We start from the raw sequence: 115,343 nt of genomic DNA, 5'->3' as shown, positions 1-115,343 counted from the left end.
GCTCGCAGGCACGACGATCGTCGAGCCGACCGGGATCGACCCCCGCAACACGAGCACTCCGAGCGATCTCATTGCGATCGCGAAGCTCGCCTCGGCCAATCCCGCGATCGCGGCGATCGCGGCCACCCCGTCGCTCACGCTCCCTGCGCCGGGTCGCATGACCAACACGAACAGCCTGCTCGGCGGCCACGGCGTCACGGGGCTCAAGACGGGAAACCTCGGCGCGGGCAGCTTCACGCTCCTCTACACGGCGTCCCTCGGCGTCGGCCTCGGCCAGCCGCTCGGTGTGACCGGCGTCGTGCTCGGCGGAGGCTCGCGAGAGTCCGTCGATCACGGCGTCATCGCCTCGCTCGACAGCATCCGGGCGGGATTCCACGACGTGCCCCTCGTGAGCACGGGCCAGGAGCTCGGCACTTATACGACCCCGTGGGGCTCCTCAGCCCGGATGGTCGTCGGCGAGGATGCCTCCATCTTCACGTGGTCAGACACCCCGATCACCGTGTCGATGCAGACCACGACGCCCACGACCTACACCCAGGGCGAGGTCGTCGGGCAGATCACCTGGACCGCGGGGCCGAACACCGCGACGACTCCCGTCACGATCGACGGGACGATCGCCCCACCCACCGATTGGTGGCGCCTCACCCACCCCGCTGAACTCGGCGCGCCGTAGCCCCACGCATCCGACCTGGCAAAGGACCGAGGGATGCCGCTCCCGTCGCGCGGCGGAGGGCGGCCGGGCTCATGTTCCCCGCGATGACACGTTGTTGCCGTCAGTGACACCTCCCCGGGACTCGCCATCGCCTCGCACGTAGCGTCGCAGCCCAGACGGCGGTCCGTGGGAAGTGGACGCCGGACCGACACGGACGAAGGAGAGGGCATGTCCTGGACTCTGGATCCCGGGGACGCGCAGTCCCCCGGTGAGCGCCTCGCGGCGGCGCGCGATGCGTTCCGCGAGGCGCGGCACATCCTCGAGGATGCGCGGGCCGACCTGCTCCGCACCCATGCGGAGACCGCGCGGCTCTGGCACACCGGCCGCTGAGAGGCGCGGACGAGACCGAGCCGCACAAGCCGCTCAAGACCCCTTTCGCGACGATCCGTTACGACTCGACTTGGGCGAGCCGGGTCGGACCACGACAGTGAGACGCGTGCGCCATCGAGCGCATCGGAGGAGGGTTCTGCATGACCGAGCGAGTGCACATCGCCGTGGCGCTGGACGGCGCGGGGTGGCATCCTGCCGCCTGGCGCGAAGAGACGGCGCGTCCGCGCGAACTGACGTCGGCGCGCTACTGGCGCGACCTCGTGCGCGCCGCGGACGACGCAGGCGTCGCCTTCGTGACCCTCGAAGACGCGCTCTCCCTCGGCGAGCGCACGAGCGCGCCGGGCGTGGCACCCGAGCCGCGCACCGACCGCGTCCGCGGCCGCCTCGATGCCGTCCTCCTCGCCTCCTACCTCGCACCGCTCACGAAGCGGATCGGGCTCGTCCCGACCGTCACGACGACCCACCCCGAGCCGTTCCACCTCGCGACGGGGCTGCAGACGCTCGATCACGCGAGCCACGGCCGCGCCGGCGCGCGCATCGTCGCGGGGTCCTCCCCCGACGAGCGCGCGAACTTCGGCCGCCGCGCCGACGGCCCGGCCGGCCTGCCCGCCAGCGGGCGGGTCGAGGACGACCCGGCGCTGCTCGCCGCCTTCCGTGAAGCGGGCGAGGTCGTCGAAGCGATCCGCGGTCTCGCAGACTCGTGGGAGGACGACGCGATCATCCGCGACCTCGAGACGGGCCGATTCCTCGACCGCGAGCGCGTGCACAACCTCGACTTCGAGGGCGAGTTCTTCTCCATCACGGGCGCGTCGATCGTGCCGCGGTCGCCGCAGGGCCAGCCGCTCATCACGGCGCTCGCGCACCAGAGCATCCCCTACCGCTTCGCCGCCGAGCACGCCGACGTCGTCTTCATCACGCCGTCCGACGCCGCCTCGACCGTCGGCATCCTGTCCGAGATCGAGGCCGCACACGCGGAACGCACCGAACCCGAGCGTCTGCGCGTCTTCGCCGACCTCCTCGTCCTCGTCGAGGACTCCGCCGAAGCCGCACTGGCTTCCTGGGCCCGTCTCGAAGACCGCGCCCGCCTCGCGACCGACGCGCGCGTCGTGGTCGGCACGCCCGACGACATCGTCGACGAGATCCGGCAGCTGGCAGCGGCAGGCGTCGACGGCGTGCGACTGCGCCCCGCCCGCCAGCCCGCCGATCTGACCGCGATCACCGAGCACGTCCTGCCCCGCGCGCACGCGGCCGGCCTGCTGCACGCGGACGCCGGGGAGCCCACTCTTCGCGAACGCCTCGGCCTGCCGCGCCGTGCGAGTCGCTACGCCCGACAGGAGGTCTCGGCATGACCCGCAGGCAGATCCACCTCGCCGCCCACTTCCCGGGTGTCAACAACACGACGGTGTGGACCGATCCCGCCGCCCAGAGCCAGATCGAATTCTCGTCGTTCGAGCACTTCGCGCGCAACGCCGAGCGCGGGTTCTTCGACTACATCTTCCTGGCGGAGGGCCTGCGCCTGCGGGAGCACCGCGGACAGATCCATGACCTCGATGTGCTGGGCCGCCCGAACACGCTCGCGATCCTCGCGGCGCTCGCGGGCGTGACCGAGCACATCGGACTCGTCGGCACCCTGAGCACGACGTTCAACGAGCCGTACGAGCTCGCGCGACAGCTCGGCACCCTCGACCACCTCTCGGGCGGCCGCGCGGGGTGGAACGCCGTGACGAGCTCCGACGCGTTCCACGGCGCCAACTTCCGCCGCGGCGGCTATCTCGACCACGCCGACCGCTACACGCGCGCGTCCGAGTTCGCCGAGCTGTCGAAGCGGCTGTGGGCGTCGTGGCAGGACGATGCCATCGTCGCGGATGCCGCGACCGGCGTCTTCATCGACGACCAGCGCGTGGCATCCGTGCGTCATCAGACCCGTCTCTTCGACATCGACGCCCTCTTCGACGTGCCGGCCTCCCCGCAGGGGCGCCCCGTCATCGTGCAGGCGGGCGACTCGGCCGACGGGCGCGATTTCGCGACGCAGCACGCCGACGTCATCTTCTCGCTGCACACCGAGTTCGAGGACGCGCAGGAGTTCTACCGCGACGTCAAGGGCCGCCTCGCCGACCACGGGCGCACCGAGGAGTCGCTCAAGATCCTCCCCGCGGCGACCTTCGTCCTCGGCGACACCCTCGAAGAGGCGCAGGAGCGCTCGCGCGAGATCGCGCTCGCCCAGGTCCGGCCCGAGACGGCGATCACCTACCTCGAGCAGGTGTGGAACCGCGACTTCAGCGGCTACGACCCCGACGGACCGCTGCCCGACGTCGAGCCCGACACGGGGTCCGAGAGCGCGCAGGGGTTCGCGAACCGGCACGCCGCCGTCCGCGCCCGCATCTCGAAGCTGCGCGAGGTCGCCACGGCCGAGAACCTCAGCATCCGCGATCTCATCATCCGGCTGACGGCGAACCACACGTTCGTCGGCACACCCGAGCACGTCGCATCCGAGATCGACCGGTACGTGCAGGAGCGCGCGACCGACGGCTTCACGGTCGTCGGCCACCTCACGCCGCACGGACTCGACGAGTTCACCGACCGCGTCATCCCGCTCCTGCAGGAGCGCGGTTCGTACCGCGACTCGTACGAAGACGGCGCGACGCTGCACGATCTGCTCGGTCTGCCTCCCGTCCGCGCGAACGCTCCCGTCGGGGCAGGCGTCTGAGATGACGGATGCCGCAGCCGCCCGGTCGCCGCGAAGACGTGTCGTCTTCGCGGGGGCCGGACCGCGGGCGGTCATGCTCCTGGAACGGCTGTTCGCGCGTCTGGAAGAGCCGGGCAAGACACTGGAGATCACGCTCGTCGATCCGCATCCGCCGGGCGCCGGACGGATCTGGCGCCGCGACCAGTCGCCCCTGCTCAAGCTCAACTCGATGGCGCAGGACGTCACGGTGTTCACGGACGAGAGCTGCACGATCGACGGGCCGGTCCGCCCTGGGCCCTCGCTGATCGAGTGGGCCGAGGCCGTGCGCAGCGGCGACCTCGACGACGTCGTGATCGACGACGAGCTCGTCGCGGCCGAACTGCGGGCGCTGCGCGGCGACAGCTTCCCGACGCGGCGACTGCAGAGCTTCTACCTGGACTGGTTCTGGCGCACGACCGTCGCCGCGGCTCCCCCCGGAGTCACGGTGCGCTGGGTGCGCGACACCGTGGCGGGGGTGCGATCGGACGGCGACGGCCACACCGTCGACCTCGCCGCCGGGCGTGCACTGCCGGCCGATCTCGTCGTCTACGCCGTCGGCCACAACGGGCGCGAGCCGGCCGAGCAGACCGCGGCGCTGAGCGCGGAGGCGACCCGCGCCGCGCTGACCTACGTGCCGCCGGACTTCACCGCCGACGCCGATCTGTCGGCGCTCGCACCAGACGAGGACGTCATCGTCCGCGGGATGGGCCTCGCGGCGATCGACCTCGTGGTGCTGCTCGCGGAGGGGCGCGGAGGCCGCTTCGTGCGCGACCCGGACGGTCCGCTGCGCTACCAGCCTTCCGGGCAGGAGCCTCGCCTGCACATCGGGTCGCGCCGCGGCGTGCCCTACCGCTCCAAGGTGTCGTCGGTCATCCAGGGCGATGCGCCGCAGCTCGAAGTGCTGACGAAGGACGCGATCGCGCGTCTGCTCGCACGAGGAACCCCCGTGGATTTCGAGAGCGACATCTGGCCGCTCATCGCGCAGGAGCTCACGTGGGCCCACTACCGCGAGCTGTTCACGGGGCATCCCGATCGGGTCACCGCGCCGTGGGACGACTTCCGTGCCGTTCTGCGCGACCACGCGGGCGACGTGCCGGCGCTCCGCAGAGAGATCCCGACGTTCGTGCCCGATCCGCTCGACCGCTTCGACGTGCCTGCTCTGGACCGACCGATCGGCGAGGAGGTCTTCGAGACGGATGCCGCGCTGCAGGATCGCATCCGCGGCCACATCGCCGACGACCTGACGCTGCGCACGACCCAGGAGCGCAGCAGCGCGCAGGCCGTCTTCATCGCGGGGCTGCTCTCGTTCCTCGCACTCTCCGACGTTCCTCCCGAGCGCTGGAGCGCACGCTCGCGGGTCGTGAGCCTGCCCGTCACATGGCACACCTTCTTCAGCTACCTCGCGAGCGGGCCGCCCGCGCACCGGCTCGAAGAACTGCTCGCCCTGTCGGACGCGGGCATCGTCCGCTTCCTCGGCCCGGACATCGAGGTCGGCATCGACCCCGATCGCGGCTTCGTGGCATCCACTCCCCGCGCGCCGGGCGAGACCGTCGCGCGCGTGCTCGTGGACGCCTGGCTGCCCGGTTCGGGCGCGGCGGTGAGCGACAACATCGCGCTCCGCCAACTCGCGTCGATCCACGGGCGCGAACTGCGCGTCGCGGACGGCGTGTTCGAGGGCTCGCTCGGGCGGATCCACGTCGACCTCGAGGGGCGCGTCATCTCCTCGGCCGGCTCGACGCACGACTCGCTCTTCGGTATCGGCCCGTTCACATCGCTCACCGAGGCGGGCGCCTTCACTCGCCCCCGCGCCGACTCGCTGTCGCTGCGGCAGACCGACCAGGTCGCCGGCGCGATCGCCGCGCGCCTCCGCGTCCGCGCCGATGCCGAGCTCGCGGCGAGCGCTCCGCGCTGACGGGCGCGGGCGTACGGCCGCGCCCCCGCGCGACGCACGTGCGTCAGCGCCGGAAGAACCCGACCCCGAGATCGGCGTGATCGACGAAGACGCCGTCGACCCCGGCATCCCGGATCACCGACCATTCAGCCTCCCAGTCGCCGAACGCGGCGGAGTCGCCGCGCGAGCGGAACTGCCCCACGAGGAACGCGTTCTCGGGCCGGCAGGTCCACGTGAACACCTGCAGACCACGCGCATGCGCGTCGGCGACGACCGAGGTCGGACCTGTCATGCGACCCAGCCGGTCGGGAGCCAGGATCATGCGCTTGTCGACGCTGATGCCGTCGACGACCCCCGCGAGCGCGTCGAGCCCCGCGGGCGCGGCCGTCTGCTTGTAGGTGAGGGCCGCCTTGCCCTGCGCCGCGAGCAGGTCGAAGGGGCGACCCGCGGCTTCCAGCAGATAGATGTACGTGCCCCGGATGCCGCGTGCCTGCAGCCGTCGCAGCACCGTCGACTCGAACGACTCGACGATGAGCGGCAGCTCGCCGCGCGCCCAGCCGGCATCCCGCAGCTCGGCGTCGACGAGTGCCGCGACATCCCATCCGAGGCCCTCGAAGTATGTCGCGTGCTTGATCTCGAGGACGACGCCGATCTCGCGCCCCTGATCGAGCGACCCCGCGCGCACGAGGTCGAGCACGTCGCGCAGCCGCAGCACGGGCTGCTGGTCGTCGAACGTCGCGCTCCCCGCCCGGATCTTCGGCAGCCGCTCACGGCACCGGAGGGTCGCCAGCTCGTCCCACGTGAAGTCCTCGGTGAACCACCCCGTCAGTTCGGCGCCGTCGACCGTCTTGGTCGTGCGACGGTCCGCGAACTCGCGACGCGTGGAGACATCCGTCGTCGATCCGATCTCGTTCTCGTGCCGCACGACGAGCACGCCGTCGCGCGAGACGACGATGTCGGGCTCGACCGCGTCGACGCCCATCGCGAGCGCGAGATCGTAGGAAGACCGGGAATGCTCGGGCCGATATCCCGGCGCGCCCCGGTGCCCGACGACGAGCGGACGTGGACGCGGCATGCGCCCCAGGCTATCCGCGGCGTCCGCGCCGAAGCCGCGCGCAGGCCAGGCTCGAAGCGGTCTCACAGACCCGACCGGCGGGATGGTAGCGCGTTTCGGTTATCGTGGACGCACAGCACCGTGCTGAAACCAATCAATGGAGTGTGATCGGGCATGGCCTCGTCAAACCCCGCTTTCAACAACCCCGCCTTCCAGGATCCGCGCGCCGTCAAGACGTACCCGGGCGGACCGCAGGCGGCGAACATCGGCGGACCCACCCAGTACGCCTCCACCTCGCACGCGGGGATGGATGCCGCTGCCAACGCGCAGCTCGAGGGCGCGTTCGTCGCTCCTTCGGCGAACGCGATCGACACGGGCCGCATGACGGTCGAGGACACCGTCCTCAAGACCCTCGCACTGTTCGCCGTGCTGCTGGTCACCGCGGTCGTCGGCTGGATGTGGACGATGGCCGGCGTCACGGTCACGAACCCGAACCCGTCGCTCCTGCCGTGGACGATCGGCGCCCTGGGTGGCTTCATTCTCGTGATGGTCGTCGCGTTCGGCTCGCGCAAGAAGATCCGCCCCGCGCTGATCTTCGGCTACGCCGCCTTCGAGGGCCTGTTCGTGGGTGGCATCTCGGCGTTCTTCGAGTTCCTGTACCCCGGCATCGTCGTCCAGGCGACGCTCGCCACCCTCGCGGTGGTGGGTGTGACGCTGGCGCTCTTCGCGAGCGGCAAGGTCCGCGCCTCGAAGCGCGCGACGAAGGTCTTCATGATCGCGATGATCGGCTACCTCGTCTTCGCGCTCATCAACGTCGGCCTGATGCTCTTCAACGTCCCGATCGCGGGCGGTGCGTTCGGCCTCTACAGCGTGAAGATCGCGGGCATCCCGCTCGGCCTCATCATCGGCGTGCTCGTCGTCATCATGGCGGCGTACTCGCTCGTGCTCGACTTCGACTCGATCCAGCAGGGTGTCCGCAACGGCGCCCCGCGCCAGTTCGGCTGGCTCGGCGGCTTCGGCATCATGGTCACGGTCGTCTGGCTCTACGTCGAGATCCTGCGCATCCTCGCGATCCTGCGAGGCAGCAATTGACGCGAGACGGATCAATGTCGCGAAGCGGCGTTGATGCGGCTCGGGTCAAGGTTGAGTAGCGCGCGAAGCCCGCGTATCGAAACCAGGAAGTTCCGGATGCCGCTCGCGGCACCCGCCACGAAGGGCCGCCCCGTCTCGGGGCGGCCCTTCCGCATTCCGTCATCCCCCGTTCCTTGTCGATCAGCGAACTCACAGGTAGCGTCGGACGCGTAATCATCGCCTGCGACGTCGCGTCGCTCGCCGAGCGACCCGACGTCCGGCATCCCCTCGCATCACACCTCGGAACAAGGGCAGGATCGATGGAACGCAGACGCGCTCGCGCAGGACTCCGGACGGGCGCGATCGCGCTCACAGCAGCGGTGGCAATCCTCGGATTGGGGGTGCCCGCACATGCCGCCGACGACGTGACGCTCAACATCCTGACCGTCAACGACTTCCACGGCCGGATCGACAACAACACCGTGAAGTTCGCGGGCACGATCGAGGGGCTCCGCGCAGCGGACGGCGCGAACGGCGACAACTCGCTGCTCATCGGCGCGGGCGACTTCATCGGCGCCTCGTTGTTCGCCTCGTCGATCCTGGACGACCAGCCGACGATCGACGTCTTCAACGACCTCGGCATGGTCGCCTCGGCCGTCGGCAACCACGAGTTCGACAAGGGCTGGGACGACCTCTCCGGCCGCGTCATCGACGGCGGCGCCAACGCGACCTGGGACTACCTCGGCGCGAACGTCTACCTCGCGGGCACGACGACGCCCGCTCTGCCCGAGTACGGCATCTACGAGGCCGGCGGAGTGAGCGTCGGCGTCATCGGCGCCGTGACGGAGGAGACGCCCCAGCTCGTCTCGCCCGGCGGCGTCTCGGACCTCTCGTTCGGCGACCCCGTCGCGGCGATCAACCGCGTCGCGGATCAGCTCACCGACGACGACGAGGCCAACGGCGAAGCGGATGTCGTCATCGCGGTCCTTCACGAAGGCGCGCCGGACGGCACCCAGAGCCTCGACAACGCCCTCGCACAGAGCCCCGTGTTCGCGAAGATCGTCAACCAGACCTCAGCGAAGGTCGCGGCGATCGTGAACGGCCACACGCACCAGGCGTACGCGTACAACGCGCCCGTCCCGGGTGCTCCCGGCACGACGCGCCCCGTCCTCCAGACGGGCAACTACGCCGCCAACGTCGGCCAGATCAAGCTCACGGTCGACCGCGACACGATGACCGTGACCTCCTCGACGGTCGGCAACGTCCCGCGCGTCGCGACCGACAACGCGCTGCTCATCTCGCAGTACCCGGGCGTGCTCGGCCCTATCAACACGACGGTGCAGGCGGCGCTCGCCGAAGCGGCGATCATCGGCAACCAGCCGATCGGCACCCAGACGGCCGACATCACGACCGCGCTCCCGAACCCCGCCCTCCCGCCCGTCAACACCGGCACGGGCAACCGCGACGACAGAGCGAAGGAATCCACGCTCGGCACGCTCGTCGCCGACGCCGTGCTGAGTGCTCTCGCGCCACCCGACCGAGGCGGCGCGCAGTTCACGGTCGTGAATCCCGGCGGACTGCGGGCCGAGCTTCTCTACGCGGCGAACCCTGCCAACTCGGCCGACGCCGCAGGGCGGATCCTCTACTCCGAGGCCAACGAGGTGCTGCCCTTCGTCAACAACCTCGCGACCGTCGACATGACGGGCGCACAGGTCAAGAAGCTGCTCGAGCAGCAGTGGCAGCGCACGCTAGCGGGCACCGTCCCGTCGCGGCCGTACCTCGCCCTGAGCACCTCGACGGGCTTCTCGTACACCTTCGACGCCGCCCTTCCCGAGGGAAGCCGCATCACGTCGATCTTCTTCGACGGATCCCCGCTCGACCCCGCGGCGACCTACCGCGTCGGCACGTTCACGTTCCTCACCGGTACGGGCACGCCGTCGTCGGCGGGCGGCGACAACTTCCACGTCTTCAGGGAGGCGACGAACTTCAAGGACTCGGGGCTCGTCGACCGTGACGCGTGGATCGCCTACCTGCAGGCCAACCCGGGCGTGAGCCCCGACTTCCGCAAGCACTCGCTGTCGGTGACGGGCCTCAACACGGCGCCTGCCGGCGCTGACGTCGACTCGATCACGGTCGGATCGCTCGACCTCACGAGCGCGGGCTCCCCCGCCAACACGCAGGTCGCGGCATCCTTCGGTCCGACCGCCGACGGCGTCGGCGCCGTGCCGATCGGAACGGGCGCCGTGACGGCGGGCGGGTCGACCTTCGACCTGACGTGGCCCGTCCAGGCGGCGACCGCCGGGTACCTCATCCTGACGGCGCAGCCGACGGGCACGCAGGCGGTCATCCCCGTGACGCTCGCACCTCCGACGGCGTCCGTCGTGGCCACCGCCGCGGCCGTCAAGTACGGCTCCGCCCCGAAGGTCGGCGTCACCGTCACGGCCCCGGGTCAGACCGTCACGGGCGATGTCTCGGTGCAGGATGCCGGCGGCACGGTGCTCGGCACGGCGACGCTCAAGAACGGCGCCGCGACCGTGACGCTCGGCCGCACGGCCCTGCAGCCCGGCTCGCACACGCTGACTGTCGTGTACGGCGGCTCGTCGACCGCGGCGGGCTCGTCGACGACGGTCGAGCTCGTCGTGAACAAGGCCTCCTCCACGACGTTCGGGCTCAGCACGAGCCTCATCGTCGGCAAGAACAAGGCGTCGAAGGTGCTGGTCGTCGTCGCGGCCAATGGCGGCGTCCCCGTCGCGGGGCCCGTCACGATCAGCTACCAGGGTCAGACGATCGGAACGGGCACCGTCGCGAACGGCACCGCCACGGTCTCGATCACGGGCTTCCCGACGCGCGGAGTCAAGACGCTGAGCATCTCGTACGGCGGCTCGGAGACTGTCGCACCGTCGACGGGCTCCGCGACGCTCCTGGTGTTCTAGCCGAGGGCTGAACGAGAGGGCCGTCCCCGTTCGGGGGCGGCCCTCTCGCGTGCGTGCACGGGTCCGCCCCGGGGCGGACCCTGGCCGCGGCATCCCGTCGTCGCTAGCGTGGATCGCGTGAGCCCCGCGCGCAAAGAGGTCATGCTCGACATCGGCGGACGCGACGTGCGCGTGTCGAGCCCCGACCGGGTCGTCTTCCCCGACGCAGGTCTGACCAAGCTCGACCTCGTCGAGTACTACCTCGCGGTCGCCGAGGGGGCCCTGCGCGGCGCCGGCGGTCGCCCCATGGTGCTCAAGCGATTCGTGAAGGGCATCGACCAGGAGGCGTTCTTCCAGAAGCGCGTCCCCGAGAACCACCCCGACTTCATCGACACCGCGACGCTGCAGTACGCGCGCGGCACCTCGGCCGAAGAGGCGGTGATCCGGGATGCCGCGGGCCTCGCGTGGGTCGTGAACCTCGGCTGCCTCGACCTCAACCCCCACCCCGTCCGCGCAGAGGACCTCGACCACCCCGACGAGCTGCGCATCGACCTCGACCCGATGCCGGGCGTGGACTGGCTGCAGATCGTGGATGTCGCGCTGGTCGTGCGCGAAGTGCTCGACGACCACGGGCTCGTGGGCTGGCCCAAGACGAGCGGCTCACGGGGGCTCCACATCCTGGTGCGGATCGCGCCGCAGTGGGACTTCCGCGACCTGCGGCTCGCCGCCGAGACGCTCGCCCGCGAGGTCGAGAACCGCGCGCCGGGCCTCGCATCGGCGCGCTGGTGGAAGGAGGAGCGCGGCGAGAGCGTCTTCGTCGACTTCAACCAGAACGCGAAGGACCGGACCGTCGCGTCCGCCTATTCGATCCGGCCGCTCCCCGACGCACGCGTGTCGGCGCCGCTCGGCTGGGACGAGGTGGGCACGCGGCGGCCCGAGGAGTTCACGGTGCGGACGGTGCCCGCGCGGTTCGCGGAGCTCGGCGATCCGCACGCGGGGATCGACTCCGCGGTCGGCACCCTCGACGGCCTGCTCGCGCTCGCGAAGGAGCTCGGCCCCGCCGAGAAGCCCCCGCGCGACGCGGACGGCTCAGGACGCCGCGTCTCGACCATGCCGCTCATCGAGATCGCGCGCACGAAGGCCAAGCCCGAGGCGCTCGACGCGCTCGAGACCTGGAAGTCCGCGAACGCGGGGATCGCCGGGATGCTGCATCCCGCCGACGTCCTGATCGACGGCATGCGCGGATCGAGCTCGCTCTGGTACCGCGTGCGCGTCAACCTGCAGCACGTGCCCGAGGCGGACCGCCCCGCACAGGGCCCGCTCCTCGCCGACTACGACCCCTGGGCCGGGAAGGTCTGGCCCGGCCGCGGCGAGTAGCTCAGCGCCCGATCCGCTCCACGGGCTCGTCGAGGGCCACGCGCACGGCCGCGCCGAGCGCGCGCATCGAGGACGCGGCATCCATCGTCAGCGCAGCCGTACGCCCCTCGCTCGACAGCCGGGCGCGCAGCGCGCGGTCGGCGATGACCTCACCGAGCGCCGCGGCGAGGGCCTCCGCGTCGCCGTCGGCGACGAGCACCCCTCCCCCGAGCGCGAGGGTGTCGCGCGGCCCGTACGGCATGTCGTAGCTCACGACCGGCACACCGGCGCCGAGCGCCTCGAGCACGACGAGCGGCTGTCCCTCGTTCGTGCTCGCGAGGACGAAGACATCCGCCTCCGCCCACGCCCGGCTCGTATCGGCGGTGTGCCCCCGAAGCTCGACGGCGTCCGAGACACCCAGCTCCTCCGCGAGCGCTTCCAGCTCGCCGCGCTGCGCGCCGTCGCCGTAGATGTGCAGGTGCGCCTCCGGCACGGTCCGCCGCAGCGTCGCGAGCGCGCGGATCGCGTGGTCGACGCGCTTGCGCGGGATGAGCGAGTTCAGCACGAGGATGCGACCCGGCACGGGGTCCGGCTCGGCGCCCGAGGGTCGCGGCGCCGGGTGCGGGACGACGGATGAGCGGATGCCGCTCCCCAGCCGCCGCTCGACATCGGCCTGCTGACTCCGGGTGAGCCACAGCACCCCGTCGAACCGGTCGGCGACGGCGAACCAGCGCTCCCACGCGGCATCCATCGGCGAATCCCAGGCGAACGGCGCGACGACATGGCACGCGTGGGTCGTGTGCAGGATCCGGATGCCCGGGTCGAGCGCGGGAGCCCCCGGTGCGACGAGGGCTTCGCCGACCTGGCGTGCTTCGCAGAGCAGGACGACAGGGGCGACGGTCCCCACGCCCACTCCAGTCGCCGCTGACGCGTCGGCTGGAGCCTCCGGGCGCGGGGCCCCGGCCGCGGCGAGCGCGTCGAGCCACGCGCGGTAGAGCCCGCCGAAACCGGGGAGCCAGCCCACCGGACCCTGTTCGCCCCAGATGCGCACGGGCGCATCCGAGAGGTGCCACGCGGGGTCGCCGCTGATGACGGGCAGTTCGAGGACGGTGCGCCCCGACGCGTCGACAATCGCGCGGTACGGCCACTCCGACGTGGGGACAGGCCCCGGCAGCGCGGCGGAGCGCAGCCAGGAAGGATCGGTCCGCGCGTCGTCGAAGAGGTTGCGCAGGCCCGCGGGATCGGCGAGCAGCCCCCGGCGCACCCACTCGGCACGATCGGCGTCGTGGTCGGTGGACTCTCCGGGATCGATCGTCAGCAGGAGCGGCTCGGCGCCGGCGTCGGCCATGTCGAGGGCACGGCGCAGCACCGAGATCGTGAAGCCGCCGTCGCGATCGGGGACGAGCCGGCTCGCGAGCACGAGGTAGCGCGCGTCGGGCAGGAGGTCGCTCATCCGTCCATCCTCCCCCACTGCGCCCGGCATCCCGGTCCGGTCGTGAACCGGTGCTCCGCCCTGGCCGGAGCCGTCGCTACGATGCGTTCTCGGCCTGAAGCTGCCGCGATGTGACGGGAAGCCCCGCGTACCAATCGCGGACCGCCTGCTTCTGCGCGTCCGAGCACACCTGTCCGTAGCCGATGCTGACGTCCCAGTACTCGTAGCTGCTGACCCAGATGCGGTGGTCGAGCTTCCAGCCGGGGAGGAACGTCAGCGCGAAGCAGTCCGCCATGACCTCGTGGTCCCCGCTGAACGCCGGCAGCACGGCATCCAGCGCCTCCTGATTGGTGAACTGCAGCACGTGGGCGAACTCGTGGTAGGCGATTCCCGTGCGCAGTTCGTCGGTCATGAAAGGCTCGACGTCGGCGGCCGCATCGAAGTGCACGAGGTAGGGCTCGTCCGACCACACGCATCCGAGGATGTTCTCCTCGTCGCCGCACGAGTCCCGGTCGAGCAGCGAACGCACGAGGCCCGCACCGAGGCGATCGATGACCGACTCGTACGCGGTCCCCGTCGCGTTGGAGCTCACCTCCTGCTGCGCGGCCGCCCACACGGCGCCGAGCTCCTCGGCGGCGGCGACGACCTGCTCGGTGTCGGTCGTGAGCTTTGCGGCATCCCAGCGGTGCCCCCATGCGCGGTTCACGAGCGCCTGGTACTCGTCCCACGGCACGATCGACGTCGTCGGCACGCCTTGGAAGACCGCGGCGGTGTCGAGCAGCCCGTTCATCGCGGCGCCGAACGTGTCCTTCCTGTCGATGAGCTCCTTCTGCCGCTCGATCTCGTCTTCCTGCTCCGAGATGCGGTCCTTCTGGTCGGAGATCTGCTCCTGCGCCTCGAGGAACTGCACGACCAGCCATGCGCCGGCGGCGACGGCGAGCACGAGCCCGATCGCCAGGAGCCAGATCGCGACGATGGCACCCTTCGACCGGCGAGGACGAGTGGATGCCACAGGCTCCGGGATCGCGGCGGACTCTCCGGTCGCGGCGCCGGGCTGTGGGAGCGCGGACTCTTCCCCGCCGGCCGCGCGAGGCACGACCGGCGCGGGCGGGTAGGTGAGAGGCGCGGGCGGGAGGGGCGGGACGGCGACCGGCGCGGGCGCGTCGGCGGCAGGCGCAGCCGGTGCAACCGCGTCCTCGACCGGCACGGCCGGCGGAGCGGGGGCAGGTGCCGCATCGGGTACGACGGGCAGGGGCTCGCCCTCCGGGGTCGCCGGGTGCGGGTCATCCGTCGGCGGGAGGGGCTGATCGTCCAAGCGGCGGCGCTGCCTTTCCCGAGTCGTCCTTCAGCTCACTCCCACTCGATGGTGCCCGGCGGCTTCGACGTGACGTCGAGCACGACGCGGTTCACCTCGCGCACTTCGTTCGTGATGCGGTTCGAGATCTTCGACAGCACGTCGTAGGGCAGGCGCGTCCAGTCGGCCGTCATGGCGTCCTCGGACGAGACGGGGCGCAGCACGATGGGGTGGCCATAGGTGCGGCCGTCGCCCTGCACGCCCACCGAGCGCACGTCGGCGAGCAGCACGACGGGGCACTGCCAGATCTCGCCGTCGAGGCCCGCGCGGGTCAGCTCCTCGCGGGCGATCGCGTCGGCGTCACGCAGAATCTCGAGACGGTCAGCGGTGACCTCCCCCACGATCCGGATGCCGAGGCCGGGGCCCGGAAACGGCTGTCGTCCGACGATCACCTCGGGAAGGCCCAGCTCGCGACCGATCGCGCGGACCTCGTCCTTGAAGAGCGTCCGCAGCGGCTCGACGAGCTCGAACTGCAGGTCTTCGGGAAGGCCGCCGACGTTGTGGTGCGACTTGATGTTCGCCGTGCCGGTGCCGCCGCCGGACTCGACGACATCGGGGTAGAGCGTGCCCTGCACGAGGAAGCGGATCGGCTCGCCGTCGGCCTCCGCCTCGGCGATGAGCGCCTTCTCGGCGGCCTCGAACGAGCGGATGAACTCTCGCCCGATGATCTTGCGCTTCTGCTCGGGGTCCGAGACGCCCGCGAGGGCCGTGAGGAACTGCTCGCGCGCGTCGATCGTCACGAGGCGCACGCCCGTCGAGGCGACGTAGTCGTTCTCGACCTGCTCGCGCTCATCCTTACGCAGCAGTCCGTGGTCGACGAAGATGCAGACGAGCTGATCGCCGACGGCCTTGTGCACGAGTGCCGCCGCGACGGCGGAGTCGACGCCGCCGGAGAGTCCGCAGATCACGCGGCCCGATCCGATCTGCGCCTGGATGCGCGCGACCTGCTCGGCGATGACGTTGCCGCTGTTCCAGTCGGCAGGAAGCCCCGCGGCCTTGTGCAGGAAGTTCTCGATGACGGCCTGGCCGTGGTCGGAGTGCTTGACTTCGGGATGCCACTGCACGCCGTAGAAGCGACGCTCGTCGTTCCCGAACGCGGCGACCGGCGTCGCGGAGGTCGAGGCGAGCACGTCGAAGCCCTCGGGAGCGCGGGACACCTGGTCGCCGTGGCTCATCCAGACGTTCTGGTCGACCGGCTGGCCGCCCAGCAGCACGCCGCCGTCGCCCGTGACCGCGGCATCCGTCGCCCCGTACTCGCGCAGCCCCGTGTTGGCGACCTCGCCGCCGAGGGTCTGCGCCATGACCTGGAAGCCGTAGCAGATGCCGAGGGTCGGAACGCCGAGGTCGAACACGCCGGCGTCGAGCGCGGGGGCTCCCTCGTCGTACACCGACGACGGTCCACCCGAGAGGATGATGCCGACGGGGTTCTTGGCGGCGATGTCGGAGGCCGTCGCGGTGTGCGGGACGATCTCGCTGTAGACGCCGGCCTCGCGCACGCGACGTGCGATGAGCTGCGCGTACTGCGCGCCGAAGTCGACGACGAGGACGGGACGCTGGGAGGTCTCGGTCTGCTCTGTCACAGGCTGCTTTCGGTCAGAGGAGCGGGCGCTCGGTGGAGTCGGTGGGGATCGTCTCGGTCAGCGTCGAGTGCGCCGCGAGGCGGTGAGACTGCCCCTCGCCCGCGGCGTCGGCGGCTTCGCGCTCGGCGAGGTAGCGCTTGACGTCGCGCGCGACGCGCGCCTCGAGGAAGAACGAGAGGAACGGGATGATGCCGCCCGAAGCCAGCAGCAGGAAGCGCATGAACTGCCAGCGCATGAGGCTCCACACGCGGAAGCACGAGAACAGGTACACGACGTAGAACCAGCCGTGCGCGACGAGGATGCCGAGCGACAGGTTCAGTCCGTCGCCGGTCGATTCGCCGAACGCGTCGAGCGGCGCGAACCACAGGAAGCCGCCCGAGCCGCCGAGGAAGAGCTCGTAGCCGAGGCCGTACTTGATGAGCATCTCCGCGCACAGCAGGAGCAGCATCGTTCCCGTGATGATCGAGCAGATCTGGTAGAACCGCAGCGCACCCCGGATCGCAGGGAAAGACGCGAGCTTCGGGGCGGAGGGCATGGACTCCAGTCTACCCGCGGGCTTTCGGGGGTCCGGTGCCGTTCAGGATGCCGTGGCAGCCGCTCTGGTTTCGATACGGGGGCTTCGCCGCCTACTCAACCTTGACCCGCGCCGCATCAACGCGGGCTTCGCGCGCATTGATCCGTCACGCGTCAACCTCGAGATCCTCGACCTCCTTCTCCCAGGCGTCGCGCGCGAGGCGATACCAGAGGTAAAAGGCGAAGCCCGCGAATACTGCCCATTCGATCGCGTAGAAGATGTTGAGCCAGTTGATGCCCGAGCTCTCCTCGGGCGGGGGCGAGTGGATGTCGTCGAGCGGTGCGAGAGCGGCCTCCGAGGCGAGGTACGGGCGATACACCTCGAGGCCCTCGATGTCGTGCCACTGGCTCAGGTGCGCCGCGGGGGACATGCGCGTCATGGTCTGCGGATCCGCGCCGCGCGGGGGCGTCGCAGGACCCTCGTCCGAGACGAGGCGCCCGACGACCGTGACGGGGCCCGCGGCATCCCGCTCGAACGCGTCGACCGCCGCCTGCGCGTCCTCGGGGGTCGCCGCCCAGCCGATCGCGACGGCGAGCGACGTCGGCGCTGCGGCGCCGTCGATCCGCAGCTGGCCCGTCACCCAGTAACCCTCTTCGCCGTCGTTGTAGCGGGACGACACGACGAGGAAGTCGCCGGGGATCCAGGATCCGGATGCCTCGACCCGCTGCCCCACGAGGGGCTCGGGCAGGTACTCACCGGGCTCGACGACATCCCCGATCGGACGGACCTCCTCGGTCGCACCGGGCGGGAGGGGGTTGGTGTCGATCGCGCGGCTCAGCTGCCACTGCCCCAGCCACGCGAAGACGCCGGCGACGACGAGGCACAGCACGAGCATGCCGATCCAGCGCCCCCGGAGCATGACCTCGCGCAGGGTCGGCGGGAAGACCTCTACATCGCCGCCGAGGGCCCCCGAGCCTGCCGATGGGTCCGCGGAGTCGGTCATCCGCCGCTGTAGGGCGCGACGACGACCTCGACGCGCTGGAACTCCTTGAGGTCGGAGTATCCGGTCGTGGCCATCGACTTGCGCAGCGCGCCGATGAGGTTCGCGGTGCCGTCGGCGACGGGCGCGGGCCCGTAGAGCACCGACTCGAGGTCGACGAGCTGCTCGACCTTCATGCGGCGGCCACGCGGCAGCTTGGCGTGGTGCGCCTCGGGGCCCCAGTGGAAGCCGAGTCCCGGTGCGTCGGTGGCCCGCGCGAGGGCGACGCCGAGCATGACGGCATCCGCTCCCATCGCGAGCGCCTTGACGATGTCGCCCGACGTGCCGACGCCGCCGTCCGCGATGACGTGGACGTAGCGGCCGCCCGACTCGTCGAGGTAGTCGCGGCGCGCGCCGGCGACATCCGCGACGGCCGTGGCCATGGGAGCGTGCACGCCGAGCGTCGCGCGGGTCGTCGAGGCGGCACCGCCGCCGAAGCCGACGAGCACACCCGCTGCGCCCGTGCGCATGAGGTGCAGCGCCGCGGTGTAGGTCGAGGCCCCGCCGACGATGACGGGGACGTCGAGGTCGTAGATGAACTTCTTGAGGTTGAGGGGCTGCTCTACCGATGAGACGTGCTCGGCCGAGACCGTGGTGCCGCGGATGACGAACAGGTCGACGCCCGCCGCGACGACGGTCTCGTAGAGCTCCTGCGTGCGCTGCGGCGTGAGGGCGCCCGCGACCGTGACGCCCGCGGCGCGGATCTCGGCGAGGCGATCGCGCACGAGCTCGGCCTTGATGGGCTCGGAGTACAGCTCCTGCATGCGCGCCGTGGCAGCGGCATCCGGAAGCGCGGCGATCTCGGCGAGGTGCGGCGTGGGGTCGTCGTAGCGGGTCCAGAGGCCCTCGAGGTCGAGCACGCCGACGCCGCCGAGCTGGCCGAGCATGATGGCCGTGCGCGGGCTCATGACCGAGTCCATCGGCGCCCCGATGACCGGGATGCCGAACTGGAAGGCGTCGATCGTCCAGGCCGTCGAGACGTCCTCGGGATTGCGTGTGCGCCGCGAGGGCACGACCGCGATGTCATCGAACGCGTAGGCCCGGCGAGCGCGCTTGGCGCGGCCGATCTCGATCTCCATGCTCACCACCCCAGCCTACTCGGACCGCCTGCGCGGCCCCTTCGGGACGGGATGCGGCTCCTCAGCGCGCACGGACGACCCGTCGCTCGTCCCACACCGGCTCGGGCGTCTCGCGCACCTGCCCGTCCTGGCCGAAAACGAGGAAGCGATCGAACGACCGCGCGAACCAGCGATCGTGCGTCACGGCCACGACCGTCCCCTCGAAGCGCGCGAGGGCGTCCTCGAGCGCTTCGGCCGAGACGAGGTCGAGGTTGTCGGTGGGCTCGTCGAGCAGCAGCAGCGTCGCACCCGAGAGCTCGAGCAGCAGGATCTGCAGCCGCGCCTGCTGGCCGCCCGACAGCGTGTCGAAGGTCTGCTCGGCCTGCCGCACGAGCCCGTAGCGGTCGAGCGCGGAGCTCGCCGCGTCGCGCGGCATCCCGGATCGCACGTCGTCGCCGCGGTGCAGGATGTCCAGCAGCGTGCGGCCGGTGAACTCGGGATGCTGGTGGGTCTGCGCGAACCATCCCGGCACGACGCGCGCCCCGAGGATCGCACGGCCCGTGTGCGGCACGGGGGCGAGGCCCGATCCGACCGGGGTCACGTGCCCGAGGCGCGCGTCGGGGTCGGTGCCGCCGCGGGCGAGCAGACGCAGGAAGTGCGACTTGCCCGATCCGTTCGAGCCGAGCACCGCGACACGGTCGCCGAACCACACCTCGAGGTCGAACTGCTGCATGAGTCCCGTCAGCTCGAGGGTCTCGGCGACGACGGCGCGCTTGCCCGTCCGGGCGCCGCGCAGGCGCAGCGCGAGCTCCTGCTCGGGCGGGCGCTCTTCGGGCGGGCCCGGATCCTCGAAGCGGCGGAGCCGGGTCTGGGCCGCTCGGTAGCGCGACGCGAAGCCGTCGTTGGCGGCGGCCTTGACCTTGAGATCGGCGACGAGCGCCTTGAGCTTGGCGTGCTGCTCGTCCCAGCGCCGCCGCAGCTCGTCGAGGCGCAGCATCCGGTCCTCGCGTGCCGCGTGGTACGTCGCGAACCCGCCGCCGTGCACCCACGCGGAACTGCCCGCGGGGCTCGCCTCGAGGGTCACGATGCGATCGGCGGCGCGTGCGAGCAGCTCGCGGTCGTGCGAGACGAGCAGGACAGTCTTGGACGTCTCGCGCAGCCGCTGCTCGAGCCAGCGCTTGCCGGGCACGTCGAGGTAGTTGTCGGGCTCGTCCAGGAGCAGCACCTCGTCGGGCCCTCGAAGGAGCGCCTCGAGCGCGAGGCGCTTCTGCTCGCCGCCCGAGAGGGTCACCAGCTCGCGGTAGCGCGCCCGCGCGAAAGGCACGCCGAGCGCGGCGATCGTGCACGTGTCCCACACCGTCTCGTGCTCGTACCCGCCCGCCTCAGCGTAATCGGCGAGCGCCGTCGCGTACCGCATCTGGGTCTCGAGGTCGTCGCGCTCGATGAGGGCGTTCTCGGCAGCCTCGAGCTCACGGGCGGCGCGCGCGACCCGCGCCGGCGCGACCGTGACGAGCAGGTCGCTCACGGTCTGCCCGGCGCTGCCGTGCCCCACGAACTGATCCATGACTCCGAGGCCTCCGCCGATCGAGATCGACCCCTGGTCGGGCGCGACCTCGCCGCGGATCATCCGCAGCAGCGTCGTCTTGCCCGCGCCGTTCGCGCCGATGAGCGCCGTCGTCGACCCCTCGCCGACCCGGAACGCGACGTCGTCGAGCAGCGGCCGCCCGTCGGGCAGCGCGAAAGAGACGCCGCCTACGTCGATGTACCCCACAGTGATTCTCCGTCCGCCCCTGCGAGCGCGGAGCCGACCAGCCTACCCGACCTGACCTGCCACGGACCATTGCACCGAAATCGGATGAGGCAGCGCTTTCTGATCCGAACGACGTGGAATGGTCCGGTAGGAGTGGAGGCGAGGCGGGCGCTCAGGCAGCCGGCGCGGCGTAGCGCCCCGACTTGATCGCGCGGGCGCGGGCCTTCTCGGCCTCTTCCTCGCGGTTCTTCGGCGGCACGACCGCGACGAGATCCTCGAGCAGGTGCTGCGTGATGTGCGTGATCTCGTGCACGGCGCGGTCGAAGGCCTCCTGATTCGCCTTCGACGGCTTCGTCGTCCCCGCGATCTTGCGGACGTACTGGAGCGCGGCGGCGTGCACTTCTTCGCTGCTGGCGGCCGGCTCGAAGTTGTGGAGGGTGTGGATGCTGCGGCACATGCCCCCGACGATACGCCGGGCTGCGGCATCCGTCTCCTGTCTCCCGACAGCCGCGAGACGCGGGGTCGGTCGGGTCACCAGGGCTCGTCGCCGCGCGGCGCGATGTCGAGGATGTGCGGCAGCTCGGTCGGGAAGCACGCGCGGAAGAGCTCGGTGATGCGCGGGTCCGATCCGTAGTCGTCGACGAGCCGCATGCCGATCATGACGTTGATGAGCATGCCCTCGGCCAGGAAGGCGCGCGCTTCATCGGGCTCGAGGCCCGCCTCGTCGCGGAAGAACGCCCACACGAGCGCGAAGCCCCGGCGCGCGGCAGGCCCGATGACGGGGTGGCCGCCGAGCAGCCACGCGTGCGAAAGGGTCTGGTGCAGTCCGCGGACGCTCAGCAGCGCGACGTAGGCCTCGCCGATGCGCTTGGAGACGGGACGATCGGTCGAGTCGTCCTCGAGCGCGGCGCGGAACACCCGCATGAGCTCGTCGAGGGCCGACTGCACGGCGGCGAGGAAGAGGTTCTCCTTCGTGCCGAACAGCCGCACGACGTAGGGCTGGCTCACGCCCGCCGTACGCGCGACGTCGTCGGTCGTCGTGCCCTCGTAGCCTCGCGCGCCGAACACGGCGAGCGCCGCCGCGATGATCTGCTCGCGGCGCTCCTCGGAGCTCATCCGGCGGCCGGTCTCGGGCGACGCCGTCGTCGTTCCCTGATTCGCACTCACGCTTGACATGTTATCAGTCGATTACTACATTGATCCTCGTCTTAGTAATCATCCGATTACAACAACCAGATCGGAGGTCGCGATGAGCGACGTCGTCTCCCCCGCCCCGACCCGCCGGCGTGCTTTCGGGCTCGTCGTGGCCGCGGCATCCGTTCCCATGTTCATGGCGACCCTCGACAACCTCGTGATGACGAATGCGCTTCCCGTCCTGCACGCCGAACTCGGCGCGAGCGTCGAGGAGCTGCAGTGGTTCGTCAACGCGTACACCCTCGCCTTCGCGAGCGCGATCCTCGTCGCGTCGGCGCTCGGCGACCGGTTCGGGCGTCGCACGGTCTTCCTCGTCGGCATCGCGGTGTTCGGCATCGGGTCGGTGCTCGCGGCGCTCAGCGGCGACCCGTCCCAGCTCATCGCGGCACGCGCTCTGCAGGGCTTCGGCGGGGCGGCGGTCATGCCGCTGTCGCTCGCCCTCATCTCAGGCGGTGTCGCACCGCAGCGCCGACCGCTCGCGATCGGCCTGTGGGGAGGCATCTCGGGCCTCGGCGTCGCCGTCGGGCCACTCGTCGGCGGCGCCGTCATGGAGGGCTGGAACTGGCAGGCGATCTTCTGGATCAACGTCCCCGTCGCGATCATCGCGATCCCGTTCGCGCTGTTCGCGCTGAACAACGACTTCGGCGCCCGCGCGCGCATCGATGTCGTCGGCGCGATCCTCGCGGCCGTCGGAGTGCTCGCCCTCGTCCACGGGATCGTGCGCGGCAACGACGACGGCTGGACGTCGGCGAGCGTCATCGCCGAGCTCGTCGCGGGCGCCGGGCTGCTCGTCGGGTTCGTGCTGTGGCAGCGTCGCGCGGCGTCGCCACTCGTTCCGCTGCGCCTCTTCCGCGACCGGTCGTTCTCGCTCACGAACGTCGTGGGCTTCGCGTTCAGCTTCGGCACGTTCGGCGCCGTGTTCATCCTCATCCAGTACATGCAGGTCGTGCAGGGCTCGAGCCCCCTCGAGGCCGCCGTGCAGACGACCCCCTGGACGCTCGCGCCCATGTTCGTCGCGCCGATCGCGGGGATCATCGCGCCGCGGGTCGGCACGCGCGTGCTCATGCTGTCGGGACTCGTCCTGCAGGGGGCCGCGCTCGGCTGGATCGGCCTCATGCTGTCGGCCGACCTCGACTACGCCCAGCTCGTGATCCCGTTCGTCATGGCCGGAGTCGGCATGGGCCTCGTGTTCGCACCCTCGGCGACCGCCCTGCTCGCGACGCTCGGCGTGCTCGACCACGCCAAGGCGTCGGGGGTCAACTCGACGGTCCGCGAGATCGGCATCGCGCTGGGCACGGCCGTCATGACCGCGATCTTCGTCGGCGGCGGCGGCGAACTGCAGCCCGACCTCTACGTCGACGCCGCCCGGCCCGCCGTGCTCGTCGGCTCCGCGGTGCTGTTCGCCGCGGCGGTCGCGGCCGTCTGGCTGCCCGCGGGCCGCTCGGGGACGACGACCCACGAGGGGACGGATGCCGCAGGCGCAGCATCCCGCGATCCCGAGCTCGCATCCGCCTGACCCACCACCCGCGAGACTTCACTCGTGTCGCCGCAGACCGCGCGTCAAGCGACACGAGTGAAGTCTCGCGGCGTATGCGGACGGCGTCAGGTCAGGCCTGCTCCGGATCACCCGCTCAGGCTAGCGAACCCGCGGAAGCGCGACCTCTACTTGCGGTAGTTGGGCGCCTCGACGACGATCTGCACGTCGTGCGGGTGCGACTCCTTGAGGCCCGCCGCCGTGATCCGGACGAACTTGCCCTTGGACTTGAGCTCGTCGATCGTGCGCGCGCCGACGTAGAACATCGACTGCCGCAGGCCTCCGACGAGCTGATACGCGACGGCCGCCACCGGGCCGCGGTAGGCGACCTGACCCTCGATGCCCTCGGGGATGAGCTTGTCGTCGCTGGGGACGTCGGCCTGGAAGTAGCGGTCCTTGGAGTAGGAGGTCTTCTTGCCGCGCGTCTGCATGGCACCGAGCGAGCCCATTCCGCGGTACTGCTTGAACTGCTTGCCGCCGACGAAGACGATCTCGCCCGGGCTCTCGTCCGTGCCGGCGAAGAGCGAGCCGATCATGACGCTGTCCGCGCCGGCGACGAGCGCCTTCGCGATGTCGCCCGAATACTGCAGCCCGCCGTCCGCGATGACCGGAACGCCGGCCTCGCGTGCGGCGAGGAACGCCTCGTAGATCGCGGTGACCTGGGGCACGCCGACGCCCGCGACGACGCGGGTCGTGCAGATCGAGCCCGGACCCACGCCGACCTTGACGGCGTCGACGCCCGCGTCGATGAGCGCCTGGGCGCCCTCGCGGGTCGCGACGTTGCCTCCGATGACGTCGATGTGCGCGAAGGTCGCGTCTGCCTTGATGCGGCGGACGATGTCGATGACACCGGCCGACTGGCCGTTGGCGGTGTCGACGACGATGACGTCGGCACCCGCGTCGCGGAGGGCCTCGGCGCGCTCCCACGCATCACCGAAGAAGCCGATGGCTGCACCGACGCGCAGGCGTCCCTGCTCGTCCTTCGTCGCGAGGGGATACTTCTCGCTCTTGTCGAAGTCCTTGATCGTGATGAGGCCCGCGAGGCGGCCGTCGTCCTCGACGAGCGGGAGCTTCTCCACGCGGTGGTGCGCGAACAGGGCGATGACCTCGCCGGCGCTGATGCCGACGCGGCCCGTCACGAGGTTCTCGGTCGTCATGACGTCGCGGACCTTGGTCGCCTGACGCTCGAAGCCCGAGACGAAGCGCATGTCGCGGTTCGTGACGATGCCGACGAGGAGTCCAGCCTCGTCGACGACGGGGAGGCCCGAAATGCGATACTTCGCGCAGAGGTCGTCGACTTCTTCGATCGTCGCGTCGGGCGTCGTCGTGATGGGGTCGGTGATCATGCCCGACTCGCTGCGCTTGACGCGGTCGACCATGGCCGCCTGCTCCGCGATGGACAGGTTGCGGTGGATGATGCCGAGGCCGCCCTCGCGCGCGATCGCGATCGCCATGCGCGCTTCCGTGACGGTGTCCATCGCGCTCGAGATGAGCGGCGTCGCCACGGTGATCCGCCGCGTCACACGAGAGGACGTGTCGGCCTCGCTCGGGATGACGTCGGTGTGACCGGGCAGCAGCAGGACATCGTCGTACGTCAGTCCGACGAAGCCGAAGGGGTCGTGATGATCCATGGGTTCTCCTCCGCGCGCGGCGCATTGCTCGGGGTGGGACGACGACGGCCGGTGCGCGAGAAGGACGCGCCGTACCGATTCTAAGCGAGCAGACCGGGATTTCATTCCCAGTCGCGGGCCGGGGAAACCCCGACCCATTCCACGTGGGATTCCGTCTCTCCACAGTCTTGTGTGCGAAACAGCCGCGACACATTACGCTCGTACCGTCGTTCATCACGGCCGATGCGACCCGAACCTCGGTCGATCGCGCCTGTCTGGAGGTTCTGTGAGTCCTACGACTACCGCCGTACGGCGAGCCACACCCTGGCTCGCCGCGCTGCTCGGTGTGCTCCTCGCCGCTGCGATGGTCTTCCTCGGGGGCCCGGCAGCCCATGCAGCGCCCGGCGACGACCAGGACAAGACCGACTTCTACTTCGCCGGCGTCATCACCTTCGACGACAAGCCCCTCGAAGCCGTAGGCGTCTCGATCGAGGGCAACGGCTTCGAAGCCGACACCTCGACGGATGCCGAGGGCAAGTGGCGTCTCTATGTGCCGGAGAAGGGCGAGTACACGCTGACCGTCGACGAGTCGACGCTCCCCGAGGGGGTGATCGTCGAGGGCGAATCCGCCTCGCAGGACGTCGAGTTCGGCCTGACGAACACCAAGATCGTCAATCTCTTCCTCGGAGAGGGCGTCCGCGAGACCGTCCCGCTCTGGGCGCAGCTGCTCGACCGGCTCATGAACGGCCTCAACTTCGGTCTGCTCCTCGCCCTCGCCTCCGTGGGCGTCTCGCTCATCTACGGCACGACGGGCCTCAGCAACTTCGCGCACGGCGAGATGCTGACCTTCGGCGCCATCGTGGCACTCGTCTTCGGCTCGATCCTGGGATGGCCCATGTGGATCGTGCTCCCGCTCGTCATCGTGATGGGCGGCCTGCTCGGCCTCACGCTCGACGCGGGACTGTGGAAACCCTTGAGGCGAAGAGGCCTGGGTCTCGTGCAGGTCATGATCGTGAGCATCGGCCTCTCTCTCACGATCCGGTACGTCTACCTCTTCTTCATCGGCGGCGGCACGTACCAGCTGCCCGGTGCCGGCGCCCCGCGCGACATCCGTCTCGGCCCGATCGCGCTGTCATGGATCGACGTCGTCTCGATGCTGACGAGCATCGTCCTGCTCGTCGCGGTCGCCTACTGGCTGCTGCGGACGCGGGTCGGCAAGGCGACGCGCGCCATCAGCGACAACCCGGGCCTGGCCGCGGCATCCGGAATCAACGTCGACCGGGTCATCCGCATCGTGTGGATCCTGGCGGCGGCCCTCGCGGCGATCGCCGGCGTGCTGTGGGCGTACTTCCGCCCGGGCGTCAAGTGGGACATGGGCGGCCAGGTGCTGCTGCTGATCTTCGCCGCCGTCACGCTCGGCGGACTGGGGACGGCGTTCGGCGCCCTCATCGGCTCGCTCATCGTCGGCATACTCGTCGAAGTCTCGACGCTGTGGATACCACCGGACATGAAGTACGTCGGCGCGCTCGCCGTGCTGATCATCATCCTGCTGGTGAGGCCCCAGGGAATCCTGGGTCGCAAGGAGAGGTTGGGCTAGGGCCATGGATTGGGGACAGATTCTCAACAACACGGCCTACTGGATCTTCAGCCCGGAGACCATCGCGTACGCGCTGGCGGCGACCGGACTGGCCGTGCACTTCGGCTACGCGGGCCTGCTCAACTTCGGCATGGCGGGCTTCATGGCGCTCGGCGCCTACGGCTATGCCATCTCGATCCTGAGCTTCGGCTGGCCCTGGTGGGTCGGCATCATCGTCGGCTGCATCGCGGCCGGGATCTTCGCGATCATCCTCGGCATCCCGACGCTGCGTCTGAGAGCGGACTATCTCGCCATCGTGACGATCGCGGCGGCCGAGATCGTCCGGCTGCTGCTGACGACGCTGCTCTTCGACGAGTGGACCAACTCGGCCGACGGACTCGGCGGCTACCACGCGGGCTTCCGCGCGGCCAACCCGTTCCCCGAGGGGACCTACGGCTTCGGGCCCTGGGTCTGGACCGAGAACCAGCTCTGGGTGCGCGTCTTCGGCATCATCCTGCTCGCGATCGCGATCTACCTCGTGTGGGCGCTCATGCGCAGCCCGTGGGGCCGCGTGCTCAAGGGCATCCGCGAGGACGAGGACGCCGTGCGCTCGCTCGGCAAGAACGTCTTCTCGTACAAGATGCAGGCGCTCATCATCGGTGGTGTGTTCGGCGCGCTCGGCGGCGTCGTCTTCGCACTCCCCTCGGCCGTCATCCCGGCGACCTACACGACGTCGCTGACCTTCTTCCTCTGGACGATCCTGCTCCTCGGCGGCGCCGCGACGGTGTTCGGCCCCGTTCTGGGCTCGGTCATCTTCTGGGTCATCATGGGCTTCCTCGACAACGTGCTGCCGGCGCTCGCGCAGGCCGGATTCCTCGGCATGTCCACCTCGCAGGCCGGCACGCTGCGGTTCATCCTCGTGGGCGTCGCCCTCATGCTCATCGTCATCTTCCGCCCGCAGGGCATCATGGGAAACAAGAGGGAGCTGACCTTTGTCAAGTAACAGCACGCCTCAGGAGCCCGTCGCACCGGGTGCCGCGTCGCCCGCGACCGGCTCGACGCCGGCCGTCACGACAGCGACGGGAAGCGTCCGGCGCCCGAAGACCGGGGGGCTCGCGAAGGGGGATGCCACACCCGGCGTCGCCAAGAACGACCCGATCCTCGTGATCGACCAGGTGACCCGCCGGTTCGGCGGTCTGACCGCCGTCGACGTCGAGCACCTCGAGATCCCCCGCAACGCGATCACGGCCCTCATCGGCCCGAACGGCGCCGGCAAGACGACCCTGTTCAACCTGCTGTGCGGCTTCGACAAGCCGAACTCGGGAACGTGGTCGTTCGACGGCACGCAGCTGGCCGGCATCCCCTCGTTCAAGGTCGCCCGCATGGGGCAGGTCCGCACCTTCCAGCTCACGAAGGCGCTGTCGCTGCTGACGGTGCTCGAGAACATGAAGCTCGGCTCGGGCAACCAGAAGGGCGAGAGCCTCTGGGCGAGCGTCATCCCGGCGATCTGGCGCAAGCAGGACAACGACATCGAAGACAAGGCCATGGAGCTGCTCGCGCGCTTCAAGCTCGACGCGAAGGCGGACGACTACGCCGCCTCGCTGTCTGGCGGCCAGCGCAAGCTGCTCGAGATGGCCCGCGCGCTCATGAACGACCCCAGCCTCGTCATGCTCGACGAGCCCATGGCGGGCGTCAACCCGGCCCTCACCGAGTCGCTGCTCGACCACATCCTCGACCTCAAGGACCTCGGCATGACCGTGCTGTTCGTCGAGCACGACATGCACATGGTGCGCCACATCGCGGACTGGGTCGTCGTCATGGCCGAGGGACGTGTCGTGGCAGAGGGACCGCCCGAGACGGTCATGCTCGACCACGCGGTCATCGACGCCTACCTCGGCAGCCACCAGGACGTCGACCTCGGCGTCGTCACGGGTCGCGTCGCCGGAGAGCTCGACCCCAGCGCACTCGATCTGCTCGAAGAGATCAAAGAGGCGGAAGAGGCCTCCATCGCCGAGGCCGAGGAGGAGAAGAAGTGACCGACGCTCCCACAGGCGCCGCGCCCGCACCCGGCGCCCCCCGCACCGCCGGAGCCAAGACCGACGAGGTCGTGGTCAACGTCAGCAACCTCACCGCGGGCTACCTCCCGGGCATCAACATCATCAACGGGGCCAACCTCCTCGCCCGCAAGGGCGAGCTGATCGGCATCATCGGCCCGAACGGCGCCGGCAAGTCGACGCTCCTCAAGGCGATCTTCGGCATGGTCAAAGTGCGCGACGGCGAGATCACGGTGGACGGCGAGAGCGTCGTCGGGCTCAAGTCCGACAAGCTCGTCCAGCGCGGCGTCGGGTTCGTGCCGCAGACCAACAACGTGTTCCCCTCCCTCACGATCGAGGAGAACCTGCAGATGGGCCTCTACCAGGCCCCGAAGAACTACGCCGAGCGACTCGAGTTCGTCACGGGGATCTTCGCCGAGCTCGGCAAGCGCCTCAAGCAGCGCGCCGGCTCACTGTCGGGTGGCGAGCGGCAGATGGTCGCGATGTCGCGCGCGCTCATGATGAACCCGTCGGTGCTCCTGCTCGACGAGCCGTCGGCGGGCCTGAGCCCCGTCCGTCAGGACGATGCGTTCATCCGCGTCTCCGACATCAACAAGGCGGGCGTCACGACGATCATGGTCGAGCAGAACGCCCGACGCTGCCTGCAGATCTGCGACCGCGGCTATGTCCTCGACCAGGGCCGCGACGCCTACGAGGGCACGGGCCGCGAGCTGCTCAACGATCCGAAGGTCATCGGCCTGTACCTCGGCACGCTGGGCGCGGACGGGGTCTGATCCGGTACGAGAAGTGACGAGACGAGCGGATGCTGCGGCATCCGCTCTTCTCTTTGTCGCCGGCGCTCGTGCTGGGTCTCGCAAACGCGGCGTCTCGCACCGTCTGCGCGGGGCGACCGCGGTCGCCCCGCGCAGACGAAAGGGCCCCGGATCGCTCCGGGGCCCCTCCTTGCGTCAGTCGATCAGATGTCGATACGCGTGTTGTTGTTGTCGGCGCCGTACTGGAAGATGCCGATCGTCGCCTCTGTCGGGTCGCCGTTGTCAGCGAACGTGATCGGGCCCGAGAAGCCGTCGTAGTCCGCGACTCCGCCGCCGAGGATGATGTCCGCGCACTCCTTGTAGGTGGTGCACTTCTCGCCATCGCCCGAACCGCCCGAGACCTCCTGGAGCTTGGCCGCGACATCGGCCGAGTCGGTGGAGTTCGCCGCGAGCGACGCGAGGGCGAGCAGGACGACGGCGTCGTACGACTCGTTGGCGTACGAGAAGTCGGTCAGCTCGCTGTTGCCCTGAGCGGTCCACCACTCGTTGAGGCGACCCTGGAACTCGGTGTCGGGAGCAGGACCTGCGGGAGTCGTGCCCTTCGCGCCTTCCATGCTCAGACCCGCGGGCCACTTCGCGTCGGTGCCGAAGTTCTTCAGGTTGCCGTCGACGAGGTACAGGTCCTCGGCGGGGTAGCCGGCCTGGAGCAGCGCGGGGCCGATCGTGAAGATCTCATCGAACGTGACGAGGAGGATCGCGTCGGGGTTGGACGCGAGCAGCGCGCTGATCTGCGCGTCGAAGCTCGTGTCGCCCGTGTTGTACGACTGCTCCTCGACGATCGTGCCGCCCGAGCCCGTGAAGACGTCCTTGAAGACGCCGGAGAGGCCCGTGCCGTACGAGTCGTTCTGGTAGAGGATCGCGACGTTCTTGTGGCCGTCCTCGGCCACGAGGTTTCCGAGGACCTCGCCCTGGAGCGTGTCGGCGGGAGCCGTGCGCCAGTAGAGGCCGTTGTCGTCCCAGTCGATGAAGTCGACGGAGGTGTTGGCCGGCGAGAACGTGATGATGCCCGAGGCGACGGCGTCGTCGAGGAAGAGCTTCGTCACTGCCGACGACGCGGCGCCGATGGCGGCGGTCACGCCCTCCGAGATGAGCTTCTGGATGGTGGTGGCGTATGCCTTGTTGTCGGTGTCGCCCGAGTCGCCCCAGACGATGTCGTCGAGGCTGAGACCGGTCTCTTCGGCGACGGCGTTGATGTCCTCGGCGGCGAGGCCGACGCCTGCCTCCTCGGGCGGGCCGAGGAACGAGAGCGAGCCCGTCTGGGGCAGGATCGTGCCGATCTTGAGGGCCAGGTCGCGCGACTCGGTGGCGGGTGCGCTGCTCTCGCCGCTCGTTCCGCCGCCGGAGCATCCGGCGAGAACGAGGGCAGTGGCACCGGCGAGCGCGATCGCGCCGACGACGGTGGCCTTACGCGAGCGGGTGAAGACGCTCATGTTGCTCCTTGCTGTGGGTGAATGCGGGCACGGCTCGGGGTCCGGCCCAGTGGATCAAACCTAATCGGGACCGCGTCTCTTGTGTATTGCCTTTCGTTAACGGTTTGTAACGCTGTGCACCACCGTCATCGACTGCGTGGGAGCGGTCCCGGGAATGCCTCGATCGAGCCCCGGGAATACCCCAGTCGGGTATAAGGTTTACCCAGGTACCCCCGAGGGGTATCGATCCATGGAAAGGCATCCGATGACGCTCATAGACCTCGAGATCACGGGCATGACGTGCGCGTCGTGTGCGGCGCGCGTCGAGAAGCGGCTCAACGGACTCGACGGGGTCGAGGCATCCGTCAACTTCGCGACCGAGAAGGCGCACGTCTCCGCGCCCGAAGGCTTCGACCCCCGCCTTCTCATCGACGCGGTCGAGCAGACGGGCTACGGCGCCGCGCTCCCCGCGCCCGTGCGCGAGCACGAGCACCACGTCGACCCCGAGCTCTCGTCGCTGAAGCGGCGCCTCATCGCGTCGGTCGCCCTGTCGGTGCCCGTGATCCTGCTCGCGATGATCCCCGCGCTGCAGTTCCCGGGCTGGCAGTGGGTCTCGCTCGCCCTCGCGACCCCCGTCGTGACGTGGGCGGCGTGGCCGTTCCACCGCGCGACGTGGATGAACCTGCGGCACGGCGCCGTCACGATGGACACCCTGATCTCGGTCGGCGTCGGCGCGGCCTACCTGTGGTCGCTCTACGCGCTCCTCTTCGGCGACGCGGGCATGATCGGCATGACGCACGGCTACTCGTGGACGATCTCGTCGAACGACGCCTCCAGCAGCCTCTACCTCGAGGTCGCGGCGGGAGTCACGATGTTCGTGCTCGCGGGGCGCTACTTCGAAGTGCGGTCCAAGCGCGAGGCCGGGGCGGCGCTGCGCGCACTGCTCGAGGTCGGGGCGAAGGATGCCGCGGTCCTGCGCCGCGACCTCGTCTCGGGCTCGCGCATCGAGGTGCGCATGCCCGTCGACCAGCTGCGCGTCGGCGACGAGTTCGTCGTCCGTCCCGGCGAGCGGATCGCGACCGACGGCGTCGTCGTGTCGGGCACCTCGGCGATCGACGCCTCCACCGTGACGGGAGAATCCATGCCCGTCGAGGCGGCCCCGGGCGACGCCGTCGTCGGGGCCACCGTCAACGTCGGCGGCCGGCTCGTCGTGCGCGCGACGCGCGTCGGCGCCGACACGCAGCTGGCCCGCATGGCGCGCCTCGTGGAAGAGGCGCAGTCGGGCAAGGCGGCTGCCCAGCGCCTCGCCGATCGCATCTCGGCCGTCTTCGTCCCGATCGTCATCGGCATCGCCGTGCTGACCCTCGTCGTGTGGCTCGCACTCGGATCGCCGCCCGCCGCCGCGTTCGGCGCAGCCGTCGCGGTGCTCATCATCGCCTGCCCGTGCGCCCTCGGGCTCGCGACGCCGATCGCGCTCCTGGTGGGCACGGGCCGCGGCGCACAGCTCGGCATCCTGATCCGCGGTCCCCACGTGCTCGAGTCCACGCGCGCGGTCGACACCGTCGTGCTCGACAAGACGGGCACCGTGACGTCGGGACGGATGTCGCTCACCGACGTCGTCGTCGCGCCGGGCGTCGAGCGGGCCGAGCTGCTGCGTCTCGCAGGAGCGGTCGAGCACGCCTCGGAGCACCCCGTCGGCCAGGCCATCGCTCGGGCCGCGGCCGCCGAGATCGGCGCGCTCCCGGCTGCCGAGTCGTTCCAGAGCGTCCCGGGAGGGGGCGTCCAGGGCATCGTCGACGGGCACGCCGTCGTCGCGGGCCGCCCCGCGTTCCTCACGGAGTGGGCCCTGCACCTCGACCCGCCGCTCGCCGCGGCCGTGGCACGCTTCGAGGCCGGGGGCACGACGGTCGTCGTCGTCGCGTGGGACGGCGCCGTGCGCGGCATCCTCGCGGTCGCCGACCGCGTCAAGCCGACGAGCGCCGAAGCGATCGCGCAGCTGCGGCGTCTCGGACTCGAGCCCATCCTGCTGACCGGCGACAACGAGACCGTCGCCCGCCGCATCGGCGCCGAGGTCGGGATCGAGCGCGTCATCGCACAGGTGCAGCCCGCCGAGAAGCTCGAGGTCATCTCGCGCCTGCAGGCCGAGGGCCGGGTCGTCGCGATGGTCGGGGACGGCGTCAACGACGCCGCAGCGCTCGCGCAGGCCGACCTGGGGCTCGCGATGGGGACGGGGACGGATGCCGCGATCGAAGCCTCGGACCTGACTCTCGTCCGCGGCGATCTGCGGAGTGCCGGCGACGCGATCCGCCTGTCGCGGGCCACGCTCGGAACCATCAAAGGCAATCTCTTCTGGGCCTTCGCCTACAACGTCGCGGCGATCCCGCTCGCGGCGCTGGGGCTGCTCAATCCGATGATCGCGGGCGCCGCGATGGCCTTCTCGAGCGCCTTCGTCGTCGGCAACAGCCTCCGGCTGCGGCGGTTCCGCAGCCACGCCGACACCGTCCACCCCGTCAAGGAGACACGATGACCAGTGCAGTCACGCCGGGAGCGGCATCCGTCGGGCATCCCCATGAATCGCACCACGGCTACATCACCGACAAGGACAAGTACCTCAACCGCCTTCGGCGCATCGAGGGGCAGGCGCGCGGAATCCACAAGATGGTGGAGGACGAGAAGTACTGCATCGACATCCTGACGCAGATCAGCGCCCTCACGAGCGCGCTCGAAGCCGTCGCGATCGGGTTGCTCGACGACCACCTCAAACACTGCGTCGTGGATGCCGCGAGGCTCGGCGGCCCCGAAGCCGACGCGAAGATCGCCGAGGCGACGCAGGCGATCGCGCGCCTCGTGCGCTGACGCGCGGACGCCTGGGCGGCCGTCAGGTGAGCTCAGCGACGTCCGAGACGCTCTCGACGCCCTGACCTTGCCGCGCGCGGCGCGCGGCGACGAGCGAGTCGACCGTGAGCAGCGTCAGCGCGACCCACACGAGGCCGAAGCCGATCCAGCGTTCGAGCGTCATCGGCTCGCCGAGGAGCCAGACTCCGAAGACGAACTGCAGGATCGGCGCGACGAACTGCAGGATGCCGATGAGCGTCAGCGGAGCGCGGCGCGCGCCGGCCGCGAAGAGCAGCAGCGGGATCGCCGTCGCGACGCCCGCGAACAGCAGCAGGGCGGTGTGACCTGCACCCTCCTGCCCCATCGTGAGCCCCACCGTCGCGCCGACGACGACGAGCTGCACGATCGCGAGCGGCGTGAGCCACAGCGACTCGAGCGTGAGGCCGCTGATCGCATCGACCGAGGGCCCGATGCGCTTCTTGACGAGGCCGTAGAAGCCGAAGCTGAAGGCGAGCGACAGCGCGATCCACGGGAACGACCTGTAGCCGAGGATGATCACGAGCACCGCCGCCGTCGCGATCCCGAGCGCGATCCACTGCGCGACGCGCAGGCGCTCATGCAGCACGAGCACGCCCAGCAGCACCGTGACGATCGGGTTGATGAAGTAGCCGAGGCTCGTCTCCACGACGTGGCCCGTGAGGGTCGCGATGAGGAAGACCTGCCAGTTGACGTAGATCAGGGCGCCCGCGACCATCGTCCAGCCGACGAGTCGGCGATTGCGCAGGATCGCGACGAGCTTGGGCCACGTGCGTGTGACGGTCAGCAGGAACGCGCAGAACGCGAGCGAGAGGATGATCCGCCACGCGACGACCTCCCACGGGCCCGTCGGCGCGAGAAGGAGGAAGTAGAGGGGAAGGAAGCCCCACAAGAGGTAGGCCATGAACGCGTACACGCCGCCGAGGGTGCGCTGACGGGGAGAGTCGAGTCCGGATGCCGCTCCCCCGGCCGCACCGCTCGGGCTCACGGGCGTCGTGGATGGGGACTCTTGTGTCACGGGTTCCAGCCTATGGCGGGGCTTCCGCACCGCGGCCCGGTGCGGCATCCGTCGCCCTGCCGTCCTGCGTTCGATTCCCGCCAGCCTCGCCGCCGTGAGGACCGGCGGGCATGACGAAGGGGCCCGGATGCCGAAGCATCCAGGCCCCTTCGGAAAGTGTGCGGGTCTTAGCGGACCACGACCGCGAGCACGTCGCGAGCCGACAGGACGAGGAACTCGTCGCCGCCGAACTTGACCTCGGTGCCGCCGTACTTGCTGTAGATCACGCGGTCGCCGACGGCGACATCGAGCGGGATGCGGTTGCCGTTGTCGTCGATGCGCCCGGGGCCGACTGCCACGACCTCGCCCTCCTGGGGCTTCTCCTTGGCGGTGTCGGGGATGACCAGTCCGCTGGACGTGGTCTGCTCGGCCTCGACCTGCGTGATGACGATGCGGTCCTCGAGCGGCTTGATGGAAACCGACACGGGTCTACCTCTGCTTTCCTTGAGACAAAACTCGTTAGCACTCACAGGGGGCGAGTGCTGATCCAGTCTAGGTGGCGGGCTGGCACTCGTGCAACGTGAGTGCCAAGTGACGTCACACTCGGCCGCACTCGCCCTACGCTGGCCGGATGGATCTCGCCGAGCTCGCCGTGCTGCTGACGCCCGACGGTCTGCGGCTGCTCGACGAGCTGCCGCCCCTCGAGTCCTCGGACGACGTCGCCCGCACGGTGTCGCGGCTGCGGTCTGCGGGGCACTCCCCCGAGTCGGTCTCGGCCGTCGTGACGCAGGCGCGGCTCCGCGAGCGGGCGCGCACGAAGTTCGGCGCGTTCGCCGACCGCATGCTCTTCACGCGCGCGGGCCTCGAGCAGGCGACCCGGCTCTCGATCGCGGGCCGGCACGCGGCGCGGTTCCGGGGCGCCGGCATGACGTCGGTCGCCGACCTCGGCTGCGGCATCGGGGGCGACGCGATGGGGTTCGCCGCACTCGGCCTCAAGGTCGTCGCGGTCGACGCCGACGACGTCACGGCGGCGATCGCGGCCTACAACCTTGCGCCGTTCGGCGAAGACGTGACAGTCCGCCACGCTCGCGCAGAGGACGCCGTCGCCGACGCCGAGGTCGATGCGTACTGGCTCGATCCCGCGCGGCGCACGGCGGGCCACGGCGAGACGAAGCGGGCTCGGCCCGAGGACTGGTCGCCGTCCCTCGACTGGGTGTTCGACCTCGCGGCACAGCATCCCGTGGGCGTCAAACTCGGCCCCGCACTCGACCGCGCCCTGCTCCCCGACGACGTCGAGGCGCAGTGGGTGAGTGCCGAGGGCTCGACGATCGAGCTCGTCGTCTGGTCGAGGCAGCTCGCCCGGCCGGGCGTGCGGCGCGCGGCGCTCGTCGTGCGCGGCGAATCGGCGTGGGAGATGACGGCGGAGCAGGATGCCGCGGACGAGCCCGCACGCGCCCTCGGCGCGTTCGTGCACGAGCCGGACGGCGCGGTGATCCGCGCGAAGCTCATCGGCGACGTCGCGCGGTCGCTCGAGGCCGGGATGCTCGACGAGCACATCGCCTACCTCACGTCGGATGCGCCCCTCACGTCGCCCTTCGTCGCGTCGTTCCGCGTGCGCGAGGAGCTGCCCGCCGACACGAAGAAGCTCGGCAAGACGCTGCGCGAGCGCGGCATCGGCACGCTCGAGATCAAGAAGCGGGGAGTGGATGTCGACCCCGCCGTGCTGCGGAAGTCCCTCGCGCTGCGTGGGGAGGGTTCGGCGACGCTGATCCTGACGCGCATCGGGCAGAAGCGGGTCGCGCTGCTCGCCGACCGCGTGGCTGCGGCCGCCTGACGCCGCCCGCGATCAGCGGATGAGACCGGCGCTCGTCGCGGCGAAGAGCAGCCAGCCGGCGCTGTAGAGGATCGAGACTCCGCCGAGGACGATCGCCCACACCGCGACGCCGCGGCTCTCGAGCGGTCGGCGCAGCGCGAGGATCGCCGCGACGATCGCGACGATGCCGAGGGGGAAGCCCCATCCGACGAAGAGCGAGGCGAACAGCGCGAGGATGCCGAAGGCGAGCGCCCATCCCGACATCCCCCGTGCCGGCTGCCGGGGCTCGGGCATGAGCCACTGCATCTCGGGGGCGGGCTGCTCCCCGTCGGGATCGTGGGGCGCGGTCGCCGACGTGATCTCGAGCGGCGCCGTCGGCAGCCGCTGGAATCCGCCGCGGTGCGCGCCCGGCAGCACCGACTCCGGGTCGACGGGTGCGACTTCGGGAGTCGCGGCCATCGTCACGGCGGACGCCGACGGCTCGGCGGGCGCGGGAGTCCCGGCAGGCTCGCGCGGGGCGGCCGGCCCCGCCGCGGCGTCGGGCGCGTCCGGCTCGCTCACACCGGCACCTCGGCCGATTCCGCGACCTGGATCTCGGTGACGGGCAGAGTCGAGTCGGCGCCGAACTCCAGGGTCGACGGGCGCCGGCCCGACATGATGAGCTCGGACGCCAGCGCCGCGATCATGGCGCCGTTGTCGGTGCACAGCGACAGCGGCGGAATGCGGACGGTCACGCCCGCAGCATCCGCTCGCTCGATCGCGACGTCGCGCAGGCGGCGGTTCGCGATGACGCCGCCGCCGAGCAGCAGGCGGGGCACGCCGTGGTCGCGGCACGCGGCGAGCGCCTTCGTGACGAGCACGTCGACGACGGCCTCCCGGAACGACGCGGCGACATCAGCGACGGGCACGGGCTCGCCGGCCGCCTGGCGCTGCTCGACCCAGCGCGCGACGGCGGTCTTGAGACCCGAGAACGAGAAGTCGTAGCGGTGCTTCGCCATGTCGGAGGCGCGATTGAGACCCCGCGGGAAGGCGATGGCCTTCGGGTCTCCGGATGCCGCGGCGCGGTCGATCTCGGGACCGCCGGGGTACGGCAGTCCGAGCAGCCGCGCGACCTTGTCGAAGGCCTCGCCCGCGGCGTCGTCCATCGTCTCGCCGAGCAGCTCGACGTCGCTCGTGAGGTCGCGCACGAGCAGGAGCGACGTGTGCCCGCCGCTCACGAGGAGCGCCACGGTGGGGTACTCGAGAGGCGACGCGTCGGCATCGAGGATGTCGGCCGCGATGTGTCCCACGAGGTGGTTCACGGCGTACAGGGGCCGCTCGAGCGAGACGGCGAGCGCCTTCGCGGCACCGACGCCGACCATGAGCGCCCCCGCGAGCCCCGGCCCCGAGGTCACGGCGACGGCGTCGATGTCGGAGAGCGCGACACCGGACTCGGCGAGCGCCGCCTCGATCGACGGCTGCAGCGCCTCGAGGTGGGCGCGCGCGGCGACCTCGGGCACGACGCCGCCATAGCGGGCGTGCTCGTCCATGCTGCTCGCGATCGTGTTGCTCAGCAGCGTCCGGCCGCGGACGATGCCGATGCCGGTCTCATCGCAGCTCGTCTCGATCCCGAGCACCAGCGGCTCTCCCGGTCCCTGAGCCTGTCGAAGGGTCACGTGCACGCTCCCGCGTCTTCGGGGTCCGGCTCGCGGCGCGTCGCCCACCCGCGCACGTCGAGGCGCATCACGACGGCGTCGACGTCGTCGGGCTGGTAGTAGCGCGGCCGGCGGCCCACCTCGGTGAACCCCTCCGAGGCGTACAGCGCCTGCGCGACGGGGTTGTCGGCGCGCACCTCGAGGAACACGTCGTGCACGCGGCGGACGGATGCCTCTTCCAGCAGCGCCTCCAGCAGCACGCGTCCGCGACCCCGGCCGCGTGCCGACTCGGCGATCGCGATGGTCTGGATGTCGGCATCCTTCCCCCCGCGCGGTGCGCGCAGACCCGCGTAGCCGACGAGCCTCCCGGCCTCTTCCGACACGAGGTAGCGGCCGTGCGGCGACGCGAGCTCTTCGCGCATCATGGCCTCGGACCACGCGTCGGTCGGGAAGGAGGCCCGCTCGAGCGCCATGATCGCGCCGAGGTCGTCCGCGGTCGCCGTGCGCAGGGTCATGCCGTGACTCGCTTCGGTCCGGTCGGCAGCGTGACATCGGGCGAACGCAGATAGAGGGCGTCGGCGGAGGCCATCGTGCGGTCGGCGGCGAGCGCTCGGCCCGCGGCGAGCGCGAGCATCGCAGCCGGGATCCGCTCGGTGTCGCGACGCAGGACTCCCGCCGACGCGAGCAGACCGTCGAGGTCGTCGCGCGGCGCGAGCGCCGGCTCGGCCGTGCGCACGGGCAGTCCGTCGTCGTCGATCCCGCGATAGACCGTGTAGGCGAACTCGCGGCGGCGCGCGTCGGTCACGACGGCGAAGGCCGCGTCTTCGGTGTTGTCGCGCCCGCCTGTGAGCGCGGCGTGCAGCAGCAGCTCGAGTGCGACGGCGTCGTGGCTCGCGACGGGGATCACGGGGATGCCGCGGCCCAGCGCGAACGCCCGCGCGGCGGCGATGCCGACGCGCAGTCCCGTGAACGGCCCGGGGCCCATGCCCGAAGCGACATGCGCGATGTCGGAAGGGCGGACGGATGCTTCGGCCAACGCCCTCTCGATGAGCAGGCCGATGACCTCGGCGTGACCCCGCGAGTCGGTGCTCTCGACCTGCGCGCGCACGACCCCGTCGGGCTCGACGACGGCCACGGCCGTGCCGAGGGAGGTGTCGATGCCCAGGATCACGCCTTCCAGGCTAGTCGCCTCCTCCGGAAGGGGTCCTCCCGGGCTACGGCCGTCGCGACACCGTCACGCGCCGGGGCGCGGCCTGGTCGAGCTCCGAGTCGAGCGGCCCGCACGCCGTGTCGGCGCCGACGCCGCCCCACTCCCGCTCGAGCTCGATCTCCCACCACGAATCCACGACGGCATCCACCATCCCGCGCCCCCACTCGACGATGACGACCGACCGCTCGAAGTCGATGTCGAGGTCGTCGAGCTCGGCGGGCGAGCCGAGGCGGTAGGCGTCCACGTGCACGAGCGGCGCTCCCCCGACGAGCGAGGGGTGCGTCCGCGCGAGCACGAAGGTGGGGCTCTGCACGGGGCCGCGCACGCCGAGCCCCTCGGCGATGCCCCGCGTGAGCGTCGTCTTTCCAGCCCCGAGGGGACCGGTCAGCACGACGAGGTCGCCGGGGCGCAGCATCCGTCCGATCTGCTGGCCGAAGGCCTCCATCTCGTCGGGTTCCGCGATCTCGCGCAGCCCCTCGACCGCCTCGAGGCCTGTCACGCCGACACCTGCCGGCGCGGCACGCGGGGCCCGATGCGCGTCACGATCTCGTAGTCGATCGTGTCGGCGGCATCCGCCCACTCGCGAGCCGACGGCACGCCGAGCGTGGGGTCGCCGAACAGCACTGCCTCGTCGCCGACCGACACGGGGTGGTCGCCGACGTCGACGACGAACTGGTCCATCGCGATGCGCCCCGCGACGCGGAAGCGCTCGCCGTCGATCGAGACCGGGCCCGTGCTCGACGCGTGGCGCGGCACGCCGTCGGCGTAGCCGAGCGGGATGAGCGCGAGCGTCGTCTCGCCCTCGGTGCGATACGTGTAGCCGTACGAGACCCCCTGCGCGGCCGGCACCCGGCGCATCGCCACGACGGGAGCCCGCAGCGTCATGGCGGGCCGCAGGCCCAGATCGCCGGAATCGCGGTCGTCGAACGGCGACAGGCCGTAGATCGTGACGCCGAGTCGCACGCATCCGAGCCGCGTCTCGGGCAGCGCGATGGCCGCGTGCGAGGCGGCGAGGTGGCGCAGGGGCGGTGCGAGACCCGCGGATGCCGCGACCCCGACGCCCTCCTCGAAGCGGCGCAGCGCCGCGCGATCGTCGTCGGCGGAGGTGTTGGAGAGGTGGCTGAACAGGCCGATGACCCGCAGCTTGCCGATCCGCTCGAGCCGCGCCGCTTCGGCGAACACGACGCGGTAATCGGCGGGCGCGATGCCGTTGCGGCCGAGACCCGTCTCGAGCTTGAGATGCACGCTCACGGGACGATCGACGGATGCCGCGGCCGACGCCTGCAGCAGCTGGTCGAAGCTCGAGATGCCGAGCTCGATGCCGGCACCCGCCGCCTCGCGGAAGTTCGCGCCCGGCGCGTGCAGCCACGCGAGGATGGGAGCGTCGATCCCTCCACGGCGCAGCGCGAGCGCCTCGCCGATGTCGGCGACGCCGAGCCTGCTGGCGCCTCCCTCGAGCGCCGCTGCGGCTGAGCGGACGGCGCCGTGCCCGTAGCCGTCGGCCTTGACGACCGCGATGACCTCGGACTCGGTGAGCCGGCGCAGGTGCCGCACGTTCGCGGCGATCGCACCGACGTCGATCGTGGCCTCGCGGAGGACGCCTTTCTTGAAGCGGCTCACGAGGGGTCTACTCCGTCGTCGGGCGCCGAGTTGCCGGAAGAAGTCGCCACCGGGGGTCGAGTCGCCGCATCCTGCGGCAACGCGCGCGCCTCCTGAGCCCCTCCGGCCACGCCACCGCGCGCCTCTGCCACGACGTAGGCGGTCGCGAAGCCGCCGTCGTGCGACATCGAGAGGTGCAGCACATCGATTCCCCGCTCGGCGACGACCGCGGCGGTCGATCCCGAGAGGACGAAGACGGGGCGACCGGATGCCTCGGAGGCGACCTCGACCTCGCTCCAGTGCAGTCCGTCCGAGCCGCCGAGGGCCTTGATGAGCGCCTCCTTGGCGGCGTACCGCGCGGCGAGCGAACGCGTGGGCCGCACGCGCTCCGCGGGCGAGAAGAGACGCTCGAGCAGGCGCGGCGTGCGCGCGACCGCCCGCTCCAAGCGGGCGATGTCGACGAGGTCGACGCCGATCCCGACGATCATGAAACCTCCCGGGGGGCCGCGGTCCGCGGCATCCGTCACCCTATCGCGGCACGCACCGCGCACCGTCTGCGGCTCTCTCGCGGGCGTCGTTCATGGGTCTTATTGCATCCTTTGAGCCGTGCTGAAGTCGGACGTACACTCCGGGTGGCCGACGCTCCTCCTTGGCCGCCTGAGCTCCACCAGCTCCACACGAGAGCCGTATGTCAATGATCGACAGCGCAGCTCCACCCCGCTCCGCCACGCGATTCGCCGCCTTCGCCGCAGCCTTCGCGATCGCATCGGCCGCCCTCTCCGGGGCCCCGCCGGCGAGCGCCGACGACGCTCAAGACGTGTTCGACACGATGCGCCAGCGGCACGTCGCGGATCTCACCGGCGTGATCGACGGAAGCGAGCGTGTCGGCGACCTCGGCGACGTCACTGCCCGCGTCGCGGACGCCGGCGACACCGCCTGGCGGTCGCTCCAGCCGGCGACGACCTCGTCGACCGAGCCCTGGTCGGATCTGCAGACGCGCACCTCGAGCCGCGCGCTGTACTACGCCTACGAGCGCACGGTCGCGATGGCGACGGCGCTGCGCACACCGGGATCCGCGCTCACCGGTGACCCCGACCTCCTCGTGGCGACGATCGGCGTCGCGGAGTGGCTCAACACCTACCGGTACAACACGACAGTCGCGAAAGACAGCGACTGGTGGTTCTGGGAGATCGGCATCCCGATGGAGGTCAACGACCTCACGAGCCTGCTCTACGACGATCTGAGCGCCGCGCAGCGCACGCGGTATCTCGACGCCGTGGCGCGCTTCACGCCGACGCCGAAACGCACGAGCGCGAACCTCGTCTGGGGTGCGTACGTCGTCGCGCTCCGGGGCGTGCTGGCAGAGCAGCCGGCCAAGATCGCCGAGGCTGTGGCGGCAGTGCGGCCCGCCCTGCTCGACGCGACGACGGGCGACGGGTTCCGCCCCGACGGCTCGCTCGTGTCGCACGAGCGCTTCGCGTACACCGGCGGCTACGGGCTCTCGCTGCTCGAGATCATGTCGAAGCTCTACCACCTCGTCGACGGGACGCAGTGGGAGTCGACGGATGCCGCCTTCCTCGGCTTCTACGACCGGGTGGAGAGGTCGTACGGTCCTGCCGTGTGGTGCGGCGACCTGCTCGCGGATGTCCGCGGCCGCGAGATCGCGCGGGCCGGTTCGACCGACGGCTCGGGCGGCGTGCGAGCGCTGGGCGCGGCCCTCCGCCTCGCCGACACCGCTCCCGCCGACGCGCGGCGGGCCGTCCTCTCGCGGGCGAAGCAGTGGGCCGAGTGCTCGGCGGACTCCCCCGCCGGCGTCGAGGCGGCCGGGACGCGGAGCGACGTCGTCCGCGCACGACTGCTGCTCGCCGACGACACGGTGGCGGCAGCGACCGCCGGCACCGGCGGCAGCGTCGCGCTCAACGGCGTCGATCGCTTCGTGTCGGCGACCGAGGCGTTCGGCTTCTCGGTGTCGATGTCGAGCAGCCGCATCGGCGGATTCGAGTCGATCAACGGCGAGAACCTCAACGGCTGGTACACGGGCAGCGGCATGACGTCCCTGCGGCTGGGCGGCGGCGGTCAGTTCGACGGCGGCTATTGGGCGACCGCGAACCCGTACCGCGTGCCGGGCACGACCGAGGACACGATGCGACGGGCGAGCGCGGAAGGGTCACGATACGCCTCGGCCGAGACGTTCGCCGGCTCCCTTGCGACCCCCGACCGTGCGGCGGGCATCGCGGCGATGCAGTACGACGCGTACCGCAGCAATCTTTCGGCCGACAAGACGTGGTTCGCGTTCGACGACGAGATCGTGTGCGTCGGCGTCGGCATCCGCTCATCGGCCATGTCGGGCTACGGCTGGGACGGTCTGCCGACGCGCGTCGAGACCGTCATCGACAACCGGCGGGCTCTGGATGCCGCGACCACCGTCGTCGTGGGCGGTACTGCCGTCGCGGCGGGCGCATCCGTGACGAAGACCACAGCGTGGGCCGCCATCAGCGGACCCGGCGAGTCGGTGGGCTACTACTTCCCCTCCGCAACCTCGGTGACGGCGCAGGACGAGACCCGCTCGGGCACGTGGGCGGCGATCAACCGGGAGACCGGCACCGCTCAGACCGTGAGCGCGCGCTACCTCACGCTCGTGACGAGCCACGGCCGCAACCCTGCCGGCGCGGCCTATCAGTACGTCATCCTCCCCGGCGCGACGCCCGCCGCCGCCGAGGCCTATTCGCGCGACCCGGGCATCTCGACGCTCGAGCGCGCCGCGGGCCACGTCGCGATCTACGACCGCTCATCGACGACGCTCGGCGCCGTCTCGTTCGACGGCGCGACGGATCATCCGATCGCCGTGGACGGGATGCCGCTCGCCACGTGGCGCGGAGCGGGAATCCTCGCCATCCAGGAGACCGCCGCGAGCTTCGTCGTCTCGGTCGCCGATCCGAGCCGCGGGGCGGGAGGTCGCATCATCGTGCGGCTTCAGCGCCCCGTCGAGCTGCCCCCGCTCGGCGACGGCCTCGTGCGCGCGCAGCCGACGGCTGACGGCACGGAGCTGGAGTTCGATCCTTCCGGCGGCGACGGCGCCACCCGCTCCGTGACGCTCACGAAGATCTCGACGCCGGTGTTCGAGCGCATCGACGACAAGGACCCGCGCGTCGTCTACGCGGCGGAGTGGAAGACGACGTCCTCGCCCGAGGACCACGGCGGATCCATCCGATACACGTCAGCGGGCGGAGCGTCGCTCTCCCTGACGTTCACGGGCTCGCGCATCAGTGTCGAGACCCGCTTGACGACGACGGCGGGCATCAACGAGGTCGTGATCGACGGCGTCGTGATGGGCCGCTTCGACGGGTACGCCGCGACGCCGACCTACCGCCAGACGGTCTACCGGAGCCCGCTGCTCGGGCCGGGCGAGCACACGATCACGGTGCGCCGGACGGGCCTGAACTCCGCCGGATCGAGCGGACGCAACATCATCCTGGACAGCCTGCTCATCGAGCGGCCGCCACCGTAGGCGCGTCGGCGCCGGCGCGGGGCGCTACTCGACCGTGACCGACTTCGCGAGGTTGCGGGGCTGGTCGACGTCGAGGCCCTTCGCCGTCGCGAGGCCCATCGCGAAGATGTGCAGCGGCACGACCGCGAGCAGCGGCTCGAACAGGGGCGCCGCGAGCGGGATGCGCAGCACCTCGTCGGCGAAGGGCAGCACGGCGGCATCGCCCTCTTCGGCCACGACGATGACGCGGGCGCCGCGCGCGCGGATCTCCTGGATGTTCGAGACGACCTTCTTGTGCAGCTCCGCCGACTCGCGCGGCGAGGGCACGATCACGAAGACGGGCTGACCCGGCTCGATGAGCGCGATCGGGCCGTGCTTGAGCTCGCCCGCGGCGAAGCCCTCCGCGTGGATGTACGAGATCTCCTTGAGCTTGAGCGCGCCCTCGAGCGCGATCGGGTAGCCCACGTGGCGTCCGAGGAACAGCACCGACTTCGTGTCGGCCATCCACCGCGCGAACTGCTCGATGTGCTCCTGCTCGGTGGAGAGGATGCGCGCGATCTTCTCGGGGACGGACTCGAGCTCGAGCACGTTCTGCGCGGCCTCGGTCGCCGACAGCACGCCGCGGACGCGGCCGATGTGCAGGGCGAGCAGGTAGAGCGCCGTGATCTGCGCGACGAACGCCTTCGTCGAGGCGACGGCGACCTCGGGACCCGCATGCGTGTAGACGATCGCGTCGGATTCGCGGGGAATCGTCGCGCCCTGCGTGTTGCAGATCGAGAGCGTCCGCGCACCGTGCTCGCGGGCGTACTTGACCGCCATGAGCGTGTCCATCGTCTCGCCGGACTGGCTGATCGAGACGACGAGCGTGTCGGGGCCGATCACGGGGTCGCGGTAGCGGAACTCGTGCGCGAGCTCCACGTCGACGGGCACGCGCGTCCACTGCTCGAGCGCGTACTTGCCCACGAGGCCCGCGTAGGCGGCCGTGCCGCACGCGATCACGATGATGCGGTTGATGCCTGCGAAGAGCTCGTCGAGACCGTCGAGCTCGGGGATGGCGACGGCACCGTCACGGATGCGGCCGCGCAGCGTGTTGGCGACGGCCTCGGGCTCTTCCGACACCTCCTTCGCCATGAACGACGACCAGCCGCCCTTGTCGGCGGCCGCGGCATCCCACAGCACTTCGAACGACTCGACCTCGACGGCCGCGCCCGAGAAGTCGGTGACCGAGACGCCCTCCGGCGTGATCGCGACGATCTCGTCCTGGCCGATCGCGAGCGCGTGGCGAGTGTGCTCGACGAACGCCGCAACGTCGGAGGCGAGGAAGTTCTCGCCGTCGCCGAGTCCGATCACGAGCGGCGAATTGCGACGCGCGCCGACGACGAGGCCCGGGTGGTCCTCGTGCATCGCGAGGAGCGTGAAGGCGCCCTCGAGGCGTCCCGCCGTCGCGCGGAAGGCCTCGACGAGGTCGCCGCCGTTCGTCCGGTACTCGTGGCCGAGCAGCACAGCGGCTACCTCGGTGTCGGTCTCGCTGCGGAACGTGTGGCCCTGCGCGACGAGCTCGCTCTTGAGCTCGGAGAAGTTCTCGATGATGCCGTTGTGGATGACGGCGAGCTGGTCGTCGTCGGCGAGATGCGGGTGCGCGTTCGCGTCGGTGGGGCCGCCGTGGGTCGCCCAGCGCGTGTGCCCGATGCCCGTCGTGCCGTCGGGAAGCGGCGTCGAGACCAGGTCGTCGCGAAGGACCTTGAGCTTGCCGGCACGCTTGCGCATGCCCAGCTCGCCCTCACCGTCGATGACCGCGATGCCTGCGGAGTCATAGCCGCGGTACTCGAGACGGGCCAGACCCGCGAGAAGGATGGCCTGGCTCTGGCGAGGGCCCACGTATCCGACGATTCCACACATGCCTTCAATGGTAAGTGTGGGGGTTGGTCAAGGGTCCGAACAAACGGATGCCGCGACAGGAGTCGCCCCGAGACCGGCTACAGCTTGCGAAGGAGGACCGTCTCCACGGTGTGGTCGGCGGACTTCTGCAGCACGAGGCTCGCGCGGTGGCGCGTCGGCAGCACGTTCTCCTCGAGGTTCGGGAGGTTGATCGTGTTCCAGTAATGCAGCGCGCGCTCGACGGCCTGTTCATCGCTCAACTCGGCGAAGACGTTGAAGAACGAGTTCGGGTTGCTGAAGGCACCGCGGCGCAGGGCGAGGAACCGGTCCACGTACCACTCCGAGATGTGCGCGGCATCCGCATCGACGTAGATCGAGAAGTCGAACAGGTCGCTCACCGCGATGTCGTTCGGGGTGGGCGGCGGCTGCAGCACGTTGAGGCCCTCGACGATCACGATGTCGGGGCGTCGCACGGTGACCGCGGCATCCGGAACGATGTCGTACCGCATATGGGAGTAGTACGGCGCGCGCACCTCGGGCGCCCCGCTCTTGACCTCGGTGAGGAACGAGACGAGCGCACGACGGTCGTATGACTCGGGGAAGCCCTTGCGCTCCATGAGCCCGCGGCGCTCGAGCTCGGCGTTGGGATAGAGGAAGCCGTCGGTCGTGATGAGCTCGACCCGCGGCGTGCCGGGCCAGCGCGACGTGAGCTCGCGCAGCAGGCGCGCGATCGTCGACTTGCCGACGGCGACCGATCCCGCGACACCCACGATGAACGGCGTCGTCTGATCGTGCTCGCCGAGGAATCCCGCCGTCTCGGCGCCGAGACGCTTCGTCGCCTGCGCGTAGAGCGACAGCAGGCGCGACAGCGGCACGTAGACCTGCGCGACCTCGGCCATGTCGAGTCGGTCGCCGAGTCCGCGCAGCTGCACGATCTCGGTCTCGGTGAGCGGCTGATCCAGCCCCGCCGAGAGCCGCGCCCACTCCGCGCGGGGGATCTCGCGGTACAGCGAGAGCACGGAGGTCAGGATCGCGGCGTCGTCTGCGGACATCCCGATCATCGTATCGGAGGGGACGGATGCCGCTCCCGGGGCCGCGACACGCGCGGGCGCTACACTCTGAGCACACCAGCGGGCGCCGTCGCTCTCGACAAGAGGGAGACGCATGCGCAGGCCGCTCAAGAGGATCGCCGTGATCGCGGCGAGCGCTGTTGCGGGCCTGATCGCGCTGATCATCGTCGCGGGACTGCCCCTCTACGTCTTCCCGCCGGCCCAGACCGTCGGCACGGCGGACCTCATCTACGTCATCGGGCCGCCGCAGCGCTACCGCGTCGCGGTCGAGCGCGAGATGCGGGCCGAGGGCGTCGCCGACCGCTCGCTCTACTCCGTGTCGCTGCACGGCGGCTGGTCGGCCGAACGGCATCCGATCTGCCGCGAAGAGGCGGTCGACTGCCAGCATCCCGAGCCGTACACGACCAAGGGCGAGATCGCGTTCCTTCAGCAGTACGCCGCCGCGAACGACATCGACCGCACGATCATCCTGACCTTCACGCCGCACGTCGCGCGCACGCGCTACATCCTCGAGAAGTGCTACGACGGCGACGCGACGGTCGTCGCGGTCGACCAGCACCTGGACCTCGGCCAGTGGATCTACCAGTACGCGTACCAGAGCGTGTCGTTCGTCAAGGCGTGGCTCACCCCGTGCGCCGACGCCTCCGACCTGTAGCCTCGACCCGTGCGCCTGGGAGTCCTCGACATCGGTTCGAACACCGTCCACCTGCTCGTCGCCGACGCCCGCCCGGGCGGCAGGCCGCACGCGCAGACGAGCGAGCGGACGGTGCTGCGCCTCATGCGCTACCTCGCCCCGGACGGCTCGATCACCGAAGAGGGCGTCACAGCCCTCGTCGACGCGGTCTCCCGCGCGCGCGAGGTCGCCGCGAAGGAGAACGTCGACGAGCTGCTCGCGACCGCGACGAGCGCCGTCCGCGAGGCGACGAACGGTGCCGAGGTCATCGCTCGCATCGAGGCCGCGCTCGGGCAGGAGCTCCAGGTGCTCGGCGGCGAGTCCGAGGCGCGCTTCACGTTCCTCGCCGTGCGGCGGTGGTTCGGCTGGTCCGCCGGCGAGATCCTCCTGTTCGACATCGGCGGCGGCTCGCTCGAGATCGCGGCCGGCGCCGACGAGCTGCCGAAGGTCGCGGCATCCCTCCCCCTCGGGGCCGGACGCACGACTGTGCAGTTCCTCGGAGAGGACCCGCCCGGCGAAGACGCCGTCGAGGTGCTGCGCGAGCACGCGCGTGACGTGCTCGCGCCCGTCGCCGAGCAGTTCCTCGCCGAGCCGCGCCCCGACCACGTCGTCGGATCCTCCAAAGCCATCCGCTCCCTCGCGAAGCTCGCGGGGTACGCCGTTCCGGGGTCGTCAGGGATCGAGGGGATGCTGCTCCCCCGCGCCGCGCTCGGCTCGTGGATCCCGCGGCTCGCGCGCATCCCCGCCTCGGCCCGCCAGGAGCTGCCGGGCATCACGCCGGACCGCACGTTCCAGATCGTCGCGGGCGCCGTCGTGCTGCACACGGCGATGACGGCGCTCAAGGTCGACGAGCTCGAGGTGAGCCCGTGGGCGCTGCGTGAGGGCGTGCTGCTGCGCTACATCGAGTCGATGTCCTGGGGCTGAACCCGCACTCCGCGGACGGCTGCAGCACTCCCCGTAGACGAGGGCGGCCCCTGAGGGCCATGATTCGCTCATGGCCCCTGGGCCGGCGGCGATCCGCACACCCGACCAGCACCTCCGCGTCTTCGTCAGCTCCACTCTGAAAGAGCTCGAGCCGGAGCGCCGCGCCGCGCGCACCGCGATCGAGTCGATGCGGTTCGCACCGGTCATGTTCGAGCTCGGCGCGCGGCCTCATCCGCCGCGCGAGCTGTATCGCTCGTACCTCGCGCAGAGCGACGTCTTCGTCGGGATCTACTGGGAGAGCTACGGCTGGACGGCACCCGACGAGACGGTCTCGGGACTCGAGGACGAATACCGCCTGTCGGACGACCTGCCGCGGCTCATCTACATCAAGCAGCCCGCGCCGCAGCGCGAGGACCGGCTCGAAGCCCTCCTCGACCGCATCCGCGCCGACGACCGCGCCTCGTACAAGTCCTTCGCGGATGCCGGCGAGCTCGAGCGCCTCATCGCCGACGACCTCGCGACGCTGCTCGCCGAGCGCTTCGACTCGACGCGCGATGCCCAGCCTCTCGCCGCGCCGAGCCCGAACGGCGGCGGCCGGCGTGGCGGCGACATCCCGGCGCCCTACACGGCGATCGTCGGCCGCGAGTCCGAGCAGCGCGAGGTGCGAGCGCTCCTCGGCGAGCGCGGCGTGCGCCTCGTGACGCTCGTGGGCCCCGGCGGGATCGGGAAGTCGCGCCTCGCGATCGAGATCGCGGGCGCCCTCGCCGCCGAGGGCCGCGATGTCGCATTCACGCTCCTCGAGGCCGTACCGGCGCCCGAACGGGTCATCGTCGCGGTCGCGCGGGCTCTGGGCGTCCGGGATGCCGCGGCCGAGGGCTCGCTCGAGGACCGGGTCGCCGTCGCCGTCGCCGATCGCGACGTGCTGCTCGTCGTCGACAACATGGAGCACGTCCTCGCCGCGGCCGATCTGCTCGTGCGCCTCCTGACGGTGGCTCCGAAGCTCCAGCTGCTCGTGACGAGCCGCTCGCCCCTGCGGGTGCGCGCCGAGCACGTCTACGACGTCGGGCCCCTGACGCTTCCGCAGGACGATGCACCGGATGCCGCGGCATCCGCTGTCCTCCTCTTCGAGCAGCGCGCGGCCGCCGTGCGCCCCGGCTTCCGCGTGACGCCCGAGAACGCGGCGACCGTCACCGCGATCTGCCGAGCGGTCGACGGCGTGCCGCTCGCGATCGAGCTCGCGGCGGCGCGCGTGCGATCGCTGTCTGTCGAGCAGATCCTCCCGCGTCTCGACTCGGCGCTGACCCTGCTCGTCGGCGGCGCGCGCGATCTGCCCGAGCGGCAGCGCGCGCTGCGCAGCACGATCGAGTGGAGCGTCCACCTGCTCGAGCCCGACGCGCGCGCCGCGCTCGGGATCCTCTCGGTGTTCATCGGCAGCTTCAGCCTCGACTCGGCCGAGCGCGTCCTCGCGCAGGCGGGCGTGGAGGATCCGATCACGGCTCTCGAGGCGCTCGTCGACGCGAGTCTGCTCGGCACGACGGATCGTCGCGGCGTGACGATGTTCCGGCTGCTGGCGCTCGTCCGCGCGTACGCGGCGGGACTCCTCTCGGAGGAGGCGTCGGCTGCCGCTGTCGAGGCGTGGCTCGCGAACTACCGTGACCTGGCGCTCACGGCGCAGCCCGGACTGCGCGGCTCCGCTCAGCTGATCTGGCTCGACCGGCTCGACGGCGAGATCGAGAACCTCGCGCGCGTCACGCGTGTGCTCCTCGGGCGGCGCGACCTCGACGACGCCGCCTCGTACGTGTGGTCGCTGTACCTGTTCCTGTGGATCGGCGGGTACCTGGGGGTCGTGCGAGTCTGGTCGGAGGAGCTGCTCGACATCGCCGAGCGCGACGGGGTCCCGATCGGTCCGCGCACGCGCGCCATCGCGACCTACTACCGGGATGCCGTGCGCTTCTGGCAGGAGCCCGGATACGACGTGACGGCCGGCCTGAGGCTCAGCAGAGACCTGTTCCGCGAGGCAGGCGACCAGCGGGGCGCCGCGATCGCGGGCATCTCCCTCGGGCTCGCGCTCCTGACGGGCCCGACGCCCGACGTGCCCGCCGCCGTCGTCGAGCTCGATGCGAGCCGGGACGAGTTCGCCGACCTCGGCGACGCGTGGGGCCAGGCGATGGCGCTCAACGTCCGAGGGCGCGTCGACATGGGCCGCGGTGAGATGGCGCAAGCGCGCGCTCGCTTCGAAGAGAGTCTCGCGCGCGCGACGTCGCAGGGCGAGCGGCTCGGCATCGTCATCGCGATGAACTCGCGGGGCTGGACGCGCCTGCTCACGGGCGACGTCGCGGGCGCCCACGACGACTTCGCGCACTCGCTCGACCTCTCGCTCGCGCTCCACCACGACGAAGGGATCGCGTACGGGCTCGAGGCGTTCGCGGGCCTCCGCGCCGTCGAGGGCGACGTCGTCTCAGCGGGTCGCCTGCTGGGCGCGGCGCGGCAGCTCCGCCGCCGCAAAGGCTTCCTGAACCCGGGGTCGTTCGAGTTCTACATGATCTCGCTCGGCGGACTCCGCGCTGCCGGCAAGGGCGACGCCCTCGATGCCGCGACGCTCGAGGGCCTCGATCTGCCGATGACCGAAGTGCTCGAGCTCGTCCGCCACTGATCCGTCAGCACAGGCTCGACCGCCGTCCCGATGTATCACCGCGGCCCCAGCACGCTCTTCCCAGCATCCGTCCTCGAGACGGCAAGCTCCAGGAGCGTGCCATGGCCACCGCAACGAAGCGCATCAGTCTCGCGATCACCGCCGCGGCAGGAGCGGCTCCGCCCAGCAAGCTCCGCCCCGTGCGGCTGCCGCTCATCCGACGGCTCGCCCGGACGGACGCGCTGCTGATCGCGAGCGGCGGCGACGTGCTGTCGGTCGACCTCGAGAGCGGCGCGACCGCGGTCGTGGCATCCGGATTCGCGAACCCCGTCGGCATCGCACCCGATGCGAGCGGCCGCATCGTCTACGTCGCCGACCAGGTCGGCCGGCGCTACGTCATCAGCGCCGTCGCGGCGGGCGGCCTCGGCCGTCGCCGCGTCGTCGCGAACGGCGTCGGCCGCATCGGTCAGCTCGCGCTGCACGACACGACTCTCGCGTTCGTCGAGGACGCGACCGGCGAGGTGCGCACGATCGACGTGACCACGGGATCCACCGAGACGATCGGCGCGGGCCTGCTGCCCACGGGCGGCATCGCCTTCTCGGACGACGGCGCGCAGCTGCACGTCGTCGAGGCCGAGAGCGGGCGCTGGCTCTCGATCGCTCCGGGCGACGCCGGGTTCACCGAGATCGCCGACGGCCTCACCGGTGCAGGCCACCTGACGCGCGGCGCGCGCACCGGCACTCTCCTCGTCCCGGGCACGCGGGAAGACGTCGACGGCACGCACGGCATCGTCAGCACGCTCGCGCTCTCGCGCGGCCGCGCCAAGGAGGTCTACGACCTCGGCGTCTCAGAGCAGCCGTTCGCCGTGTGGCAGCTGGCCTCCGAACGGCTCATCGCCGTCGACCGGTTCGGCATCACGTGGTGGGACGTCCGTCCGCCCGTCGTCTCGCGCCCCGTGACCCTGACGATCGGCAACGACAAGCCCTTCATCGGGTCCTACGAGCGCGTCGTCGTCGACATGGGCACGACGGGCTTCGTCATCGAGGACTTCGACTTCACGCTGCCCGACGGCGACGCGGGCGGCCGCATCTCGCTGTCGCACGACGACCTGTCGGTCGCGGGCGAGATCATGCTTCTCGTCGGCTACCAGCCCGGCGACCACAAGCTCGTCGCGTTCCACCGTCCCACGTCGACCGAGGTCGCGGTGCTCGAGTTCCACATCACCGACGAGTGGGCCGATCCGTCGGCGAGCCCCGCGCACTGGCTCGCGGGCCCCGTGGGCACGTTCCAGACCGGGTACACGTGGGGCGGCGGCGGCACGACGCCGCAGAACGTCGACGTCATTCCGCAGTCGGGCACGCGCAACATCGCGATCCTGATGGTGGATGTCTCGGACGCCCGCTACCCCGCGGGTGCCGGCTTCGACACGATCCGCAACGACTGGAGCGACAGCGCGGTCGGCGGGGTCGACAGCGCTCGGCTCTACTTCGAGGAGGTCTCGTACGGCGGCTTCACGCTCGCCCTCGCGGGCGGCACGCCGCCGCTCGTGAACATCGGGGGCAACTGGGCCAGCCAGTTCGCGACGATGCCCTCGCCGTGGCCGAGCAATTCGTTCGCCCCGTCGAACGCTCAGGCGTTCGCGCAGGCGTGCGTGTCGAACGCGGCCGCGCAGGTCGACGGCGGCGGCAACCCGCTCCTCGACTTCAGCACCGTCCGCAGCCTCATCCTCGTGGTCCGCTCGGCGGGCCCCGCGGGGAGCGACGACTTCTTCTGGCCGCAGGCGTGGGGAGGCAACTTCACGATCCCCGGCGGCTCGGTCAACCTCAACGTGCTCGGGATGCCGGACGACTGGCAGGGCACGCGCGACTCGCGCACCCGCACCGAGACCCTCGCGCACGAGCTCGGGCACAACCTCGGCTACCCCGACCTGTACACGAACGTGTCGTCGTGGAACTACTCCGCCGACATCCAGAGCCGCGACGTCACGAACCTCGACCTCATGAGCACCGAGCAGCAGCTGCCCGCCATGACGATCGCGCAGCGGATGGAGACCGGATGGGTGCGCCCCGAGTGGGTGCGCACGTTCGACTTCTCGCGCTCGACGATCCCGCTCGATCAGACGGTGACGCTGCACGCGATCGAGGACGGCGCGCCGCCCGCGGGCCAGCTCACGGGTGTGGAGATCCGCATCGCGGACGGCTGGAACTACTACTTCGAGTACCGGCGCGCGCAGGCGGGCGACATCTCGGATCAGCAGCTCGGCAGCGACGCCTCGACGGGCAACGGCGTGATCGTGGGCACCGACGTGGGCTCGCAGAGCTTCACGTTCCCGATCAACCGGCCCCAGATCATCCGGCTGCGGCCCGATGTCGACGGCGAGAACTCGTTCTTCTTCCCGGGCAACGACTACGAGGAGACCGACACGTCGTCGATGGCGGTCGCAGACTTCCGGATGACGGTGGTGTCGGCGGCCGGCAACACGGCGCAGGTGCGCATCGAGTACGGCACCAACGGCCGGCCCGACCTCGTGATCCGGCCCTGGCCGGGCGGCGACAATTGGCAGAGCCCCGACATCGAGGTGCGCAACGCCCGGTCGCTCGCAGACCCCGCGTGGCGGAACGTGCCGTGGGAGGGACACGCCAACGACGTCGTCGCGACGTACCGCAACCGCGGTCCGGTCACGGCCCGCAACGTCACCGTCGACTTCTACATCAAGGACTTCACGGTCGGCGGTGCTCCGGAGGTCTGGCTCGGACGCGACACGAAGGACGTCCCGCCCGACACGACAACCCCGACCGTGGAGTTCACGACGCAGTGGCTGCCGGGCAGCCAGGGCCACCGGTGCATCATCGCGCGCACTCCCCTGTATCTCGACACCTCGGTCACGCCGACGATCGTCGAGGTCAGCGACGCGAACAACATGGCGCAGACCAACTACTCGCGCTACATCTCGGCGGCGGCGTCGCCGGCGAACCGCGTGCGCAGCACGGTGGCGCTGCACAACCCGTTCCCCGAGCGCGCCCTGATGTACGTCATGCCGCAGCTGACGGGCCCGATGGCGCAGTACTACCGCGTCTACCTCGCCCACCAGTCGGTCATGCTCGACCCGGGCGAGACGCGCCGCGTCGAGGTCATGGTCGAGTCGCTGTTCGGCGATCCGCGCATGAAGGAGCTGCAGCGCATCATGGAGAAGCTCGTCCGCACACCGGCGAACCTCTCGCTGATCGGCTTCGGCATCCCGCCCGAGGCGCCCAACCACCCCGTCATCCTCGGCGGCGTGCAGGTGCGCACCGACACGGGCTGGGCGACGAAGTTCGAGTTCGTCGAGGTGGCCGACAAGCGGGCCGTCCGCGGACGCGTCGTGACGGTCGGCACGGGGCAGGGAGTGACGGGCCAGGTGCTCATCACCTTCCACGGTCCCGACGAGACCTTCGACAACACCGTCTCGGTGCCGCTCAAGGGCGGTTCGTTCGTGCTCGAGACCGCGCCGTACATCGAGAAGTTCCGCGCCGAGGAGCTGAGTCTGCACTACCCGGGCAACCCGCCGTACACGGCGTGCGACCCCGAGAAGGACCGCTACCCGGTCGGGTGATTCTGGGGAACGGGGGCAGGATGCCGCGTCCGGCGATTGCGCCGGGCGCGGCATCCGTGTGTCCCAGACCGCCGGTCGTTGAGCGAGCGAAGCGAGACGAAACCGGACGCTCGACCGTTTCGTCTCGGTCGCTGCGCTCCCTCGCTCAACGACCAGAACCCCAACCCCGGTCGTTGAGCAAGCGAAGCGAGACGAAACGCCCGCACCCGGCCAACACCCCAGGCCGCCCGCGCGCCCGACCGTTTCGTCTCGGTTGCTGCGCTCCCTCGCTCAACGACCAGAAACCTCACCCCCGGTCGTTGAGCGAGCGAAGCGAGACGAAACGCCCGCACCCAGCTATCGCGCCGGGTCGTTCCGTTTGCGGTGGGTGCGGCTCCAGCCCTTGACCGCGTCGATCCCGCCGATCATGAAGGCCTCCCGCTTGGCGTGGCTCCATCCCTGGATCCGCTTCTCCCACGCGAAAGCCTCGTCGACCTGGTCGAATTCGGCACACCACGCGAGGGTCACCGGCAGCCGTCGCCGCGTATAGACGGCGCCGAATCCGCTGCGGTGCTGTTCGAGCCGCCGGTCGAGGTCGACGGTGCTGCCGGTGTAGAAGGTGCCGTCTGCGCACCGAAGGATGTATACCCAGGCCATCCCGGCATCCTGGCGATGCTCAGTCTCGGATCCGCGCGGGGGACGCGGGCCTGTGGAGCCGACGCCCGGATCGGGGCGATGTGCAGGAGCGCTCAACCGTTTCGCCTCGGTCGCCGCGCTCCCGCTCAACGACCGTGAACCCCAACCCCCGGGTCGTTGAGCGAGCGAAGCGAGACGAAACGCCCGCACCTCGCCAACACCCCGAGCCGAGCTCGCAGCTCCCGGCTCAGAGCGCGAGGCGCTCGCGGACGACGTCGGCGAGGCGGTCGGCGGTCTCCTGCGCGACCTCGGCCTCGGCGGCCTCGACCATGACCCGCACGAGCTGCTCGGTGCCGCTCGCGCGCAGCAGCACGCGGCCGGAGTCGCCGAGCTCGGCTTCGACGGCGGCGACGGCATCCGCCACGCCCTCGTCATGGACGCGCGTGCGATCCACGCCGCGCACGTTGACGAGCACCTGCGGGTAGACCGTCATAATCGACGCGAGCTCGGCCAGCGACTTGCCCTGCCGCGCCATCTCGGCCAGGAGGTGCAGGCCCGTGAGCAGGCCGTCGCCGGTCGTCGCGAACTCGCTCATGATGACGTGGCCGGACTGCTCGCCACCGAGGGAGTAGCCGCCCTCGTTCATGGCCTCGAGGACGTAGCGGTCGCCCACGGCGGTCTGCAGCACCCGGATGCCGCGCGCAGCCATCGCGCGATGCAGACCGAGATTGCTCATGACGGTCGCGACGAGCGTGTCGTCCTTGAGGTGACCGCGCTCCTTCATCGCGACCGCGAGGATCGCCATGATCTGATCGCCGTCGACGACGTTGCCCTGCGCGTCCACCGCGAGGCACCGGTCGGCGTCACCGTCGTGGGCGATTCCGACGTCGGCGCCCGCTGCGAGCACTGCCGCGGCGAGGTTGTCGAGGTGCGTCGATCCGACGCCGTCGTTGATGTTGAGGCCGTCAGGGTCCGCGCCGATGACGGTGACCCGAGCGCCCGCATCGCGGAACGTGTCGGGCGAGGCCCCTGCCGCCGCGCCGTGGGCGCAGTCGAGCACGACGTGGATGCCGTCGAGCCGGTGCGGCAGCGACGCGAGCAGGTGCACGACGTAGCGGTCCTCGGCATCGGCGAAGCGGCGGATGCGGCCGACGCCGGCGCCCGTCGGCTGCAGCTTGGGCCCCGCCATGGCGGACTCGATGCGCTGCTCGACGACGTCGGGCAGCTTGACGCCGCCCCGCGCGAAGATCTTGATGCCGTTGTCGGGTGCGGGATTGTGGGAGGCCGAGACCATGACGCCGAAGTCGGCGTCGATGTCTGCGATCAGGAACGCGGCGGCCGGGGTGGGCAGCACGCCGGCGTCGAGCACGTCGACGCCCGACGATGCCAGGCCTGCCTCGACGGCGGCCGAGAGGAACTCGCCGGAGATGCGCGGGTCGCGGGCGACGACCGCCGTGAGGCGGCGTCCCGCGGCGCGGCGCGACTCGGCGGAACGGCCCTGGCCCAGGACGACGGCGGTCGCCTGGGCCAGGGACAGTGCGAGATCGGCGGTGAGGGGGCCGTTGGCCAGCCCCCTCACCCCGTCCGTGCCGAAGAGCGGCATGCGGAGCGTGAGCCGATCAGCGCTTCGAGTACTGAGGCGCCTTGCGGGCCTTCTTGAGACCGGCCTTCTTGCGCTCGATGACGCGGGCGTCACGCGAGAGGAAGCCGGCCTTCTTGAGCGTCGGACGGTTGTTCTCCGCGTCGATCTCGTTGAGCGCACGGGCGATGCCGAGACGCAGCGCGCCGGCCTGGCCCGAGGGGCCACCGCCCGAGATGCGCACGATGACGTCGTACGCGTCGGTGAGGTTGAGCACCGTGAACGGGTCGGTGATGAGCTGCTGGTGCAGCTTGTTCGGGAAGTAGTCCTCGAACGCGCGGCCGTTGACCGTGATGGTGCCCGAGCCGGGGATCACGCGCACGCGGGCGATGGCCTGCTTGCGGCGGCCGACGGCCGCACCCGAGACCGAGAGCACGGGGCGCTCGGCGGCGACGACGGTCTGGTCGACCGGCGTCTCGGTGGAGTAGTTGGTGGATTCTTCTTCGATGTTCGCCACGAGTCTGTCCTTATTCTGAGCGGCGCTTACTGGGCGACCTGGTCGAAGGTGTACGTCTTGGGCTGCTGAGCGGCATGGGGGTGCTCGGCACCGCGGTAGACCTTCAGCTTCGTCAGCTGCTGCGCGCCCAGGCTGTTCTTGGGGAGCATGCCGCGGACGGCCTTCTCGACGGCGCGGACGGGGTTCTTCTCCATCAGCTCGCCGTAGGTGATCGACTTGAGGCCGCCCGGGTAGCCCGAGTGGCGGTAGGCCTTCTTCTGCTCGAGCTTCTGACCCGTGAGGGCGACCTTCTCGGCGTTGATGATGATGACGAAGTCGCCGGTGTCGATGTGGTTGGCGAACGTCGGCTTGTGCTTGCCACGCAGGAGCGTGGCGGCGTGCGAGGCGAGGCGGCCGAGGACGACGTCAGTCGCGTCGATGACCAGCCACTCGCGCTGGGTCTCACCAGCCTTGGGGGTGTAAGTGCGCGTCACAGTAGTGCTGCTTTCTTGATCGAACGGAGAGGTTCGTGAATCCCACTCCGGGGTGCTTGCCTGTTCGCGGACATCCCTGCCCCGGTCGTTGAGCGAGCGGAGCGAGACGAAACGCGAACGAGCCAAGACGCCAGTGGAGGGCTCACGTTCGCGGTACCCGGCCAGCAGAGCCAGACACCAAAGATCAATCTTACGACATCCGGATGCCGCTTCCAAACCACCCTCAGACGAGCAGCAGGACGACTCCCACGAGGTTCGACACCGCGTGGGCCGCGAGCGCCGCGCCGAGCCGCCCTGTCGCAAGGGTCAGGATGCCGCACACGACGCCGACGAGCGCCCCCGAGAGCACGACCGACACGGGCACCGCTCCTTGCAGCGTCACGAGGTGCAGCAAGACGAACGCGCCCGTCGAGACCAGGATCGAGACGACCGCGGCGACCGCCGCGCCCGCATCCGCGAGCCGCTGAGCGAGGGCGCGCAGGACCAGCCCGCGGAAGAACAGCTCCTCGACGAGCGGTGAGACGACGACGACCGTGACCGCGACGACGGCGACGGTCGCGAAGCCCGGCGCGCCGAGCGGGCCGCCGAGCGAGCCGGTCGTCGGGCTCGCGAACTCGATGAGCGATCGCACGGCGAGGCCTGCAGCCAGCCCGATCAGCAGATCGAGCCAGCGCCAGTGACGGATGCCGGTGGCCCGCGCCGTCCCGCCGCGCCCCGCCCGGGCGCCCGCCGCGAAGACGGCGACCACGAGCGGCAGCGACGTGGCGACGACGGCGACGACTGTGGGGAGCGGCTCGGGCAGCACCGCCGGGCCGCCGAACGTCGCCCAGACGAGCAGCACCGCGACCGTGACGGCGAATCCCGTTCCGGCGACGCCGAGCGCGAGTCCCGGCCGCGCGTAGGCGTCGGGGCTCCACGCCGAAGGCCCCGGGCTTTCGCCCGGGGCCTTCGTGGACTGCTGGTTCAGCTGCGTCAGTGCTTGTTGGCCGCGCGACGGCGGGCGACAGCGGCTGCGACGGCGATGCCGCCGATGCCGATCGCGCCGACGCCGAGCCAGATGGCGGCGGCCGGGACGGTGCCACCGGTCGGGGGCAGGCCCGGCGTGACAGGGGCAGCGGCCGGGGTGACGGTGACCGTGGCGGAGCCCTCGAGTGTGGTCTTCTCGTCGGGCGACGTGGCGACGGCCTCTACGAGGTACGGCGTCGAGGCGGTGACGGCCGGGCCGAGGAGATTGACCGTGATCTGGCCGTCGGTGACGACCTTCGAAACCGTCGACGTGCCGGTGGCGGCTGCATGCGCGATCGAAGAGAGGGTGTTGGGCACGACGCCGGGGCCCGTGACCGATAGTTCGACCGTCCAGCCCTCGGCCTCTTCGGCGAATACACAGGTGATGACCGAGGTCGCACCGGGCTGGATCGTGGCAGGATTGGCCGTGCAGCCGATGTCTGCCGGGTAGTCATCCTCGGCGAAAGCGGCGGCACTGCCTGCGAATACGAGAGCCCCAGCGACGACGACTGCGGCGAGAGTCTTCTTGAACATGGATTCTTCCCCACGGGGTGCGGTCATACGGAACGATTTGGCCTAGCGACCGCCGGGGGAACCGTGCGGCACAGCGTCATGGTAGCGCACAAGCGCAAGCCCCTGCGACCCCCTCTTGGAACCGGTTTCAGCCCCTTAACCAGGCGCTATCCGAGGAACGCCCCCACGAGAGCGAGCGCGACGTAGCTCGCGTTGAAGGAAAGGTGCACGAGTACAGCGCCCCAGATGCGGCCGGTCAGCAGGACGAGCAGCGAGCAGACGAGCCCGAGCAGCGCGATCGACACCACTGCGTCGACGGGTGCGGCGAGCGTCAGCCCGTGCACGAGGACGAACAGGCCGACGCTCGTGAGGCCTGCGGCCACGCCCGCGACCACATGCCCGAGAGGGCGGCGAAGCACCGTGTAGAGGGCGACGATGATGACGGCGCGGAAGAAGAACTCCTCGACGATCGGCGCGGCGAGCAGAGGGCCGAGGACCTCGGCGAACAGCCACTCCGTCGAGAGCCGACCGTCGACGAGCCCATAGGAGGGGAAGGCGGCGTTGCCGGACGCCGCGGCGAGCGCCCCTTGCACGATGCGCAGCGCGACGCCGAGCACGACCGCATAGAGAAGGTCGAGCGCCCGGAAGCGCAGCAGGCCGGCCGGCCGCGATCGGGTGAAGGCCCACACGACAGGGACCAGCATCCCGAGCCAGACAAGCGCGAGCGCGGCGGCCCAGGCCCACGGCGACTGCCAGAGCCCCCTCACGAGCGCCCCTCCGAGCACGCCGAGCCCCAGCCCCACGAGCGCTCCGGCCAGCAGCCACTCGCGCCAGCGCCGCACGGTGCGCCCGCCGAGACGCCAATCCGTGCGCGGCTCGCGGGTGGCCCTGACCTCCCGGTCGGGCCCGACACCCTCGAGACCCCACAGCCGGCCCGCTGACACAGCCTCAGCGCCCTCGTCGCCCGCGAGCGCCGGTTCAGGCACCGGCACGAGGTCGAGGGGCCCGAACGGGTTGTCTGCCTCTCGCTGCGCCCGCAGCTGCGCCCGGGTCGCCCCAGCGGGTGCGTCGGTAGGCTGGTCGGACACGCGCCCACGTTACCCCGCGCCGAGGAGGCTCCGCGTTTGATCGAGATCCTCACGGTGTGCACGGGCAACATCTGCCGCTCGCCGCTCGCCGAGCTGCTGCTGCGCGCGCGGCTCGCCGAATTCGCGCCGACCGTCGGCAGCGCGGGCACGCGGGGCCTCGCCGCGGCGCCGATGACGCCCGAGGCGATCGCCCTCGCGATCGCCGGGGGCGTTCGCGAGCAGGATGCGGCATCCCATCGCTCCAGGTTCCTGACCGAAGCGCACCTGGCGACTCCCGACCTCATCTTCACGATGACGCGCGATCACCGCCGCGAGGTCGTCGAGCTCGCGCCCGCCCGGCTGCGCAGCACGTTCACGATCCGCGAGTTCGCACGCCTGGCCGCCAGCCTCTCGGACGACGACCTTGCCCGCGCAGCGCACTCGGGCGGAACGGATGCCGTGGCCCGCGCCCGCGCCGTCACCGCCGCCGTCGCCGCTCAGCGCGGAACCGCGCCCTCCCCCGGCAACCCCGCCGACGACGACGTCATCGACCCGTACCGTCGGTCGTGGGAGACGTATCAGCGCTCGGCGGCCCAACTCGAGCCCGCCGTGGACGGCGTCGTGCGCGCCCTCTCGATCGCGCTGCGGGGCGCGTCGAGCGGAGCGGACGCCGCGACCGACGTCCCCTCCGGCGAGCTCCCGCTGCGACGCCACCGGCGCCTGCGCGCGTGACGAAGCCCCTCGCGACAGAGGGGTGAGCACTGCCGCGGCGCGATATGCCCCTGTGCGAGGATGAGCCCCGGGCACCGGAAGGGCGAGCATGGAGCTGACCGACTACATACGCATCCTGCGCAAGAGCTGGCTGATCATCGTGCTGGCCACGATCCTCGGCGTGGGGGTGGCGGCGGCGTACTCGCTGACGCGCACACCTCTCTATGAGGCGCAGAGCACAGTCTTCGTCTCATCGCAGGCCGGCGGCTCGATCGCCGAGCTGCAGCAGGGGTCCAACTTCACGCAGTCGCGCGTCACGACGTACGCGAACCTCGTGACGACGCCGATCGTCATGAATCCCGTCATCGCCGAGCTCGATCTCGGCATGACGTCGATCGAGCTGTCGAAGGCCGTGACCGCCTCGTCGGCACTCAACACGACGCTGATCACGATCACGGTCGAGAATCCGAGCGCCATCGCCGCCGCCGACATCGCGAACGCGCTCGGCGCGAGCCTCACCGCCGCCGTCGAGACGATCGAGACACCGAACGGCGCGGATACGAGTCCCGTTCGGCTCACGCGCGTCAAGGATGCCGTCCCCGCGCTGTCACCGTCGAGCCCCAACGTTCCGCTGAACCTCGCGCTCGGAGCCCTCGTGGGCCTCGCGATCGGCATCGGCATCGCCGTCCTGCGGTCGGTGCTCGACAATCGCGTCCGCACGCCGCGCGATGTCGAGCAGATCACCGACCGCCCCCTCATCGGCGCGATCGCCTTCGACCCGAAGGCCAAGGATCGACCGCTCATCGTGCACGCGAATCCGCTGAGCCCGCTTGCGGAGTCGTTCCGGGCCCTGCGCACGAACCTGCAGTTCCTCGACATGGGCGGGCGGTCGAGCTTCGTCATCACTTCGAGCGTGCCGAGCGAGGGCAAGTCGACGACGACGATCAACCTCGCGATCGCCCTCGCCGACAGCGGTCGGCGCGTCGCCCTGCTCGACACCGACCTGCGCAAGCCGAAGGTCGCCGACTACCTCGGCATCGAGGGCGGCGTCGGGCTGACCGACGTGCTCATCGGGCGCGCACGCGTCGGCGACGTCATGCTGCCGTGGGGCGGGCGCTCGCTCTATGTGCTGCCCGCAGGCAAGATCCCGCCCAACCCGAGCGAGCTGCTCGGCTCGAAGCACATGCACACGCTGCTCGAGGTCCTCGAGCGCGATTTCGACGTCGTGCTGTGCGATGCTCCCCCGCTTCTTCCCGTGACGGATGCCGCGATCCTCGCGAAGTCCACGAGCGGTGCGATCGTCATGGCATCGGCCGGGCGCACGACCCGCCACCAGCTCGAGAGCGCCATCGACGCGCTGCAGACGGTCGACGCGAAGATCGCCGGCATCGTCATGACGATGGTCCCGACACGCGGCCCCGATTCGTACGCCTACGGCTATGGCTACGGCTACCACGAGGAGCCCGCCCGCAAGAAGAAGGGGAAGGGCATCCCCACCCCGGCCCCGGTTCCGCCCCCCGCCCCGGTCGAGGCCGCGCCGGTCGAGGCTGCGCCGGCCGACGCGCGAACGAGGCGGGACGAAACACCCGCGCCCGCGTCACCGGTCGCGCCGCCGACCGCCGCGGTTCCCCCGCCGCCCGCCCCGCGAACGCAGCGAGACGAACCGCCCGCACCCGTGCACGCCCCCGCCCCGCCCGCTGCTCCCCCGCTCGTCCCGCAGGCGAAGCGAGACGAGACACCCGAGCGACCTCCGGTCCCGGCCACGACTCCCGACTCGCCCCTGACACTCGACGACATCATCGCCGAGGCCGGCGGATCTCCGAAGCGTCCCGAGCCGCTCATCTGACATGGCGCTCGGGGCGCGGGCCTCGCGATGGATCGCCATCGCGGCGATCGCCGTGCTCGCGGCAGGCGTCGGCATCCTGGCGGTGCTCGCGTATCAGCACGCGAACCCCGAGTCCGATCCCGAAGTGGCCGCCCCCGTGCCGACCTTCACCCTCGGAGTCGAGTCCCCGACGCCCACGCCGACCCCCACCCCCACCCCGGCGGCGCCCCCGCGCGAGACCGAGCGCTTCCTCGCCGTCGGGTCGCAGGCGATGTGGCGCGCGACGGCGGGCCTGTGCGGCTCGGTCGAGCCGCTCGTCGAGCGCTCGGGCGACGGCGGCCAGACCTGGTCCGACGTGACCGCCCGCTACCTCGGCCTCGCGCAGGTCGCGTCGCTCGACGCGTTCAGCGCACGGGATGCCGAGATGATCGCCGCCGCGGGCGACTGCACCGCGCAGGGCCTGCGCACGTACACCGACGGCGAATTCTGGGCTCCCTTCCCCGAGGTGCTCGCGGCCTCGCGCTACATCGATCTCACCGACCCCGCGGTCGTCCACCTCGGCGGGGGTGCGACGACCGCCGCCCCGTGCGCGCAGGCGCGCGGCCTGCGGGCCTCGGGGGACACCGTCGCCCTCGTGTGCGATGCGCGCGCCTGGGTCTGGACCGGCTCGGCCTGGTCGACCCTGTCCGCGACCGACGTGGTCGCCCTCGCGGTGTCGAACGGCGCCGTGCTCGCTGCTCACTCCGCCCCCGGGTGCACCGGCCTCACCATCACCCGCTACGCGGCCGCCGGCACGCCCGACGACCCAGGCACTCCCGTCGGCTGCGCCGAGGGGACGGATGCCGCACCCCCCGCCGCCCTCGCGGTGGCGGGCGGTTCGGTCCTCCTGTGGTCCGGCGGCACCTTTCTCGCCGTCTCGGCCGACTGAGCGGGATGCTGCCGCTCGTGGTCGGCTGAACGGTTCACCCCGCCGCCATCCCGCGCCCGGTGGCCGATTCGACGGCATCTCTTGCCATGAAGGTCTGATCGGCAGGAGAATGCGCACACATCGTCGGCTCACTGGGGTGTCGGCGGGCTGGGGGAAACGGCCATGCATCATTCGCGCGCCCGAAACGCGACTGCAGCTCTGACGGCTATCGCACTCGTCCTTGTGGGTGGTCTGTCCGCCGCGCTCATCCCGGCGCAGCCGGCTGCGGCGGGGCTGTTCAACGTGATGCCGACCGACGTCGACGGCTTCCCGAACTACGAGTTCACGACGGCCGACGTGCTGGGCGTCTACGTGACCTCCGACATCAAGGGCGGGCGAGTCTGCATCGTGCCGGCATCCGTCACCGAACCCTCCGCCGGATCCTGCAGCGGGCAGCCGTGGGGCAAGGGACCCAACCACATCGTGGCGATCGGCTCGTACTTCGGACTCCTCGAGGGACCGAGCCTCGAGGAGGGAAACTGGCGCCTGCTGACCGAGACGGCGACTCCCGCCGACCCGCCTGGTCCCGGAGTGGATCTGTCCAACGTGGCGCCGAGTTACGACTACGAGTCGGTCGCCCTGAGCGAGGTGTTCACCGTCTCGCCGTGTCCCGGGTGCTCCACCGCCCTGGCCGAGGCCCAGATGGCGGAGTGGAAGCTCGGGGCCCTCAACATGTTCCAAGGGTCCGCGGCATCCTGCACGGCGATCACCGCCCTGTCGAAGTACGACGACGCGAAGAATCTGTCCACGAGCGACATCCCAGGTGCTCCCGGGGGCGTCAGCATCGTCTTCACGGTCGGCGGAGGGTTCGTGCTCGGCTTCCCGTCCGACATCAACCCGACGGCGACGAAGGCGAAGGAGATCCTCAAGAACCTCACGTGCCTCGTCTCCAAGATGTACGAGGACATCGTCAACGACCCACCCGACCCCGATTACGGCACGATCGTCGACGAGTCGATCCGGTCCGTGCCGGCCGCCAACTTCCCCGGCTCGACGTCGCACGGTCTCGCGGAGAGCCTCGCCACAGTCGAGGGCTTCGGGCGTGCGTCGCTCGACGCGTTCGAGAAGTACCTCGGCGCAGACGCGGCCGGCAGTGTGCAGGGGCAGATCGACCAACTGCGGTCGACGTCCGAGCACACGAAGTCGCTCGTGCGCGCGATGCGCGACACGGCCGACTGGCTCGACGTGTGGGCCCCCTACGCCGACACCGACCCGTCGCTCGCGGGTGCACCCGTCGCGACAGTCGAAGAAGGGGTCGCCTGGCAGCAGGCGGCGCAGGCACTCGCCGGCGGCTGGCCCGCCGAGAAGTTGCAGCAGTTCCTGGCGCTCGGGCTGACCGCCGACCAGATCGAGGCGGCCCGCCTGGATCTCGTGCGCGCCTCGACCGCGGCACCCACACCGACGACGCTCGGGGACCAGGCACGGGCGCTCTCGACGCTGTACCGCGAGAACGCCGACCGCTTCGACGCATTCGGGCGCGAGGCATCCGCCATCGCCGCCACCATCGAGGTCAACGACGAGTCGAACGCTCCGCTCACCGCCGTGATCTCTGCGGACGTCACGAACGGCACCGCGCCGCTCACAGTGCACTTCGACGGCTCGGCCTCGACGCCGCAGAACGCCATCACGTCCTACGAGTGGAACTTCGGCAACGGCGCAGGATCATCGGCCCCGGCCCCCGGCATGGTCTACTCGGCGCCCGGCACGTATCAGGTGTCCCTCCGCGTCCGCGCCGACGACGGGCGCGAAGGGTGGGCTCAGCAGACGATCATCGTGGAAGCACCCGAGAATCGACCGCCCATCGCCCGCGACGACTCCGCCGTCACCACGACAGGAGGCACGGTCTCGATCGAGGTGGGCGCGAACGACGGAGATCCGGACGGCTCGCTCACGTCCATCGAGATCGTCGAGGAACCGGGCTTCGGTCAGGCCTCGTGCAGCTCGACCCAGTACTGCACGTATTCCGCTCCGGCGACCGGCACGGGGACCGACAGGTTCCGCTACCGCATCACCGACACTGCCGGAGCGACAGCCGAAGCGGCAGTCCGCATCTCGATCGTGGCTCCCGAGGCTGTGGCGGCCGTGGACGACAGCTACACGATCGCATCCGGGGCGACGTGGGTGCTCCTCCCCCTCGCGAACGACTTCTCCCCCGCTCAGAACCTCGTCATCCAGTCGGTCACCACCCCGGCTCACGGCTCGCTGTCGTGCGACATCGGCGGCACCGAGTGCCGCTACACGGCATCGAGCACCGTGACGCTCGACGACACCTTCACCTACACGGCCCGCGACGGCGGCGGAGAGACCGACACCGCCACCGTGACGATCCACATCGACTCGTCGAATCAGCCACCAGCGATCCTGCTCGCGCAGGAGGATTTCTCGGTCGTCGAGGGCACGCAGCTCTACACCGCGAACTTCCTCTCGGCGACTGATCCCGACGGTCTGATCGAGAAGTACTCGTGGGTTCTCGACGGCGCCGAGGTCGGCGCGGATCCGCAGTACATCCCGGCGTTCCGCGATCAGGGCGAGTACGACGTCACGCTCGTCGTCACCGACGATGTCGGGGCGACGGCATCCCGAACCCTTCATGTCTCCGTCTCGAACGGACCGCCCACCGTCTACGGCACCGAGTTCTTCTCGCGCGCGAGGCCGGGCGACCCGAAGCTCTTCCAGGCGACGGCGATGGATCCCGGCCCGGACGACGCACCCCTCGCACACTGGGACTTCGGCGATGGCGGGACCGCGGTCGGCTCGCCCGTCACCCACACCTTCGAGGCCCCCGGCACGTACGCGGTGCGCCTGTGGGCGGTCGACAAGGACGGGGCAGAGTCGGACCCGTTCGTCTCCGACGTGACCGTCGTGGCGACGGTGCTGGATGCCGGCCCGGACATCTCCATCGACCAAGGCGAGAGCGCCCTGTTCGACCTGACCGGTTCGACGCCGCAGGACTCGCGCCTCCGGTACGAGCTCGATCCGGGAGATGGCCGTGCGGCATTCGCCGCCGACCTTCCCAACATGCAGTGGAGCCAGGTGTACACCGTCCCCGGCGTGTACACCGCGACGGTGACCCAGACCGATCAGCTCGACCCGGAGAACCCGCTCGTCGCGACCGACACCGTCCAGGTCGAGGTGCGCAACCTCGCGCCGACCATCCGCGGCCTCGCCCACAACGCTCCCATCGCCGGAGAACCCGTCTCCTTCGTCGTGTATGCGGATGACCCCGCTGGGGCGGAGAACCTCGACTACGAATGGGACTTCGGTGGCGGATACGCGCCGGGCACGCGCGTCGCCGAGCACGTCTTCGCGACACCGGGGGAGGCTCGGGTGCTGGTGCGGGTACTCGACCAGCACGGCGGGAGCTTCGAGCGGGTTCTGGACCTGGCCGTGGCGACAGATGCCGCCGCGAGCGAACTGACGTCGGTCGGGCGAGAGTTCTGGCTCGCGTTCGACGCGAACTACACCCCAGCGGGCTTCCTGGCCTTCTTCGTCTCCGGCGCCGAGGGCACGGGCGGTGTCGTCGAGGTGCCGGGGCTCGGCTTCGCGACCGACTTCACGGTGCCCGCGGCGGGGATCGTCCGGGTCGACGTGCCGATCGAGGCGCGCCTGGGCATGGGCTCCGACGCGAGCTCTCCCCGAGTGGAGGCCCTGGCCGTGCACGTCAGCGCCGACGACGACATCTCGCTGTACGGGCTCAACCGCATCCAGTTCTCGACCGACGCGTTCATGGCGCTGCCCGTTCCCGCACTGGGCGACCGGTACCGCGTGCTCGACTACGGCAGCGAGGTCACCCCCGGTCTCTTCTCGGTCGTCGCGACGTCGGGCACGACGACCGTGACGGTCACGCCGAGCAACGGCGACGAGCCGTTCGAGCGCACGCTGCTCATGGGTGAGGCGCTCGAGTACGAAGCGCAGAGATCGAGTCTGACGGGGACGCTCATCGAGTCGGACCGCCCGGTCGCGGTCTTCGGCGGTGCGCGCTGCGCCTTCGTGCCGACCGGCTCGAGCGGCTACTGCGACCATCTGACCGAGATGCTCACGCCGACGTCGGCGTGGGGCCGCTCGTTCGCCACGGTGCCGCTCGCGACGCGTGCCGCAGACACCTTCCGCGTGCTCGCCGACACCGCGGGCACGGTCGTGACGCTGACGGGCGGCAAGGAGGACGTCGTGACGCTCGAGCCCGGCGAGTTCCACGAGTTCGCCGCCTCGGCGCCCGTCGTGATCGATTCGACGCAGCCGGTGCTGGTCGCCCAGTACTCGCAGGGCTCGACCGCCGACAACACCCTGTCGGACCCCTTCATCGCACTCGTCGCTCCGCTCGAGCAGGGCCTCACCGACAGCGTCTTCGCGACGCCGATCGACGGGTTCACGAACTACGTCAACATCACCGCACCCACCGCCAGTCGCGGCGACGTCCAGCTCGACGGCACGACCATCCCCGATGCGCAGTGGTCGGCGATCGGCGAGACCGGCTACAGCGCGGCCGCGCTCGCGCTCGAGCCCGGCACGCACCGCATCGCCTCCCCCGTGGCCGTGTCGACCCTCGTGTACGGCTTCGGCAGCGACGACTCGTACGGGTTCCCCGGCGGCATGCGCGTCGCCCGGATCGCCGACGTGCAGTCGCTCGCTCTCAGCCCGACGCAGGTGTCGGGCCTCCCCGACGCGATGCTGTGCACGACCGCGACACTGCTCGGCGAGTCCGACCCGATCGCCGGCGCGCGACTCGACGTCGTCGTCACGGGAGTCGTCGAGGACGTCTTCACTGTCGTGACGGATGCCGCAGGTGAGGCCGAGGTGTGTGCGACGAGCAGCGCCCAGGGCGCGGCATCCGTCACCGTCTCGATCGGTGCCCGCTCGCGTGAGGCGACCTTCTCGTGGATCGCGCGCGGCGAGCACCTGCCCGAAGCGACGATCGTCGTGCCGCCGGTCGCCGTGGAGGGAACGATCGTGCCGCTCACGGTGTCGGCCACCGACGCCGACGGCGACGCACTGACGTATGCGTGGGACCTCGACGCCGACGGCCAGTACGACAACGGGACGGATGCCGCGGCATCGCTCGCGGCCCCGCTCACCGGCAGCTATCCCGTGTCGGTGCGCGTGAGCGACGGCACCGGCACGGTGACCGCTTCGGCGACCGTGGTCGTCGCCAACGCGGTTCCGCAGGTCGATCTGCCGGGCACTGCGGCTGTCGGGCGTGGTGGGCACCTCTCGCTCCCCGGGTCGTTCGCCGACCCCGGCGCCGACACCTGGACCGCGACCGTCGACTGGGGTCAGGGCGCGGTTCCGCTCGCGCTGACGGGCAAGACATTCACCCTCGCGCACGAGTTCCCGGCACCGGGCACCTATCCCGTCACGGTGACCGTGCGCGACGCCGCGGGCGGGTCGGCAGGGTCGGCCGTCGTCTCGGTGAGCGTGGCCGGCAATCGCGCCCCCGCGCTCGAGAGCATCGCGAATCGCACGCTGACCGAGGGCGACAGCATCCGGTTGCCCGGTCGCGCGATCGATCCCGACGGCGACCCCGTCACGCTGTCGTGGCAGGCGGGCGCCGCACCGCTCATGGCCTCCCCGCTGCCGGAGGCGTGCACCGCGACGCCCGACGGCGACGACCTCGTCGTCACGTGCGACGACGACGCGACCGTGACGGTGCGTCTGACGGCGACGGATGCTCCGACCGAGCCCCAGGGAGCCGCGGGCCTCTCGGCTACGCGCGAGGCCGTGCTGACGTTCGGCAACGCCGCGCCCACCGTCGCCGAGGCGATCATCGAGGCGGCGCCCGGCGGCGGAGGCGGGTTCTCCCGCGCCGTCGTGCCGCTGTCGACGCTGTTCGCAGCGGCGCTCCCGCCCGGTCCGTCGCAGGCGTCCGCCACCTTCATCGACCCGGGCGACGACGAGTTCACTTGCGGCGCCTCCGTCGGCGCAGTCGAGTTCGAGGGTCTCGTCGACGACGGTAGCTGCGTCATCGCGCTGCCCGAGTTGGCGGCCGGCGCGCAGACCCTGCAAACGTGGGTGGCCGACGACGACGGCGGAGTCGGCACCTCGTCGACGAGTTTCGCGGTCGCCGGCGACGACGATCCGACAACGCCGGGCGAGCCCGCGCCGCCTCCTCCCGCCCCAGCGGGCGGCGCTTCGCTCCCTGCGACCGGCGGCACCGACCTCAGCGGGGTGTCGCTCCTCGGCTTTGCGCTCCTCGTCGGCGGACTCGCGCTGGCGCTGCGCCGCCGCGCCCGCCGCTCCCCTACCTCCGGTCGTTGAGCCAGCGAAGCGAGACGAAACGCCCCAGCATGGCGCTCACCCTGGAGCAACGAACCGACACACGTCGACGAGCGCCAGAGACCGCTCCCATAATGGGATCCAGCGATGGTTCCGCATCGCACCCTGCAAGCCCCACACCGCGGTTGTCTGCGTTGACAACGCTCACGCGGTACCGTGGGCTTCTGTGCTCGGGGGAGCTGGAAGGACCATCTGCGCGTGTCGGACGAAACACTCGACGCCGAATCCTCAATAGCCGCCCCCAGCGCGCGCTCGACGTTCCGCGTCGACAGCGACTCCGCGCCGACTCCGACACGTCCGCTCCTCCCTCCTGCTCCCGCCTCACCGGCCCACCCGCACCACGATCGTTGGCGCGAGAGGTACGCGCGCCGGCTGTGGATGACCGACCTACTGGTGCTCGTCTGGGTCGTGTTCGGCACGCAGATCCTCTGGCTGGGGCTCGAGCCGGTCACCGTCTCGGGATTGCCGGTGGGCACGTACTGGGCTTTCTCGGCAGTCCTCGTCGTGATCTGGATGTGGGGGCTCTCACTCCGCGACACCCGCAGCGACCGCGTCATCGGCATGGGAACGACCGAGTATGTGCGGGTCGCCGACGCGAGCCTTCGCGTCTTCGGCGCGATCGCGATCGTGGCGTTCCTCCTTCGGGTCGACGTTGCCCGAGGGTTCCTGCTCATCAGCCTGCCGCTGGGTGTCATCGTTCTCGTTCTCGAGCGGTGGATCTGGCGCCAGTGGCTCGTCGCCAAGCGGTCGATGGGCGAGTACAGCGCGCGCGTTCTCCTGGTCGGGTCGCCGACGACCGTCGCCCACATCGCCAGCGAACTCAGGCGAACGCCGGATGCCGGTTACTTCGTTGTGGGGGCGTGTGTGCCTGGTGGCACGAACGGACGCAGTCGTCCCGTGGTGCCCGGAACGGCGATACCGATCGTGGGCGACGTGGAACATGTCGAAGCGGCTGCGTCCGCCACAGGCGTCGACACGGTGGCCATCACAAGCACCGACGACCTGCCACCAGAGAAGGTCAAGCAGATCTCGTGGAGCCTCGAGTCCGGCCGGCAGCACCTCGTTCTCGCACCGAGCATCATCGACATCGCGGGCCCGCGCATCCACACCCGCCCCGTATCAGGGCTTCCCCTCATCCACGTCGAGACGCCCCGCTTCTCGCAGGGCCAGCGGTTCGCCAAGCGCATGTTCGACCTCCTGGTCTCGACTCTGCTCCTCGTGCTGCTTTCGCCGGTGCTGCTGATAGTCGCGCTGATCGTCAAGCTCTCGAGCAGCGGCCCTGTGCTCTACAGCCATGAGCGCGTCGGTCTTCACGGCCGCCCATTCCGCATGCTCAAGTTCCGCTCGATGCGCGTCGGTGCCGACGAGGAACTCGCTGCTCTTCTGGCTGTGCAGGGCACCGACACGGCCCCGCTCTTCAAAGTCAAGAACGACCCGCGCATCACCCGCGTCGGCCGATTCCTGCGCAAGTACTCGCTTGATGAGCTGCCGCAGTTGCTCAACGTTCTCGGCGGTTCGATGAGCCTCGTGGGCCCTCGCCCGCAGGTCGACGCGGAGGTCGCCCTCTACACGGATTCCGCTCGCCGGCGTCTCATGACCCGCCCTGGGATCACTGGCCTGTGGCAGGTGAGCGGACGGTCTGCGATGTCGTGGGAGGACGCCGTGCGGCTCGACCTGTACTACGTAGAGAACTGGACCATGCTGGGCGACGCAGGGATCCTCGCGAAGACAGTGAAAGCAGTAGTCGCTCCGGGCCAATCGGCCCATTAGTGATTGCTGAACCAGTCCCGATCCGAACAACAGATTCCATCCTCCGACCTCGAGCCAGCCGAAGGGAGACCCTGAGATCGAAACGCGAGCGCCGGCGATATCTCGAGTGCCCCACCGACCCTCACACCATCAGTGGACTATCATCACGGTCACCTACAACAGCGTAGGCGCGCTCCGTCGGCACTGGACCGCGGGAGTGCCGAAGTCGATCCGATGGATTGTCGTCGACAACGCCTCTGTCGACGACTCTCGCGAGGTGGCAAAGTCGCTGGGTGCTCACGTCGTGAGCCTCGACCACAACATCGGGTTCGGCGCCGCAAACAATGTTGGCTTCAAACTCGCTGAGTCCCCGTACATCGCCTTCGTCAACCCGGACGTGACGATCCCCTGGGATTCGCTCCCAGTTTTGGCGGTTGCGATCGACCGCTCGTCTGGGCTCGTCAGTCCCCAACTCATCAACATGGACGGCTCTCTCCAACCGAATGGTCGCGGATGGCCCTACCTGCTGCGCAAGGTGCAGAACCGTCTCGGAAACTCCTCGAAGCCGAACGCTTATCGCTTGTACGCGGACCGAGGCGAGTATCGCGAGGTTGTTTGGATGATCGGGGCTGCCGTCTTGGGCTCGCGGGAGGCCTTCGACCGACTCAACGGCCCATGGGACGAACGGTTCTTCGTGTACTACGAGGATAAGGATCTCTGCCTACGCGCTCGCGCGATCGGACTCTCAAGCATCGTCGTGGGCGATGTGCAGTGGATCCACGGCTGGGAGAGGGCAACGACGACCCTCAATGTCGCGGCCTGGAGGCGGGAATTTGCCTCGATGGCGACTTTCTACGCGCGCTACCCCGCGCTTCTCCTAGGGATCCCACACGCCAAGTACCAGAAGTTCGTCCGGCTCGAGGGGCCAACCTCTGATGTGCGATAGATCGGTTATGCGAGGCGGTAGCGCCCTGCACGGTCCACGCTGGATGGCCCCATGACCAGATACACCAGGATGCAGCTCGCCGGACGTGGGTCAACGTACATCCTCGGCACCGTCGCGCCCATCCTTGTGGCGTTGCTGATCACTCCCTTGGTCGTTCGTGTTCTCGGCCCCAATGAATACGGCTACGTCGCGATGGCGATTACCACCTATCAAGCGGTCGCGGTGATTCTCCCGCTCGGTCTCCCGGCCGCGGTGACGCGGCACGCACTCATCGAGAGCACAGGTCGGAAGGGGGCAGTCGGTCTGGTCATCGCGGGAAGCGCGATAGCCGGCGCCGTCGCACTCCCAATTGCGTTGAGCTCACCGCTGTGGTCGGCGGTGCTCTTCCAATACGCCGGCTGGCTCTTCGTGCTTCCCGTGGCATCCGCGGTCGGACTCGCGTGGATGGCACTCGCCCAATCCATGCTTCGCGCCGATGACCGCGCGACCAGCTTCGTGGGGCTTGGATGGCTCATCGCCGTACTGCCGCCCGCTTGCGCCTTGGCCCTGTGCCTGACGACGGAACCGCGTGCAGACCTGTACCTCGCTGTGCTCGCTGGGTCGCACCTGCTCGTGGGCGCAGGGGCGGTTCTCTTCTCATGCATGGGTACGCAGCCATCGACGTCTCGACGTGAATGCTTCGAGGCACTCCGTATTGCACTCCCCACGGTGCCACACCAGCTCGCGATGGCCTCACTTGGTGTTGTGGTGGTTGCCCTCGGCGTCTCGCTTGGGGGCGTGACAGTCGGCGGTCGCCTTCAACTCGCTATGCTGCTCGGAACGGCGCCACTGGTCGTTCTCGGAGCTGTGAACAATGCCTGGGCACCGATGATCTACCGAACGCCTGCGTCGGCGCGACGAGAAACGCTCAGGCGATCGACTGCGGCCGTTGCGTTGCTTTGCCTCGGACTAGCCACCGGATTCGTTCTGACGGCACCGGCGCTGGCACGCTTCCTCGCGGGAGCGGACTCGGCTTCCTTTGTACTCGAGAACGCTCTTGTCATCTCGATGGCCTTGGGTTTCATGGTTCTTTACCTGGCTAACATCCATCTCGTTTTCGTGAGTGGTCGTACGCGAGGAATGGCCGTCACCACTCCCCTCGCGTTGATCCTCGCCACCTTGGTCGCCGCAGGTTCGGCGCTCGCAACGGGAGATGTGACCTGGGCGGTGACACTCATTCCCCTCTTCTATGCGTTTCAGTCCATCGCAAGCGCAGGACTGCGGCGCCTCGCCCGGCAAGAGGCACCCACCTTCTGGGTAGCACTGCCCGCTACGGCTGGAGCAATTGCAGTGCCCTTGATCGCCTTCGTTGGAATGGCCGCAGGGGAACCATCTATCGCGATGGTCGGCGCAGTTTCGGTCGCCGTACTTGCAACGCTGCTCGCAGGTCTCCTCCGCAATGTCGGCCGTCCACCCGGTACCAGCGATGGTTAGCGGATCAATTTGCATGGCGGTGTACCGCCCCCATCGGCAGTCACTTCGACGGCAGGTGGATTCTCTCGTGGCTCAGACGATCCGAGATTGGCGATGCGAAATCGCGATCGACGGGGGCTCGGACGAAGACGTCTCGATCGTCATGGAGTGCGTGGCAGGGGATGATCGGTTCAACGTTACGAACTATCCGAACCGCGTCGGCTTCTACCGGAACTTTGAGCGCGCGCTTATGCAGGTGGAGTACGACGTCGATTGGATCGCGCTGTCGGATCAGGACGACCATTGGTATGGAGACAAACTGGAAAAGCTCATCCCTGAACTCGAGTCCGCGATGCTCGTCAGCGGGCAAGCACGAGTCGTTCATGAAGATCTCGTCGATGAAAACGTCGGCCGGCGGACCGACCGAGTCTGGAACGGTCTCTTCGCTGACATTCTGGACAATACGATTACTGGCAGCTTTAGTATTTTCCGTGCGTCACTGCTCCCACTCGCCCTCCCATTTCCGCGCCCAACAGATGCCGCATATCACGACCATTGGTTAGGCATATGTGCAGCCATTGCGGGTGAAGTCAAGATCATTGACGAGTGTTTGCAGGACTACATTCAGCACGACGATAACGTGCTCGGGGAGACTCAGAGCGGCGGGTGGATCGTGCGCCTCGGGAATTGGCGCGCGCGCAGCGGGGGCTTCTTCTCGGCCTCCTACCTGGCAGAGCATCGATGGGGCTGGCGAGTGCGTGTTGCTGAGGAACTCCTCGTGCGGACCCCGAACCTGTCCCAAGCGGTGCGCGCCGATGTTGAGCCTTTTGCGCGGGGGGGATTGTCTCTCACGTTGTTTGTTCGATCAATAATGAGCGTCTGGAAGGGCGAGGCGCCTGCAGGACGGGTCGGTGCGCTCTTGGTTGGCGCAACCGTCGCAGGACTTAGCGCCAACCGTCGGACGATTCGAACGCGGATGCATAAGCGGAGGAAACATGGGCCGTGACCAGAGGGTGCCCCCCGTAGCACAAGGCAGCGGAAAGACGGATATGAGCGTGCGTGCGCGTACGATTGCGTTCTTTCTTCCACAATTCCACACGATTCCGGAGAATGACCGCTGGTGGGGCCCTGGATTCACCGAGTGGACGAATGTTCGGCGCGCCCGGCCCGCGTTCAGCGGTCACGATCACCCCCGCAGGGCTGGACCCCTGGGCGAATACGACCTGCGTGATGAGTCGGTATTGCACGCACAAGCGGCGCTTGCGGTTGAGTCTGGGATCGATGCATTCTGCATCTACTATTACTGGTTCTCTGGCAAACGCCTTCTCGAGGCGCCGCTGGACCTGTATCTGAAGAGTGGGCCGGACTTCCCGTTCTGCATCTCTTGGGCCAATGAGAATTGGTCTCGTCGCTGGGATGGCAAAGACCACCAAGTGCTGATCAGCCAGGAATACGACGAGGGTACCGCCGCCGAGGTCTTTCGCGACATGCTCAAGTACCTGTCCGACCCCCGCTACTTGCGCGTTGACTCACGGGCGGTTCTTGTCGTTCACCGAGTGGACCATATCCCTCACGCAGCAAAGCTTGCGATCGCATGGCGGCGGATCGCGCGTGAGGCTGGCATAGGTGAGCTCTACCTCATCGCCGCCGAGACGCGGCGGCACATCGACCCGCGGCCAGTTGGATTTGACGCTGTCGCCGAGTTTCCTCCGGTGGGTGCCAATACGCTCGGCTCGGCCCTACTTCGGCCCCCACCACGGCTAGACGCCAAGTTCCGTGGTCGGCTTATGTCGTACGAGCGAACCGCCCGACGGTTCATGTCGCGGCGACCGGCGGAGTTTCGACGCCACCCAGGCGTCATGCCGGGTTGGGATAACAGTGCCCGCAGAGGACCGAACGCAACGGTGTATGTGGATGCGTCGCCGCAGAGATATAGCCAATGGCTTGCTCACGCCCGAGACGCCGAGAATCGGCATGGGAAGGATGGGCTCGTATTCATCAACGCCTGGAATGAGTGGGCGGAGGGAGCGTACCTCGAGCCAGATGCCTCACATGGAGACGAATACCTATCGGCGACGCGACCCGACTACGCCTGGCGCGCGATCCCCTCCAAACGACCGGTGGGGATGCCATCTGTAGCGTGGCTTCGCTCGACAGCGCTCGCAGCAGCCGCGAGCGCGCTGAATGCGGGCCGATGGTTGAGTGAGAGGCTGCGCACCTCAATTGACAAGTAGCGACGAGTTCCTTTCAGCGGAGGTTGTTGATTCGCTAAGCCTCGCCGACCCTGCCCGAAACCGCGCCTCAGTGTCGCGGCTCGCGCTCGGATTGGCATTCTCGGTGTGCGCGTCACTCCGTCAACGGCCTCGATTGACGATGGGTGTCCCGGGTCAGGTTCTGTTCGTGATCGCGAACGGAGTTGAACACGGCGCGCGGTTTAGTGAGGCCCTCGTGTCCGCGCGCCCGGCGAATGTAACGTGCACAGTGTTCATGGACGCGCACCACGCTGAACTCTCAGTCGGCTCGATCCAGGATTCACCTGGCGTTGGATTGCGAGCGATCTATTCCTTCGGTTCGCTTAGCCGACTTCGGGTCTATGCACGCTTGCGACGTGGCTCGACATTGCGAAATCACGTTCGGTCGTCGCCGAACCGACTACGAGAAGAAGTCGCAGTACTCTCACAGGTACTCAGGTACCAAGCCGCGTCTGACACCGACTTCTCGGGCGTCCGTGTCGTGATCACTGACTTTGACCGGCATGCCAGTTCCCGACCGTGGATGTGGGCTGCTCAGCAGGCGAAGAAGCGGATCGTCACCGCAGTCCACGGCTCACCAGCGCGCGCAACCTACCTGCCTGTTCTGGCCGATGAGGTGCTGGCATGGGGATCCTCCCAGGAGTTGTGGTTTAACCGGCACGCACCAGATAAGCGAATACACGTCGTCGGCCGCTGGGACATTCAGGAACGGCGCCCCATCAACCCGGACATCGACCGCATCGTCATCTGCCATTCACGCGAGCAATTGCACGATTACGAGCGACAGGCGCTTCATACCCTCGTGCAAATGGCGCGCGACGCCAAGATCGAGGTGGTGATTCGAGCTCACCCCAGTGTGCAGCACGACCTAGGTCCGTCGTGGTCGGCGTGTGCGTCGCTATGCACGGTCGTGCAATCGAGAGGCGTGCCGCTCGCTCTCTTTCTCCAGAAGAATGACTTGGTCGTTGGAGTCACATCAACGGCGCTCGTCGAAGCCGTCCTCGCGGGGCACGCGGTGGCGGTCTTCTCGGACGAGTCACGACCCCTGCCTGCCGACCTCGAAGATATAGAAGTCATGACACGGAGAAACCCCGTGGACGTCCGGGCCGGGAGGATATCTGAGGAGCACGCCCGGGAACTCGGACAGCTATCCGAACAGATGGTACGACACACTGGACCAACTGCGCTCAACCGCACTCGCGCGGCGATTGGGCCGGCCAGCGATGTGTAAGTCCGGGCTGGCGTGTGCGCGTCCGCTGAGTGATGGTGACATGCGTACCGTAGGGTATTACGATGCTTGGCTCGCCTTCCCTTCTAGGACTGGACGAAGCGGTTGATCTCGGCCACGCGTGGGTCCAGCACGTGGCAGCCGAGCGGGGCATTCGAGTCATCTTCATCAAGGGACCATCCCTCCAGCACCATGGACTTCGGGAGCCTCGCCGATCGTCCGACGTAGATGTACTCGTTGACCCGGCACGCTTCGAAGAGTTGTGCAATGTCATCGAATCTGCAGGCTGGGGCGAGCGCAGCTTGCTTTTCATTACGGAGCGAACCACACGTCATTCCCGAACGTACGTCCGGGATGGCTGGCCTTGTGATCTGGATGTTCACTCATACTTTCCGGGGTTTCTAGCGCAGCCATCGGTCGTCTTCGAGCAACTGTGGGATCGAAAGGCCCAGATGGATTGCGCCCATCGCGCCTGTACGATACCTGACCGTGTCGGAAGCATCCTGATCCTCGGCCTCCATTCGCTAAGGGGCGCGAAGGCTGACCCGCGACATCGCAGGGAACTAGTTGAACTGGGAAAGCTGACGCTAACGGAGTACGAGCGGGGCGAGGTGGCAACGCTCGCCGTGGCAACCGGCAGCAGTGAAACGCTCCGGGACGTGCTCTCTGCGCTAGGCGTCCCGCTTGACGTCTCGATCGACCAACGATCTTCGAAGCAATTGCGCGAATGGAACGAGTGGGTCTCGTTCGAATCCTACGGACCCTACTTTTGGATATTAGCTCTGCGGCACGCACGGTGGTTCGAGAAGCCCATCGTCGCGTGGCGGTCTATCTGGCCCACACGCCACGATCTTGTCTTGGCGCGGCCCGAAGTCGTGGACACTCCTGGGGGCCGGCTTGTTGCCCGCGTTCTGCGGTTGGGTCGCGGCTTCCGGTCAGGGATCGCCGGCATTCGCGCCAAGAGTGAGTCCGGTTCACGTTCGAGCTGGGGATTCAAATATGCTCTTGGCGGCAGGCGCAAGGTGCAGTCAGCCTTCAGTCACCCAGCTTTTTCTGCTCGACATGAGAATTGATGCTGGCGACCTCCGGGTGCGCCTCGAGCAAGCTAATAATCTCTTCGGCGGTCAACTCTGCAGCGCCGAAGATCTCGATGAGGCTGCGGATGACTTCGAGGTCCGGCTCTGTGTCGAGCGTCACCCGAAATCGCGATGCATCTGTTGAGCGCAACACCGAGTGTTGGAGAGTCTCAGAGGATCGATGAAGAAAGGGCGTCACGTGCTCACGATCGGAGCGTGCGGTGGCCCGCCGATCCGCCTCGAGAAGACGCACAGCCGAGAACACTTCGAAGTCGAAGCCGCGAGGGTAGGTTCGTTCGACAACATTAGAGACGAACGCACAGGGGTCGCCGAGTTCACAGAAGAGATCTATCCCGCGGCCTACCAAATTCCCGTCGACTAAAGGGCAGTCAGAGGTGACTCGCACCACAACATCCAAACTGAACGCTCGGGCCGCTTCGGCGTACCGGCCGAGGACGTCGGTCTCGCTGCCCCGAAAGCAGTCCACGCCCGACGCCGCTGCGACCTCGGCTACGATGTCGTCCGCGTCGCTCGTCGTGGTAGCAACGTAGACCGGGACTTTGGCCCACGCGAGTCGAGTGAGGTGATGCTCGAGCATCCTCTTGCCTGCGGCGGGCAACATGACCTTTCCCGGGAGCCGTGCGCTGGCCATGCGGGCCTGAGTGATGATCCCAACTCGAGTCAAGTCAATGCCCTAATCAACTGGTCGATGACAAAGTCGACTTCAGAGTCAGCGAGGTCCGGATAGATCGGGAGGGACAGCTCCTCGCTATAGAACAACTCCGCGTTCGGGCATAGTCCGCGCGCATACCCAGACCGCTGATAAACCGGGTGCCAGTAGACCGGCATGTAATTGACTTGTACGCCGACGCCCGCCCCTCGCATCCGGTCGTACACCTCACGGCGTCGGCCATCCAACACGCGAATCGGATAAAGATGCCACATGGGATCTGCGTGGGGACGTTTGACCGGTATTCGCACGCCATCGACTTGGCCCAGCGCAGCGCTGTATCGCTCGAAGATTTCACTGCGTCGACGCTTGAATGTTTCGATCCTCGCCAACTGTGCTAGACCGAGGGCGCACGCGACATCAGTGAGTCGGTAGTTGACACCCAGCTCGTGAACTTCCTGATGCCACGGCCCCTCACCTCGAATTTCAAAGCGATCCGGATCGCGCACCAAGCCGATGTTGTGGAACTCGTGCGCACGCTGTGCTAGCTCCGCATCCTTGGCGACAACCGCGCCGCCTTCTCCGGTGGTGAGATTCTTGGTCGGGAAGAAGGAAAAGGTCGTGACGTCCGCCAGATCGCCCACTGGCCGATCACCGTCTCGCCCCCCAATCGAGTGAGCAGCGTCCGCAAGCGTGATCGCACCCGCAGTGTTCGCGAGGGTCTGGAGTGCAGCGTAGTTGGCAGGATGCCCGGCGTAGTCCACTGCTGCAATTACGGTCGTACGATCGCTCAGTTCAGCCGCGACAGCGTTCGGATCGAGCAGGGCCGTGTCTTCTTCGACGTCGGCGAATCGCACACGAGCGCCGAGGATCGATGCCGTAGCCGCGGTCGCAACAAACGTCATAGGTGTCGTAATCACCTCATCGCCGGGTCCGACTTTGGCGGCGGCGTAGGCAATGTGGAGGGCTGCGGTTCCCGACGTTGCCGAAACCGCGCGATGACCGCCCGTCAATCCGCTCACTGCTTGCTCGAAGGCGGCGACGGCCGGACCAGTCGTCAGCCAGTCGCCGCGCAAGATCTCAACGACAGCCGCTATGTCGTCCTCGTTGATCGACTGTCTTCCGTAGGGCAACACCGGGCTACAGCGGGGTCTCTATGATTGCCGACAACTCTTCCTGGCTGTACCACCGATCGTTTGTGTCCGAGCGGTACGAGAAACCCCCAGGAACCGGCTGCGCACCTTTGGGCGTCACATATCCCCACGAAGCGAGGTCCGGCTGGATGACGAAGTACTTTCCGTCCCCGACAGAAACTGCGCGGCGCCCCTCCTCGGGGCTGATCATCTCCTCATGAAGCTTCTCACCCGGGCGTAGGCCTACGTCGACCAACTCGGCGCCGGGCGCGACGGCGTGTGCGAGGTCCGTCACCTTCATCGAGGGAATTCGGGGAACGAGCAACTCTCCGCCCTGCATCAACTCGAACGCATCGACGACCATCTCAACCGCTTTCTCAAGGGTGATGAAGAAACGTGTGCAGCGAACATCGGTTATAGGCAACGGCCTGCCCTCGCCGGCTAGCTTTTTGAAGAACGGAATAACGGAGCCTCTCGAACCCATTACGTTCCCGTAGCGGACGACTGCAAAGCGGGTTGGATACGCCGCCGCATAGTGATTGCCGCTGATGAAGAGCTTGTCGGCAGTCAGTTTCGTCGCCCCATACAAGTTGATCGGGCTAGAGGCCTTGTCCGTTGAGAGCGCAACGACCTTCTGCACCCCTGCGTCAATCGCAGCTTCGATAACATTCTGACTGCCGAGGATGTTTGTCTTGACAAACTCGAAGGGGTTGTACTCGGCGGTATCGACCTGCTTTAGCGCCGCCGCGTGAATGACGAAGTCCACGCCGTGCAACGCCCGGGCCAGGCGTCTCTCGTCTCGAACGTCGCCGATAAACCATCGAAGCCGCGGGTCGTCACCGACCTGCTGGCGTACTTCATATTGTTTGAGTTCGTCGCGGGAGAATACGACGAGCCTGCGCGGATCGAGGTGGTCAAGGGCATGACGTATAAAGGCCTTGCCAAAAGACCCCGTACCGCCAGTGATTAGAATGCTCGAGCCTGACAGGGTGCTCACGGCAAGTCTCCCACTGATGAGTTAGTCGAGAGTAGCGGCCAGTGTTCGGGACCGCGCGCGGAGAAGGAACCCGAGTCGACCCCCGTCATCCTACAATGCACCGAGTACGGGGTTTGAACTCAGGATGCCCCCGCTGGCAAGGAGCCCGATGCGCAAACGAGCGCTGATCTTTTGCGACGCTGGCCTTAAGGAGGGCATGGGCCACATGATGCGGTCCCTCGCGGTGGCGCAGGAGGCCCAGCGTGCCAAGTGGGATGTAACGCTCGCCGGGCATTGGGATGAGGCCGCAACGAGTTTCATTCGCCGCGCACAGCCCACCTTGCCAACTCGGACGATCAGGGTAACTGAACTCGACCATTGGAGCCGTTCGGAGGAGGCCAGTGCGAGCTTCCAGGTGCTGCACCTCGACAGCTACCGGGTCACGGATGACCTGCGTCGGGCGGGAATCGTCATCAGCAGTATGCAGGATGGCCGATTCGGCGCACGGCCTTCCGATCTTGCGATTGATGCCAATCTTTTCGGAGAGCGGTCATTCGAGCGTCCGGAGGCAAGTTTGGCGCAATTGGCCGGCGCATCCGCTGCGATCGTGCGCGATCAAGTTCGGGCGCAACGAGGGGCTGCGGGACCTCGAACCGGTCGGCCGCGAATCCTGATCGTGCTGGGCGGGACCGATCCGAATCGCATCACAGCAAGGGCCGCAGAGCGTTTTGCACGGATCAGAACCCCTCTGGCACTCACGATTGTCTGTCGACCGGATCAGCGGAGCGCTGTCAAGACGGCTCTGGCCCAAAGTGCGCACGAGGTGACGGTTTGCAGCTTCTTGGACGATCTTCCGGCAGTCGCGCGGCGACACGATGCAGTGGTGAGCGCTGCAGGCACATCAGTATGGGACTTCGCCTGCATGGGAATTCCGATGGGTCTGGTGTGCGTCACGGAGAATCAGCGCGCTGGGTATGACGCCGCAGTCGAGGCTGGCCTCGCCTACCCGCTCGGATCGCTTGCACACGAGGAGGATATGGAACCGTTCCTCGAGATGTTGCTGACCGAGAGTACTCGCGCACAGGTCGTGGACAGACTTCTAGCGACGGTCGACGGCCTTGGCGCTTGGCGCCTTGTGGCCGCCTGGGATCAACTTCTCGACGTGCGGCCCTCTGCGGACGAGGTCAAGCTCACGGCACGCACCGCCACGCGAGCCGATGCGGGTCTGCTCTTCCAATGGCGGAATCACCCAAAGACGCGCGCTTTCTCCCGATCTCAGGATGAAGTGACGTGGTCCCAACACGTCGCATGGCTCGACGGCGTGCTCGGGGATGCAATCAACCGGCAACTTCTCGTGATCGAAGATGGCGACCAGAGCGTGGGCACAGTCCGTTGGGATCGACGGAGCGAAGGCTGGGAGGTGTCGATCACAGTCGCCCCGATATTCAGGGGTCGCGGGTATGCCGTCGTCGTCCTGGCGGCCGGCGAAGCGAAGCTCGAGGCACCCCGCCCTACGCGGCTGCTTGCGACGGTTCAACGGGACAATATTGCATCTCGACGCCTGTTCGCCAAGGCCGGCTACCTGCCACACGAGCCCACGGACGCCGCCGGATTCGCGGTCTACTCGCGGTGGCGTTTCCCCGCTACAGCAAATCCCACGTGAGTGGGGTGCCACGTGAGGCATCCACTGCGAACGTGCGGCCCAGCAATCGCTCCAGTTCATGAGCGGGCAGACCCCCGGCCGGGCGGATGGACCTCACATTCGCAGCTGAGACAGGCTCGCCAGCTCGTACGTCCGCTACGACGTACAGCGAACGTCGCAAGGCGAAGACGGCTTGCTCCCCCTCCGTTGGTCCAAAGCCAACTCCACTCGCTACGGCAACCCGCGCTTGCTCGACCCCGGTCTTGAGCAACGTGAACTCGTCAGGCGTCAAGGAGAAGCCTGAGTCCACACCCCCGTCAGCGCGATCCAGCGTCACATGCTTCTCGATAACAACAGCCCCAAGAGCGGCAGCTGCAACCGATACACCGATACCAAGTGTGTGATCCGAAAGACCAACCGGACAGTCGAACGCTTCCCGCAGCACCGCGATGTTCCCTAGGCGCGCTTCCTCCGGCACCGCGGGGTAGGAAGCGGTGCAGGCAAGCAACACGAGTTCACGCCCGCCCGCATTGCGAATTGCGTTCACCGCGGCATCAATCTCGGACAATGACGCCATGCCAGTCGAAACGATCATGGGCTTCCCAGTCCGCGCTATCTCTCGCAGGAGGGGAAGATCCACGATCTCGGCTGAGGCGGTCTTGTATAGCGGCGTGTTAAGGCTTTCAAGGAACTCAACGGCGGTGCTGTCAAACGGCGTAGACAACCCAATTAGTCCGTTGTCCTTCGCGCGGTCGAATATCACCGAATGCCAACTCCACGGAGTGTGAGCCTCTTTGTACAGTCCGTATAGGGTTCTTCCGCCCCATAGTTCCTGACTGTCCGATACGCGAAAAGCAGGACTATCGTGATCAATCGTGAGCGTGTCAGCGGTATAGGTCTGGGTTTTGACGGCGCTAACCCCGCTGTCTGCCACCGCGTCGACAATCTTCAGAGCCCGCTCGAGGCTCCCGTTGTGGTTCCCCGACATCTCTGCGATGACGAAAATCGGTTGCCCCGACCCGACGACCACGTCGCCGATGCGGATCAGATCCTTCTTGCCCATCGGCACAGTTTAGTTAATTCGGTGGGCCCGCTTCCGCGCGTTCACTGACCATCGTGAGCCAGGCACGATGTGAGGTGGCCACACACTCGCCGGTTGGCCGACTGGGACGACGCCTGCACCTGCGCCTGCGCCTGCACCTGCTGCTTCGCCATGGGCCAGTCTTCCGCGACAGGCGCCATCGCAAGAACCCAAAAGGGGATGCTGGATCGCCTCAGGCTGCTAGAGGTGTCGCTCCGCGTATCTCGGGCGGCTATTCTGCTGGCGTGACCCACTCGCCGCGCGCAGCGTCCAGACGGGCGGCGCGAAGCGAGCCATGGTCGCGCGTGCCTCCCAGGCCTAGCGACCCGCCGCTAGTTAGGCACCATGCCTCGGGCGAGCTAGGTATGGTGATCTGGGTCCAGATAGCGCTTCTGGCGATCGCCGCGAACGCGGTCCTGATCCAAACGGTGGTAACCGAGGACTCGCCGCTAAAGAACATCATCCGGGTCAGTGTGCTCGCTATCACCTTGTTCGTGATGTTCGCACGACGGACTATCGTCCCTATCTGGACGGTGCTTCTAGTTCTGCTCAGCGTCTGCCTGCTCCTTGTTACGCAGAATCCTGATCAACTGACCCTCGTTTACTTACTTCTCCTCGTCCCCGCGATGTGGTCGATCGATGAGCGCGCACTTACGCGGGCGGTCATGATCGCGTCGCTCTTCTCGCTCGGCTTAGTATTTGCGTTTCTCGGCGTGGGACTTACCGCCAACGAACTGCTCACGTCGCAGACGTGGGTCAGTGCCGACATTCGCTCCCGCTACACCTTCGGGACTGCGGGCGTCCCGTTCTTCATGAACGTTGTGTTTGGCGCTGCGGTCACGACGATCTACCACTTCTACCGATGGAAGGTTCGCCGTCGTCTACTCGTGGCGATCGTCGTGCTCGCGTGGGCAATGTGGGTGTTCACCCAGACCGACGGCCGCGGAGGTTTCTACGGCATCCTGGCGTTTTGCATCCTCGCCCTGTGCATGCGGTCGCTCATAAAGCTCACCTTCATCCGTACCGTGCTTGCGTTACAGCCACTCATTTTTCTCGCACTTGCCGCGTGGCTCGGCACCCAGCGAGACGATCCGACGATTAACCAACTGTTCAGCTTCCGTCCCATGCTCTTCGGGCAGTTCCTCGATGGCGTCACTCTCTGGCACATGCTCACCAGCATTACGGTGAAGCATGGCACGGTCGCCACGGTGGATAACTCGTACCTGCACTTGCTCTACGGGGCGGGACTCGTTCTGTTTGTCGCGTTCTGCTACATGTTCGGGCGAGCCGTGATCACGATGTCGCGTAGGACGATGACGCTCGAGCTCGCCTTCCTCACTTCCGTGATGATCTATGCGGCTCTCGAGAGCATCCTTCTCCGCGCCGACAACGTTTTTGTTCTCTTCACCTGGTACCTGATCATGAGGTACAGCATGGGTGCGAAGGCGACTGACCCGCGCGCTTTGGTCGACGCGTCCATGGAACGCCTTCGCGCCGCAGACCGAGTCGACACGCACTCCGGCGGATGGGCCGCCACGCGCGACCGGAACACCTCGCGCGCGGCCAGCTGATTCGGGATGTCGCCAGGGTCGACGGCTCACTGCCCAACGTAGAACATACCCACCCGTACCGCGCGAGGTTCATGGTGCCTCGAGCGGCGTCATGGATTAGCGCGCGCCGACGACGGTGACGTGGGTGGCCCGACCCGGCATCCCGAATTCCGTCCTCTTGCGGGGCCATCGACGCATGCCCTTTACAGCGCCTCTGCGTCGGACGAGAATCTCGGCGGGGATTGCGCACTGGGTTCTGGGTGATGAACGGGGATTTGTCATGCGCGCTTGGCGACGCCTTCTGGCGGCTTTTCTACTGGTGATCGCACTCCTCGGGCCGGCGCTCGGCCATCTCGAACGAGATCGAGACGGCGACGGAGTGCGCGACGTCTTCGACAAGTGCCTCACCGTCGGCGACCAGGGGGATGGCGTCGACGCCTCTGGATGTCCGATCGCGCCACCCGTCGACAGCGACCGCGACGGAGTGCCCGACGACGTCGACGCCTGCCCGGACCGCGGCGAGGAAGGCTACGGAATCGATCCGGAGGGCTGCCCGAACCCACCCGATCCGCAGGACTCCGACTTCGACGGCTACACCGACGACATCGACGCCTGCCCGTACGACGGTGATCAGGGTTACGGAGTCGACGATGTCGGCTGCCCGCTCACTGCCCCGGGCGACTCCGACGGCGACGGATACACCGACGACATCGACGCGTGCCCCAACGACGGCGATCAGGGTTACGGAGTGGACGGCTCCGGATGCCCCAACCCCTACGTACCGCCCGCTGACAGCGACGGCGACGGATACACCGACGACATCGACGCCTGCCCCGACCGCGGCGAGGAAGGGTATGGAGTCGACGACACCGGATGCCCCAATCCCCCCGCTCCGCAGGACTCCGACCTCGACGGGGTCACCGACGATATCGATCAATGCCCCTTCGAGGGCGACCAGGGTTATGGAGTCGACGACGTCGGATGCCCGATCACCTTCGCTGGAACCACGATGACTGAGCCGTAACCGCTCCCAAAGTCGGTGGGTTCACTCGACGCACTCGACGACCGTCTAGGCGCAGCAAGGCGGACTCCTCGTCCCCGGCGTCAAGGCGGGTCGTGTCGACGGGCCTTATTAGGCGGTGAACTGCACCCTCGTTGATGTGATCAGGGTTGCGGGGACACAGCGCCGCCCGATTGGATCGCCTCGTCACCCGTCAATCGCGGGTCAGCCGCCCGAGCCCGCGCCGGACCCACCCGCCCCGCCGCCCTGGGGCTGCGCGGGAGTCTCGGACGGCGCTCCAGGTGTCGACGCAACAGCGCCGGCACCCAGGAGTGTGCCCAGAATGCCGACGCCGGCGGCGGCATCCAGAATCTTCGTCGCCATGAGCGCCGAGATCACGCCCACGCCGAACAGGACGATCACCAGCCGACCCCAGTTCTTCACGACGAACGGGATGACGATGGCCGGAGCAGGAGCAGTCGCCTGGGCACCGATCTTCACCTCTTTAGGTTCGAGCTCACGTTTGACGTCGGCCTTGTCGGTGATCGACGCCCGCACCTTGTAGTTGCCGTCCGATGCGAACTGCGCAACGATCGTGCGCCCGCCGTCGACCTCGTTGAAGGTCGCCCCCGAGACATCCCACGTGACGATTTCGCCATCGGCAAGATTCGTCACCGTGAACATCAAGTCTTCGCCCTTGGTGCCGGCGCTGCTCCCCACGATCGCGGGCTCCGAATCGACGCCCTCGGTCAACGCGTCATCCGAGGAAGTCGTGACAGCCTGTTTGCCGCTCTTGGCCAACTTCTGAATGGTCGTCAGTGCGGCGCGATGGTACATCCAGGCGAACGTGAGTGCGATCGCAATGACGACGATCGCTCCGATGAACAGCGTGAGCGCCAGGTAGTAGTTCGAGAGAGCCACATTCGCCGCAGTCGATGCTGGGTCGAGTGGCGCGGGAGTCGCCGTTTCGGCGTGAACGATCGTCAGCGACATCCCAGCCCCCTTACTGATTGGGCTGAGCATGGCACTGATCCGAGATCGACGTCAATGACACTGCTCCGGACCGCGCGGGCTCATACCCAGCTGATGTCGACGGCCTGCGGCAGCTCTTGAATCCGCGCGAGCGCGTGCGACCAGTTCTCGTCTCGCGAGCGGCCCCCGAAGTGAAGTCCGATGACGCGTGCGCCGTCGATCGAAAGGTCGACGACCGCAGATCCGGAGTTGCCTGCGAGGGTCGATGCGTCGTGACTGAACACCCACTTTCTGGGGTCCTCCTCGATATCTCCGGGTGCCGCTGCCACCCTGCCCGGAGCGAGCGTCTTGACCCCGAACTTCCACGCGAACACCGACTCCATCACGGCGCTCGTCTCATTGCCGCGAGGAGGAGTGCCGGCGCCCTGGAAGACGTTCGGTCGTGCGGGGAAGCCGACCAGGTACAGATCTCGGCGATCCTTCACAGCGTCGGGATCCGACTCGAGCCTCACCGCCGTGGGAAGGCCGCCGCCGGATTCGACTCTGAGAACGGCGAGATCGAGACGCGTGAAGTTGATCTTGTCCCTGATCGCGTCGGGTCCGGCGAAGGCGACCGAGAGCACTCTGAATGCCGTCGAGCTCTGGGCGTTCACCTCGCCCACGAAGTCGATGGTCGTCGCTTCGGGATAGGTGAGCCGCCACTCTCCAGCGCCCACCTCACGTGCGATGGCTTCGAGCACATGCCGGTTGGTCATGACAAGGTCGGGGCCGATCGCGAAGCAGGTTCCGGCGAAATGCTTGTTCGTCGGAATGTTGACCCTGCCGACCGCCGCGACGACTCGCCTCATGGCGTCGCCGAACCGACGAAAAGGCTGGTCCCAGCCGCCGATGCGAGGATCGGCGGAATCGACGAATCCACCCTTGATCGGAAGGCTCGGCCGCGTTCCGTCTGTGATCACGACCGCCTCCAGCCCGGCACGCTCGCGGAAGCTGAAACGCGCATCGGGATCCGTCACCTTCGCAAGTGCCGTCGTCGCCCCTTGGATGACCTGCTTAATCAGTTCGGGATCCGGATGCCGCGACCCCGCGCTCTCGCTCTGCTGTGCGATGCAGGCCTCGAGCCGTTCGATCCGCTCACCGTCGGTGAGCTGCGGCAACTCGGTCGATTCGAGACCTCTGCGGCGGGGCCCGCCTGGCGGCTCGGTGATGAGGAGCACCGTCTGGTCCGGAACGTCCGTCTCGGCATCCCAATCGATCGCCATGCAAGCCCCCTCACTCGGTCGTGACCCCGCCTGCGGTCGCCGACTACACCCAGAACTTCGACACGCCCTTGGTCGTCAGGTCGCTGATGATCGCGTCGATGGGGATGCCCTCGTTGTAGGGCGCCTCATGCGGTCGGTCGCTGTTGCCTCCCTGGTGGAGGCCGACGAGGTTGAGCGCCGCGTCGAGGCACGGTGAACCCGACGAGCCTCCCTGCGTCTCGGTGTCGTACCGGAAGTGACCGCCCACCGGCGCCTCGAGCACGGTGCCCACCGCCATCTTGAGGGGCTCGCCCTTGGGGTGCTGCGCGATGAAGACGACCTCGTTTGCTTGGGGCACCTGCACGAGTGTCGAGGGCTGCAGCCATCCTCGCGTGGCCTCCCCCGCCGGGTCTTCGCCCACAGGCTCGGCAAGGCGGATCAGCGCGTAGTCGAGATCGACGCCCTCGCCGGGATCCGGGCTGTAGGGCGCACTGCTCACGAGCCAGCCGTCGGAAGATGCGGAGACGGTCTTGCCGAAGTGCGCTCCCGTGCTCTCGAGGGCGTAGTCGAATCGGAAGAGCAGCGTGCTCCTGTCCATCGCGGGTACTTCGCCCGTGTAGTTCTCGATGACGTGGAAGTTCGTCAGCAGCAGGTCGCGCCCCACGAGGAATCCCGTGCCGAGAGCCTTGCGGGGGTCGTTGACGTCTTCGATGCGGCACACCACGCCGCGAAGCCGGGCGAACTGGAACAGCCACACCGCGAAGTCGAGAGTGTCGGACCGCGCCTTGACCGTCTGCTCGAGCGATCGGCCGGACAGCCGATCGTCCTTCTCGACAGCGTCCAGCATGCGCAGATCGTCGACGAGGTTCGTGAGGAGCGGATTCTCCGGTCGTGCGGCCTGCGCCCACAGCACCAGATCATCGGTCCAGCTCTGCTGCTGGCTGATGGCGATGAGCTCGAAGACCTGGTGCTGCAGGCCCCCGGGGCTCACCAGAATGTCGATCCCTTTGAGTGGATCGTTGTCCTGGAGCATGCGGTCGAGGTCGGCTCGATTGAACGCTCGAAGCAGCGCATTGCGAAGCACCGCGCGCTGCGGACCGCTGAGGTTGTTGAGGTCCCATGGCTGGGACCCTCTCTGAACCGGCCCGGCTATTCCTGGCCCTTCTCCGGGATCCCCGTCTCCCGGGCGCAAACCCTCGGGCACAACCCGTTCGGAGGGGGTGGGCCCCGAGGGTACGACATCGCGCCGCGTGTCAGTGGCGGCGCTTCGCTTCCGCTCGCTCTCGAATAACTCCTCGACCTCGGCACGCACTTTCGGGCGGGCCGAGGCGAGCACCCTGGTGAGCATGGTCTGAAGGTCAGCGTCGACAAGCTGGCGAGCGAAGAACGCGGTATCGAGCAGCACTTCGGGATCAGCACGGCCGGGTGCCGCACCCGTTCGCACGGTCCGCGCGCACGCGAGGAGAGTCTGCTGCAGCCGGTCGTAGGCGGGAGTCCCGGGCTCTTCCGCAATACCTGCAGAAGCACCTGTCACCGCCTGACTGGTCAGAAAGCGCATGAGTTCGAAGATGGAATGCAGCCGCAGGAGGTGGATACGCAGTTCGCGAATGCGCTTGCGGTCACCGGTGGACGTGCTCGAACTGGAAAGGACATGGCACCTGACGACCCCGCCGCCCACGACGGGCACATCGAGGCTCGAGAGCCGAATCCGGCCCAGCATCGCCGTCTCATGGCCACCCCGGAAGTCGTCCGCGACATCCACTCCCGCCGCTTCGACAACGGATGCGATGCGCCCGGGCCCCACGAGCCTGCGCGATCCGGGAGCCGCCGACGTCGCCGTCGCGTATCGTTCTGCCAGCTGAGAGCCGGACGTGATCAAACGGCGAGTCGTCCCGACCTGATCGGATCGAACGCGAACGGGCAGCCCGGCGAGGTTGCCGACATCGTCTGACAGCTCGGAGCCCGCGCGCTTGTAGTCCCAGGACGTCATCCCGCTGCCCGCCGCAGCAAGGGGCCTGATCTGAAATGCCACGTCGAGATCGAGCAGGGCACTCGAGCCGTCCAGCGCCTGCCACGCCCGCTTTCTTACCGCCTCCACGACGGTCCGCCGGTCGCGCGCGAAGGCCACGAGGGATTCGGGCGGAACGGCGAGCAGATGTCGCCCGTTGGCGAATGCCGCCTCGAACGACCACGGCTCGACGATTCCGCTGGGGCGCCGCGTGATCCGGCCCACGCCGCGCACGAAGTCGCCCTCTGCCCATCCCCGCGGCAGGACGACGGATTCTGCGATCGCCGGATCCGCTGAAAATCCTCGTGCGTCTGAGATAGGCACGCGAAGCGTCACCAGCATGGCCGCAGTCTAGGACCGCCGATGTGACCGGTGGAAGACGTACTTCCCCTTCGCTCTAAGTCCCGGGGAAGCGGCTGATAACGCGGCGGCGATGAAAGATCGCCCGGCGCATTGACCGGCCATCGCGTCCCGATAGGGGAGCCTACGTCTCCGCTGGACTGACTCCTCGGGCTGCTGAGGGCATCGTATTCCCGTGCGCTGGCGCTCACAAGCGGTAGGACCCTGCTCGCGGCCCGTGCGTCGGCCCCTTGCGCGGCAGTCATCCGATTGCCATCCTGTTCGCGTCAGCATGGGCTCCTGAACGTGGGGTTGCGGGCGCCCTGACCGAGGAGGTCGTCGTGCCTGGAACATTCGTCTTCATCCACGGAACCGGTATCCCGGATTCCAACGGAGATGCCTACCGGATTGGCCAGATTCTCGCGAAGCACGAGCATTTCCACGATTGGAAGGTCGTCTGCCCGCCGTGGGCCGAACGCCTCGGCGGCACCTGGGGCAACCCTGCGGACGCCCTTCCGCCTGACCAGCGCGGCGCTGACGCACCGGAATCGACGGGCGCCGCTGACTTCGACGATCTTGTCGACATGCTCGGCGACGAGTTCGAAAAGGAGATCGAGCAGCCGAGCCCCGAGCGCGTCGACGACGAGGGCGGCACGGAGGACCCGGTGCAGAGCGCAGTCCTGGCCGCTGCCACGACGGTGCTCGCAAACAATCGCGCGGCGATCGCGGTCGCCGCGGGAAACTTCATTCGCAACGTCTTCTTCTATTTCAACGACCGCAACAACATCAGGGAGTGGGTCGCGCGTGAGATCGCCGCCGAGCGCGCCAAGTACGACGGCCCGATGGTCGTGGCGGGACACAGCCTGGGCGGAGTCATCGCGGTCGATGCGCTCACCTACCGAGAGCAGCCGAAGACGCTGCTCGTGACGGCCGGCAGTCAGATGCCGCTCTTCGCCGTACTGCGGCTCGCGGAGCCGCTCGGAGGAGGAGGCGTTCGACCGTTCAAACCGTGGCTCAATTTCTACAATCCCCGCGATCCCCTTTCCTACTACGCGAGCACCGTCTTCCCGCCCGAGTCGGTCTTTCCCGTCGGCTCGACGCCGCACGCGGAGTCCCCCGTCGACAGCGAGATCCGTCGTCCGAAGCATCTGCCCGAGGTCCACACGGGGTACTTCGAGGAGGACTCGCTCTACGACGGGATCTGGGACCGGCTGGGCGCCCTCGGATACGTCTAGCGAGACGGAACGTCCGTGCCGCGTGGCTCGGCGAGAAGGGCGCGGGACGCGGCATCCCGAATCTCGCCCCTTTGGGCAGACCTCGATGGTGAGCCTTTACGGCACCCTGCCGTGCGACGAGTATCACGGCGGGGTATGCGCGCTGGGGCCGGGCTGACGAACGGGACTTCTCATGCGCGCTTGGCGACGCCTTCTGGCGGCTTTTCTCCTGGTGATCGCACTCCTCGGGCCGGCGCTCGGCCAGCTCGAACGCGATCGAGACGGCGACGGAGTGCGCGACGTCTTCGACAAGTGCCTCACCGTCGGCGACCAGGGGCACGGGGTCGATGCCTCAGGGTGTCCGATTGCGCCGCCCGTCGACAGTGATCGTGACGGAGTGCGTGACGACGTCGACGCCTGCCCGGACCGCGGCGAGGAAGGGTACGGGGTCGATCCCGAGGGCTGCCCGAACCCGCCCGATCCGCAGGACTCCGACTTCGACGGATACACGGACGACATCGACGCATGCCCCTGGGACGGCGATCAGGGGTACGGCGTCGACGATGTCGGCTGCCCGATCGCTCCGCCGGGCGACTCCGACGGCGACGGATACACCGACGACATCGACGCGTGCCCCTTCGACGGTGATCAGGGTTACGGAGTCGACGGCTCCGGATGCCCCAACCCCTACGTGCCCCCGGCTGACAGCGACGGCGACGGATACACCGACGACATCGACGCCTGCCCCGACCGCGGCGAGGAAGGGTACGGAGTCGACGACACCGGATGCCCCAATCCTCCCGCTCCGCAGGACTCAGACCTCGACGGGGTCACCGACGATATCGATCAATGCCCATTCGAGGGCGACCAGGGTTATGGAGTCGACGACGTCGGATGCCCGATCACCTTCGAAGAGCCCGTGACGGTCGAGCCGTAGCGCTCGAGGCTCGAGCAGTTCGCGCTGAGCGAGCGAAGCGAGCCGAAGGGTCGCTCAACGACCGGAGAGTGCGCCGAGTGGATGCGGCATCCGGAACCGGGTCTTCCTTGCCGGTGTCGGCGGCCGAGCTTAGGGTGAGCGCGTGACCGATGAAGCCACGCCTGCGCAGATCCAGTTCGACGTGAACCTGCCGAGTGAGAACGAGACCGGGGTCTTCGCGGACTTCGCGAACATCTGGCACACACCGAACACGTTCGTGCTCGACTTCCTGTCGGTGAAGGGCCCGGCCGTGCAGACGGGCGATGCCGAGGTGGCGCGGCTGCCGGTGAAGGTCGCGGCGCGCGTGCGGATTCCGCCGGAGCAGATCTTCCCGCTCATCGAGGCGCTCACGCAGCAGGGGCAGCGGTGGCTGCGCGAGACGGGGCGCTCGGCGCCGCCGGAGAATTGGGCGGGTCAGGGGATGCCGGACTGAGGTGGGGGCCGGGGGCGGGCGTTTCGTTTCGCGGAGCCCCACCCTGAGCGAGCGAAGCGAGTCGAAGGGTCGCGCGACGACCGGGGAGCGAAGGCCGCGGCGCGCGAGCGGTAGCGTGACTGCATGACCAACCGGCCGCTTGGCGTCACCCTCGTCTCGATCATCGCGTGGCTCTCAGGGTTCTTCCAGATCATCGCGTCGCTCTTCCAGATCCTCGGCGGACTGCTCATCACGTGGCATGCGATCCTCGGGTGGATCGGCCTCGTCATCGGCATCATCACGCTCGCCGTGGGCGTCGGGCTCTGGAAGGGCAACCCGACCGCGCGCACCATCGCAGCAATCGTCTTCGCCCTCACGATCGTGATCGAGGTGATCTCGATCTTCGGCGCCGGCACGCTCTGGGGAGCCATCGGCGGCAGCATCCTTCCCGCCATCGGACTCGGACTGCTCTACACGAGCTCGGCGAACCGGTACTTCGGGCGCTGAGCCTCGCGGGTGACAGCCCTTGCGCGCCCGGCGTACCCTGTCGCGCCCGTCGAGGGCAGCGGATCCCGACCGATTCCGGCGTCGACGGATGCTGGTGACGGCGTTCACGCGACGTGATCGACACTCCCGCGTGCTGTGAAGACGACCTTATCCACAGTTTCGAATCTGTGTTCTATAGATGTCGGAGCCCGGTAGTAGTTTTGTTCTATGACCACTTCGCTCGCAGCTCTCGCCGACGTCGTCGGCGGCGCGGTGGCGATGTGTCCTGACGGAGAGATCGAGTCGCTCCCCGCTGATGCGCTCCTACTCCTGCATGCGTCGCTGGGCCAGGCACGGCGGTTGATGGATGCCGCGCAGACCCGAGTCGCATCCGAGATCGCGCGGCAGTCCCGCCCCGAGATGGGGTCAGGCGGTCTCGCGAAGCAGCAGGGGTTCCGCAACCCGACGGTCTTCATCGCCGCGACGATGGGCACGACGGCGGGCGAGGCGGCCCGCCTCGTGCAGGTCGGCGAGGCGACGGCTCCGCGCATGACATTCGGCGGAGAGGCGGCGCCGGCGCGGCATCCGCACGTTGCTGAGGCTCTCGCGAGCGGGCGGATCGGGGCGCATGCGGCCTCGGTCGTCGTCACGATGCTCGACCGAGTGGGGCCGCGGGCCTCTCGCGAGGCGCTCGACGAGGCCGAGCATCGGCTCGTCGCGCAGGCGCCGGGGCTGACACACGACCAGCTGTCGAAGATCGTGCTGCGGGCGGAGGCGTTCCTCGATCCGAACGGAGTCGAGCGCCGCGAGGATGAGCTGCGAGCAGAGCGGTGGCTCACGTTCCGCGAGGGGCGCGACGGATCCCTCGATCTCTCGGGGCGCTTCGACCCCGCGGGTGGCGCGCCCATCAAGGCCGCGCTCGAGGCCCTGGTCGCGGCAGACCTGCGAGCGCAGCGCAATGCCGTGCCTTCCGGATCCGGGTCCGAGGTCGTCGATCCGGATGCGCCGCGCCGATCGGTGCGACAGATGCAGGCCGATGCCCTGACCCGCCTCGCCGAGCACGCGCTGGGGTGCGACCGCCGCGACCTTCCGCTCGCCGGCGCGACCATCGTCGTGCGGATCGCGCTCGACGACCTGGTGAACGGGACGGGGCACGCGACGATCGACGGCATCTCGACGCCGGTCTCGGTCGCGACGGCGAGGCGCATGGCGGCGGGCGGATCGATCATCCCGTGCGTGCTCGGCGGCGACAGCGAGATCCTGGATTGGGGCCGCGCGCGGCGCCTCTTCTCGGACGCCCAGCGGCTCGCACTCGCGGAGCGCGACGGGGGATGCGCGATGTGCGGCGCTCCCCCATCGCATACGAAGGCGCACCACCTCCGATGGTGGGCTCGGGATGCCGGACCCACCGACCTCGCAAACGGCGTGCTGCTCTGCGAGTCGTGTCACCATCGCATCCACGACAACGGGTGGGAGATCCGCATCGACGGGCCGGGCACGCGAGCGAAGGTGTGGTTCATCCCGCCCGCCCACGTCGACCCCGCGCGGACGCCCCGGCTCGGAGGACGAGCGCGCTTCGACTACGCCCCTGCGGCGTAAACAGCCGGCGCACTTGCGGGTTCGCCGCCAGGCGGGTGAACGGCACCGATAGCATCCGTGCATGCCGACGGAGGATGCAAAGCAACCCCATGCGCGGAGACCGGATACCGCCACCACCGGCCACCGCACCCATCGGTATCTGCGCCTCTCGCTGGGCGTGCTCGTCATCGCGATCCTCGTGAGCGTCGGGCTCGAATCCCTGCAGCTCGGCGCGGTGCTGCCGTCGATCAGCCACTACTTCTACTCCGCCGCGCAGCCGGTGTTCGTGGGGGCGCTGGTCGCGGCATCCCTCGCCCTCGCGGCCCTGTCGGGGAGGGGACTCGAGACGACACTGCTCGACGTCGCGGCCGTGTTCGCACCGCTCATCGCGATCGTGCCGACGGGCATCTACGGCCGATCTCTCCAGCGTGAACTCGGCGTCGCGTGCCCGCCGCGCACGATGTGCGTGCCCGACCAGTACCTCGACCAGGTGCGCAACGGCGTCGCGACCTACCTGATCGTGCTCGTGCTCGTCGTGGCGATCGGGCTCCTGCTGCGGCGCCGCAAGCGCATCAGCGGTCGGGGCATCTACGTGGTCGCCGTCGTCGGGGCGATCACCCTCGTCGCGCTCGGCGCGCTCGCGTTCGTGCCGATCCTCAACGACGGGTTCCCGTCGAACCGGCTCTTCCCTGTCGGCATCCATTACACGGTCACGATCGCGTTCTTCGGGGCGTTCGCGGCGGTGCCGATCATCAACGCGTTCCGCGTGACGACGGATGCCGAGTCCAAGCCGAAGCTCTGGCAGAAGCTGCTCTACCTCGCGATCGCACTCGCCCTCATCGCCGACCTCATCGTGCTCGTCTTCTTCGCCGCGAGCCTCGAGCCCGCACCCGTCGTCTTCATCTGCGAAGCGATCGCGCTCGCCCTCTTCGCGGCGTTCTGGTTCGTGCAGACTGCGCAGCGGTGGGACGAGCGCGATCAGGAGTACGTGCTGCCGACGCCGCCGCTCGCTTGGAGCGAAGTGCGCTGATCGGCCGCACGCAGTCCGCATCACGCGACGGACCGCCGCGGCATGCGCACCGCGCAACGGCAACCGGACAGCCTTGGGAGCGATCCCAATGAACCGGACAGCTGAAAGGGGATGCCGAGCCCGGATCGCGGGCGCTACCCTTGCGGTGCACCATCCGGACTCGCCCCGGAGATACTGCGACATCCAGGAGCTCCATGTCCGACCACACGACCGACTCTGCGGGAACGATCGATCGCCGCACGCTGCTGCGAGCGGGCGCGTGGGCGGCGCCTGTCATCGTGATCGCCGCCACAGCACCCGCGGCCGCCGCGAGCAACGCGACGGCGAGCGGAGAGCTGACCTTCACGAACCTCTCGTACTACTGGTCCTACGGCGACGGCGGCCTGATCACGGGGCTCACAGCCAACACGACGGTGGGGTTCGCACCCGGCGGGTCGGGCACGATCGACTCGATCACGCTCGTCATCTCGATCGAGAACGCGGACGACCAGTATCTGGTCGGAGGCGTCCCGGTGCTCAGGCAAGGCGGCCCGCGATGGAACGCCGCGGGCGGAGGGGTCACTGTCGATGTCGGCGGTGTCGCCTGGATCCGGTACACGTTCCTGTGCACAGGCCCGGTCACGCCAGGCACGTTCACGCCGCTGCTCGAGGCGACCGTGCCGTTGACAGTGGGCCACCCTTCGGCGCCTCCGGTCAGCCCCTGGACAGCCATCGCCTCGGCGCCGGGCGGCTCGGTGCAGCCCGCGACAGGCCAGGGCACGGGGGCTGAGTTCCTCGATCTCGGCCCGACTCCCTAAAGCCCCTCACACGCGGGGAGCGGGGTTGCGGCCTCGGCGTCGATGCGCCCACGCAACCCTCTTCACCTGGGCCCTGATGTCCACGATCGCGAGCTTGCGGCCGACGACCGTCCATGCTGCGGCAAAGGTCCCGAAACAGGCCCGTCATAACGATTCAGTATCGTCGAGGTGCAGGACGTCCCCGCCCAACGATCGCGCACCTCGCCAAGGGAGCCCCGTCATCGAGAACCCCCACCTGTCGCGCCGAACCCTCGTCAAGAGCCTCGCCGTCGGCCTGCCTACCCTCGCGCTGCCCGCCGTCGCCGCTGTTCCGGCGACAGCTGCTGCGCCGACTCCCAAGCCGACATCCCCCATCGATCGATTCCTCACGAACGCCCGGGCCCCCATGGCCGGCGTCTGGGCGATCCAGTCGGCCTCGCTCACACCGGACGCGAGCTACAAGGGCATCGTGCCGCTCACTGTGCAGTTCGACCTGGGCGCCGGCATCCCGAGCGCCGTCTCGGTCTCGCTCGGGCGGACGTCCCGCCCCATGACGCGGATCGGCGGCACCAACATCTGGCAGGCCGCGCCGTGGGACACGACGCGTCGACTGAGGGACACCTCGACGCTCTCGCCGAGCAACTACTGCGCGTGGGTCCAGGTCCATGCAACCTACAGCGGCGCCCCGCAGTCCACGCAGCCCTTCCCCGTGTACACGGCGAACTACGACTACGGCGGCCTCGCCGACCGCTCGTGGAATCCACAGATCGAATGGGCGGCGGACTACTCATCGATGTCGGCGTGGCTCGCTTCGTTCACCGGCACGATCTTCGGTCGCTCCTACGCCTCGCTCGTCAACGATCCCGTCCGAGGCAAGTCCCGCAAGGCGATCAAGGTGACACTTCCCGACTCTGCGCGCTTCGATTCCGACCAGCCCACCAACTCGCCCCGATTCCAGGCGCAGCAGCCGACGGCCTCGCCGTGGCGCGGCGTCACGGAAGGCGACACGTTCTATGTGGGCTTCGCCGTCTACGTGCCGAAGACCAACTCGAGCGCGGCCGGATCGGGCGGCTTTCCGACGGTCAGGGTCTCGGACCCCGAGAAGACCAACAAGCACATCGCGATCTTCCAGATGTTCGGCCCCCAGGCATCGGAGCCGACCAGCTACCCCGCGGGACGCGGCGCGATCACGATCATCGACGCGAACCGCAACTCGGAAGCGGAGGCCCCCGACCGCTTCCACATCGACGCGAATCAGCTCAACGGGGGCGACCCCGGATTCCTCGTCGATTTCGGGTACAACCGCGGAGCCTGGACCGACATCGTGCTCGGCATCAAGATGTCGGCCGACATCCAGCGGGGCTGGATCGAGGTCTACCTCAACCAGGGCGAGCACAGCTCGGTGCAGCCCGTGCGGCTGTTCGGCGGCAAGACGCGGCTGCCGCGCGTGACCGCGTGGCCCAGTTGGTCGAAGCCGGCCGTGCCCGCGACGTACGTGGGCGGCGAGCTCGTGACGGGCGGCTCGTACAGCCACCGCACCGACATGCAGATCTACCGCTCCCCCACGGCGTACGACGAGGTGACCCTGCTGCACACGGGTCACAGTGTCGGGCCGACCCCGGAATCGGTCGACCCGCGCTCCTACGCCTGAATTCGGGATGCCGCGCGCTTGCGCCGGGATGATTCGCAGTGCCATGATCGCCGAAACTGCGAACGCTCCACTGCGCAGATGAACGAAGCTCTCTCCGAGCCCGACTCATCCCGGAGCACTGATGCCCGCCTCGCCTCTGCGTTCGCCTCAGCACCGTGACACGCGACGCACCGCCATGCTCGCCGCGGCCGCCCTCATCGTGGGGCTGGTCGGACTGCCGATCGGATCGTCGATCGCGTACGCCGACGATCCGCCGGACGTCATCGCCGCTCTCGGAGACTCGCTGACCCGCGCCGCGCGCGCCGACGGCGTCGCCGGCGACCGCCCCGCCTACAGCTGGTCGACGGGAACCGACGCCTCCGTCGAGTCTCACCGCACCCGGATCCAGGCGGCGACAGGCGTGCCGCTCACGGCCTACAACCTTGCGGTCGGCGGCACGACGACCGCCGACCTGCAGCGGCAGGCGACGCAGGCGGTCGCCCGCGGCGCGGACTACGTCACCGTCCTCGCCGGATCGAACAACATCTGCGGAGCTCCCACGATCGCCGCGATCCCCTCGCTCGAGCAGTTCCGCGCGGAGTACTCCGCGGCCCTGCAGACGCTGAGCTCGGGGCTCCCGCAGGCGCGCATCCTCGCGGCCTCCATCCCGAGCATGCTGAGCCTGTGGGAGATGGGCCACGTCGACGCCGCGATCGTCGATCAGTGGTCGCGTCAGGGCTCGTGCGCGCTCATGCTCGGAGCCGCCGCCGACGTCTCGCCCGAGGCGACCGAGCGACGCACCGCCGTCGAGTCGATCCTCGTCTCCATGAACGGAGTGATCGACGAGCTCTGCGACGCCGTGCCCCGCTGCCTCTTCGACGACGGCGCCGTCCACGCGCTGACACCGACGGCGACGGATGTCTCGACCAGCGACCGCTTCCACCCGTCCGTCGCAGGACAGGCGAAGGTCGCCGCGGTGACGTGGCAGAAGATCGTGGCCGCCGGCTGGTTCGGAACGGGCGTCACCGCGACGCCGTCCGCCACGGGCGGCACGGCGGGACCGCAGACGCCTGCGGAACCGACCCCGACGGGGACGCCGACGGCGGAGCCCACGCCGACGTCGACCCCGACACTCGAGCCGACACCGGAGCCGACACCGACCCCGACACCGGAACCAACCGTCGAGCCGACACCGACGCCGACTCCGACGCTCGAACCCACTCCGGAGCCCACTCCCACCCCGACGCTCGAGCCGACACCGACACCGACACCGACACCCACGCCGGAGCCGACGCCGACCGCGACAGCCGAGCCGACGCCGACGCCGACGCCGACGCCGACGCCGACCGTGGCTCCCCCGCAGGCCCCGACTGTCACGTGGGTCGAGAACACGAGCCCCCTCGTCGCGTACGCCGCGGACTGGAAGACGACCTCGTCCGCGCAGGACAGCGGCGGGTCCGTCAGCTACAGCGCGACCTCGGGTGCCGCGTTCGGGCTCACCTTCACAGGCACACGCGTGCAGATCGCGACGAGGCTCACCTCGACGAGCGGCATCTCGGAGGTCCGGATCGACGGCGTCCTCGCCGGCCGCTTCGACGGCTTCAGCGCCACCACGGTCTACCAGCGCCTCGTCTTCGACAGCGGACCGCTCACGCCCGGCGAGCACACGATCACCGTCACCCGGACGGGCACGAAGGCCGCAGCATCCGGCGGACGCAACATCCTGCTCGACGCCTTCCGCATCGAGACCACGGCAGCACCCCTGACGCCCACACCGACACCGACTCCGACACCCACCCCCACCCCGACACCCACGCCCGAGCCGAGCCCCACCCCGACCCCGACCCCGACGGCGACCCCGACGCCGACCCCGACTCCCACGCCGACCCCAACACCCACGCCGACGCCCACCCCCACGCCGACAGTCGCGTGGGTCGAGAACACGAGCCCCCTCGTCGCGTACGCAGCGGACTGGAAGACGACCTCGTCCGCGCAGGACAGCGGCGGGTCCGTCAGCTACAGCGCGACCTCGGGTGCCGCGTTCGGGCTCACCTTCACAGGCACACGCGTGCAGATCGCGACGAGGCTCACCTCGACGAGCGGCATCTCGGAGGTCCGGATCGACGGCGTCCTCGCCGGCCGCTTCGACGGCTTCAGCGCCACCACGGTCTACCAGCGCCTCGTCTTCGACAGCGGACCGCTCACGCCCGGCGAGCACACGATCACCGTCACCCGGACGGGCACGAAGGCCGCAGCATCCGGCGGACGCAACATCCTGCTCGACGCCTTCCGCATCGAGACCACGCCCCACTGACCGAGACCGGGAGCCATAGACCGGCAGCCGAGCGATCGCACAGTCCGGCCGGGTCACCTGCCGCGCAGGATCAGCGGATGGCCGCGGGGTGCCGAGACGCGGATGGGGGTGCATATACTCGCCTCATAGCGTCCGATTTCGGGCGGACGCTCCTGAGCTCGCTGGAGAGCATCATGGACACCCTCGCCACCCTTCTGATCATCGTCGTCGTCTGGATCGTCATCGCAATAGCCGTCGCGGTCGCCCTCGGGCGCACCTCGGCGGCAGCCGAGCATGACTATCAGCTCGGTGCGCTCGGTCGCGAAGCACGATCTGCCGACGCCGGAGACCACGCGGCTCCCCTGAGCGAGCCCGCGTTCGATCACGCGGCGGTCGCGGACGAGACGATGGCGACCCCCAAGAAACCGCGCCGCATCTGACACCGCGGGACGCCGTGCAGCGAGCCGATTCACCTGGGGCGCGGCCATTTCGCGGCATTCAGCGCCTGCCTGTCACCTCCCCGAAATCGAATCTTCACGCGACTTCTTTACTGTCGAGGCATGACAACTCCATCGATCAAGGCAGTCATTCCTGCCGCCGGCCTCGGTACGCGCTTCCTTCCGGCAACCAAGGCGATGCCGAAGGAGATGCTTCCGGTCGTCGACAAGCCCGCCATCCAGTACGTGGTGGAAGAGGCGGTCGCCGCCGGAATCGACGACATCCTCGTCATCATCGGGCGCAACAAGAACGCACTCGCCAACCACTTCGACCGTGTCACCGAACTCGAGCACACCCTCGAGCAGAAGGGCGACCACGGCAAGCTGGCCCGCGTCGTCGAGCCGAGCTCGCTCGCCGACATCCACTTCGTCAGGCAGGGCGACCCGAAGGGCCTCGGTCACGCGGTCCTGCGTGCCAAGAAGCACGTCGGCAACGAGACCTTCGCCGTCATGCTCGGAGATGACCTCATCGATGCGCGCGACCCGCTGCTCTCGCGCATGATCGAGGTCTCCACGACGCGATCCGCGACGGTCGTCGCCCTCATGCGCGTGGATCCCTCGCAGATCCACCTCTACGGATGCGCCGACGTCGATGCCACCGACGAAGACGACCTCGTCTCGATCAAGGGACTCGTCGAGAAGCCGTCCGCTGCGGACGCTCCCAGCGACCTCGCGATCATCGGTCGCTATGTGCTCAAGCCGGAGATCTTCGACGTGCTCGAGACGACCGAGCCGGGCAAGGGCGGCGAGATCCAGCTGACCGACGCGCTCGAGACGCTCGCGGCCGACGCCGAGATCGCCGGCCCCGTGCTCGGGGTGATCTTCGACGGCCGCCGCTATGACACCGGCGATCGACTGGACTACCTGAAGTCCAGCATCCAGCTCGCCCTCGATCGCGACGATCTGGGCCCTGACCTCGCGTCCTGGATTAAGGAGATCGCACCCACGCTCGTCTGATCGAACAACTCGCACGAGGAGCCGCGACCGGATTCCCGGTTCGCGGCTCCTCCTGCATGTGGGCTATGCTGGCGCGCAAGCTTCACCTCCTGCCCTGCACCACCACTCAACGGAGAGTCGTGCCCATGGAAGCTCCAACCCTCGCCACCAGCCTGCCCGCCATCATCATCGGCACCCTCGCGGTGTGGCTGCTCGTCTCACTGTTCGTCGCGCACGCCATCGGCCGCTCCGTCGCCGTTGGCGAGTACCAGCGCGAGATGGACGTGCTGTACCGACCGGCTCCGAGCGGCGGCATCCGGGAATAGCCCGTTCGCCGGGTTCTGCGCGGCGCACGATGTCTCGGCGGAAGGATATTCCGCCGGTCAGCCCAGGACCTTCTGCCGCAGCGCCGACGCGACGTGATCGCCGTTGGTGAGTGTCCACGTCTTCGTCAGGTGATTCGAGTCGCGGTACATGAGAACGTCGTCCTGCACGACGCCGCACGTGGACTCGTCGCAGTAGTCGTCAGCCGTGTCGAGGAACGTGAATCCGGCCGCAACCGGGATCGCCAGGTCGCTCAGATCGCCGTACACGGCGTCGCGATCGATGGAGCATCCCGCCTCGCCGAACACATCGAGACACACGGGCACATCGTTCGGGAACCAGGGATTGTCACGCAGCGCGAGCACCGGGATGCCGGCTTCCGCGAGCGCGTCGAAATAGATCCGGTATCCCTCGGGGACCTCTTCGACGCCGTCGATCGACCGTGAGCCGATCGTGACGACGACGGTCGGCGGGTCGGCGAGGATCTTCTGCAGCGCCGCTTCCGACCACACGGCGCACGACGGGTGGAAGCTGTCCGCGCCGAATGCGTTGATGTCGCCGAACACGCACCCGCTCTTGGTCATCGCGATGACCCGCGCGTCGGTCTCCTCGGCCGTGCTCCTGACCGCTTCCAGCCACTGCAGGGAGTGCGATCCGCCCACCAGCACGATCGTGCGTGAACCGTCCTCGACGCCCGACTCGCAGGCGATCAGCTCGGCGTCGCGGATCGACTGGTGGCATCCGTTGGTGTAGCTGTCGACGTTGTCGTCGCGCGCATAGATCGGCGCCGGAACCGGCGCCGAGGCGATGGGCCGCCCTGCGAGGTGGGCCTCGACATCCTTCTGCGCCTCGGAGTAGGCGGAGTCCGCGCCCTTGTTCCACAACCAGATGGCACCCGCAGCGGGCACCATCACGAGCACGCAGGTGACGATCGTGGCGATCGCGGACCGGCGCAGCAGCGGCGAGTTGCGGATGGGCACCTCGACGAGCTTGGTCGTCGCGACGGCGAGCACGGCGGAGACGACGAGGATCGCCAGCCCCGCGAAGAACGGCATCTCCTCGCCGAAGTTGAGACGGTAGAAGATCAGCAGCGGCCAGTGCCACAGATAGAACGCGAAGGACGACTCCGCGAACCACAGCACGGGTCGGGCTCGGAGGATCCCGGGCTCGCGGGCGTTCCAGGCGCTCACGATGATCAGGATCGCCGCGCTGACGGGGATGAGGGCGACCGCGCCCGGGAACAGCGTCGACAGGTCGAAGAGCGCGCCGAGGCTCAGCAGGACGATGAGTCCGACCCACCCGAGGATCGCCGCGACCGTCTTGTTGCGCATCTCCCGCGTGAGCAGGATCGCCGTGACGACGCCCGCCATGAACTCCCACAGGCGGGTGAAGGTGCTGAAGTACGCCACCGGCTGGTCGATGGCGGTGAGGTAGACGGAGTAAGCGAACGAGGCGGCGAAGATCACGCCCGCCATGACGAGGACGATCTTGCGGGGGTCGCGACCCAGGCGCACCGCGACGGCCACCGCCAGCGCGACGAGCAGCGGGAAGACCGCGTAGAACTGCACCTGCAGCGAGAGCGCCCAGAACTGCTGGAACGGTGACGCCATCGCGCCCTGCTGGAGGTAGTCGGTCGCCGACCGGATGAGCTGCCAGTTCTCGGCGAAGATGATGCTCGCGACGCCGTGCGTGATGTTCGTCTCCCACAGGGCCGGCGGCATCCAGAACCTCGCCGCCACGACCGTGAAGAGGATCACGACGGCAGCGGACGGGAAGACACGACGAGCCGTGCGCAGGTAGTACCCGCCGATGGAGGCGGCGCGTTCCCGCGAGTCCATCGTCGCGAGTTTGAGCAGCGAGAGGGTCGCGAAGTACCCGGCGACGACGAAGAAGACGTCGACGCCGCCGGAGACCCGCCCGAACCAGATGTGGTAGACCGCGACCAGGAGCGCGGCGATCGTGCGCAGTCCCTGGACACCCGTGAGGTAGCGCCGGGTGGTCCCGGTGGCCGGGGCGGCCGCCCGGACCGTGGCGGTGTCGGTGTTCGTCATGATCTGTCCCCGTTCATCGGCAATGAGCCCCCGAAGGGACGATCGTGCGAGCAGGAATCCGAGGTCAGTACGCGCCCTCGCTCTTGAGCACGGCCTTGACCGTCTTGAGCAGGATCGTCAGGTCGCCGGTCAGCGTCCAGTTCTCGACGTAGAAGAGGTCGAGACGGACCGTCTCGTCCCAGTCGAGGTCGCTGCGACCGCTGACCTGCCACAGCCCCGTGATGCCCGGCTTGACGAGGAACCGGCGGTGCACCGTGTCGGCGTACTGCGTGACCTCGCGCTCGAGCGGGGGCCGGGGCCCCACGAGCGCCATATCTCCCAGGAAGACGTTGAACAGCTGCGGCAGCTCGTCGAGGCTGAAGCGGCGCAGGACCTTGCCGATGCCGGTGACGCGCGGGTCGTCCTTCATCTTGAACATGATGTCGTTGCCCTTTTCGCCCTCGTCCCGCGTGAGGTCTGCGAGGCGCGCCTCGGCATCGGCGTACATCGAACGGAACTTGAGCATCTGGAACTTCTCGCCGCCCAGACCGATGCGCTCCTGGCGGAACAGCACTCCGCCGGGGCTCGTGAACTGCACAGCGAGCGCCACGAAGATCAGCACCGGTGCGAGCACGACGATGAGGGCGCCCGCCGCGAGGACGTCGAACGCGCGCTTGGCGTGCAGCTTGCCGCCCGTGTACCGCGGCGTCTCGACGTGGACGAGGGGCAGGCCTGCGACGGGACGTGTGTGCAGGCGCGGACCGCCGATGTCGGTGAGGCTCGGCGCCACGATCAGGTGGTGGCGCCCCGGCTCGAGCTCCCAGCTCAGCGAGCGCACGGTCGCGGAGCTCAGCTCGTTCGCGCTGCTGATCAGCACGGTGTCGGCCTCGACGCGCCGCAGCGCCTCGATGACGCTGTCGACCGAACCGGACACAGCGATGTCGGTGCCCGGGATGTAGTCCGCGATCCGGCCCGACGGCGTGCACGCGCCGACGACGAGAAGGCCCGCGGCCGGCGTGCGCTTGAGGTCGCGCGAGGTCGCCGCGACGGACTCCTCGGACCCGACGAGCAGCACGCGGTTGACCATGCGTCCCTGGCGCCGCTGCGTGACGAGCCAGCGTCGCCAGACCCAGCGACTGAGGACGAGGGCGACCATGGTTCCGACGAGGCCGTAGGCGAGGACGAAGTGCAGTCCCTCGACTCCGAAGACGTAGGCCAGGAGCGCCGCCGTCGTGAAGGCCAGGAACGTCGACTGGATGAGCGCGCGGTACTCGCGGCTTCCGACGCCGACGATGCGCGGCGTGCGGCTGCCGGTCAGGGAGAGCAGGGCGAGGATGCCGATGAATACGGCTGCCGCGATTCCGATCACGGGAAGCAGCAGGTCGAAACGCGGGAACTCGACGAGCCGGGGATGCGGCGCGACGGTCAGTACAAAAGCGAGGACCGCCACCAGCACGGCGGTGTCGGACGCCACGAGGGCTCTCCCGTACCGACGCTCCCAGGGACGGGGCCGGGCGGTCGCCCGCACCTGCGGGTAGTCGTTCCTCCCGAGAACCAGCTCATTCTTCACAGTCACAGTTGCCATGTATGCCCACTTCCGAGTCACGGACCTCGGGGGGAAGGCAGGGACCATCTTGGGGAGTCACACCCGCTCCCCCCAGAGACGGATTCCGTGTTCCATGATGGCGGTGATCCGCCAACAGCGGGTTACCACCGTGTTACAGACGTCGCAATCGTTTCGATGACTTCGGCCGACGCGTCAAGAGACGTCATGCGGGCTGGATATCATTCCACGCTATGACGCAACGCCTCGAACGCCACGCGCCCACCACGACTGTCGAGGGGGTCGCATCGTGAAGCTCCGCGGCGTCGAACTGGTGCACTGGAACCCTCGCCGGCACATCGGCGACGGGCGCATCGCCCGCGCGCTTCCGCGTCTCAAGCGCCCCAACAACTTCGGCGATCTGCTCGGTCCGCTCATCGTCAAGGAGCTCGCAAAGAGCGTTCCCGGACGCGCCGACGAGCGCCGTCTGCTGAGCGTCGGCTCGGTCCTGCACTTCGGTCGCGAGGGCGACACCGTGTGGGGAAGCGGGCGCAACGGGAAGATCTCGGATGACGCCTACCGCTTCACGCACCTCGACGTCCGAGCGGTCCGAGGACCCCGCACGCGCGCCTGGCTCGCCGAGCGCGGCATCGACGCCCCGGCCGTCTACGGCGACCCCGCGCTGCTCGTGCCGACGATCTTCCGCGAGTTCGCGGCATCCGTCGTTCCCCGCAAACGCGGCGTGACCGTCGTGCCGAATCTGCACGACGTTCCCCGCTGGAAGGACGAGCCGGGATTCCTCGACCCGACGACCCGCGTGTGGAAGACGATCCGCACGATCGCCGAGAGCTCGCACGTCGTGGCGTCGTCGCTGCACGGGATCATCCTGGCCGAGACGTTCGGCGTGCCGGCGTCTCTCGTGCTCCCGGGCGCCGAGGATCTGTTCAAGTACCACGACTACTACGAGGGCACGGGGCGCACCCTCCCGCCCTCGTCGCAGACCGTCGCGGAGGCCCTCGAGAACCCCGCTCCGCCCATTGCGGACTGGGACCCGCAGCCGCTCCTGAACGCCTTCCCGGCGGACCTGTGGACGGGCGCGGCGGCACGGAAAACGCACGCCGCAGCCTGACGGTTTATCCGATTCGCGTCGGTTTCGAGCACGTAAACACTCGATGCCGAGCGGATGTCGAGGGTCCAGCCCTGTCGCGATCATCGCTACAGTGGCATCCGGACAGGGTCGTCATCGTTCCGAGCAGTTCCCCAAGACTGAGAGCCACACCATGACGACAACAGCCGATCGTGCCGCCGTCACGGCGGACCCGGTCCCCTCCGGTCCCGCGGTGATCACCGTCCAGCAGACGCTGGTTCCGCCGGACGGCCACACGAAGTTCGTCGACCAGATGGTCGGGATGGACAATCCGGCGGTCGTCCACCGGTTCTTCTCCTGGAAGCAGGCGATCTTCTCGCGCTACGACGTCTTCCACGCGCACTGGCCCGAGCTGACGATCCGCGGCGGCACGCCGCTGCGCCGGTTCACGCGCCGGCGGTATCTCGACGCCTTCCTGCTGCGCGCCAAGGTGCTTCGGACCCCGATCGTCCGGCACCTGCACAACGTCGAGCCGCACGAGCCCGGCAGCGCCGCCGAACGGCGCTCGCTGCGCCGGTTCGACCGCGCGACCGACGTGTACATCCGGCTCAACCCGACGACGACGCCCCCGACCGACCGCCCCGTCGTCACGGCGCTGCACGGCCATTACCGCAAGGCGTACGCGGCGCACCCGCTGCCCGCGCCCGAGCCCGGCCGCATCGTCTACTTCGGCATCATCCGTCCCTACAAGGGCGTCGATGCGCTCGCGACCGTCTTCTCGGAGCTTGACGGCGACGACCTGACGCTGCGGATCGTGGGCTCGCCCAGCACGGGGCAGCGCGAGATGGTCGAGGCGCACTGCGAGCGCGACCCGCGCATCACGGCGCTCCTGCGCTACGTCTCGGACGCCGAACTCGTCGACGAGGTCGGCCGCGCCGAGCTCGTCGTGCTGCCGTACAACGAGATGCACAACTCCGGCGCGATCCTCGCCGCGATGTCGCTCTCGCGTCCCGTGCTCGCACCGCGGACGCCCGCCAACACGGCACTCTCCGAAGAGGTCGGACCGGGCTGGATCCTCGAGTACGACGGCGACCTGAGCGCCGAGACCCTGCGCGAAGCGCTCGAGACCGTCCGCTCGGCGGAACGCTCCGCCGAGCCGGACCTCTCGGAACGGGACTGGGACCACGTCGGCCGCATCATCGAAGGCGCGTACCGCCAGGCGATCTCACGGGTGGCCCGCCGCCGATGACGGGCACGGACGTGAACACGTCCCTGGGAGAGTCGGCGTCGCGGGGCGCCGCCGTCACCGTCCTGGGGCAGGTAATCCGCATCGTCGTGCAGCTCGGCGGGATCATGATCCTGGCGCGCCTGCTGACGCCGACCGACTACGGTCTGCTCGCCATGGTGACCGCCATCATCGGCGTCGGCGAGCTCATCCGCGACTTCGGTCTGAGCTCCGCCGCGATCCAGGCGCGCACCCTGAGCCGCGGGCAGAAGAACAACCTGTTCTGGATCAACGCGTCGATGGGCGCGACGCTCATGCTGCTGACGATCTCGGCATCGTGGCTCATCGCGGCGTTCTACGGCGACGACCGACTGCAGCCCATCGCGGCCGCGCTGTCGGTGACGTTCCTGCTCAACGGTCTGTCGACGCAGTTCCGCGCCGACATGTCGCGCAACCTCCGGTTCGGCCGCCTCGTCGTCGTCGAGACCAGTGCACAGGCGCTCGGACTCGCGGTCGGACTCGCGATGGCGTTCGCGGGCACGGGCTACTGGGCGCTCGTGGGCCAGCAGATCGGCCAGACGGTCGCGGCGCTCGGCTTCCTCATCGCCCTCGCCCGATGGTTCCCCGGCGGCATCTCGCGCGGCGAGCCGATGCGGGGCCTGCTCGGGTACGGCGTCAACATGTTCGGCACGCAGCTGCTGACATACACGAGCCGCAACGTCGACTCGATCGTCATCGGCGCGCGCTTCGGCGCGGCCGACCTCGGTCTCTACAACCGCGCCTTCCAGCTGATGATGCTGCCGCTCCTGCAGCTCAACGCGCCCTCGACGCGCGTCGCACTGCCCGTGCTGTCGCGGCTGCAGGACGACAAGGCGCGCTACGCCGCCTTCATCACGTTCGGGCAGACGGCGCTCCTCTCGGTCATCGGCGCCGTGCTCGCCCTGCTCGGCGCACAGGCCGAGTCCGTCATCCGGATCATGCTCGGCCCGCAGTGGCTCGAAGCCGTGCCGGTCTTCCGCATCCTGCTCGTCGCGGGCTTTTTCCAGGCCGCGGGCTACGCGAGCTACTGGGTCTTCCTGTCCAAGGGGCTCATGCGGCAGAACCTGTACTACTCGCTCGTGACGCGCCCGCTCATGATCGTCGCGATCCTCGTCGGCTCGATCTGGGGCATGTACGGCGTCGCGATCGCGTACTCGGCCTCGATCGCGATCATGTGGCCGCTCTCGCTGCTGTGGGTGCGCCGCTCGTCGGACGCCCCCGTCGGCGCGATGTTCTTCAACGGCGCCCGCGCGATCATCGTGTTCGGCCTCGGCTGCGTCGTGTCGGGCTTCTCGACGATCTGGATCGACCCCGAGCTGCCGTTCATCCGCGTCATCGTGGGCGGCCTCGTGCTGCTCGCGTGGCTCGGCCTCGTGGCGCTCGTGTGGCCGCGGTTCCGGCGCGACATGGTCGAGCTCGCGAGCGCTCGCCGGTTCTTCAAGCGCCGCCGCAAGGCGGCCGGAACAGCGGCCGTCGTGACCGAGCCCGAGCTCGCCGAGGCCCTCGAAGACCCCGCGCTGAGCGAGGGCGAAGAGCGCCTCGAGCGGCCGCACGACCTGATTCCGGGAGACGAACCTCCCGCCGAATGGAACGACGACGAAGGGAAACGCCGATCATGACCGCTTCCGCTGCACCCACCGCAGCCCCGGCCCCGGCATCCGCTGCGAGCGCCCCGACCCGCACCCTCTCGGTGCTGTTCGTCATCCCGTCCCTGCACGGCGGCGGCGCGGAGTTCGTCGCACGCACGTGGATGGGCTGGCTCGCCGAGCGCGGCCACACCGTGAGCGTCATCACGACCTCGGGCAAGGACACGACCGGCTACCTGCCGGAGGGCGTGCAGGCCTACTCCGTCGCGAAGGCCAAGGGGCACTTCGGCAAGGCGCGCGCCGTCGCCGACCTCTTCCGCGTGACGAAGGCCGACGTCGCCGTGAGCCTGCAGGCGCACGCCAACCTCATCCTCCTGACCGCGGGCGAGCTCGCGCGCGACAAGGCCCCCAAGATCATCGTGAGCGAGCGCAACCTCGTGTCGCTCGGCCTCGACGGCGCAGACCTGTCGCACAAGGTGAAGATCTGGTTCGCCCGCAAGCTCTACCCCCGCGCCGACCACGTCATCGCCATCTCGCACCCCGTCGCCGGCGAGCTCGTCGCGGGCTTCGGCGTCAAGGGCGAGCGGATGACGGTGGTCGCCAATCCCGCGACCGCGAAGGTCGCGAGCCGCGCGCGGGTCGAGCGCGAGCCCGGCATCGAGGCGGGCCTGCAGATCGTCCTGCCCTGCCGCCTCGTCGTGCAGAAGCGCCCCACGCTCGCGATCGACACGGCCGCCGAGCTCGCCAAGCGGGGCATCACGGCCGAGGTCGTCTCGTTCGGCGGCGGGCCGCTGCTGGCCTCGATGAACGACGCCGCTGCGCGCACCGGCGTCACGTTCGTCGACAAGGGCTGGGTCGAGGACTGGTTCTCGCACTTCGCGCCGAACGCCGTCGTGCTGCTCCCCTCCAACCGCGAGGGGTTCGGCAACGTCCTCGTCGAGGCGGCGGCGGTCGGCGTCCCGTCGGTCGCGGTCTCGGGCGCACTCGGCGTCGCCGACGCGATCGTCCCCGGCATCACGGGCGAGCTCGCCCTGACCGATGACCCGTCCGACCTCGCCGACGCCGTCGTGCGGGCGAGCGCACTGGGCCTCGAGCACATCGACGCGTGGCTCGACCGCTTCTCGGTGGACTCGAGCGGCCGCGACCTCGAGCGCGTGCTCGACCTCGTGACCTCAGGGAGCTCTGCGACATGACCTCGAGCGAGTCCGTGGCATCCATCAGCGTCGTCCTGCCGTGCTTCAACGCGGCGGAGTTCGTCGAGTCCGCCGTCGAGCGCCTGCTCGGCCAGGCGGGTCCCGCACTCGAGGTCGTCCTCGTCGACGACAAGTCGACCGACGACACGGCGCTGATCATCGCCCGGCTCGCCGAGGCCCACTCCACCGTGCGGGCCGTGCTGCTGCCCGAGAACGGCGGCGTCGCCGCCGCGCGCGAAGCGGCCGTGGCCGCGGCATCCGGTGACTACATCTGGTTCGTGGACGCAGACGACGAGTGGCCGGATGACGCGGCGAGCGCGCTGCGGGATGCCGCGATCGCCGCCGACGCCGACATCGTGTGCGCCGGGGCGACCGTCGTCTCCGAGGGCCAGCCCGAGCGCCCCGTCGGCAATCTGCCGGACGGCGACCTGCTGACCGGCGCCGAGGGGCTCGATGCGCTGCTCGTCGGCGGCATCACGGGGCACCTGTGGAACAAGCTCTTCCGGCGGTCGCTCCTCGGCCGGATCGAGTTCACGCGCATCCGTCAGCACTCGGATCAGGCCATGGTCGCCCAGGCTCTCGTCGAGGCCGACCGCGTCGCACTGCTGCACCGCTCCGTCTACACGTACAAGCTGCGCACCGGCTCGATCATCCGGTCCGGCTCGCGCCGCGCCGACTCCCTCCGCGAGCTCGGTGAGGTCATGGCCCGGTGCGTCGCGCGCGTCGACGCGGCGGCGCTGCGGAGCCCCGACTACCTCTACTACCGCGCGCGGTACAACACGCTGTCCCGGCTGAAGGATGCGACCTCGGGCGCCTACTCCGACACCGAGCGACGCGGCCTCGTCAAGCAGGTTCGCTCGGAGATGTCGTTCGCGCAGCTCGGCGCGATCGGCCGCCGGGGAGACGTCACGCGCTTCGGCATCTACACGCTCGGGTGGCTCAGCCCGCGTGCGTACAGCGTCGTGCTCGAGAAGGCGGGAGGCCGACTGTGACGCCTCCTCACCGCTCGCCCGACGATGTTCGCACGATCGACGCCCTCGCGACACAGCCTGGAAACGGCGCATCCGTAGCGTGGAAAGTGCACTTCGCACCAAATGACCCTGGGGGGGGAGGTTCGCGATGACCGATTCAGCGCGCACCAGATGGACTTTGATCGACCGCAACACGCGCCCGAAGGCATGGGTGAACGTCGCCAAGGGCGTCGCCATGTTCATGGTGGTGATCTTCCATACGAGCCTCTACTTCGGCGAGGCCGAGATCGCGAGCTTCCCGGGGCGCATCAAGCTGTTCCTCGAGGCGTTCCCGATGCCCGCCTTCTTCGTCATCTCGGGCATGTTCGCGCTGCGCGTCTCGACGTGGACGTTCCCGCAGCTGTGGAAGCGCCGGCTCCTGCCGCTGCTGTGGCTCTACATCGTCTGGTCCCTCGTCCGGTTCGTCTTCTACATCGTCGTGCCCGGCACGAACGGGGATCTCGGCGCGCTTCCCGCGACGGACCCGCGCAGCATCCTGCTGCTGCTCGTATGGCCCAGCAACAGCTACTGGTTCCTCTACGCGATGTTCTGGTTCACCCTCGGCGTGTGGGCGCTCGGCCGCGTGCCGGTGTGGCTCAAGCTCGGCGGCGCCGCGCTCGTGTCCACGGCCATCACCTCCGGCATCGCGAGCCTGGGCAACCTGGGCTGGAACCGCACGGCCGCACTCTTCCTGTTCTTCCTGATCGGCGCGCTGTTCTACGAGCGGATCACGACGGGCATCGCGAAGTCCGGCCCATGGACGCTCGTCGGCCTCGCCGTCGTCTACCTCGGATTCTCGGCCGTCGTCGTGGCAGTGCCCGGCGCGCGCGGTCTGCCGTTCGCCGTGACGATCATGCAGGTGCTCGCAATCGCCGTCGGCTTCGTCGCGTCGAAGTACATCGCGATGGTCCGTCCGCTCGCGGCCGTCTTCGGGACGATCGGCGAGTGGAGCCTGCAGATCTACCTGCTGCACCTGTTCATCATCGTGAGCATGGCGTCGCTGCTCGAGTGGCTGCTGCCGCCCATGGGAGGCCCGCTCGGCGCGCTGCTCGTGACGGCGTGCGCGATCCTCACGACCTGGATCGCGGTGCTCCTTTCGAAGCTCACGACCAAGGTCAAGTGGCTGTACATTCCGCCGACGCGCCTGCGGCGCTCGCGCAAGGCCGTGGGAGAAAGCACCGCGTGATCCACCGTTTCTCCGCACTCACGGCCGGCCTCGCGGTCGCCGTGCTCGCCGTGACCGGCTGCGCCTCCGGGGCGCCTGCCGACAGCG

General features: G+C 69.0%; 91 protein-coding genes and 2 pseudogenes (2 of these 93 only partly in view). 54 read left to right on the top strand and 39 right to left on the bottom strand.

Annotated elements, in window-relative coordinates:
• The 5 genes from MJ607_RS11615 to MJ607_RS11595 all read left to right on the top strand — a co-directional run.
• Positions 1–673 carry the end of a D-alanyl-D-alanine carboxypeptidase gene (locus MJ607_RS11615; protein WP_243075741.1) on the top strand. The gene continues 683 nt to the left of window position 1, outside the view, so only the last 673 of its 1,356 coding nucleotides appear in the window; its start codon lies off the left edge, out of view; its stop codon occupies positions 671–673.
• A 207-nt stretch (positions 674–880) separates the two neighbouring features.
• Positions 881–1,042, top strand: a complete 162-nt coding sequence (locus MJ607_RS11610; RefSeq protein ID WP_243075740.1) for a hypothetical protein — start codon at positions 881–883, stop codon at positions 1,040–1,042.
• Positions 1,043–1,182: 140 nt separating this feature from the next.
• Entirely contained in the window at positions 1,183–2,391 is a 1,209-nt protein-coding gene (locus tag MJ607_RS11605) for an LLM class flavin-dependent oxidoreductase (RefSeq protein ID WP_243075739.1), read from the top strand.
• Positions 2,388–3,749, top strand: a complete 1,362-nt coding sequence (locus tag MJ607_RS11600) for an NtaA/DmoA family FMN-dependent monooxygenase (protein ID WP_243075738.1) — start codon at positions 2,388–2,390, stop codon at positions 3,747–3,749. The genes MJ607_RS11605 and MJ607_RS11600 overlap by 4 nt, the downstream gene beginning before the upstream one ends.
• Before the next feature lies 1 nt (position 3,750).
• Complete coding sequence (locus tag MJ607_RS11595; RefSeq protein WP_243075737.1) at positions 3,751–5,679, top strand: FAD/NAD(P)-binding domain-containing protein; 1,929 nt, start codon at positions 3,751–3,753, stop codon at positions 5,677–5,679.
• Positions 5,680–5,722: 43 nt separating this feature from the next.
• On the opposite strand, the gene MJ607_RS11590 is transcribed toward MJ607_RS11595, so the two are convergent.
• Positions 5,723–6,733: a glycerophosphodiester phosphodiesterase family protein gene (locus MJ607_RS11590; protein ID WP_243075736.1), complete on the bottom strand. Its 1,011-nt coding sequence runs from the start codon at positions 6,731–6,733 to the stop codon at positions 5,723–5,725.
• 153 nt (positions 6,734–6,886) lie between these two features.
• On the opposite strand from MJ607_RS11590, the gene MJ607_RS11585 reads away from it, so the two are divergent.
• The 3 genes from MJ607_RS11585 to ligD all read left to right on the top strand — a co-directional run bounded on the left by MJ607_RS11585 (position 6,887) and on the right by ligD (position 12,072).
• Entirely contained in the window at positions 6,887–7,804 is a 918-nt protein-coding gene (locus MJ607_RS11585; protein ID WP_243075735.1) for a Bax inhibitor-1/YccA family protein, read from the top strand.
• Between the two features lie 380 nt (positions 7,805–8,184).
• Positions 8,185–10,716: a 5'-nucleotidase C-terminal domain-containing protein gene (locus MJ607_RS11580; protein ID WP_243075734.1), complete on the top strand. Its 2,532-nt coding sequence runs from the start codon at positions 8,185–8,187 to the stop codon at positions 10,714–10,716.
• A 141-nt stretch (positions 10,717–10,857) separates the two neighbouring features.
• Positions 10,858–12,072 (top strand): non-homologous end-joining DNA ligase, encoded by a 1,215-nt coding sequence (gene ligD, locus MJ607_RS11575; RefSeq protein WP_279234632.1) that lies wholly within the window; start codon positions 10,858–10,860, stop codon positions 12,070–12,072.
• A gap of 1 nt (position 12,073) precedes the next feature.
• Here the strand turns inward: ligD and MJ607_RS11570 are convergent, their stop codons facing one another.
• The 9 genes from MJ607_RS11570 to MJ607_RS11530 form a co-directional block, all read right to left on the bottom strand.
• Positions 12,074–13,504, bottom strand: coding sequence for a glycosyltransferase (locus tag MJ607_RS11570; RefSeq protein WP_243075732.1), 1,431 nt, complete (start codon positions 13,502–13,504; stop codon positions 12,074–12,076).
• Between the two features lie 76 nt (positions 13,505–13,580).
• Entirely contained in the window at positions 13,581–14,798 is a 1,218-nt protein-coding gene (locus MJ607_RS11565; protein WP_243075731.1) for a hypothetical protein, read from the bottom strand.
• A gap of 35 nt (positions 14,799–14,833) precedes the next feature.
• Positions 14,834–16,417, bottom strand: a complete 1,584-nt coding sequence (gene guaA / locus MJ607_RS11560; protein WP_243075730.1) for a glutamine-hydrolyzing GMP synthase — start codon at positions 16,415–16,417, stop codon at positions 14,834–14,836.
• 13 nt (positions 16,418–16,430) lie between these two features.
• Positions 16,431–16,952: a DUF3817 domain-containing protein gene (locus MJ607_RS11555; RefSeq protein WP_243075729.1), complete on the bottom strand. Its 522-nt coding sequence runs from the start codon at positions 16,950–16,952 to the stop codon at positions 16,431–16,433.
• Between the two features lie 145 nt (positions 16,953–17,097).
• Entirely contained in the window at positions 17,098–17,850 is a 753-nt protein-coding gene (locus MJ607_RS11550) for an SURF1 family protein (RefSeq protein ID WP_243075782.1), read from the bottom strand.
• Between the two features lie 80 nt (positions 17,851–17,930).
• Positions 17,931–19,049 carry a GuaB3 family IMP dehydrogenase-related protein gene (locus MJ607_RS11545; RefSeq protein WP_243075781.1) on the bottom strand — a complete coding sequence of 373 codons (1,119 nt, stop codon included), beginning with the start codon at positions 19,047–19,049 and terminating at the stop codon, positions 17,931–17,933.
• 61 nt (positions 19,050–19,110) lie between these two features.
• On the bottom strand, positions 19,111–20,799 hold the full coding sequence (locus MJ607_RS11540; RefSeq protein ID WP_243075728.1) for an ATP-binding cassette domain-containing protein: 1,689 nt from the start codon (positions 20,797–20,799) through the stop codon (positions 19,111–19,113).
• A gap of 151 nt (positions 20,800–20,950) precedes the next feature.
• Positions 20,951–21,235: a DUF2277 domain-containing protein gene (locus MJ607_RS11535; protein ID WP_243075780.1), complete on the bottom strand. Its 285-nt coding sequence runs from the start codon at positions 21,233–21,235 to the stop codon at positions 20,951–20,953.
• Positions 21,236–21,309: 74 nt separating this feature from the next.
• On the bottom strand, positions 21,310–21,945 hold the full coding sequence (locus MJ607_RS11530) for a TetR/AcrR family transcriptional regulator (protein WP_243075727.1): 636 nt from the start codon (positions 21,943–21,945) through the stop codon (positions 21,310–21,312).
• An 82-nt stretch (positions 21,946–22,027) separates the two neighbouring features.
• On the opposite strand from MJ607_RS11530, the gene MJ607_RS11525 reads away from it, so the two are divergent.
• Entirely contained in the window at positions 22,028–23,488 is a 1,461-nt protein-coding gene (locus MJ607_RS11525; RefSeq protein ID WP_243075726.1) for a DHA2 family efflux MFS transporter permease subunit, read from the top strand.
• Positions 23,489–23,634: 146 nt separating this feature from the next.
• Here the strand turns inward: MJ607_RS11525 and guaB are convergent, their stop codons facing one another.
• On the bottom strand, positions 23,635–25,137 hold the full coding sequence (gene guaB / locus MJ607_RS11520) for an IMP dehydrogenase (RefSeq protein ID WP_243075725.1): 1,503 nt from the start codon (positions 25,135–25,137) through the stop codon (positions 23,635–23,637).
• A gap of 265 nt (positions 25,138–25,402) precedes the next feature.
• Here guaB and MJ607_RS11515 point away from each other — a divergent pair, with 265 nt between their 5' ends.
• The 4 genes from MJ607_RS11515 (at position 25,403) to MJ607_RS11500 (ending at position 29,519) form a co-directional block, all read left to right on the top strand.
• Positions 25,403–26,713 (top strand): branched-chain amino acid ABC transporter permease, encoded by a 1,311-nt coding sequence (locus tag MJ607_RS11515; RefSeq protein ID WP_308193830.1) that lies wholly within the window; start codon positions 25,403–25,405, stop codon positions 26,711–26,713.
• Between the two features lie 4 nt (positions 26,714–26,717).
• A complete protein-coding gene (locus tag MJ607_RS11510) occupies positions 26,718–27,695 on the top strand; it encodes a branched-chain amino acid ABC transporter permease (protein WP_243075724.1) in 978 nt (325 codons plus the stop codon).
• Positions 27,685–28,728, top strand: a complete 1,044-nt coding sequence (locus MJ607_RS11505) for an ABC transporter ATP-binding protein (protein WP_243075723.1) — start codon at positions 27,685–27,687, stop codon at positions 28,726–28,728. The genes MJ607_RS11510 and MJ607_RS11505 overlap by 11 nt, the downstream gene beginning before the upstream one ends.
• Before the next feature lie 71 nt (positions 28,729–28,799).
• Complete coding sequence (locus tag MJ607_RS11500) at positions 28,800–29,519, top strand: ABC transporter ATP-binding protein (protein ID WP_243075778.1); 720 nt, start codon at positions 28,800–28,802, stop codon at positions 29,517–29,519.
• A 182-nt stretch (positions 29,520–29,701) separates the two neighbouring features.
• Here MJ607_RS11500 and MJ607_RS11495 read toward each other — a convergent pair whose 3' ends face one another.
• A complete protein-coding gene (locus tag MJ607_RS11495; protein ID WP_243075722.1) occupies positions 29,702–30,988 on the bottom strand; it encodes an ABC transporter substrate-binding protein in 1,287 nt (428 codons plus the stop codon).
• A 244-nt stretch (positions 30,989–31,232) separates the two neighbouring features.
• Between MJ607_RS11495 and MJ607_RS11490 the strand changes: the two genes are divergently transcribed.
• Together MJ607_RS11490 and MJ607_RS11485 are read left to right on the top strand one after the other, a co-directional pair.
• Positions 31,233–33,494 (top strand): cation-translocating P-type ATPase, encoded by a 2,262-nt coding sequence (locus tag MJ607_RS11490; protein ID WP_243075721.1) that lies wholly within the window; start codon positions 31,233–31,235, stop codon positions 33,492–33,494.
• Entirely contained in the window at positions 33,491–33,823 is a 333-nt protein-coding gene (locus MJ607_RS11485) for a metal-sensitive transcriptional regulator (RefSeq protein ID WP_243075720.1), read from the top strand. Before MJ607_RS11490 ends, MJ607_RS11485 begins: the two co-directional genes overlap by 4 nt.
• Before the next feature lie 22 nt (positions 33,824–33,845).
• Here the strand turns inward: MJ607_RS11485 and rarD are convergent, their stop codons facing one another.
• Positions 33,846–34,856: an EamA family transporter RarD gene (gene rarD, locus MJ607_RS11480; RefSeq protein WP_374238052.1), complete on the bottom strand. Its 1,011-nt coding sequence runs from the start codon at positions 34,854–34,856 to the stop codon at positions 33,846–33,848.
• A 167-nt stretch (positions 34,857–35,023) separates the two neighbouring features.
• Positions 35,024–35,320 (bottom strand): co-chaperone GroES, encoded by a 297-nt coding sequence (gene groES, locus MJ607_RS11475; RefSeq protein WP_243075719.1) that lies wholly within the window; start codon positions 35,318–35,320, stop codon positions 35,024–35,026.
• Positions 35,321–35,466: 146 nt separating this feature from the next.
• Here groES and MJ607_RS11470 point away from each other — a divergent pair, with 146 nt between their 5' ends.
• Positions 35,467–36,669 carry a class I SAM-dependent methyltransferase gene (locus MJ607_RS11470; RefSeq protein ID WP_243075718.1) on the top strand — a complete coding sequence of 401 codons (1,203 nt, stop codon included), beginning with the start codon at positions 35,467–35,469 and terminating at the stop codon, positions 36,667–36,669.
• 12 nt (positions 36,670–36,681) lie between these two features.
• Here the strand turns inward: MJ607_RS11470 and MJ607_RS11465 are convergent, their stop codons facing one another.
• The 7 genes and pseudogenes from MJ607_RS11465 to MJ607_RS11435 form a co-directional block, all read right to left on the bottom strand.
• The gene (locus tag MJ607_RS11465) at positions 36,682–37,209 is read right to left on the bottom strand and encodes a DUF4190 domain-containing protein (RefSeq protein WP_243075717.1); all 528 of its coding nucleotides are present in this window, start codon (positions 37,207–37,209) and stop codon (positions 36,682–36,684) included.
• On the bottom strand, positions 37,206–38,303 hold the full coding sequence (gene tsaD, locus MJ607_RS11460; protein ID WP_243075716.1) for a tRNA (adenosine(37)-N6)-threonylcarbamoyltransferase complex transferase subunit TsaD: 1,098 nt from the start codon (positions 38,301–38,303) through the stop codon (positions 37,206–37,208). Before tsaD ends, MJ607_RS11465 begins: the two co-directional genes overlap by 4 nt.
• On the bottom strand, positions 38,300–38,797 hold the full coding sequence (rimI, locus tag MJ607_RS11455; RefSeq protein WP_243075715.1) for a ribosomal protein S18-alanine N-acetyltransferase: 498 nt from the start codon (positions 38,795–38,797) through the stop codon (positions 38,300–38,302). Before rimI ends, tsaD begins: the two co-directional genes overlap by 4 nt.
• Positions 38,794–39,453, bottom strand: coding sequence for a tRNA (adenosine(37)-N6)-threonylcarbamoyltransferase complex dimerization subunit type 1 TsaB (tsaB, locus tag MJ607_RS11450; RefSeq protein WP_243075714.1), 660 nt, complete (start codon positions 39,451–39,453; stop codon positions 38,794–38,796). The genes rimI and tsaB overlap by 4 nt, the downstream gene beginning before the upstream one ends.
• A 43-nt stretch (positions 39,454–39,496) precedes the next feature.
• On the bottom strand, positions 39,497–39,991 hold the full coding sequence (tsaE, locus tag MJ607_RS11445; RefSeq protein ID WP_374238051.1) for a tRNA (adenosine(37)-N6)-threonylcarbamoyltransferase complex ATPase subunit type 1 TsaE: 495 nt from the start codon (positions 39,989–39,991) through the stop codon (positions 39,497–39,499).
• Positions 39,988–41,112 (bottom strand): alanine racemase, encoded by a 1,125-nt coding sequence (gene alr / locus MJ607_RS11440; protein ID WP_243075713.1) that lies wholly within the window; start codon positions 41,110–41,112, stop codon positions 39,988–39,990. Before alr ends, tsaE begins: the two co-directional genes overlap by 4 nt.
• Before the next feature lie 119 nt (positions 41,113–41,231).
• Positions 41,232–41,579, bottom strand: a pseudogene (locus tag MJ607_RS11435) (holo-ACP synthase); the annotation flags it as partial.
• 329 nt (positions 41,580–41,908) lie between these two features.
• Here MJ607_RS11435 and MJ607_RS11430 point away from each other — a divergent pair.
• The gene (locus MJ607_RS11430; protein ID WP_243075712.1) at positions 41,909–44,599 is read left to right on the top strand and encodes a polysaccharide lyase family 8 super-sandwich domain-containing protein; all 2,691 of its coding nucleotides are present in this window, start codon (positions 41,909–41,911) and stop codon (positions 44,597–44,599) included.
• 24 nt (positions 44,600–44,623) lie between these two features.
• On the opposite strand, the gene glmS is transcribed toward MJ607_RS11430, so the two are convergent.
• Both glmS and coaA read right to left on the bottom strand, forming a co-directional pair.
• A complete protein-coding gene (gene glmS / locus MJ607_RS11425; RefSeq protein WP_243075711.1) occupies positions 44,624–46,477 on the bottom strand; it encodes a glutamine--fructose-6-phosphate transaminase (isomerizing) in 1,854 nt (617 codons plus the stop codon).
• A gap of 77 nt (positions 46,478–46,554) precedes the next feature.
• Positions 46,555–47,508 carry a type I pantothenate kinase gene (coaA, locus tag MJ607_RS11420; protein WP_243075710.1) on the bottom strand — a complete coding sequence of 318 codons (954 nt, stop codon included), beginning with the start codon at positions 47,506–47,508 and terminating at the stop codon, positions 46,555–46,557.
• Positions 47,509–47,620: 112 nt separating this feature from the next.
• On the opposite strand from coaA, the gene MJ607_RS11415 reads away from it, so the two are divergent.
• From MJ607_RS11415 to MJ607_RS11400, 4 genes are all read left to right on the top strand, one after another.
• Positions 47,621–48,181, top strand: coding sequence for a YdcF family protein (locus MJ607_RS11415; protein WP_243075709.1), 561 nt, complete (start codon positions 47,621–47,623; stop codon positions 48,179–48,181).
• 9 nt (positions 48,182–48,190) lie between these two features.
• A complete protein-coding gene (locus tag MJ607_RS11410) occupies positions 48,191–49,123 on the top strand; it encodes a Ppx/GppA phosphatase family protein (RefSeq protein WP_243075708.1) in 933 nt (310 codons plus the stop codon).
• Between the two features lie 70 nt (positions 49,124–49,193).
• The gene (locus tag MJ607_RS11405; protein WP_243075707.1) at positions 49,194–51,776 is read left to right on the top strand and encodes a DUF4062 domain-containing protein; all 2,583 of its coding nucleotides are present in this window, start codon (positions 49,194–49,196) and stop codon (positions 51,774–51,776) included.
• 101 nt (positions 51,777–51,877) lie between these two features.
• The gene (locus MJ607_RS11400) at positions 51,878–55,348 is read left to right on the top strand and encodes a hypothetical protein (RefSeq protein ID WP_243075706.1); all 3,471 of its coding nucleotides are present in this window, start codon (positions 51,878–51,880) and stop codon (positions 55,346–55,348) included.
• Positions 55,349–55,684: 336 nt separating this feature from the next.
• Here the strand turns inward: MJ607_RS11400 and MJ607_RS11395 are convergent, their stop codons facing one another.
• The 7 genes from MJ607_RS11395 to MJ607_RS20215 all read right to left on the bottom strand — a co-directional run bounded on the left by MJ607_RS11395 (position 55,685) and on the right by MJ607_RS20215 (position 61,138).
• Positions 55,685–55,984 (bottom strand): GIY-YIG nuclease family protein, encoded by a 300-nt coding sequence (locus MJ607_RS11395; protein ID WP_243075705.1) that lies wholly within the window; start codon positions 55,982–55,984, stop codon positions 55,685–55,687.
• A 226-nt stretch (positions 55,985–56,210) separates the two neighbouring features.
• Positions 56,211–57,566 carry a phosphoglucosamine mutase gene (gene glmM, locus MJ607_RS11390; RefSeq protein WP_243075704.1) on the bottom strand — a complete coding sequence of 452 codons (1,356 nt, stop codon included), beginning with the start codon at positions 57,564–57,566 and terminating at the stop codon, positions 56,211–56,213.
• Between the two features lie 16 nt (positions 57,567–57,582).
• On the bottom strand, positions 57,583–58,059 hold the full coding sequence (rpsI, locus tag MJ607_RS11385) for a 30S ribosomal protein S9 (RefSeq protein WP_243075703.1): 477 nt from the start codon (positions 58,057–58,059) through the stop codon (positions 57,583–57,585).
• A gap of 26 nt (positions 58,060–58,085) precedes the next feature.
• Positions 58,086–58,532, bottom strand: a complete 447-nt coding sequence (rplM, locus tag MJ607_RS11380) for a 50S ribosomal protein L13 (RefSeq protein ID WP_243075702.1) — start codon at positions 58,530–58,532, stop codon at positions 58,086–58,088.
• 223 nt (positions 58,533–58,755) lie between these two features.
• On the bottom strand, positions 58,756–59,373 hold the full coding sequence (locus MJ607_RS11375) for a CPBP family intramembrane glutamic endopeptidase (RefSeq protein ID WP_243075701.1): 618 nt from the start codon (positions 59,371–59,373) through the stop codon (positions 58,756–58,758).
• Between the two features lie 131 nt (positions 59,374–59,504).
• Positions 59,505–60,071 carry a hypothetical protein gene (locus MJ607_RS11370; protein WP_243075700.1) on the bottom strand — a complete coding sequence of 189 codons (567 nt, stop codon included), beginning with the start codon at positions 60,069–60,071 and terminating at the stop codon, positions 59,505–59,507.
• A 146-nt stretch (positions 60,072–60,217) separates the two neighbouring features.
• Entirely contained in the window at positions 60,218–61,138 is a 921-nt protein-coding gene (locus MJ607_RS20215) for a CPBP family intramembrane glutamic endopeptidase (protein ID WP_243075699.1), read from the bottom strand.
• Between the two features lie 36 nt (positions 61,139–61,174).
• Here MJ607_RS20215 and MJ607_RS11360 point away from each other — a divergent pair, with 36 nt between their 5' ends.
• The 11 genes and pseudogenes from MJ607_RS11360 to MJ607_RS20320 all read left to right on the top strand — a co-directional run bounded on the left by MJ607_RS11360 (position 61,175) and on the right by MJ607_RS20320 (position 79,590).
• On the top strand, positions 61,175–61,849 hold the full coding sequence (locus MJ607_RS11360; protein ID WP_243075698.1) for a low molecular weight phosphatase family protein: 675 nt from the start codon (positions 61,175–61,177) through the stop codon (positions 61,847–61,849).
• Positions 61,850–61,937: 88 nt separating this feature from the next.
• Positions 61,938–63,353 (top strand): annotated as a pseudogene (locus MJ607_RS11355) (polysaccharide biosynthesis tyrosine autokinase); the annotation flags it as partial.
• A gap of 322 nt (positions 63,354–63,675) precedes the next feature.
• Complete coding sequence (locus MJ607_RS11350; protein WP_243075696.1) at positions 63,676–64,581, top strand: hypothetical protein; 906 nt, start codon at positions 63,676–63,678, stop codon at positions 64,579–64,581.
• Between the two features lie 162 nt (positions 64,582–64,743).
• Complete coding sequence (locus tag MJ607_RS11345) at positions 64,744–70,872, top strand: PKD domain-containing protein (protein WP_243075695.1); 6,129 nt, start codon at positions 64,744–64,746, stop codon at positions 70,870–70,872.
• A gap of 396 nt (positions 70,873–71,268) precedes the next feature.
• Entirely contained in the window at positions 71,269–72,660 is a 1,392-nt protein-coding gene (locus MJ607_RS11340) for a sugar transferase (RefSeq protein ID WP_308193828.1), read from the top strand.
• A 106-nt stretch (positions 72,661–72,766) separates the two neighbouring features.
• Positions 72,767–73,585, top strand: a complete 819-nt coding sequence (locus tag MJ607_RS11335; RefSeq protein WP_308193827.1) for a glycosyltransferase — start codon at positions 72,767–72,769, stop codon at positions 73,583–73,585.
• A 51-nt stretch (positions 73,586–73,636) separates the two neighbouring features.
• The gene (locus MJ607_RS11330) at positions 73,637–75,058 is read left to right on the top strand and encodes a lipopolysaccharide biosynthesis protein (protein WP_243075693.1); all 1,422 of its coding nucleotides are present in this window, start codon (positions 73,637–73,639) and stop codon (positions 75,056–75,058) included.
• Positions 75,024–76,043 (top strand): glycosyltransferase, encoded by a 1,020-nt coding sequence (locus MJ607_RS11325; RefSeq protein WP_308193826.1) that lies wholly within the window; start codon positions 75,024–75,026, stop codon positions 76,041–76,043. Before MJ607_RS11330 ends, MJ607_RS11325 begins: the two co-directional genes overlap by 35 nt.
• The gene (locus MJ607_RS11320) at positions 76,033–77,271 is read left to right on the top strand and encodes a glycoside hydrolase family 99-like domain-containing protein (RefSeq protein ID WP_243075691.1); all 1,239 of its coding nucleotides are present in this window, start codon (positions 76,033–76,035) and stop codon (positions 77,269–77,271) included. Before MJ607_RS11325 ends, MJ607_RS11320 begins: the two co-directional genes overlap by 11 nt.
• A gap of 499 nt (positions 77,272–77,770) precedes the next feature.
• Complete coding sequence (locus MJ607_RS11315; RefSeq protein WP_243075690.1) at positions 77,771–78,520, top strand: hypothetical protein; 750 nt, start codon at positions 77,771–77,773, stop codon at positions 78,518–78,520.
• Between the two features lie 62 nt (positions 78,521–78,582).
• The gene (locus MJ607_RS20320; RefSeq protein ID WP_374238050.1) at positions 78,583–79,590 is read left to right on the top strand and encodes a nucleotidyltransferase family protein; all 1,008 of its coding nucleotides are present in this window, start codon (positions 78,583–78,585) and stop codon (positions 79,588–79,590) included.
• Here the strand turns inward: MJ607_RS20320 and MJ607_RS11305 are convergent.
• The 3 genes from MJ607_RS11305 to pseB are packed head-to-tail and all read right to left on the bottom strand — an operon-like array spanning position 79,553 to position 82,393.
• Complete coding sequence (locus MJ607_RS11305) at positions 79,553–80,278, bottom strand: glycosyltransferase family protein (protein ID WP_279234565.1); 726 nt, start codon at positions 80,276–80,278, stop codon at positions 79,553–79,555. The genes MJ607_RS20320 and MJ607_RS11305 overlap by 38 nt on opposite strands.
• A complete protein-coding gene (locus tag MJ607_RS11300) occupies positions 80,275–81,399 on the bottom strand; it encodes an aminotransferase class V-fold PLP-dependent enzyme (RefSeq protein WP_243075687.1) in 1,125 nt (374 codons plus the stop codon). Before MJ607_RS11300 ends, MJ607_RS11305 begins: the two co-directional genes overlap by 4 nt.
• 4 nt (positions 81,400–81,403) lie before the next feature.
• Positions 81,404–82,393: a UDP-N-acetylglucosamine 4,6-dehydratase (inverting) gene (gene pseB, locus MJ607_RS11295; RefSeq protein WP_243075686.1), complete on the bottom strand. Its 990-nt coding sequence runs from the start codon at positions 82,391–82,393 to the stop codon at positions 81,404–81,406.
• Between the two features lie 148 nt (positions 82,394–82,541).
• Between pseB and MJ607_RS11290 the strand changes: the two genes are divergently transcribed.
• On the top strand, positions 82,542–84,035 hold the full coding sequence (locus tag MJ607_RS11290) for a bifunctional UDP-2,4-diacetamido-2,4,6-trideoxy-beta-L-altropyranose hydrolase/GNAT family N-acetyltransferase (protein ID WP_243075685.1): 1,494 nt from the start codon (positions 82,542–82,544) through the stop codon (positions 84,033–84,035).
• Here the strand turns inward: MJ607_RS11290 and pseI are convergent.
• Positions 84,016–85,077, bottom strand: a complete 1,062-nt coding sequence (gene pseI, locus MJ607_RS11285; protein WP_243075684.1) for a pseudaminic acid synthase — start codon at positions 85,075–85,077, stop codon at positions 84,016–84,018. The genes MJ607_RS11290 and pseI overlap by 20 nt on opposite strands.
• A gap of 383 nt (positions 85,078–85,460) precedes the next feature.
• Here pseI and MJ607_RS11280 point away from each other — a divergent pair, with 383 nt between their 5' ends.
• Both MJ607_RS11280 and MJ607_RS11275 read left to right on the top strand, forming a co-directional pair.
• The gene (locus MJ607_RS11280) at positions 85,461–86,666 is read left to right on the top strand and encodes a hypothetical protein (RefSeq protein ID WP_243075683.1); all 1,206 of its coding nucleotides are present in this window, start codon (positions 85,461–85,463) and stop codon (positions 86,664–86,666) included.
• Positions 86,667–86,925: 259 nt separating this feature from the next.
• The gene (locus MJ607_RS11275; RefSeq protein WP_243075682.1) at positions 86,926–87,669 is read left to right on the top strand and encodes a thrombospondin type 3 repeat-containing protein; all 744 of its coding nucleotides are present in this window, start codon (positions 86,926–86,928) and stop codon (positions 87,667–87,669) included.
• A gap of 201 nt (positions 87,670–87,870) precedes the next feature.
• Here the strand turns inward: MJ607_RS11275 and MJ607_RS11270 are convergent, their stop codons facing one another.
• The 3 genes from MJ607_RS11270 to MJ607_RS11260 form a co-directional block, all read right to left on the bottom strand.
• Positions 87,871–88,638: a hypothetical protein gene (locus tag MJ607_RS11270; RefSeq protein WP_243075681.1), complete on the bottom strand. Its 768-nt coding sequence runs from the start codon at positions 88,636–88,638 to the stop codon at positions 87,871–87,873.
• An 80-nt stretch (positions 88,639–88,718) separates the two neighbouring features.
• On the bottom strand, positions 88,719–89,879 hold the full coding sequence (locus tag MJ607_RS11265) for a serine protease (RefSeq protein ID WP_243075680.1): 1,161 nt from the start codon (positions 89,877–89,879) through the stop codon (positions 88,719–88,721).
• Between the two features lie 43 nt (positions 89,880–89,922).
• Complete coding sequence (locus tag MJ607_RS11260) at positions 89,923–92,208, bottom strand: trypsin-like peptidase domain-containing protein (protein ID WP_243075679.1); 2,286 nt, start codon at positions 92,206–92,208, stop codon at positions 89,923–89,925.
• 338 nt (positions 92,209–92,546) lie between these two features.
• Between MJ607_RS11260 and MJ607_RS11255 the strand changes: the two genes are divergently transcribed.
• From MJ607_RS11255 to MJ607_RS11200, 12 genes are all read left to right on the top strand, one after another.
• Positions 92,547–93,440 carry a hypothetical protein gene (locus MJ607_RS11255; RefSeq protein WP_243075678.1) on the top strand — a complete coding sequence of 298 codons (894 nt, stop codon included), beginning with the start codon at positions 92,547–92,549 and terminating at the stop codon, positions 93,438–93,440.
• Positions 93,441–93,651: 211 nt separating this feature from the next.
• Positions 93,652–94,356, top strand: a complete 705-nt coding sequence (locus tag MJ607_RS11250) for a thrombospondin type 3 repeat-containing protein (protein ID WP_243075677.1) — start codon at positions 93,652–93,654, stop codon at positions 94,354–94,356.
• 142 nt (positions 94,357–94,498) lie between these two features.
• Entirely contained in the window at positions 94,499–94,828 is a 330-nt protein-coding gene (locus tag MJ607_RS11245) for a DUF3467 domain-containing protein (RefSeq protein ID WP_243075676.1), read from the top strand.
• A gap of 123 nt (positions 94,829–94,951) precedes the next feature.
• A complete protein-coding gene (locus MJ607_RS11240; protein ID WP_243075675.1) occupies positions 94,952–95,314 on the top strand; it encodes a hypothetical protein in 363 nt (120 codons plus the stop codon).
• A 207-nt stretch (positions 95,315–95,521) separates the two neighbouring features.
• On the top strand, positions 95,522–96,892 hold the full coding sequence (locus MJ607_RS11235; RefSeq protein ID WP_243075674.1) for an HNH endonuclease signature motif containing protein: 1,371 nt from the start codon (positions 95,522–95,524) through the stop codon (positions 96,890–96,892).
• 61 nt (positions 96,893–96,953) lie between these two features.
• Positions 96,954–97,901 (top strand): hypothetical protein, encoded by a 948-nt coding sequence (locus MJ607_RS11230; protein WP_243075673.1) that lies wholly within the window; start codon positions 96,954–96,956, stop codon positions 97,899–97,901.
• 194 nt (positions 97,902–98,095) lie between these two features.
• Positions 98,096–98,698, top strand: a complete 603-nt coding sequence (locus tag MJ607_RS11225; protein ID WP_243075672.1) for a hypothetical protein — start codon at positions 98,096–98,098, stop codon at positions 98,696–98,698.
• 385 nt (positions 98,699–99,083) lie between these two features.
• On the top strand, positions 99,084–100,328 hold the full coding sequence (locus MJ607_RS11220; RefSeq protein WP_243075671.1) for a hypothetical protein: 1,245 nt from the start codon (positions 99,084–99,086) through the stop codon (positions 100,326–100,328).
• 121 nt (positions 100,329–100,449) lie between these two features.
• A complete protein-coding gene (locus MJ607_RS11215; RefSeq protein WP_243075670.1) occupies positions 100,450–102,621 on the top strand; it encodes a GDSL-type esterase/lipase family protein in 2,172 nt (723 codons plus the stop codon).
• A gap of 173 nt (positions 102,622–102,794) precedes the next feature.
• Positions 102,795–103,040: a hypothetical protein gene (locus MJ607_RS11210; RefSeq protein ID WP_243075669.1), complete on the top strand. Its 246-nt coding sequence runs from the start codon at positions 102,795–102,797 to the stop codon at positions 103,038–103,040.
• A 120-nt stretch (positions 103,041–103,160) separates the two neighbouring features.
• Entirely contained in the window at positions 103,161–104,054 is an 894-nt protein-coding gene (gene galU, locus MJ607_RS11205; RefSeq protein ID WP_243075668.1) for a UTP--glucose-1-phosphate uridylyltransferase GalU, read from the top strand.
• Positions 104,055–104,179: 125 nt separating this feature from the next.
• Positions 104,180–104,359, top strand: coding sequence for a hypothetical protein (locus tag MJ607_RS11200; protein WP_243075667.1), 180 nt, complete (start codon positions 104,180–104,182; stop codon positions 104,357–104,359).
• Between the two features lie 57 nt (positions 104,360–104,416).
• Here the strand turns inward: MJ607_RS11200 and MJ607_RS11195 are convergent, their stop codons facing one another.
• Both MJ607_RS11195 and MJ607_RS11190 read right to left on the bottom strand, forming a co-directional pair.
• Complete coding sequence (locus MJ607_RS11195; RefSeq protein WP_243075666.1) at positions 104,417–106,408, bottom strand: acyltransferase family protein; 1,992 nt, start codon at positions 106,406–106,408, stop codon at positions 104,417–104,419.
• A gap of 64 nt (positions 106,409–106,472) precedes the next feature.
• Positions 106,473–107,861 carry a sugar transferase gene (locus MJ607_RS11190; RefSeq protein ID WP_243075665.1) on the bottom strand — a complete coding sequence of 463 codons (1,389 nt, stop codon included), beginning with the start codon at positions 107,859–107,861 and terminating at the stop codon, positions 106,473–106,475.
• A gap of 379 nt (positions 107,862–108,240) precedes the next feature.
• Between MJ607_RS11190 and MJ607_RS11185 the strand changes: the two genes are divergently transcribed.
• The 7 genes from MJ607_RS11185 to MJ607_RS11155 form a co-directional block, all read left to right on the top strand.
• A complete protein-coding gene (locus MJ607_RS11185) occupies positions 108,241–109,059 on the top strand; it encodes a polysaccharide pyruvyl transferase family protein (RefSeq protein WP_243075664.1) in 819 nt (272 codons plus the stop codon).
• A gap of 151 nt (positions 109,060–109,210) precedes the next feature.
• Complete coding sequence (locus MJ607_RS11180) at positions 109,211–110,266, top strand: glycosyltransferase (protein ID WP_243075663.1); 1,056 nt, start codon at positions 109,211–109,213, stop codon at positions 110,264–110,266.
• Between the two features lie 11 nt (positions 110,267–110,277).
• Complete coding sequence (locus MJ607_RS11175) at positions 110,278–111,900, top strand: lipopolysaccharide biosynthesis protein (RefSeq protein WP_243075662.1); 1,623 nt, start codon at positions 110,278–110,280, stop codon at positions 111,898–111,900.
• Entirely contained in the window at positions 111,897–113,060 is a 1,164-nt protein-coding gene (locus tag MJ607_RS11170; RefSeq protein WP_243075661.1) for a glycosyltransferase, read from the top strand. Before MJ607_RS11175 ends, MJ607_RS11170 begins: the two co-directional genes overlap by 4 nt.
• Positions 113,057–114,052 carry a glycosyltransferase gene (locus MJ607_RS11165; protein ID WP_243075660.1) on the top strand — a complete coding sequence of 332 codons (996 nt, stop codon included), beginning with the start codon at positions 113,057–113,059 and terminating at the stop codon, positions 114,050–114,052. The genes MJ607_RS11170 and MJ607_RS11165 overlap by 4 nt, the downstream gene beginning before the upstream one ends.
• Positions 114,053–114,179: 127 nt before the next feature.
• Positions 114,180–115,256: an acyltransferase gene (locus MJ607_RS11160; RefSeq protein WP_243075659.1), complete on the top strand. Its 1,077-nt coding sequence runs from the start codon at positions 114,180–114,182 to the stop codon at positions 115,254–115,256.
• Positions 115,253–115,343: the 5' portion of an alpha/beta hydrolase gene (locus tag MJ607_RS11155; RefSeq protein WP_243075658.1), read on the top strand. 785 nt of this gene lie beyond the right edge of the window; only the first 91 of its 876 coding nucleotides appear in the window; it begins with the start codon at positions 115,253–115,255; its stop codon lies beyond the right edge, outside the window. The genes MJ607_RS11160 and MJ607_RS11155 overlap by 4 nt, the downstream gene beginning before the upstream one ends.

The organism is Microbacterium sp. SS28 (genome assembly GCF_022761035.1).
Taxonomy (GTDB): Bacteria; Actinomycetota; Actinomycetes; order Actinomycetales; family Microbacteriaceae; genus Microbacterium.
Note: the sequence above shows the minus strand (reverse complement) of the source record. Positions and strands in the feature narration are given on the sequence as shown.

Coding starts and splice junctions, on each gene's coding strand:
- MJ607_RS11610 (WP_243075740.1), top strand. CDS start 881: ATGTCCTGGACTCTGGATCCCGGGGACGCGCAGTCCCCCGGTGAGCGC.
- MJ607_RS11605 (WP_243075739.1), top strand. CDS start 1,183: ATGACCGAGCGAGTGCACATCGCCGTGGCGCTGGACGGCGCGGGGTGG.
- MJ607_RS11600 (WP_243075738.1), top strand. CDS start 2,388: ATGACCCGCAGGCAGATCCACCTCGCCGCCCACTTCCCGGGTGTCAAC.
- MJ607_RS11595 (WP_243075737.1), top strand. CDS start 3,751: ATGACGGATGCCGCAGCCGCCCGGTCGCCGCGAAGACGTGTCGTCTTC.
- MJ607_RS11590 (WP_243075736.1), bottom strand. CDS start 6,733: ATGCCGCGTCCACGTCCGCTCGTCGTCGGGCACCGGGGCGCGCCGGGA.
- MJ607_RS11585 (WP_243075735.1), top strand. CDS start 6,887: ATGGCCTCGTCAAACCCCGCTTTCAACAACCCCGCCTTCCAGGATCCG.
- ligD (WP_279234632.1), top strand. CDS start 10,858: ATGCTCGACATCGGCGGACGCGACGTGCGCGTGTCGAGCCCCGACCGG.
- MJ607_RS11570 (WP_243075732.1), bottom strand. CDS start 13,504: ATGAGCGACCTCCTGCCCGACGCGCGCTACCTCGTGCTCGCGAGCCGG.
- MJ607_RS11555 (WP_243075729.1), bottom strand. CDS start 16,952: ATGCCCTCCGCCCCGAAGCTCGCGTCTTTCCCTGCGATCCGGGGTGCG.
- MJ607_RS11550 (WP_243075782.1), bottom strand. CDS start 17,850: ATGCTCCGGGGGCGCTGGATCGGCATGCTCGTGCTGTGCCTCGTCGTC.
- MJ607_RS11545 (WP_243075781.1), bottom strand. CDS start 19,049: ATGGAGATCGAGATCGGCCGCGCCAAGCGCGCTCGCCGGGCCTACGCG.
- MJ607_RS11535 (WP_243075780.1), bottom strand. CDS start 21,235: ATGTGCCGCAGCATCCACACCCTCCACAACTTCGAGCCGGCCGCCAGC.
- MJ607_RS11525 (WP_243075726.1), top strand. CDS start 22,028: ATGAGCGACGTCGTCTCCCCCGCCCCGACCCGCCGGCGTGCTTTCGGG.
- guaB (WP_243075725.1), bottom strand. CDS start 25,137: ATGGATCATCACGACCCCTTCGGCTTCGTCGGACTGACGTACGACGAT.
- MJ607_RS11510 (WP_243075724.1), top strand. CDS start 26,718: ATGGATTGGGGACAGATTCTCAACAACACGGCCTACTGGATCTTCAGC.
- MJ607_RS11495 (WP_243075722.1), bottom strand. CDS start 30,988: ATGAGCGTCTTCACCCGCTCGCGTAAGGCCACCGTCGTCGGCGCGATC.
- MJ607_RS11490 (WP_243075721.1), top strand. CDS start 31,233: ATGACGCTCATAGACCTCGAGATCACGGGCATGACGTGCGCGTCGTGT.
- MJ607_RS11485 (WP_243075720.1), top strand. CDS start 33,491: ATGACCAGTGCAGTCACGCCGGGAGCGGCATCCGTCGGGCATCCCCAT.
- MJ607_RS11470 (WP_243075718.1), top strand. CDS start 35,467: ATGGATCTCGCCGAGCTCGCCGTGCTGCTGACGCCCGACGGTCTGCGG.
- rimI (WP_243075715.1), bottom strand. CDS start 38,797: ATGACCCTGCGCACGGCGACCGCGGACGACCTCGGCGCGATCATGGCG.
- glmS (WP_243075711.1), bottom strand. CDS start 46,477: ATGTGTGGAATCGTCGGATACGTGGGCCCTCGCCAGAGCCAGGCCATC.
- coaA (WP_243075710.1), bottom strand. CDS start 47,508: ATGTCCGCAGACGACGCCGCGATCCTGACCTCCGTGCTCTCGCTGTAC.
- MJ607_RS11415 (WP_243075709.1), top strand. CDS start 47,621: ATGCGCAGGCCGCTCAAGAGGATCGCCGTGATCGCGGCGAGCGCTGTT.
- MJ607_RS11405 (WP_243075707.1), top strand. CDS start 49,194: ATGGCCCCTGGGCCGGCGGCGATCCGCACACCCGACCAGCACCTCCGC.
- MJ607_RS11400 (WP_243075706.1), top strand. CDS start 51,878: ATGGCCACCGCAACGAAGCGCATCAGTCTCGCGATCACCGCCGCGGCA.
- MJ607_RS11395 (WP_243075705.1), bottom strand. CDS start 55,984: ATGGCCTGGGTATACATCCTTCGGTGCGCAGACGGCACCTTCTACACC.
- glmM (WP_243075704.1), bottom strand. CDS start 57,566: ATGCCGCTCTTCGGCACGGACGGGGTGAGGGGGCTGGCCAACGGCCCC.
- MJ607_RS11370 (WP_243075700.1), bottom strand. CDS start 60,071: ATGTTCAAGAAGACTCTCGCCGCAGTCGTCGTCGCTGGGGCTCTCGTA.
- MJ607_RS11350 (WP_243075696.1), top strand. CDS start 63,676: ATGGCGCTCGGGGCGCGGGCCTCGCGATGGATCGCCATCGCGGCGATC.
- MJ607_RS11345 (WP_243075695.1), top strand. CDS start 64,744: ATGCATCATTCGCGCGCCCGAAACGCGACTGCAGCTCTGACGGCTATC.
- MJ607_RS11340 (WP_308193828.1), top strand. CDS start 71,269: ATGACCGACCTACTGGTGCTCGTCTGGGTCGTGTTCGGCACGCAGATC.
- MJ607_RS11330 (WP_243075693.1), top strand. CDS start 73,637: ATGACCAGATACACCAGGATGCAGCTCGCCGGACGTGGGTCAACGTAC.
- MJ607_RS11325 (WP_308193826.1), top strand. CDS start 75,024: ATGTCGGCCGTCCACCCGGTACCAGCGATGGTTAGCGGATCAATTTGC.
- MJ607_RS11320 (WP_243075691.1), top strand. CDS start 76,033: ATGGGCCGTGACCAGAGGGTGCCCCCCGTAGCACAAGGCAGCGGAAAG.
- MJ607_RS20320 (WP_374238050.1), top strand. CDS start 78,583: ATGCTTGGCTCGCCTTCCCTTCTAGGACTGGACGAAGCGGTTGATCTC.
- MJ607_RS11290 (WP_243075685.1), top strand. CDS start 82,542: ATGCGCAAACGAGCGCTGATCTTTTGCGACGCTGGCCTTAAGGAGGGC.
- pseI (WP_243075684.1), bottom strand. CDS start 85,077: ATGGGCAAGAAGGATCTGATCCGCATCGGCGACGTGGTCGTCGGGTCG.
- MJ607_RS11280 (WP_243075683.1), top strand. CDS start 85,461: ATGGTGATCTGGGTCCAGATAGCGCTTCTGGCGATCGCCGCGAACGCG.
- MJ607_RS11275 (WP_243075682.1), top strand. CDS start 86,926: ATGCGCGCTTGGCGACGCCTTCTGGCGGCTTTTCTACTGGTGATCGCA.
- MJ607_RS11270 (WP_243075681.1), bottom strand. CDS start 88,638: ATGTCGCTGACGATCGTTCACGCCGAAACGGCGACTCCCGCGCCACTC.
- MJ607_RS11265 (WP_243075680.1), bottom strand. CDS start 89,879: ATGGCGATCGATTGGGATGCCGAGACGGACGTTCCGGACCAGACGGTG.
- MJ607_RS11260 (WP_243075679.1), bottom strand. CDS start 92,208: ATGCTGGTGACGCTTCGCGTGCCTATCTCAGACGCACGAGGATTTTCA.
- MJ607_RS11240 (WP_243075675.1), top strand. CDS start 94,952: ATGACCAACCGGCCGCTTGGCGTCACCCTCGTCTCGATCATCGCGTGG.
- MJ607_RS11235 (WP_243075674.1), top strand. CDS start 95,522: ATGACCACTTCGCTCGCAGCTCTCGCCGACGTCGTCGGCGGCGCGGTG.
- MJ607_RS11230 (WP_243075673.1), top strand. CDS start 96,954: ATGCCGACGGAGGATGCAAAGCAACCCCATGCGCGGAGACCGGATACC.
- MJ607_RS11225 (WP_243075672.1), top strand. CDS start 98,096: ATGTCCGACCACACGACCGACTCTGCGGGAACGATCGATCGCCGCACG.
- MJ607_RS11220 (WP_243075671.1), top strand. CDS start 99,084: ATGGCCGGCGTCTGGGCGATCCAGTCGGCCTCGCTCACACCGGACGCG.
- MJ607_RS11215 (WP_243075670.1), top strand. CDS start 100,450: ATGCCCGCCTCGCCTCTGCGTTCGCCTCAGCACCGTGACACGCGACGC.
- MJ607_RS11210 (WP_243075669.1), top strand. CDS start 102,795: ATGGACACCCTCGCCACCCTTCTGATCATCGTCGTCGTCTGGATCGTC.
- galU (WP_243075668.1), top strand. CDS start 103,161: ATGACAACTCCATCGATCAAGGCAGTCATTCCTGCCGCCGGCCTCGGT.
- MJ607_RS11200 (WP_243075667.1), top strand. CDS start 104,180: ATGGAAGCTCCAACCCTCGCCACCAGCCTGCCCGCCATCATCATCGGC.
- MJ607_RS11195 (WP_243075666.1), bottom strand. CDS start 106,408: ATGACGAACACCGACACCGCCACGGTCCGGGCGGCCGCCCCGGCCACC.
- MJ607_RS11180 (WP_243075663.1), top strand. CDS start 109,211: ATGACGACAACAGCCGATCGTGCCGCCGTCACGGCGGACCCGGTCCCC.
- MJ607_RS11170 (WP_243075661.1), top strand. CDS start 111,897: ATGACCGCTTCCGCTGCACCCACCGCAGCCCCGGCCCCGGCATCCGCT.
- MJ607_RS11165 (WP_243075660.1), top strand. CDS start 113,057: ATGACCTCGAGCGAGTCCGTGGCATCCATCAGCGTCGTCCTGCCGTGC.
- MJ607_RS11160 (WP_243075659.1), top strand. CDS start 114,180: ATGACCGATTCAGCGCGCACCAGATGGACTTTGATCGACCGCAACACG.